General features: G+C 31.6%; 118 protein-coding genes, 1 tRNA gene and 3 pseudogenes (2 of these 122 cut by a window edge). 76 read left to right on the forward strand and 46 right to left on the reverse strand.

What is annotated here, in order from left to right; all coding sequences use genetic code 11:
• The 5 genes from PW52_RS05085 to rhaD form a co-directional block, all read right to left on the reverse strand.
• Nucleotides 1-1,235 carry the 5' portion of a hybrid sensor histidine kinase/response regulator transcription factor gene (locus PW52_RS05085; RefSeq protein ID WP_044631858.1) on the reverse strand. Its footprint begins 2,908 nt before the window's first position, so 1,235 of the gene's 4,143 nt are visible here — the first part of the coding sequence; its start codon is at nucleotides 1,233-1,235; its stop codon lies beyond the left edge, outside the window.
• An 85-nt stretch (nucleotides 1,236-1,320) separates the two neighbouring features.
• A complete protein-coding gene (gene fbp / locus PW52_RS05090) occupies nucleotides 1,321-2,319 on the reverse strand; it encodes a class 1 fructose-bisphosphatase (RefSeq protein WP_044631859.1) in 999 nt (332 codons plus the stop codon).
• A 21-nt stretch (nucleotides 2,320-2,340) separates the two neighbouring features.
• Nucleotides 2,341-3,660 (reverse strand): FGGY family carbohydrate kinase, encoded by a 1,320-nt coding sequence (locus PW52_RS05095; protein WP_044631860.1) that lies wholly within the window; start codon nucleotides 3,658-3,660, stop codon nucleotides 2,341-2,343.
• Nucleotides 3,661-3,821: 161 nt separating this feature from the next.
• Nucleotides 3,822-5,606, reverse strand: a complete 1,785-nt coding sequence (locus PW52_RS05100; RefSeq protein WP_044631861.1) for an L-fucose isomerase — start codon at nucleotides 5,604-5,606, stop codon at nucleotides 3,822-3,824.
• Nucleotides 5,607-5,640: 34 nt separating this feature from the next.
• Nucleotides 5,641-6,435 carry a rhamnulose-1-phosphate aldolase gene (gene rhaD, locus PW52_RS05105; protein ID WP_044631862.1) on the reverse strand — a complete coding sequence of 265 codons (795 nt, stop codon included), beginning with the start codon at nucleotides 6,433-6,435 and terminating at the stop codon, nucleotides 5,641-5,643.
• A 109-nt stretch (nucleotides 6,436-6,544) separates the two neighbouring features.
• On the opposite strand from rhaD, the gene PW52_RS05110 reads away from it, so the two are divergent.
• The 15 genes and pseudogenes from PW52_RS05110 (at nucleotide 6,545) to PW52_RS05175 (ending at nucleotide 18,849) form a co-directional block, all read left to right on the forward strand.
• Nucleotides 6,545-7,444, forward strand: a complete 900-nt coding sequence (locus tag PW52_RS05110; RefSeq protein WP_044631863.1) for an AraC family transcriptional regulator — start codon at nucleotides 6,545-6,547, stop codon at nucleotides 7,442-7,444.
• Nucleotides 7,445-7,753: 309 nt separating this feature from the next.
• Nucleotides 7,754-9,193, forward strand: coding sequence for an aldehyde dehydrogenase (aldA, locus tag PW52_RS05115; protein WP_044631864.1), 1,440 nt, complete (start codon nucleotides 7,754-7,756; stop codon nucleotides 9,191-9,193).
• A 130-nt stretch (nucleotides 9,194-9,323) separates the two neighbouring features.
• Entirely contained in the window at nucleotides 9,324-10,625 is a 1,302-nt protein-coding gene (fucP, locus tag PW52_RS05120; protein WP_044631865.1) for an L-fucose:H+ symporter permease, read from the forward strand.
• 43 nt (nucleotides 10,626-10,668) lie between these two features.
• On the forward strand, nucleotides 10,669-11,835 hold the full coding sequence (locus tag PW52_RS05125; RefSeq protein WP_044631866.1) for an alpha-hydroxy acid oxidase: 1,167 nt from the start codon (nucleotides 10,669-10,671) through the stop codon (nucleotides 11,833-11,835).
• 213 nt (nucleotides 11,836-12,048) lie between these two features.
• Nucleotides 12,049-12,264, forward strand: coding sequence for a hypothetical protein (locus PW52_RS05130; protein ID WP_131453976.1), 216 nt, complete (start codon nucleotides 12,049-12,051; stop codon nucleotides 12,262-12,264).
• A 98-nt stretch (nucleotides 12,265-12,362) separates the two neighbouring features.
• Nucleotides 12,363-12,602: a hypothetical protein gene (locus PW52_RS05135; protein WP_044631868.1), complete on the forward strand. Its 240-nt coding sequence runs from the start codon at nucleotides 12,363-12,365 to the stop codon at nucleotides 12,600-12,602.
• An 87-nt stretch (nucleotides 12,603-12,689) separates the two neighbouring features.
• Nucleotides 12,690-13,520, forward strand: a complete 831-nt coding sequence (locus PW52_RS05140) for a sulfatase family protein (RefSeq protein WP_082050841.1) — start codon at nucleotides 12,690-12,692, stop codon at nucleotides 13,518-13,520.
• Entirely contained in the window at nucleotides 13,511-14,236 is a 726-nt protein-coding gene (locus PW52_RS05145) for a Rossmann-fold NAD(P)-binding domain-containing protein (protein WP_044631869.1), read from the forward strand. The genes PW52_RS05140 and PW52_RS05145 overlap by 10 nt, the downstream gene beginning before the upstream one ends.
• Before the next feature lie 970 nt (nucleotides 14,237-15,206).
• Nucleotides 15,207-15,560, forward strand: a complete 354-nt coding sequence (locus tag PW52_RS05150; RefSeq protein WP_044631870.1) for a single-stranded DNA-binding protein — start codon at nucleotides 15,207-15,209, stop codon at nucleotides 15,558-15,560.
• Nucleotides 15,561-15,638: 78 nt separating this feature from the next.
• Nucleotides 15,639-16,019, forward strand: coding sequence for a DUF6876 family protein (locus tag PW52_RS05155; RefSeq protein WP_044631871.1), 381 nt, complete (start codon nucleotides 15,639-15,641; stop codon nucleotides 16,017-16,019).
• Nucleotides 16,020-16,029: 10 nt separating this feature from the next.
• Entirely contained in the window at nucleotides 16,030-16,227 is a 198-nt protein-coding gene (locus tag PW52_RS17340; protein WP_082050842.1) for a hypothetical protein, read from the forward strand.
• A 503-nt stretch (nucleotides 16,228-16,730) separates the two neighbouring features.
• Nucleotides 16,731-17,012 carry a BfmA/BtgA family mobilization protein gene (locus PW52_RS05160; protein ID WP_316930122.1) on the forward strand — a complete coding sequence of 94 codons (282 nt, stop codon included), beginning with the start codon at nucleotides 16,731-16,733 and terminating at the stop codon, nucleotides 17,010-17,012.
• A gap of 4 nt (nucleotides 17,013-17,016) precedes the next feature.
• A pseudogene (locus tag PW52_RS05165) lies at nucleotides 17,017-17,304 on the forward strand (DUF5712 family protein); the annotation flags it as partial.
• Nucleotides 17,298-17,555: pseudogene (locus tag PW52_RS05170) on the forward strand (peptidase domain-containing ABC transporter); the annotation flags it as partial. The pseudogenes PW52_RS05165 and PW52_RS05170, both read left to right, overlap by 7 nt.
• 7 nt (nucleotides 17,556-17,562) lie before the next feature.
• Nucleotides 17,563-18,849 (forward strand): HlyD family secretion protein, encoded by a 1,287-nt coding sequence (locus PW52_RS05175; protein ID WP_044632236.1) that lies wholly within the window; start codon nucleotides 17,563-17,565, stop codon nucleotides 18,847-18,849.
• Between the two features lie 460 nt (nucleotides 18,850-19,309).
• Here PW52_RS05175 and PW52_RS05180 read toward each other — a convergent pair.
• Nucleotides 19,310-19,383 (reverse strand) — tRNA-Met (locus tag PW52_RS05180).
• A 130-nt stretch (nucleotides 19,384-19,513) separates the two neighbouring features.
• On the opposite strand from PW52_RS05180, the gene PW52_RS05185 reads away from it, so the two are divergent.
• Both PW52_RS05185 and PW52_RS05190 read left to right on the forward strand, forming a co-directional pair.
• The gene (locus tag PW52_RS05185; protein WP_044631875.1) at nucleotides 19,514-19,906 is read left to right on the forward strand and encodes an START-like domain-containing protein; all 393 of its coding nucleotides are present in this window, start codon (nucleotides 19,514-19,516) and stop codon (nucleotides 19,904-19,906) included.
• A gap of 58 nt (nucleotides 19,907-19,964) precedes the next feature.
• On the forward strand, nucleotides 19,965-20,810 hold the full coding sequence (locus tag PW52_RS05190; protein WP_044631876.1) for an aminotransferase class IV: 846 nt from the start codon (nucleotides 19,965-19,967) through the stop codon (nucleotides 20,808-20,810).
• Here PW52_RS05190 and PW52_RS05195 read toward each other — a convergent pair.
• The 5 genes from PW52_RS05195 to PW52_RS05215 all read right to left on the reverse strand — a co-directional run bounded on the left by PW52_RS05195 (nucleotide 20,807) and on the right by PW52_RS05215 (nucleotide 25,361).
• The gene (locus PW52_RS05195) at nucleotides 20,807-21,367 is read right to left on the reverse strand and encodes a YqgE/AlgH family protein (protein ID WP_044631877.1); all 561 of its coding nucleotides are present in this window, start codon (nucleotides 21,365-21,367) and stop codon (nucleotides 20,807-20,809) included. The two genes, PW52_RS05190 and PW52_RS05195, sit on opposite strands and share 4 nt — an antisense overlap.
• 121 nt (nucleotides 21,368-21,488) lie before the next feature.
• The gene (locus PW52_RS05200; protein ID WP_044626204.1) at nucleotides 21,489-21,761 is read right to left on the reverse strand and encodes an HU family DNA-binding protein; all 273 of its coding nucleotides are present in this window, start codon (nucleotides 21,759-21,761) and stop codon (nucleotides 21,489-21,491) included.
• Between the two features lie 190 nt (nucleotides 21,762-21,951).
• The gene (gene fmt, locus PW52_RS05205; RefSeq protein ID WP_082050843.1) at nucleotides 21,952-22,899 is read right to left on the reverse strand and encodes a methionyl-tRNA formyltransferase; all 948 of its coding nucleotides are present in this window, start codon (nucleotides 22,897-22,899) and stop codon (nucleotides 21,952-21,954) included.
• Nucleotides 22,900-22,919: 20 nt separating this feature from the next.
• Nucleotides 22,920-24,821 (reverse strand): RecQ family ATP-dependent DNA helicase, encoded by a 1,902-nt coding sequence (locus PW52_RS05210; RefSeq protein WP_044631879.1) that lies wholly within the window; start codon nucleotides 24,819-24,821, stop codon nucleotides 22,920-22,922.
• Complete coding sequence (locus PW52_RS05215) at nucleotides 24,822-25,361, reverse strand: AAA family ATPase (RefSeq protein ID WP_044631880.1); 540 nt, start codon at nucleotides 25,359-25,361, stop codon at nucleotides 24,822-24,824.
• An 87-nt stretch (nucleotides 25,362-25,448) separates the two neighbouring features.
• Here PW52_RS05215 and PW52_RS05220 point away from each other — a divergent pair, with 87 nt between their 5' ends.
• From PW52_RS05220 to murA, 3 genes are all read left to right on the forward strand, one after another.
• The gene (locus PW52_RS05220) at nucleotides 25,449-25,742 is read left to right on the forward strand and encodes a DUF493 family protein (protein ID WP_044631881.1); all 294 of its coding nucleotides are present in this window, start codon (nucleotides 25,449-25,451) and stop codon (nucleotides 25,740-25,742) included.
• Between the two features lie 65 nt (nucleotides 25,743-25,807).
• Nucleotides 25,808-26,452, forward strand: coding sequence for a DUF4290 domain-containing protein (locus tag PW52_RS05225; protein WP_044631882.1), 645 nt, complete (start codon nucleotides 25,808-25,810; stop codon nucleotides 26,450-26,452).
• A 5-nt stretch (nucleotides 26,453-26,457) separates the two neighbouring features.
• Nucleotides 26,458-27,768 carry a UDP-N-acetylglucosamine 1-carboxyvinyltransferase gene (murA, locus tag PW52_RS05230; RefSeq protein WP_044631883.1) on the forward strand — a complete coding sequence of 437 codons (1,311 nt, stop codon included), beginning with the start codon at nucleotides 26,458-26,460 and terminating at the stop codon, nucleotides 27,766-27,768.
• Nucleotides 27,769-27,940: 172 nt separating this feature from the next.
• Here murA and PW52_RS05235 read toward each other — a convergent pair whose 3' ends face one another.
• The 3 genes from PW52_RS05235 to PW52_RS05245 all read right to left on the reverse strand — a co-directional run bounded on the left by PW52_RS05235 (nucleotide 27,941) and on the right by PW52_RS05245 (nucleotide 30,479).
• Nucleotides 27,941-28,561 carry a hypothetical protein gene (locus PW52_RS05235; RefSeq protein ID WP_044631884.1) on the reverse strand — a complete coding sequence of 207 codons (621 nt, stop codon included), beginning with the start codon at nucleotides 28,559-28,561 and terminating at the stop codon, nucleotides 27,941-27,943.
• Between the two features lie 20 nt (nucleotides 28,562-28,581).
• Nucleotides 28,582-29,049 (reverse strand): hypothetical protein, encoded by a 468-nt coding sequence (locus PW52_RS05240; RefSeq protein WP_044631885.1) that lies wholly within the window; start codon nucleotides 29,047-29,049, stop codon nucleotides 28,582-28,584.
• A 263-nt stretch (nucleotides 29,050-29,312) separates the two neighbouring features.
• The gene (locus PW52_RS05245; protein WP_044631886.1) at nucleotides 29,313-30,479 is read right to left on the reverse strand and encodes a hypothetical protein; all 1,167 of its coding nucleotides are present in this window, start codon (nucleotides 30,477-30,479) and stop codon (nucleotides 29,313-29,315) included.
• A 216-nt stretch (nucleotides 30,480-30,695) separates the two neighbouring features.
• Here PW52_RS05245 and PW52_RS05250 point away from each other — a divergent pair, with 216 nt between their 5' ends.
• The gene (locus PW52_RS05250) at nucleotides 30,696-31,307 is read left to right on the forward strand and encodes a class I SAM-dependent methyltransferase (RefSeq protein WP_044631887.1); all 612 of its coding nucleotides are present in this window, start codon (nucleotides 30,696-30,698) and stop codon (nucleotides 31,305-31,307) included.
• A gap of 65 nt (nucleotides 31,308-31,372) precedes the next feature.
• Here PW52_RS05250 and PW52_RS05255 read toward each other — a convergent pair whose 3' ends face one another.
• Complete coding sequence (locus tag PW52_RS05255; RefSeq protein ID WP_131453977.1) at nucleotides 31,373-31,870, reverse strand: hypothetical protein; 498 nt, start codon at nucleotides 31,868-31,870, stop codon at nucleotides 31,373-31,375.
• A gap of 200 nt (nucleotides 31,871-32,070) precedes the next feature.
• Here PW52_RS05255 and PW52_RS05260 point away from each other — a divergent pair, with 200 nt between their 5' ends.
• On the forward strand, nucleotides 32,071-33,159 hold the full coding sequence (locus PW52_RS05260; protein ID WP_044631889.1) for a DUF3667 domain-containing protein: 1,089 nt from the start codon (nucleotides 32,071-32,073) through the stop codon (nucleotides 33,157-33,159).
• Between the two features lie 25 nt (nucleotides 33,160-33,184).
• Here PW52_RS05260 and uvrA read toward each other — a convergent pair whose 3' ends face one another.
• Nucleotides 33,185-35,968 (reverse strand): excinuclease ABC subunit UvrA, encoded by a 2,784-nt coding sequence (gene uvrA / locus PW52_RS05265; RefSeq protein ID WP_044631890.1) that lies wholly within the window; start codon nucleotides 35,966-35,968, stop codon nucleotides 33,185-33,187.
• Nucleotides 35,969-36,277: 309 nt separating this feature from the next.
• Between uvrA and PW52_RS05270 the strand changes: the two genes are divergently transcribed.
• The gene (locus tag PW52_RS05270) at nucleotides 36,278-36,862 is read left to right on the forward strand and encodes an RNA polymerase sigma factor (RefSeq protein ID WP_044631891.1); all 585 of its coding nucleotides are present in this window, start codon (nucleotides 36,278-36,280) and stop codon (nucleotides 36,860-36,862) included.
• A gap of 215 nt (nucleotides 36,863-37,077) precedes the next feature.
• Here PW52_RS05270 and PW52_RS05275 read toward each other — a convergent pair whose 3' ends face one another.
• Nucleotides 37,078-37,737, reverse strand: coding sequence for an endonuclease III domain-containing protein (locus tag PW52_RS05275; RefSeq protein WP_044631892.1), 660 nt, complete (start codon nucleotides 37,735-37,737; stop codon nucleotides 37,078-37,080).
• Nucleotides 37,738-37,771: 34 nt separating this feature from the next.
• On the opposite strand from PW52_RS05275, the gene bcp reads away from it, so the two are divergent.
• On the forward strand, nucleotides 37,772-38,224 hold the full coding sequence (gene bcp / locus PW52_RS05280; protein WP_044631893.1) for a thioredoxin-dependent thiol peroxidase: 453 nt from the start codon (nucleotides 37,772-37,774) through the stop codon (nucleotides 38,222-38,224).
• Between the two features lie 26 nt (nucleotides 38,225-38,250).
• Here the strand turns inward: bcp and PW52_RS05285 are convergent, their stop codons facing one another.
• Nucleotides 38,251-39,717 (reverse strand): hypothetical protein, encoded by a 1,467-nt coding sequence (locus PW52_RS05285; RefSeq protein ID WP_044631894.1) that lies wholly within the window; start codon nucleotides 39,715-39,717, stop codon nucleotides 38,251-38,253.
• A gap of 98 nt (nucleotides 39,718-39,815) precedes the next feature.
• Here PW52_RS05285 and PW52_RS05290 point away from each other — a divergent pair, with 98 nt between their 5' ends.
• Complete coding sequence (locus tag PW52_RS05290) at nucleotides 39,816-40,577, forward strand: MBL fold metallo-hydrolase (RefSeq protein ID WP_044631895.1); 762 nt, start codon at nucleotides 39,816-39,818, stop codon at nucleotides 40,575-40,577.
• Between the two features lie 18 nt (nucleotides 40,578-40,595).
• Nucleotides 40,596-41,096 carry a hypothetical protein gene (locus PW52_RS05295; protein WP_044631896.1) on the forward strand — a complete coding sequence of 167 codons (501 nt, stop codon included), beginning with the start codon at nucleotides 40,596-40,598 and terminating at the stop codon, nucleotides 41,094-41,096.
• 3 nt (nucleotides 41,097-41,099) lie between these two features.
• On the opposite strand, the gene PW52_RS05300 is transcribed toward PW52_RS05295, so the two are convergent.
• Entirely contained in the window at nucleotides 41,100-41,468 is a 369-nt protein-coding gene (locus PW52_RS05300) for a hypothetical protein (RefSeq protein WP_044631897.1), read from the reverse strand.
• Between the two features lie 45 nt (nucleotides 41,469-41,513).
• Nucleotides 41,514-41,921, reverse strand: a complete 408-nt coding sequence (locus PW52_RS05305; protein ID WP_044631898.1) for a helix-turn-helix domain-containing protein — start codon at nucleotides 41,919-41,921, stop codon at nucleotides 41,514-41,516.
• Nucleotides 41,922-42,211: 290 nt separating this feature from the next.
• Here PW52_RS05305 and PW52_RS05310 point away from each other — a divergent pair, with 290 nt between their 5' ends.
• The 3 genes from PW52_RS05310 to PW52_RS05320 all read left to right on the forward strand — a co-directional run bounded on the left by PW52_RS05310 (nucleotide 42,212) and on the right by PW52_RS05320 (nucleotide 44,838).
• Nucleotides 42,212-43,354, forward strand: coding sequence for a M14 family zinc carboxypeptidase (locus tag PW52_RS05310; protein WP_044631899.1), 1,143 nt, complete (start codon nucleotides 42,212-42,214; stop codon nucleotides 43,352-43,354).
• A gap of 70 nt (nucleotides 43,355-43,424) precedes the next feature.
• A complete protein-coding gene (locus PW52_RS05315; RefSeq protein ID WP_044626184.1) occupies nucleotides 43,425-43,904 on the forward strand; it encodes an Lrp/AsnC family transcriptional regulator in 480 nt (159 codons plus the stop codon).
• A gap of 160 nt (nucleotides 43,905-44,064) precedes the next feature.
• Nucleotides 44,065-44,838 (forward strand): polysaccharide biosynthesis/export family protein, encoded by a 774-nt coding sequence (locus PW52_RS05320; protein WP_044631900.1) that lies wholly within the window; start codon nucleotides 44,065-44,067, stop codon nucleotides 44,836-44,838.
• 116 nt (nucleotides 44,839-44,954) lie between these two features.
• Here PW52_RS05320 and aroB read toward each other — a convergent pair whose 3' ends face one another.
• Nucleotides 44,955-46,022 carry a 3-dehydroquinate synthase gene (aroB, locus tag PW52_RS05325; RefSeq protein WP_044631901.1) on the reverse strand — a complete coding sequence of 356 codons (1,068 nt, stop codon included), beginning with the start codon at nucleotides 46,020-46,022 and terminating at the stop codon, nucleotides 44,955-44,957.
• A gap of 94 nt (nucleotides 46,023-46,116) precedes the next feature.
• Between aroB and PW52_RS05330 the strand changes: the two genes are divergently transcribed.
• Nucleotides 46,117-47,289, forward strand: coding sequence for a proline dehydrogenase family protein (locus PW52_RS05330; protein WP_044631902.1), 1,173 nt, complete (start codon nucleotides 46,117-46,119; stop codon nucleotides 47,287-47,289).
• A gap of 2 nt (nucleotides 47,290-47,291) precedes the next feature.
• On the opposite strand, the gene PW52_RS05335 is transcribed toward PW52_RS05330, so the two are convergent.
• The 4 genes from PW52_RS05335 to PW52_RS05350 form a co-directional block, all read right to left on the reverse strand.
• Nucleotides 47,292-48,347, reverse strand: a complete 1,056-nt coding sequence (locus tag PW52_RS05335) for an SDR family NAD(P)-dependent oxidoreductase (RefSeq protein WP_052823395.1) — start codon at nucleotides 48,345-48,347, stop codon at nucleotides 47,292-47,294.
• A gap of 70 nt (nucleotides 48,348-48,417) precedes the next feature.
• The gene (locus PW52_RS05340) at nucleotides 48,418-49,005 is read right to left on the reverse strand and encodes a sugar transferase (RefSeq protein ID WP_044631903.1); all 588 of its coding nucleotides are present in this window, start codon (nucleotides 49,003-49,005) and stop codon (nucleotides 48,418-48,420) included.
• Nucleotides 49,005-49,379 (reverse strand): DUF4258 domain-containing protein, encoded by a 375-nt coding sequence (locus tag PW52_RS05345; RefSeq protein WP_044631904.1) that lies wholly within the window; start codon nucleotides 49,377-49,379, stop codon nucleotides 49,005-49,007. Before PW52_RS05345 ends, PW52_RS05340 begins: the two co-directional genes overlap by 1 nt.
• A gap of 27 nt (nucleotides 49,380-49,406) precedes the next feature.
• Nucleotides 49,407-50,606 carry an alanine dehydrogenase gene (locus PW52_RS05350; protein WP_044631905.1) on the reverse strand — a complete coding sequence of 400 codons (1,200 nt, stop codon included), beginning with the start codon at nucleotides 50,604-50,606 and terminating at the stop codon, nucleotides 49,407-49,409.
• A 287-nt stretch (nucleotides 50,607-50,893) separates the two neighbouring features.
• Here PW52_RS05350 and PW52_RS05355 point away from each other — a divergent pair, with 287 nt between their 5' ends.
• The gene (locus PW52_RS05355; protein WP_044631906.1) at nucleotides 50,894-53,320 is read left to right on the forward strand and encodes an outer membrane beta-barrel protein; all 2,427 of its coding nucleotides are present in this window, start codon (nucleotides 50,894-50,896) and stop codon (nucleotides 53,318-53,320) included.
• On the opposite strand, the gene PW52_RS05360 is transcribed toward PW52_RS05355, so the two are convergent.
• From PW52_RS05360 to porX, 4 genes are all read right to left on the reverse strand, one after another.
• Nucleotides 53,311-53,832, reverse strand: coding sequence for a hypothetical protein (locus PW52_RS05360; protein ID WP_082050844.1), 522 nt, complete (start codon nucleotides 53,830-53,832; stop codon nucleotides 53,311-53,313). The two genes, PW52_RS05355 and PW52_RS05360, sit on opposite strands and share 10 nt — an antisense overlap.
• Entirely contained in the window at nucleotides 53,795-53,938 is a 144-nt protein-coding gene (locus PW52_RS17515; RefSeq protein WP_165586760.1) for a hypothetical protein, read from the reverse strand. The genes PW52_RS05360 and PW52_RS17515 overlap by 38 nt, the downstream gene beginning before the upstream one ends.
• A gap of 185 nt (nucleotides 53,939-54,123) precedes the next feature.
• Nucleotides 54,124-54,528: a tRNA (adenosine(37)-N6)-threonylcarbamoyltransferase complex ATPase subunit type 1 TsaE gene (gene tsaE / locus PW52_RS05365; RefSeq protein ID WP_044631908.1), complete on the reverse strand. Its 405-nt coding sequence runs from the start codon at nucleotides 54,526-54,528 to the stop codon at nucleotides 54,124-54,126.
• A 94-nt stretch (nucleotides 54,529-54,622) separates the two neighbouring features.
• Nucleotides 54,623-56,170: a T9SS response regulator signal transducer PorX gene (porX, locus tag PW52_RS05370; protein ID WP_044631909.1), complete on the reverse strand. Its 1,548-nt coding sequence runs from the start codon at nucleotides 56,168-56,170 to the stop codon at nucleotides 54,623-54,625.
• Nucleotides 56,171-56,243: 73 nt separating this feature from the next.
• On the opposite strand from porX, the gene PW52_RS05375 reads away from it, so the two are divergent.
• The 19 genes from PW52_RS05375 to PW52_RS05465 all read left to right on the forward strand — a co-directional run bounded on the left by PW52_RS05375 (nucleotide 56,244) and on the right by PW52_RS05465 (nucleotide 75,735).
• A complete protein-coding gene (locus PW52_RS05375; protein ID WP_044631910.1) occupies nucleotides 56,244-57,455 on the forward strand; it encodes an HD domain-containing protein in 1,212 nt (403 codons plus the stop codon).
• Between the two features lie 59 nt (nucleotides 57,456-57,514).
• Nucleotides 57,515-58,543: a UDP-3-O-(3-hydroxymyristoyl)glucosamine N-acyltransferase gene (gene lpxD / locus PW52_RS05380; protein ID WP_044631911.1), complete on the forward strand. Its 1,029-nt coding sequence runs from the start codon at nucleotides 57,515-57,517 to the stop codon at nucleotides 58,541-58,543.
• On the forward strand, nucleotides 58,530-59,936 hold the full coding sequence (locus PW52_RS05385; protein WP_044631912.1) for a bifunctional UDP-3-O-[3-hydroxymyristoyl] N-acetylglucosamine deacetylase/3-hydroxyacyl-ACP dehydratase: 1,407 nt from the start codon (nucleotides 58,530-58,532) through the stop codon (nucleotides 59,934-59,936). Before lpxD ends, PW52_RS05385 begins: the two co-directional genes overlap by 14 nt.
• A gap of 93 nt (nucleotides 59,937-60,029) precedes the next feature.
• Nucleotides 60,030-60,815 carry an acyl-ACP--UDP-N-acetylglucosamine O-acyltransferase gene (gene lpxA / locus PW52_RS05390; protein ID WP_044631913.1) on the forward strand — a complete coding sequence of 262 codons (786 nt, stop codon included), beginning with the start codon at nucleotides 60,030-60,032 and terminating at the stop codon, nucleotides 60,813-60,815.
• Between the two features lie 23 nt (nucleotides 60,816-60,838).
• Nucleotides 60,839-61,405, forward strand: coding sequence for an elongation factor P (efp, locus tag PW52_RS05395; protein WP_044631914.1), 567 nt, complete (start codon nucleotides 60,839-60,841; stop codon nucleotides 61,403-61,405).
• Between the two features lie 3 nt (nucleotides 61,406-61,408).
• Nucleotides 61,409-62,347, forward strand: a complete 939-nt coding sequence (locus tag PW52_RS05400; RefSeq protein WP_044631915.1) for a UDP-3-O-(3-hydroxymyristoyl)glucosamine N-acyltransferase — start codon at nucleotides 61,409-61,411, stop codon at nucleotides 62,345-62,347.
• 85 nt (nucleotides 62,348-62,432) lie between these two features.
• Nucleotides 62,433-63,305 carry a succinate--CoA ligase subunit alpha gene (gene sucD / locus PW52_RS05405; RefSeq protein WP_044631916.1) on the forward strand — a complete coding sequence of 291 codons (873 nt, stop codon included), beginning with the start codon at nucleotides 62,433-62,435 and terminating at the stop codon, nucleotides 63,303-63,305.
• A gap of 119 nt (nucleotides 63,306-63,424) precedes the next feature.
• On the forward strand, nucleotides 63,425-64,171 hold the full coding sequence (gene fabG / locus PW52_RS05410; protein ID WP_044631917.1) for a 3-oxoacyl-[acyl-carrier-protein] reductase: 747 nt from the start codon (nucleotides 63,425-63,427) through the stop codon (nucleotides 64,169-64,171).
• Between the two features lie 9 nt (nucleotides 64,172-64,180).
• Nucleotides 64,181-66,217: a hypothetical protein gene (locus PW52_RS05415; RefSeq protein ID WP_044631918.1), complete on the forward strand. Its 2,037-nt coding sequence runs from the start codon at nucleotides 64,181-64,183 to the stop codon at nucleotides 66,215-66,217.
• A gap of 24 nt (nucleotides 66,218-66,241) precedes the next feature.
• A complete protein-coding gene (locus PW52_RS05420) occupies nucleotides 66,242-67,057 on the forward strand; it encodes a prohibitin family protein (RefSeq protein WP_044631919.1) in 816 nt (271 codons plus the stop codon).
• Nucleotides 67,058-67,341: 284 nt separating this feature from the next.
• Nucleotides 67,342-68,199, forward strand: coding sequence for an ATP phosphoribosyltransferase (hisG, locus tag PW52_RS05425; RefSeq protein WP_044631920.1), 858 nt, complete (start codon nucleotides 67,342-67,344; stop codon nucleotides 68,197-68,199).
• A 99-nt stretch (nucleotides 68,200-68,298) separates the two neighbouring features.
• Nucleotides 68,299-69,582, forward strand: coding sequence for a histidinol dehydrogenase (gene hisD / locus PW52_RS05430; RefSeq protein ID WP_044631921.1), 1,284 nt, complete (start codon nucleotides 68,299-68,301; stop codon nucleotides 69,580-69,582).
• 153 nt (nucleotides 69,583-69,735) lie between these two features.
• Nucleotides 69,736-70,791, forward strand: coding sequence for a histidinol-phosphate transaminase (gene hisC, locus PW52_RS05435; RefSeq protein ID WP_044631922.1), 1,056 nt, complete (start codon nucleotides 69,736-69,738; stop codon nucleotides 70,789-70,791).
• Nucleotides 70,792-70,813: 22 nt separating this feature from the next.
• Nucleotides 70,814-71,950, forward strand: coding sequence for a bifunctional histidinol-phosphatase/imidazoleglycerol-phosphate dehydratase HisB (gene hisB, locus PW52_RS05440; RefSeq protein WP_044631923.1), 1,137 nt, complete (start codon nucleotides 70,814-70,816; stop codon nucleotides 71,948-71,950).
• A gap of 61 nt (nucleotides 71,951-72,011) precedes the next feature.
• Nucleotides 72,012-72,593, forward strand: coding sequence for an imidazole glycerol phosphate synthase subunit HisH (hisH, locus tag PW52_RS05445; RefSeq protein WP_044631924.1), 582 nt, complete (start codon nucleotides 72,012-72,014; stop codon nucleotides 72,591-72,593).
• A 63-nt stretch (nucleotides 72,594-72,656) separates the two neighbouring features.
• Complete coding sequence (gene hisA / locus PW52_RS05450) at nucleotides 72,657-73,412, forward strand: 1-(5-phosphoribosyl)-5-[(5-phosphoribosylamino)methylideneamino]imidazole-4-carboxamide isomerase (protein ID WP_044631925.1); 756 nt, start codon at nucleotides 72,657-72,659, stop codon at nucleotides 73,410-73,412.
• Between the two features lie 109 nt (nucleotides 73,413-73,521).
• A complete protein-coding gene (gene hisF / locus PW52_RS05455) occupies nucleotides 73,522-74,277 on the forward strand; it encodes an imidazole glycerol phosphate synthase subunit HisF (RefSeq protein WP_044631926.1) in 756 nt (251 codons plus the stop codon).
• A gap of 75 nt (nucleotides 74,278-74,352) precedes the next feature.
• Nucleotides 74,353-74,946: a bifunctional phosphoribosyl-AMP cyclohydrolase/phosphoribosyl-ATP diphosphatase HisIE gene (gene hisIE / locus PW52_RS05460; protein WP_044631927.1), complete on the forward strand. Its 594-nt coding sequence runs from the start codon at nucleotides 74,353-74,355 to the stop codon at nucleotides 74,944-74,946.
• A complete protein-coding gene (locus PW52_RS05465; RefSeq protein WP_044631928.1) occupies nucleotides 74,947-75,735 on the forward strand; it encodes a tRNA pseudouridine synthase A in 789 nt (262 codons plus the stop codon).
• Between the two features lie 114 nt (nucleotides 75,736-75,849).
• Here the strand turns inward: PW52_RS05465 and PW52_RS05470 are convergent, their stop codons facing one another.
• Nucleotides 75,850-76,341, reverse strand: a complete 492-nt coding sequence (locus tag PW52_RS05470; protein ID WP_082050845.1) for a dual specificity protein phosphatase family protein — start codon at nucleotides 76,339-76,341, stop codon at nucleotides 75,850-75,852.
• 279 nt (nucleotides 76,342-76,620) lie between these two features.
• Here PW52_RS05470 and PW52_RS05475 point away from each other — a divergent pair, with 279 nt between their 5' ends.
• The 6 genes from PW52_RS05475 to PW52_RS05495 all read left to right on the forward strand — a co-directional run bounded on the left by PW52_RS05475 (nucleotide 76,621) and on the right by PW52_RS05495 (nucleotide 80,051).
• Nucleotides 76,621-77,127 carry a Dps family protein gene (locus PW52_RS05475; RefSeq protein ID WP_044631929.1) on the forward strand — a complete coding sequence of 169 codons (507 nt, stop codon included), beginning with the start codon at nucleotides 76,621-76,623 and terminating at the stop codon, nucleotides 77,125-77,127.
• Between the two features lie 48 nt (nucleotides 77,128-77,175).
• Nucleotides 77,176-78,078: a mechanosensitive ion channel family protein gene (locus PW52_RS05480; protein ID WP_044631930.1), complete on the forward strand. Its 903-nt coding sequence runs from the start codon at nucleotides 77,176-77,178 to the stop codon at nucleotides 78,076-78,078.
• A 217-nt stretch (nucleotides 78,079-78,295) separates the two neighbouring features.
• Nucleotides 78,296-78,457, forward strand: a complete 162-nt coding sequence (locus tag PW52_RS17345) for a DUF1328 domain-containing protein (RefSeq protein WP_082050846.1) — start codon at nucleotides 78,296-78,298, stop codon at nucleotides 78,455-78,457.
• A gap of 59 nt (nucleotides 78,458-78,516) precedes the next feature.
• Entirely contained in the window at nucleotides 78,517-78,714 is a 198-nt protein-coding gene (locus PW52_RS05485; protein WP_044631931.1) for a hypothetical protein, read from the forward strand.
• 24 nt (nucleotides 78,715-78,738) lie between these two features.
• A complete protein-coding gene (locus PW52_RS05490) occupies nucleotides 78,739-79,296 on the forward strand; it encodes a hypothetical protein (protein WP_044631932.1) in 558 nt (185 codons plus the stop codon).
• A 71-nt stretch (nucleotides 79,297-79,367) separates the two neighbouring features.
• Nucleotides 79,368-80,051, forward strand: a complete 684-nt coding sequence (locus PW52_RS05495; protein WP_044631933.1) for a DUF2461 domain-containing protein — start codon at nucleotides 79,368-79,370, stop codon at nucleotides 80,049-80,051.
• On the opposite strand, the gene PW52_RS05500 is transcribed toward PW52_RS05495, so the two are convergent.
• Nucleotides 80,048-80,464 carry a hypothetical protein gene (locus tag PW52_RS05500; protein WP_044631934.1) on the reverse strand — a complete coding sequence of 139 codons (417 nt, stop codon included), beginning with the start codon at nucleotides 80,462-80,464 and terminating at the stop codon, nucleotides 80,048-80,050. The two genes, PW52_RS05495 and PW52_RS05500, sit on opposite strands and share 4 nt — an antisense overlap.
• 118 nt (nucleotides 80,465-80,582) lie before the next feature.
• Between PW52_RS05500 and PW52_RS05505 the strand changes: the two genes are divergently transcribed.
• The 7 genes from PW52_RS05505 (at nucleotide 80,583) to PW52_RS05535 (ending at nucleotide 89,728) form a co-directional block, all read left to right on the forward strand.
• Nucleotides 80,583-81,476, forward strand: a complete 894-nt coding sequence (locus tag PW52_RS05505) for a DUF72 domain-containing protein (protein WP_044631935.1) — start codon at nucleotides 80,583-80,585, stop codon at nucleotides 81,474-81,476.
• 11 nt (nucleotides 81,477-81,487) lie between these two features.
• Nucleotides 81,488-81,880, forward strand: a complete 393-nt coding sequence (locus PW52_RS05510; protein WP_044631936.1) for an acyl-CoA thioesterase — start codon at nucleotides 81,488-81,490, stop codon at nucleotides 81,878-81,880.
• A 194-nt stretch (nucleotides 81,881-82,074) separates the two neighbouring features.
• Nucleotides 82,075-83,481: a 3-isopropylmalate dehydratase large subunit gene (gene leuC, locus PW52_RS05515; protein WP_044631937.1), complete on the forward strand. Its 1,407-nt coding sequence runs from the start codon at nucleotides 82,075-82,077 to the stop codon at nucleotides 83,479-83,481.
• A gap of 94 nt (nucleotides 83,482-83,575) precedes the next feature.
• A complete protein-coding gene (gene leuD, locus PW52_RS05520; RefSeq protein WP_044632238.1) occupies nucleotides 83,576-84,175 on the forward strand; it encodes a 3-isopropylmalate dehydratase small subunit in 600 nt (199 codons plus the stop codon).
• Nucleotides 84,176-84,292: 117 nt separating this feature from the next.
• Complete coding sequence (locus tag PW52_RS05525; RefSeq protein ID WP_044631938.1) at nucleotides 84,293-85,813, forward strand: alpha-isopropylmalate synthase regulatory domain-containing protein; 1,521 nt, start codon at nucleotides 84,293-84,295, stop codon at nucleotides 85,811-85,813.
• A gap of 171 nt (nucleotides 85,814-85,984) precedes the next feature.
• A complete protein-coding gene (gene leuB, locus PW52_RS05530; RefSeq protein WP_044631939.1) occupies nucleotides 85,985-87,040 on the forward strand; it encodes a 3-isopropylmalate dehydrogenase in 1,056 nt (351 codons plus the stop codon).
• Between the two features lie 210 nt (nucleotides 87,041-87,250).
• On the forward strand, nucleotides 87,251-89,728 hold the full coding sequence (locus PW52_RS05535; protein ID WP_044631940.1) for a zinc-dependent metalloprotease: 2,478 nt from the start codon (nucleotides 87,251-87,253) through the stop codon (nucleotides 89,726-89,728).
• A gap of 219 nt (nucleotides 89,729-89,947) precedes the next feature.
• Here PW52_RS05535 and PW52_RS05540 read toward each other — a convergent pair whose 3' ends face one another.
• The 12 genes from PW52_RS05540 to PW52_RS05595 all read right to left on the reverse strand — a co-directional run bounded on the left by PW52_RS05540 (nucleotide 89,948) and on the right by PW52_RS05595 (nucleotide 100,577).
• Nucleotides 89,948-90,646 (reverse strand): hypothetical protein, encoded by a 699-nt coding sequence (locus PW52_RS05540; protein ID WP_044631941.1) that lies wholly within the window; start codon nucleotides 90,644-90,646, stop codon nucleotides 89,948-89,950.
• Nucleotides 90,647-90,875: 229 nt separating this feature from the next.
• A complete protein-coding gene (locus PW52_RS05545; RefSeq protein ID WP_044631942.1) occupies nucleotides 90,876-91,922 on the reverse strand; it encodes a redoxin family protein in 1,047 nt (348 codons plus the stop codon).
• 197 nt (nucleotides 91,923-92,119) lie between these two features.
• Nucleotides 92,120-92,707, reverse strand: a complete 588-nt coding sequence (locus PW52_RS05550) for an EF-hand domain-containing protein (protein WP_044631943.1) — start codon at nucleotides 92,705-92,707, stop codon at nucleotides 92,120-92,122.
• A 203-nt stretch (nucleotides 92,708-92,910) separates the two neighbouring features.
• Nucleotides 92,911-93,744 carry a PD-(D/E)XK nuclease domain-containing protein gene (locus PW52_RS05555; RefSeq protein ID WP_044631944.1) on the reverse strand — a complete coding sequence of 278 codons (834 nt, stop codon included), beginning with the start codon at nucleotides 93,742-93,744 and terminating at the stop codon, nucleotides 92,911-92,913.
• 156 nt (nucleotides 93,745-93,900) lie between these two features.
• The gene (locus tag PW52_RS05560) at nucleotides 93,901-94,887 is read right to left on the reverse strand and encodes a nucleotidyltransferase family protein (protein WP_165586761.1); all 987 of its coding nucleotides are present in this window, start codon (nucleotides 94,885-94,887) and stop codon (nucleotides 93,901-93,903) included.
• An 11-nt stretch (nucleotides 94,888-94,898) separates the two neighbouring features.
• Nucleotides 94,899-95,933: a DUF262 domain-containing protein gene (locus PW52_RS05565; RefSeq protein ID WP_044631946.1), complete on the reverse strand. Its 1,035-nt coding sequence runs from the start codon at nucleotides 95,931-95,933 to the stop codon at nucleotides 94,899-94,901.
• Nucleotides 95,934-96,186: 253 nt separating this feature from the next.
• Nucleotides 96,187-96,531, reverse strand: a complete 345-nt coding sequence (locus PW52_RS05570; protein ID WP_044631947.1) for a 5-carboxymethyl-2-hydroxymuconate Delta-isomerase — start codon at nucleotides 96,529-96,531, stop codon at nucleotides 96,187-96,189.
• An 81-nt stretch (nucleotides 96,532-96,612) separates the two neighbouring features.
• Complete coding sequence (locus tag PW52_RS05575; protein ID WP_044631948.1) at nucleotides 96,613-97,467, reverse strand: substrate-binding domain-containing protein; 855 nt, start codon at nucleotides 97,465-97,467, stop codon at nucleotides 96,613-96,615.
• Between the two features lie 11 nt (nucleotides 97,468-97,478).
• The gene (locus tag PW52_RS05580) at nucleotides 97,479-98,354 is read right to left on the reverse strand and encodes a nucleoside phosphorylase (RefSeq protein ID WP_044631949.1); all 876 of its coding nucleotides are present in this window, start codon (nucleotides 98,352-98,354) and stop codon (nucleotides 97,479-97,481) included.
• Nucleotides 98,344-99,285 carry a DUF1835 domain-containing protein gene (locus PW52_RS05585; protein WP_044631950.1) on the reverse strand — a complete coding sequence of 314 codons (942 nt, stop codon included), beginning with the start codon at nucleotides 99,283-99,285 and terminating at the stop codon, nucleotides 98,344-98,346. The genes PW52_RS05580 and PW52_RS05585 overlap by 11 nt, the downstream gene beginning before the upstream one ends.
• 3 nt (nucleotides 99,286-99,288) lie before the next feature.
• Nucleotides 99,289-99,618 carry a translation initiation factor gene (locus tag PW52_RS05590; protein ID WP_044631951.1) on the reverse strand — a complete coding sequence of 110 codons (330 nt, stop codon included), beginning with the start codon at nucleotides 99,616-99,618 and terminating at the stop codon, nucleotides 99,289-99,291.
• A gap of 8 nt (nucleotides 99,619-99,626) precedes the next feature.
• Complete coding sequence (locus tag PW52_RS05595) at nucleotides 99,627-100,577, reverse strand: isopenicillin N synthase family dioxygenase (RefSeq protein WP_044631952.1); 951 nt, start codon at nucleotides 100,575-100,577, stop codon at nucleotides 99,627-99,629.
• A 147-nt stretch (nucleotides 100,578-100,724) separates the two neighbouring features.
• Between PW52_RS05595 and PW52_RS05600 the strand changes: the two genes are divergently transcribed.
• Nucleotides 100,725-102,701, forward strand: a complete 1,977-nt coding sequence (locus PW52_RS05600; protein WP_044631953.1) for an alpha-ketoacid dehydrogenase subunit alpha/beta — start codon at nucleotides 100,725-100,727, stop codon at nucleotides 102,699-102,701.
• A gap of 4 nt (nucleotides 102,702-102,705) precedes the next feature.
• Nucleotides 102,706-103,122 (forward strand): 3D domain-containing protein, encoded by a 417-nt coding sequence (locus tag PW52_RS05605; RefSeq protein WP_044631954.1) that lies wholly within the window; start codon nucleotides 102,706-102,708, stop codon nucleotides 103,120-103,122.
• Nucleotide 103,123: 1 nt separating this feature from the next.
• On the opposite strand, the gene PW52_RS05610 is transcribed toward PW52_RS05605, so the two are convergent.
• Complete coding sequence (locus PW52_RS05610; RefSeq protein ID WP_044631955.1) at nucleotides 103,124-103,678, reverse strand: ExbD/TolR family protein; 555 nt, start codon at nucleotides 103,676-103,678, stop codon at nucleotides 103,124-103,126.
• A 238-nt stretch (nucleotides 103,679-103,916) separates the two neighbouring features.
• Here PW52_RS05610 and PW52_RS05615 point away from each other — a divergent pair, with 238 nt between their 5' ends.
• Nucleotides 103,917-104,585: a hypothetical protein gene (locus PW52_RS05615; protein ID WP_044631956.1), complete on the forward strand. Its 669-nt coding sequence runs from the start codon at nucleotides 103,917-103,919 to the stop codon at nucleotides 104,583-104,585.
• On the opposite strand, the gene mgrA is transcribed toward PW52_RS05615, so the two are convergent.
• A complete protein-coding gene (gene mgrA / locus PW52_RS05620; RefSeq protein ID WP_044631957.1) occupies nucleotides 104,575-105,591 on the reverse strand; it encodes an L-glyceraldehyde 3-phosphate reductase in 1,017 nt (338 codons plus the stop codon). The genes PW52_RS05615 and mgrA overlap by 11 nt on opposite strands.
• 201 nt (nucleotides 105,592-105,792) lie before the next feature.
• On the opposite strand from mgrA, the gene PW52_RS05625 reads away from it, so the two are divergent.
• From PW52_RS05625 to PW52_RS05655, 7 genes are all read left to right on the forward strand, one after another.
• Nucleotides 105,793-107,346 carry a DEAD/DEAH box helicase gene (locus tag PW52_RS05625; protein ID WP_044631958.1) on the forward strand — a complete coding sequence of 518 codons (1,554 nt, stop codon included), beginning with the start codon at nucleotides 105,793-105,795 and terminating at the stop codon, nucleotides 107,344-107,346.
• Between the two features lie 69 nt (nucleotides 107,347-107,415).
• Nucleotides 107,416-108,330, forward strand: a complete 915-nt coding sequence (locus tag PW52_RS05630) for an EamA family transporter (protein WP_044631959.1) — start codon at nucleotides 107,416-107,418, stop codon at nucleotides 108,328-108,330.
• Nucleotides 108,320-109,171, forward strand: a complete 852-nt coding sequence (locus tag PW52_RS05635; protein ID WP_082050847.1) for a DMT family transporter — start codon at nucleotides 108,320-108,322, stop codon at nucleotides 109,169-109,171. Before PW52_RS05630 ends, PW52_RS05635 begins: the two co-directional genes overlap by 11 nt.
• Nucleotides 109,168-110,214, forward strand: coding sequence for a glycosyltransferase family 9 protein (locus PW52_RS05640; RefSeq protein ID WP_044631960.1), 1,047 nt, complete (start codon nucleotides 109,168-109,170; stop codon nucleotides 110,212-110,214). Before PW52_RS05635 ends, PW52_RS05640 begins: the two co-directional genes overlap by 4 nt.
• Nucleotides 110,215-110,272: 58 nt before the next feature.
• Nucleotides 110,273-110,821, forward strand: coding sequence for a DUF4251 domain-containing protein (locus PW52_RS05645; RefSeq protein WP_044631961.1), 549 nt, complete (start codon nucleotides 110,273-110,275; stop codon nucleotides 110,819-110,821).
• Nucleotides 110,822-110,944: 123 nt separating this feature from the next.
• Nucleotides 110,945-111,577: a peptidase associated/transthyretin-like domain-containing protein gene (locus PW52_RS05650; RefSeq protein WP_044631962.1), complete on the forward strand. Its 633-nt coding sequence runs from the start codon at nucleotides 110,945-110,947 to the stop codon at nucleotides 111,575-111,577.
• Between the two features lie 208 nt (nucleotides 111,578-111,785).
• Nucleotides 111,786-112,940, forward strand: coding sequence for an adenylyltransferase/cytidyltransferase family protein (locus PW52_RS05655; RefSeq protein ID WP_044632240.1), 1,155 nt, complete (start codon nucleotides 111,786-111,788; stop codon nucleotides 112,938-112,940).
• Nucleotides 112,941-113,003: 63 nt separating this feature from the next.
• Here PW52_RS05655 and PW52_RS05660 read toward each other — a convergent pair whose 3' ends face one another.
• On the reverse strand, nucleotides 113,004-113,354 hold the full coding sequence (locus tag PW52_RS05660) for a winged helix-turn-helix transcriptional regulator (RefSeq protein ID WP_044631963.1): 351 nt from the start codon (nucleotides 113,352-113,354) through the stop codon (nucleotides 113,004-113,006).
• Nucleotides 113,355-113,599: 245 nt separating this feature from the next.
• Here PW52_RS05660 and PW52_RS05665 point away from each other — a divergent pair, with 245 nt between their 5' ends.
• The 3 genes and pseudogenes from PW52_RS05665 to PW52_RS05675 all read left to right on the forward strand — a co-directional run.
• Nucleotides 113,600-114,259: an oxygen-insensitive NAD(P)H-dependent nitroreductase NfsB gene (locus PW52_RS05665; RefSeq protein ID WP_044631964.1), complete on the forward strand. Its 660-nt coding sequence runs from the start codon at nucleotides 113,600-113,602 to the stop codon at nucleotides 114,257-114,259.
• 20 nt (nucleotides 114,260-114,279) lie between these two features.
• A pseudogene (locus PW52_RS05670) lies at nucleotides 114,280-115,110 on the forward strand (DUF4437 domain-containing protein).
• 106 nt (nucleotides 115,111-115,216) lie between these two features.
• Nucleotides 115,217-115,343, forward strand: the beginning of a protein-coding gene (locus tag PW52_RS05675) for an AraC family transcriptional regulator (RefSeq protein WP_044631965.1). It continues 734 nt past the right edge of the window; the window shows 127 of its 861 coding nt (coding positions 1-127); its start codon is at nucleotides 115,217-115,219; its stop codon lies off the right edge, out of view.

A 115,343-nucleotide genomic window follows, 5' to 3' on the forward strand; every position in this document is an offset into this window, starting at 1 on the left:
CCTTCGGACCAAGGTAATTGAGATTGTAAATTTTCAAATTGTAATTTATTGATAGTGTTACTGTTTATTGTGGTTTTACTTCTAACTAATGGCGAGTTATACCCAGATATCCAGAGATGGCCTCGCTTATCTTCTAAGATTGATGTTGTTAGATTGTCTGATATCGAAAAGGCATCAAATGGGTTACTTGAGTAATTAATGAATGGTTTTTGAGTAAGGTCTAGTTTATTTATGCCGCCTTGTGCTGTACCAATCCATAATACGTTAAAATCATCTTGGTACAGGGCGTTAATTTGATGGCTACTTAAACCTAGTTCGTTTTTTTGATTAAATGTATAGTGCTCAAAAGCGTCTTGCTCTTGATTGTATTTAAATAACCCTTTATCTATAGTTCCAACCCATACCATTCCAAAATGATCTTCAAAGATGGTATTTACTTTTTTAGGAACGAATTCTAGTTTTCTGTTATTAAAAGACTCAATTACATGGAGTCTATTATTATCTAAAGTTGCTTTAAATAATCCTTCATTAGTTCCAATCCAAAATATGTTGTCTATATTTACAACTTTGGTTATTACCCTATTGTTTAATTCCTCGAAACTGGATACTAATGTTTTATTGTTTTTTAATGATACACTTTTTAACCCAACTGAGGTCCCTAAGACTAGAGTGTTTTCGTTTTTAAAAACAAAAGAATTAATAATTGAGGATTTTGAGAAATCTTTCAAAATATTTTCTGATACTTTAAAAGTCCCGTTTTCAATATCTACTATTTCACAAGCTAATAAGTTGTTTTTTTTAGAAACCCATATGCGACCTAATGGTCCAGATTTTATGTGTGTTATTTTACCTTTTTGGGATAAAGGGATTGTGTAGAATTTTTCTAACCAAGGGACATAAATATTAAGACCTAAGTTTGTGCCAATCCATAATATGCCTTGTTCATCTTTGAAAAGACAAGTGATATAATTGCTTAATAAATTACCGTCGGTCTTAGATTGTGTTGTGTAAGTTTTAAACTCATAACCATCATATCTAATAAGTCCATTAGGGGTGCCATACCATAAAAAACCATATCGGTCTTGTTCTATCGCATTTATAGTGTTTTGATTAAAACCTTCTTTATTTGAAAAACGTTTAAAGTTTTGAGCCTCAGAAAAATAAGAGTTAGATAAGCAAAAGCATATTAAAAATATTGATAAAATAGATTTTATATGCTGTTGTTTTGTATTCATAAAACTATAAATTTATTACATGATGTTTGATGGTAAAATAACGAATTGTTTTAGGAAAAAATTGTTTTTTGGTAATGATTTTAAATTAATTTTTCAGGAATGATTCAAGTTTTTCAATCATTTCTGTGCTTCCGCAGTAAAAAGGAATACGTTGATGAATATTCGAAGGTACAATATCTAAAATTCTTTGATTAGAGCTAATGGCTTTTCCTCCCGCTTGCTCTGTAATATAAGCCATTGGGTTTGCTTCGTAAAGTAAACGTAATTTACCTTCTTTGTTTTTTGTGCTATTTGGATACAAATAAATACCACCTTTTAGCATGTTTCTATGAAAATCTGAAACTAAAGACCCGATATATCTTGATGTGTAAGGACGCTCGTCTTCTTCTTGTTGGCAATATTTAATATATTTTTTTACGCCTTGCGGAAAATGCGTGTAGTTACCTTCATTTACTGAATAGATGTTACCAGTTTTAGGGATTTTAATATCTGGATGAGACAGGTAAAACGATCCAATAGCAGGATTTAAAGTAAAACCATTAACACCATCGCCCGTAGAGTAAACCAACATGGTTGATGTGCCGTAAATAACATAACCGGCAGCAATTTGATCTTTACCAGGTTGTAAAAAATCTTTAAGTTCTACAGGAGTGCCAACTGGTGTAATTCTTCTAAAAACGGAAAAAATAGTCCCAACTGATGCATTTACATCAATATTTGAAGAACCATCTAAAGGATCCATTAATACGACATATTTCCCATTATTTGATTCGTTACTACCACTTATAGCAATAAAATCATCTACTTCTTCTGATACAATACCGCAAGCAATATCACGGTTTGTAATAGCCTGAATAAATTTGTCGTTTGCAAAAACATCTAATTTTTGTTGGTCTTCTCCTTGCGCGTTAACATCGCCGGCACCACCAATAATATCTACTAATCCGGCTTTATTAACTTCATGGTTTACCATTTTAGCGGCTAGCCTTAAACTGTTTAATAGTTTTGATAATTCGCCAGTAGAATAGGGGAATGAAGATTGGTTTTCAATAATAAATTCGCCTAGTGTTTTTATTTTACTCATAAAATTTAAATGTATTTACTATTATTGGTTTAAATAATCTTTCATTAGCATTGCGGCGCCTAATGCACTTGCGTTTTTCCCTGACGGGAATTGTATTTTTTGTTCGGGCATCATTTGGGTTAGGTATTCTACAAAAATGTCATTTCTATTAAAACCTCCGGAAATATAAACGTCTTTTAAATTATTGTCGGCATCTAAAATACGCTCAATACCTTGGTGAACACGTTGGCTTATTTCAAAAATTAATTGGTAATATGCATGCTCATAGCTTTCAAAATTATTTAGTTGATCTAAATCTCCTATAAAGTCTGATGCAATCTCGTTAGGGAAAAAAGTAGCTTTCGATTCGGCAAGTATATTAGCACAGAGGTTCTTGTTTAAGTTAAGTTCTAAAAAGTGACTTTTGCCCACATTAAAATACTTGCTTAACGCTATAGCATTAAGTTCGTGCACACGCCCTAAAAATTGCATTGATGATTTTATTTGCTTTTTGTCTGGTGTCATGAAACATAGGCAATCATTTTTTAATTGATTTGCAGTTAATGTTTCTTTGCTGAAAGGATTCATACAGATAATCCAAGTTCCGGTAGACAGTAAAACAAATTCGCTATCTGAATTCTCATGACTTTCCAACAATGGAATTAAAGATGAAGAACTATCGTGTAAGCCTTTACCAATATAGATTTCTTTACCGTTTACTACCGATAAAGCAGCATTTTTTCCTGGTTTAGGTTCGGGTAATTTTATGCCTTCATCTGTTAACCAATTGTGATATTGCATTGCGTCATAGTTCCAAATGGCTGTGTGTGCTCCAACCGATGTAAAATCTGAAGTCGGTTTTTTAGAAAATAAATAACTTAAATATTGTGGGTAGTGTAAAATAGCATCAACCTGTTTCCAAAAATGAGGTTTGCTGTTTTTTAACCAATACATTTGCAATCCAGAATTTAACATACCGTAAGCTGGAGATGCTGTTTGTCTTGAAAACTCTTCAACGCCACCATTATTATCGTAAAGAGGATTGAAATCAATTTCTAAAGGCTTTAAGTAATTGTAAAGCGGTGTTATTCTATTGCCATCTTTATCTAAATAGACTAATGAGGCGCCATGTGTTGAAAAGTTTATGGCTTTTATAGTGTATTCGTTTTGTTTTTGAATGGTTTTAATTTCAGTTTGTATCCAAGATTCAATAGATTCGATATCATCACACGGGTCATTATCATCATCTTCAACCTCTTCAAATCGAATGGAGTTTGTGTAAACAACATTAAAACCTTTATCAAATAAAAATATCTTCTTATTGGTCTTACCAATATCAAAAACAGCGATAACTTTTTTCATTTCTTAGAAATTTATGGAATAAAAAGCCTTTCCCTTTGGAGTTTTAGAACCCCTCGAAAAGGGAAAAGCTTATCAAATTAGTATAAAAAGAATTTAGAGATCTATAGCAGGACGAACTCCAATCATGTATGGGGAATTCAATTTTTAATATGCTTTAAGTTTTATTTAAATCCGTAAAGTGGGCCATAAGTAGCACAAGCTTTATAATCTGCAGATTCTAAATTTTCTCCAAAGGCAGACCATGCACTTGGGCGGAAAATATCATCATCAGAAACGTTGTGCATATTTACTGGAATTCTTAATAATGATGCTAATGAAATTAAATCGGCACCAATATGTCCGTGTGATATAGCACCGTGGTTTGCACCCCATTTCGCCATTACCGAATAAGCATCTTTAAAAAAACCTTTTCCTGTTACTCTTGGTACAAACCAAGTTGTAGGCCATGTTGGGTTTGTTCTTTCATCTAAAACGGTATGAATATCTTCTGGTAATTCTACGCTCCAACCTTCAACAATTTGTAATACTGGACCAATGCCTTTTACAAGATTAATTCTGCACATGGTTAAAGGCATTGTACCTTTAGTTTTAAATTGGGAAGAAAAACCACCACCTCTAAAATATTCACCAATAGCTGCTGGCCATTTTGTGTTGTCTAAACATTTTTGAGCTTCCTCTTCGGTAATATCCCAAAAAGGTTTCATTGTGGGATTTCCATCAGGATCAGTTTGTTGTGCAGTTGCATCTAGCGTTGTAGAACCAGAATTGATTAGATGAATAATTCCATCTTTAGCAATTCCAGTTAACTTTTTACCTGTTACTCGTTCAACAGATTCTGGGCTCCAATAGGTTCTTACATCCGAAAATATTTGAGCAGTATTGGTTAATAAATGACCAAATAGCATAGAAACCGCATTTAAACAATCGTTTTCTGTAGCAAAAACATAAGCTTGACGTATACCGTTCCAATCGAAAGATGAGTTTAAAATAGACTCTGTAAAATCGGCGTTTGGTTGGTAATCTGTCCATTGGCGTTGCCCTTGGAAACCACCCATAATCGCGTTTCTGCCTTTTGATTCTTCACCAAAACCTAAAGCTTTTAATTTTGGGTTTCCAATCATTAAATCACGACAAATTAATGTCATTTTAATAATCTTTTCCCATTCTTGTTCTTTAACTTCAGCTGATTTTTGAGCATCGGGACTGTTATAATCTTTACCTTCTTTACAGTTTGCTTTGGTCCAAGCTAATGCTTTTTTGTATTCATCTTTATCATAAATACCTTCATCCATTCTTCGCAATAATTCTACAGATTCTACAAATTCAGCACGAACACCAAAATAATCTTGCAAGAAATTAACATCTACCATAGAACCGGCAATTCCCATGGAACTGTAGCCAATTGATAAATATGATTTACCTTTCATTTGAGCAACCGCTAATCCAGCTTTTGCAAAACGAAGTAATTTTTCTTCAACATCTTTTGGGATGCTCATATCTCCAGCATCTTGAACTTCTCTTCCGTAAATACCAAATGTAGGTAATCCTTTTTGAGAATATCCAGCTAAAGCTGCTGCTAAATAAACAGCTCCAGGTCGTTCAGTTCCGTTAAAACCCCAAACAGCTTTTGGCATTAATGGGTCGGTATCCATAACTTCTGTGCCATAGCACCAACAAGGCGTTACGGTTAAAGATACTTCTACACCTTCTTTTTTAAATTTATCTGCACAGGCTGCTGCATCTGCAACACCGCCAATAGTAGTATCTGCAATAACGCATTCTACCCGTTCGCCACTAGGGAAACGTAAATTACCCTCTATTAATTTGGCTGCGGCTTTAGCCATATCCATACATTGGTCTTCCAATGATTCTCTTACACCAAGTTCACGACCATCAATTACTGGACGAATGCCTATTTTTGGTAACCTTCCTATTAATCTATTCATAATATAAGTTTTAGTTTTTTTTAGCAGTTTAATTTTATGTGAATTGCTCTAATTCAGTTAATTGTTCGTTAGAAAGTCCTGCTGGTTTAAACCCTGCAGCCCAACACATCATTAACATTTTAGCGCCTTTATTCGCCACATCTAAAAAGTCCCATGCTTTCATTACATCGGGTGCTGTAGCTGTTGCACCATGTTTTTCCCAAAGAGAAACGTTTCTTGTTTTAAAAGCTTCAATAGTTACTTTTGCTAAAGATTCTGTGCTCGATAGGGCATAAGGTGTACAATGAATACCTTTAGGTACAAACACTTTTACCTCAGGACACATCATCCAAATTTGTCTGTTTAATTCTTCTTCGTTATCAAACAATTCATGATGACTCATGCAGATTAACTCTAAAGGATGTGTATGTACAACCGCTAAGTTTTCTGGATTATGAATGGAATTATAAAGGTGAATGCTTGAGTGGGAAATCAACTCGCAGGTTGGTCCAAAATTTTCACGTTTACCACCCCAAATTATTGAATATGCTGTGGCGTCTTCATTTATATAAAGAATACAAGAAACTTCTTCAAGTTTATTAACTAAATCTCTGAGGTAACAACCTGTACCAGTTATGTAAATAACAAATCCTGCAGCTCCTTTTGGAAAATCAAATGGAACTTCAGTTCCTATTCCCTGTACGTCTTCTTTAGAAAAGTAGGAAGTTAAATTCATAGAAATGTTGCCTGCATTTCGTTCTGCCCATTCGCGTTGCCATAGATAACCAGCGACTTCTGACACTTTACTTAATTCTTTTTGTACTTCAATTGGAAGTTTTATAGCGCTCATAGTTTTGTTTATTATAGATTTAAACTGATGCAAAGTTAATGGGGCTTAAGAGGGATTTCGATATTCAAAATTTGTATATTTGTGTATAATTCAAACATTCGGCTTAAAAATGAAATTTGTCAAAGAACTTGGTTCTGGAGATCCATCTATTAACAATCAGCAGTTTATAGACGTAAAATTGAAGTTGTTATGTTGCCGGTATTGGTATTTAGATTTGTGGGATTGTCACGATATGGTATTTCCTTTCTGGAGAATATATTGGAATAAAAATGAAGGTGGCGAGTTAAAGCTTCAAGAAGAGGTTTATAAAATGGATCCTAATTACCTTTATATTATATCGCCTTTTACATCTTTTTCTACACGTTTTTTAAAAAATCATAAACATAATTCAGGCATACATGTATCCGGTAAAAATTTGACACAATTACATAAGGAAGCGGATTATGAAGATAAATCGTTAATTCATTTTTTTACACACTTTAAACTAGGTACACCGTTTGATAATGTGTTTCCAGGCATTTTTAAAATTGAACTTACAGACCATCTTAAAGAGCGGTTGGTTTATATTACTGATAGATTAAGGTTAGAAAATTATGATTTTAAGTTAACCTTTAATTTAAAATTACAGTCCTTTATACAAGAGGTGCTTTCTAATATTGGGCCGCAGTTATGGAAAACCATAAATATAGATCCACGTGTGTTAACGGTACACAGGTATATAGAGCGTAGTGTGGGAGAAAAATTAAGTAACTCAGAACTAGCTTCGCTTGTAAACATGGCTCCTAACTCGTTTGCAAGATTGTTTAAAGAGGAAATGCACATCACGCTGCATAGTTTTATTCAAAATAGAAAAATAGCCAAAGCTTGCGAATTATTTGAACATTCAAATGAAAGTATAGAAAGTGTTTCTTATAATTTAGGCTTTTCAGATCGTTATCATTTTTCCAGAGTATTTAAGTCTATTACAGGTATTAGTCCAGCGGTTTATAAATCGGGTAGGTATACTTAAATTTATTTCTTACATCTTTTTTTTTAAAGCCTCATATTGTTTTTTAGCTAGAAGCACAGTTATGCTATGTTTTATAGTGATGTAGCTACAAATTTAATGTGTTTGTAAAATAGGTTATGTTTAAATTATACATAAAGTAGATGATTATGGATAAATTTTTTTTAAACATCCTATTCTATTTTTGTACGCAGTCCATATTTATACACAGTCTTATAAATAGTGGGGGTTAAATCTAATAAGATGTTGTTAAATAAGCTACAACTTTTTGGCTCATGAATAAACTAACTAAAATTTAATAAAAACTAAATTATGAAAGAATTTAATCAATACATTAATGGGAAGTTTGTAAAATCTACATCTTCGGAGGTTACAGAAGTTTTAAACCCCTGTACTGAAGAGGTTTTATCTCTTATACCTAAAGGCTCAATTACAGATGCTAATTTAGCATTAGATGCAGCGCAAGGAGCACAACATGCTTGGAAATCGTTAACGGCAATTGAAAGAGCTAGTTACCTGCATAAAATGGCTAATGTAATTCGTGAAAACCGAGTGTTTTTAGCAGAAACCTTAGCAAAAGAGCAAGCAAAAGTAATAGGTTTAGCTCAAGTTGAAATAGATGTTACTGCAGATTATTACGATTACAATGCTGGGTGGGCAAGAAGAATAGAAGGTGAAATAATTCAAAGTGATCGTAAAAAGGAACATATATTTTTACATAAAGCACCTATTGGTGTAGCTGTGGGTATTTGTCCTTGGAACTTTCCGTTTTTTGTTGCCGCTCGTAAAATTGCTCCATCCTTGGTAACAGGTAATACATGTATTGTTAAACCAAGTTGTATAGCTCCTAATACTATTTTAGAATTTACTAAACTTATTGAAAATATAGGCTTACCAGCAGGGGTTTTAAATGTGGTTTGCGGTACAGGTCCTGTAGTAGGAAATGCACTTACATCAAGTCCAATTACTGGTATTATAAGCTTAACTGGTAGTGTGCTTGCAGGACAAAAGGTTATGGAAGCAGCATCTCCAAATTTAACAAAAGTGTCATTGGAACTAGGAGGAAAGGCGCCAGCTATTGTTTGTGCTGATGCTAATATGGATTTAGCTGTAAATGCAGTGGTTTCTTCAAGAATAATTTTTAGCGGTCAGGTTTGTAATTGCGCAGAGCGTGTTTATGTTGAAGATTCTATTTTCGATGAATTTATGGATAAGGTCACTACAAAAATGAGTGAATTAAAAGTAGAAGATGCTTTTTCTACTAACAACCCGGACATGAGTAGTATGGTCTCTAAAGATCAATTTGATAAAGTAGCAGAAATGGTTGAGTATGCTAAAAAAGAAGGTGCCGAAGTTCTAGTAGGTGGAGGCCCTTCAACTAATTTCGATAAAGGTTATTTCTACCAACCAACCTTACTAACCAATGTAAAACAGGATATGCAAATTGTGCAAGAAGAAGTTTTTGGCCCTGTTTTGCCAGTAATGAAATTTGGTACGCTAGATGAAGCTATTGCTATGGCTAACGATAGCGAATTTGGTTTAACATCATCTATTTTCTCTGAAAACTTTAATAAAGTAATGCATGCTTGCGATCAATTAGATTTTGGCGAAACCTATGCAAATAGAGAGCATTTTGAAGCTATTCAAGGATTTCATGCAGGATGGAAAAAATCTGGTTTAGGTGGTGCTGATGGTAAACATGGTATGGAAGAGTACTTGCAAACAAAAGTAGTATATGCACAATACCAATAATATTTTTTAAATATTGAATAAATTGTTTTAGTTAGTAAAGCATACTATAATAAATGAAATTCATTTTAAAATATAGTATGCTTTATTTTTCTAAAATGGTGTAGCATTATTAAATAACTAAAAATAAGACATGAATAATACAGAAAAAATACCAGTTGTCTCCAAAGAATTTCTAATTCCATTTATATTAATTACATCCTTATTTTCGCTATGGGGTTTTGCAAATGATATAACAAATCCTATGGTTGCCGCATTTAAAACTGTAATGGAAATTTCTACTGCAAAAGCGGCATTGGTTCAATTTGCATTTTATGGTGGTTATGCTACTATGGCAATTCCTGCGGCACTTTTTGTTAGAAAATACAGTTATAAAAAAGGTATTTTGTTAGGGCTTTCATTGTATGCCTTTGGGGCTCTGTTATTTTATCCAGCAGCACAGTTTGAAGTTTTTGGATTCTTTTTAGGTTCACTTTATATTATAACCTTTGGATTGGCTTTTTTAGAAACAACAGCCAACCCTTACATTCTATCTATGGGAGATGACCGTACAGCTACACAACGTTTAAATCTTGCTCAGGCCTTCAATCCAATAGGTTCACTTTTTGGAATGTTTGTAGCTTCAAAATTTATTCTTGCCGCATTAGATTCAGAAATAAGAAACGAGGCAGGTGAATTGATTTTTTCCACCTTGGACGAAGCTAAGAAAGCAGTCATTAGAACTCATGATTTAGCCATTATTAGAAACCCTTACGTTATCCTTGGAGCTGTAGTTATTTTAATGCTGATAGTTATTGCATTATCCAAAATGCCTAAAAGAGCTAAGAATGATGACCAAGGTTCACCTGCTGAATCTTTTAAGAGATTATTTGCAAACGGAAAATACCGCGAAGGTGTTTTAGCCCAATTATTTTATGTGGCTGCACAAATTATGTGTTGGACATTCATCATTCAATACGCAGATAATTTAGGTATCTCTAAAGAAGCGGCTCAAAATTACAATATTGTAGCAATGACTATATTTTTAACCAGCAGGTTTATTACAACCTATTTAATGAAATATGTTAACGAAAAAAAGTTGTTAATGATATTTGCGTTATGTGCCATGGCAACTATGCTAGGAGTTATATTTATAGAAGGTATGATGGGACTTTATTTGTTAATCGCAACTTCCGCATTTATGTCATTAATGTTCCCAACCATTTATGGTATTGCGCTAAACGGTTTAAGTGAAGAAGATTCAACGCTTGGTGCTGCAGGTTTGGTAATGGCCATTGTTGGAGGTGCTTTGATGCCAATCTTACAAGGCAAAATTATTGATGAGGAAACTATTGGTTCCATGGCAGCTGTTAATGTCTCATTTATATTGCCTTTTATATGCTTTTGTGTTATTGCATTTTATGGGTATAGAACACTTAAGGTTTATACAGATTAATTTAAAAAGAAATAGATTCTATTAATAAAACTCTTCTAGAAAGATGGCAAAGCAAAAAAAAGAAATCAAAATTAACTCAAAATACCCTTCGGTTACGGATTTAAGAAATAGAGCTAAGAAAAAAATGCCAAAGTTTGCTTTTGAGTATTTAGATGGAGGATGTAATGAAGATATTAATTTAGATAAAAACCGCTTAGATATTCAGAAAGTAGAACTCATGCCACAATATTTATCAAAGTTTGATAATTCTGACTTGAGAACTGAATTGTTTGGCCATACGTATGATGCTCCTTTTGGTATTGCACCTGTTGGTTTACAAGGTTTAATGTGGCCTAATTCGCCAGAAATTTTAGCAAAGGCAGCTTTTGAACATAATATCCCGTTTATATTAAGTACTGTAACAACTTCGAGTATAGAACGTATCGCGGAAATTACAGAAGGGAAGTCTTGGTTTCAATTATACCATCCAGCAGAGGAAAAAGTAAAAAGAGATTTATTGGATAGATCTGCGGCTGCAGGAACAGATGTATTAGTTATTTTGGCAGATGTTCCAACTTTTGGTTACAGACCTCGAGATGTACGTAATGGTTTAGCTATGCCACCATCAATGAGTGTAAAGAATATAATTGAAGTTTTTAAGAAACCAGACTGGGCCATTCAAACTTTAATACACGGACAACCAGCTTTTAAGACTTTAGAACCCTATATGCCTAAAGGGTTAAACTTGAAAAAACTAGGCGAATTTATGGATGCTACATTCTCTGGAAGATTAAATCAAGATAGAATAGCTTCCATAAGAGAACAGTGGAAGGGTAAATTAGTGATTAAAGGTGTTGTAAGTGAAGAAGATACTGAAAAAGCAATTAGCCTAGGTGTTGATGGTTTAATTGTATCTAATCATGGTGGACGCCAATTAGATGCAGGACAATCAACTATAGTACCTATGACTCACTTAGCTAAAAAATATAAGGATAAAATAAAAATTATGGTAGACTCAGGATTACGTGGAGGACCAGATATAGCAAGAGCAATAGCAAGTGGTGCAGAGTTTACATTTATGGGGCGTAGTTTTATGTATGGTGTTGGTGCTTTGGGAAAAGAAGGTGGTAATCATACTATTTCTTTAATGAAACGTGAGTTTCAACAAGTAATGGAACAGGTTTGCTGTGAGAAAGTAGGGGATTTACCAAATCACATAATAACGAAATAGTTATTGAACATTTTAGCATATTTAGGTTGTAATCATATTAAATTTATTTTTTAAAATGGTGAAGCAATTTACGGAGCCGATCCAAGTCCGCTAAAACTTCCGCCCTATGCTATAACAAGTAAGCCAGGGAAAGTTTATTTACATAAACAGGAATTAGATGGGAATCAGGTTGAATTGAATGGTCTTTTATCAAAAGTGGAAAAGGGCTATTGTTTGGCGGATAAATCACAACGAGCATTATCATTTAATCAGGAAGAAGGAACACTTAGCGTCACAATTCCCGATGAGTTAAAACAGCCCCGAGTAACAGTTGTGGTATTGGAAATTGAGGATACTGAGGCAAAAGTAATTGATGAAACCATCCAGCAAGAAGAAAATGGAGCCATTAAATTACCAGTTTCAAAATGTGAATTTGCATTAGACGGATAAGTTATGATTATGATGAACAGGTAACACACCGTTGGGGAGAAAATACAAAACAAGGTTTAATCTGGACTGTAAATATTAAACAGCCGGGTACTTTTAAGGTGATAAGTGAGGATAACGGAAACGATGGGTTCGTTTATAACCTGATTACTTCAAACGATACAATTACACTAAATGCCTCGGGTGAAATTGGTAAAATGACTAAAAAACAACAGGAAGAAAACCTAATAATAAATCGGGCAGGGATACAAAAGTTAATAATATACCCTAAGGTGCCTGCATCTAAAGCAACAAAATCGAGTTATAAATTTAAAGGATTGGAACTTATACCTGTAAAATAGTCGATAAGAGACAAATGTTGGGTTATTTGAGCATAATAAAAAAGATAGATTTAGGTATTTTGGTTAAACTTAAAAAAATACTTATTAATGAGAATCTTTAAATTAATTACGTTCTATTTTATTATAATTATATCTTTTCAAAATTGTAAAGAACAGTCTAATTTTAACCCTGATAAGGAGGTAATTGAAACACGACCAAATATCGTATTTATTTTTGCTGATGATTGGGGCTGGGGAGATTTAAGCGCACATGGTCATCCTTATATAAAAACACCTAGCATTGATCGTCTTGTAAGGGAAGGGGTTGATTTATATAGATTTACAGTAGCTGGTGGTGTTTGTTCACCAAGTAGAACAGCGGTAATGATTGGGCAATTTCCGGCAAGACATAACATTGATGGACATTTTGCTTGGGTTGAAAACAATGCCCAACGAAATATGCCAGATTGGTTTGATCAAGATACTACCTTATTGCCAAGGTTATTACAGGAAAGTGGTTATGCTACAGCGCATTTTGGTAAATGGCACCCATCAAATAACATGATTCCAGATTCTCCTTCACCCAGTGAATATGATTATGATGGATATGGTGCATTTAATTGTTCAGGAGAACAAATGCCAGTTCATGAAGATGTCAATCATACCATTGCTTTTATAGAAAAATCAAGCAAAGAAAATAAACCCTTCTTTATTAATTTATGGATGCATGAGCCCCATACACCGCATCATGTAATTCCAAAATTTCAATGGCGTTTTCCTGACTTAGCAGAAGACGATAACATATATGCGTCAATCATATCTCAAGCAGATGACAGAATTGGTGAGTTGTTAGATGCTCTTGACCGTTTAAAACTAACCGATAATACACTAGTTGTTTTTAGTTCAGAAAAACTTAAATTAAAAGAGAAATGGATTTAGGATTAAAAGGTAAAGTAGTCGTAATTATTGGTTCTTCAAGGCTACCAGTTGATTTAGAAAAAATTATCATTGAAAAACTTATCGAAGAATTAACTATACCTGTGATTTTAGAAAATAGCGACACGAGCTTAGATATTGTAAAAAGAATCCAGTTTGCTGGGAATAGGGCGACATATTACGAAACTGATCTGGATGATTCAATGTCGATTGAAATAGCAATAAGTATTATTTCAAATAATTATAGTGGGATTGATTTTATTATTAATATCAATAATTTATATGAAAAAATTGGAATCGAAACTCTAATGGACGAATCCGTGATGTCATTAAATTTGGTTCAAGGAAATTTGATTTCTGATGCAGATGGAAGATTGAATGTATTTAACCATTCCAAAGGAAGTGTCTTGTTTATTAGGTGTGGTGTTCCAATAATTAGCCAAGAAAATTTATCCTTAAACAATCATTTAATGCTAATAGCAGAAGACTTTAAGGAGAAAAAATTTGAAGATTCTATTAGGGTAAATCAACTCATTATTTCTCAAAATTTCTTTAATGAAGAAAATAATTTCATTAAAGAAAAAGATAAACAAGAAGCGATCGCTGATATTTGCTTAGTTTTAGTAGCAACAAATATGTCAAATTCAGGAAAACAAATTCTATGCAACGAAGACAATCTTCACTACCTTAATGACGGGTTTTCATATTTAAATGGATAGAATAATAGATTTTAATTTATTGTCTTGCTTTTATGCAAAATTATCGTATTGATATTTTATTAAAAACTTCTATCGTTAATTTACATTCTTTCCATGCATCCAATAAATCAATAAATTGATTTTGTTGTTGTTGACTCTACTCCTAGACAATCTGTTTCTTTTGTGGAGAATACATAACGTTATACTAGTTTAGAAATATCATATTTTTTAGATATTTGATTTTGACGTTACTATAGTTATAACAGGATATGGTATACTAGAGAGGGGAATTTGAGAATTGAATCTTTTGTCAAATTTGTCTACATTTTGTTATTATGGATATATGTATTAAGTAGAATCTATACATTAATATGAGAGTAATAGTAAAGCCGTAGCATATATCCCATTCAGCACATTTTCTTCCATTCCGTAAAAAAGACATTCCAGAAAAAGAGCTTCATTAAAATAAGTCTTGGACCTAATCCACACTTTTTACTTTTCATTCCGTTAATCCTTTTCGTTGCTCTGGAAAGGAACACTTCATTCTTTAAGTAAAAAGCGTGAATCAAGTCCGCCTAATAGGATAAAAATGTATTTGCATTTTGTTCCACTTCCTATGATTTTGTATTTCACAAAGACTTTAGAATCACTTCCGTAATCCAACACCGTCACACCTTTTTTTGACAGCAAAATAACAACATTCAGCTTTGAACGACAGCATAACCAGGCTCGTGCCTCGCACTTTTTATATGTCTAAACAAAGCTGAATATCGAAAGCACTAAGCAATAAAAAGAAGGTAACAGCGTCGGCTCTATAGGAAGTAAATCTAAAATGAATCTTATGAAATCTTACAAAATCAATAAAAAGGAAGCGGAACAAAAGTTAAAAAAACAAAATAAGGAAAACGCTCTGGATATAATAAGTAAATCAATAACAAAGCCTTTCTGAATAGTTCAGATAGGTAAATATTAATCTTTAAATTTTTTAATTATGAGTACTCTAAGAAACAAAGTACAGTTAATTGGCAACGTAGGAAATGAGCCAGAAATCACAAACCTTGAAAGCGGAAAGAAAGTTGCAAAATTTTCAATCGCTACTAATGAATCTTATAAAGATTCTAAAGGCGAAAAAGTGACAAACACCCAATGGCACAATATTGTGGCATGGGGAAAAATTGCCGAAATCGTTGAGAAATATGTAGGCAAAGGAAAAGAAGTAGCACTAGAGGGAAAATTGACCTCACGCTCTTATGAAACCAAAGAGGGAGAAAAAAAATACGTTACCGAAGTGGTCGTGGATGAAATCTTGCTTTTAGGAATTAAAGGGGATAACACTACGGAATAATTTAAAATTAAAAGAGAGCGTTCCTGTGGAAAAGTAGCGCTCTCTTTTTCATTATTAATCTTATAAAATAGAATTACAATGAATGATAAAGTTAACAAAATAAAAGCCGATTTGCAACATTTTTGTGGTGCAGAAATGTTTTTTAAAATCCCATTAATTGGAACTCGTTTTACAGATGGATTAAAATATTTAGCCAACGAAGCGGAATGCTTTTGGCTGATTACTGATGCATCAGTAATTGCCAAAAGTTTATCAAATAGAAGTTCTTTTATTACCATCGATTTTAAGCGACTTTCTGAAAAAGAACAGTTTGAAAAGCAATGTGAAGCCATCATTAATTATAGCGATGGAAATGATAAAATTTTTGAAACGCATAGATATAATGTAACCGATTTTCCTTTGGATGAATTGCGATTATTTTTTGTAGATAATACACTAATGCTTCCAAGCGAATACTGAAAATGACGTTATGGTATATCTCAATTATACGAACCTCGATAACGAAACCCAAGAGCGTTTGGTTTCGGTTTCCAAAAAAGATGTTGAGCATAAATTTGGAAATGATTTGAAACGCTACGCCGAAGAATATCATATTGAATATGACAAACTATTGGAAGAAGAAGCTCTAAGAAATCTGTATTCTTATGACTATGTTTTTAATGTTTAAAATCAAATTATTAACTCAGGACCTTTAAGTTTTTTAAAGGTCTTTTTTGTTCTGTTATTTTATATTCTGCAACAAAAAGAGCGGTTTACTAAAGATACTTTTAAACTTCAAGAATAACAATCTTAAAAAATCGCATTACAATTAATAATCGTTATAAAGCCATTACATTTTGGATGTGATGGTATTTTTTTTGTCCAGCGAGCTGGACGAAAAGGAATAGCAAGAGGGTAACACGCTAGCGCGATGTTACATATATTGATTTTATGTTCAAGTCATTGAATATCAGTTTTTTACTTGGATTTTGAATACTTATTTGAATAACTCTTTTCTAACAGTTTATTGAAAACCATGTGAAAAACACCGAAAACATTGAAAAAGTTTATTGAAAAATGAAAGTTAAGGACAAATATGAATACGACTATTTAGCAATCAATTTAAAGCGCCATGTGGTAAAGCGTTTTCGTAAACTATCAAGAAAGTTTGCTTAACCACAATCGGAAACTTTGGATGCCATGGTCGATTTTTTTGAATGGCACGGGTTCTCGCCATTTGATAAAAAAGAGCCAAGTCTTTTGATTGAACTATTAAAGAATCGTAAACGGACTGAAGCAGTAATCGCTACCATAAAAGACATTGAAAAGAACCATGATAAACCCACAACTGCAATGTTACAATCTTTATTTATGGAGTTTGAACCAAAGCAAGAAAAGTTGATTTTAGAAAAAGAGGTTGAAGAGAAGGAAGTGCTGTTTGTAGAAAAAAAAGATTCAAATAATCAATTATAAAATTATGTACATCACTATCACAGCTCAAAAATTAGGAGGGGATTATTCACAAAGTTCTGCGGATTTTGCTGAGTATTTGGAGAAGGAAAATCAAGGTTTGGAGCAAGAAGATGTGGAACATTTTTTTAATCAATATGGAGATGAAATTGACGCCAAAGACGTGGTAAAAGAAATCGATGGCAATACTGCAAAACTCAAAAAGAAAGAACCTAAATTTTATTCAATTATAGTTAGTCCTAGTAAATATGAATTGAGAAAATTACAGAATAATTCTGAAGATTTAAAGACATATTGTTTTTAGACGAAGCAACTTCGGCCTTAGATGCCTTTAATGAAAAAATAATTATGAAAAACTTACAGCGATTTTTCCATAATAAAACTGTAATTGTAATTGCTCACCGACTAAGTACTGTTAAGCATGCCCATCAAATTTTAGTAATTGATAAAGGAAGAGTTGTAGAAATAGGAAACCATAAAACATTGACGGCTAAAAAAGGTCAATATTATAATTTAGTAAAAAACCAATTAGAATTAGGAAATTAACTTGGAGGTGCCTAAAAAAAATATAGAGTTACGGAGTGAAGAAGTTAAGGATATCTTGTCTAAGGTTCCACCTTGGCCGATACGATGGGGTAATATATTGTTTTTAGCATTGATATTACTTGTGGTACTGGCTACTTGGTTTATAAAATATCCAGATGTTATTACTGCAGACGCCTATTTAACTACAGAGCCCTCACCTCAAAAGCTATATGCAAAGGTTACTACAAGAATCGATACACTAATGATATCCGATAAGCAAGGGGTTCATTATAACCAGTTACTTGCTGTTTTGGAAAACACGTCCACTCATCAAGATATATATATGTTAAAATCTATTATGGACACTATTACATTGGATAAAAATGCTTTATTTTTTCCTTTCAAAAGCTTGCCCATCCTATTTTTAGGTGATGTAGATATGGCATTTGCTAATTTTGAAAATAGTTATTTTCAATATACCATGAATAGGGATTTACAGCCTTTCGCTAATGAAGCTTGGACTAATACCAGGTCGATATCAGAATTAAAAAAAAGGCTTTATAGTCTTATAGAGCAGAAAAAAACAACTAACACCAAACTAGATATAAAAAAGACAGATTTGGAACGTCACGAACAACTCCTTCTAAAAGGAATTATTTCAAAACAAAATTATGAAAACATACAGTTGGAATATTTGAAATCTTTAAAAACCTACCAAAATATGGATGTTTTGATATCACAAATCAAGGAGGCACTGAGAACTACAGAACAGGCTTCAAAAACCATTGATTATAAAAGAACAAGAGATGAAACCCAACTGTTGAAAAAAGTCTTTCATACATACAATCAGCTTAAAACGGCTATTAAAACTTGGGAGCTAAATTATGCCTTAAAATCGAATGTTAACGGTGAAGTCGCTTTTTCAAAGCATTGGAGTTCTGGACAAACCGTAACTACTGGAGATTTGATTTTTACCATTTCTGCAATGCATAACCCATATTATATTGCGAGGTTAAAAACACCTAAAACGAATTCTGGTAAAATCCGAGTGGGGCAGAAGGTTAATCTCAAACTTTATGATTACCCGGAATATGATTTTGGGGTAATCCGTGGCAGCATAAAAAGTATATCTGCTATTTCAGATTCAGGTGGTGCTTATAGTGTAGATGTCATTATACTTAAGGAGTTAGAAACATCATTTGGACAAATCATCGAGTTTAAACAAGAAATGAAAGGTGAAGCCGATATTATTACGGAAGATTTACGGCTGATTGAACGTTTCATTTATCAGTTTAAGGAGTTTTATAGACTTTAGTTATGGGTAATTTTAAATTAAAAGTACTACTTCTTCAACCATATATATATTGAGATAGAAAAATTAGCAGTATTAAATAGTTATTTTGGTGAATTGTTAACCTTTTAGTTATTGGTTTAAAGAATTATGCTTTTAACAGACAATAAGGAATTAGAGCAATTTTTTTCTTTATCAAGTATAAAAAGCTCACATAATTTAATGAAAATTCTGATTATCAATCCTCCCAAGTCTCAAGACGGATACTGTAATGCTCTAAATAATATTTAAAATGAAGTGGATTTAATTAAATTTAGAGGATTTTATAATTCGAATTCTTTAGATTTATTTAAAATGATATTAAATGTTTTCAAATCAAGTCATTAAATATTTATCTCTAGAAATATAACAAATGTTGTACCTATGTTGTACCTATAATAAAAAAGCCGAAGACGAATCTTCAGCTTTTCCTTTAATTACCTTGTAGCGAGAGCGGGGCACGATCCCGCGACCTCCGGGTTATGAATCCGACGCTCTAACCAACTGAGCTACCTCGCCGTATTGCGGGTGCAAATATAATAACATTTATTAGGTATGCAAATACTTATTTCAGAAAATATTATTTAAAATAATTATAATACTAATTAACAAATTTATATATTAGGCAGCATAAACCTTAAATAATCACATGGACGACAAAATTAAATTTAACATTGAGTACCCAATTCATGCTTCTCCGCAACTATTATATCAATATATATCAACACCTTCTGGTTTATCCGAATGGTTTTCAGATAATGTAAATTCTCGTGGCGAGTTATTTACTTTTATTTGGGACGATAGTGAAGAGCAGGCAAAATTATTAAACAAAAAAAGTGGTGAACGTGTTAAATTTAGATGGCTTGAAGATGAGGAAGACGACCAAACTTATTATTTTGAAATTCGTATTCAAGTAGATGAAATAACAAAAGATGTTTCGTTAATGGTTACAGATTTTGCCGAAGAAGATGAGGTTGATGAAGCTAAAATGCTCTGGGATAATCAAATTTCTAGTTTAAAGCACGTTTTAGGTTCGGTTTAACTAAAAAACTATTTAATTAAATTATATTTGTCCCGCTAAAAAACAGCGGGATTTTTTTATGATTAATTTTAACGGAACACTTCAAAACGAAAATAATATTTTATCACCTAATAATAGAGGTTATGCTTATGGCGATGCTTTGTTTGAGACGGTAAAGGTAAGTCATGGTAAAATTTTATTTTGGGAAGATCATTATTTTAGGTTAATGGCCTCTATGCGAATTTTACGTATGGAAATTCCAATGCATTTTACTATGGAGTTTTTAGAATCTGAAATTTTAAAAACCCTGGAAGCAAACAACTTAAAAAATAATACCGCACGAGTAAAATTGTTAGTTAATAGGGTAGCAGGTGGCTTGTATTTGCCAGAGAGTAACGATATTGATTACATAATCATGACCAAGGCATTAACTATAGATTTTTATACTTTAAATGAAGACGCTTACGAGGTGGAATTGTTTAAAGATTATTATGTTCCACCAAGCTTATTATCGACTTTAAAAACGAATAATAAAGCCATAAATGTGGTTGGAAGCATTTTTGCAAACGAAAACGGATTTAAAAATTGTTTGCTATTAAATACAAATAAACAAGTTGTTGAAGCTTTAAACGGCAATTTATTTTTGGTAAAAGGAACAACTATAAAAACGCCTCCATTAGCCGACGGCTGTTTAAAAGGTGTTATGCGTACCCAAATTTTAAACATTCTAAAAGATTTACCCGATTTTACATTAGAAGAAGCATCTATTTCGCCATTCGAGCTTCAAAAAGCCGACGAATTATTTATTACTAACGTTATTACAGGAATTCAGCCTATAACAAAATACAGAAAAAAAAGCTACAAACATGATGTAGCCAAATTGTTACTTCAAAAATTAAATGTAAAAGTACGGTTGTTGAGTTAGTTGTAACTTGGGTGCTCTGGTGCGTTCGACCATATGCTGTATTCGCCTCCAAGCTCAATCATTTTTTCTTTCCAAAAAGATTCGTAATCTTTTTCAATAATATTCTTTTTATAAATATTTTCGGTAACCACCCAACTACTTGCTTTTAATTCGTTTTCTAATTGGTGTTCGCTCCAGCCAGAATAACCAAGAAAAAACCTTATGTCAGTTTCTTTTATGGTATTATCTTTTATAAGTTCGGCTACTTTGGTAAAATCGCCTCCCCAATAAATACCTAGCGATATTTCGATGCTATCTGGAATTAAATGAGGTATTTTATGAATAAAGTATAAGTTATCCTGTTCTACCGGCCCACCATTGTATACTTTAAAATTAACATCTAAATCTGGAATTAAATCATTAATGGTATAATCTAATGGTTTGTTAAGAATAAAACCAATAGAACCCTCTTGCGTATGGTCTGCCAAAAGAACAATTGAGCGATTAAAAGATACATCGCCAATTATAGCAGGTTCGGCTATTAATAAATTACCTTTTTGAGGGTTAGATGTTACCATATTTTAAGGTATTAATAACTAAATCTAAGATATATTTATTAAAAATGCAACTCTTTAATAATATAAATAAAAAATGCCCTCTTAAATAGAAGGCATCTAAATCATTTATTTTATAAATAAATTAGTTTACTGCGTCAGATAAATCAGATCCAGCTTTAAACTTTACAACGTTTTTAGCTTTAATTTTGATTGTCTCTCCAGTTTGTGGATTTCTTCCTTCTCTAGCAGCTCTTTTAGAAACTGACCAAGAACCAAAACCTACTAAAGAAACTCTGTTTCCTTTTTGTAATGCTCCTTCAATTTCAATTAATGCGCATTCTAAAGCTTTTTTAGCGGCAGCTTTAGTAATTCCAGCATGTTCTGCCATTGCGTCGATTAAATCTGTTTTGTTCATAATGTGAATATTTAATTATTAATAAAGTGGTTAAACATTTCGTTAAATCCTATACAAATTTATACGGATTATGCAATCAGGCAAGTAATAGCAAGGGAAATCCCTATTTTTGTTAATAACTTGCTCGATTTGTTGATAAAGGCCATGTATTTTGTCGATTAATTGCGCGAATGTAAGTAAATATAAGGGCTTACAGCATTTTAACATCAGAATTAAACGTGTACCCGTTAAGTAATGATGTTGTATCCATTAATCGTTTTCCTGGAAGTTTTATTGTATCAATTATTATAAATCCATTTTTTACGGCAACTTTTAATTCTTTTTTTGAAACTTTTACATCTCCTGTATTTAACTTATGATCTTCTGTTACTTTTTTTACGGCATAAATTTTTACATCAAGAGTTTGATCTCCATTTAAAAGTTCGCTCCACGCAGCTGGATACGGACTCAAGCCACGTATTTTGTTGTAAATATTATCCATATTATCGTTCCAGTTAATTTTACAATTATCACGATTTAATTTATAAGCCGTTTTTATATCTACGTTTTCTTTTTGCTTTTGGGTTTTTACAGGGCCTTTTTCTATGGCGGCAACTGTTTTTAAAACTAAATTACTTCCTAAAAACATTAATTTATCGTGTAAACTTCCAGCATTTTCGGTTGGTTCAATGCTAATTTCTTCTTGTAAAATCATATCTCCTGTGTCTATTTTTTCATCTATAAAAAACGTAGAGACTCCAGTTTTAGTTTCTCCGTTTATTATGGCCCAATTAATTGGAGCTGCACCTCGGTAGTTTGGTAATAACGAAGCATGCAAGTTAAATGTACCATATTCTGGCATTTGCCAAACGACTTTTGGTAACATTCTAAAAGCGACCACAATTTGCAAATTGGCTCTTAGAGCTTTTAAATTCTCAATAAAGTCTTCACTTTTTAGATTGGTTGGTTGTAAAATATTTAAATCTTGCGATTTGGCGTATTGTTTTACGGCACTTTCGTTTAGTTTTCGTCCACGACCCGCTGGTTTATCGGGTGCAGTAATAACACCAACGATATTATAATTATTTTCTACGAGAGTTTTTAGTGTGGTCACAGCAAAATCTGGCGTGCCCATAAATACAATTCTTAAATTCCTCATGTGTTTACTGTTTTTTTTTATTAATCACTTAACTTATAAGTGTTTGTTGCGGTTGTAGTAATAATTTGATGCTCTAAAAGGTGCTTTAAAGCTTGCTTTAAGTCGGTTTCACTACATTTTAAAGATTCACCCAAAGCTCTAGACGATAAATGATTTACTTGAAGCAACTCAATAATGTTATTTTTAATATGATTTAAGTCTTGAGGGATATGTGCTTTATTTAATTTTAAGCATACCGAGCATATGCCACAAGGTTTTGTGTTTTGTTCACCAAAATACGCCAGGAGTTGTTCACTTTTGCAATCCTTTTCATTTTCAATATATTGAAGCATAGCTAAAACTTGCTTTTCTTTCTGTTTATTTTGCTTTTCAATGGTTTTTGCAATTCTATTTATAGTTTTATCGTCTTCTCGAGGTTCTATAAAAGTGATTTGAGCATCGGTTTTGCTTAAATTAAGAGTTATAATTTCATCGCGCTCTAATTCTTTTAAAACAACTATTATTTTTTCTGCGGAAACTGATGATTTGTTTATTACTTTATTTAAATCTATAGCGGTTTGGTTATCGAAAACACCACCATACATTCGTAAAATCGATTTTACAATAATATCGAAATCATTATGATGCTCTAAATAATTAAAAAGCGCTGTATTAGATGTGATAAATTGAAGTGTTACTTTATTTTTAAATTGTTTTGAAAGGGTTATAATGCTGTTTCTATCGAGTAGTAGTAGTGCGTTGTAGCACAATGTAGAGCTAAAGTTATAAGTTTTACTAAAGGTGTAAAAATCGAAATCGAAGGTTAAATATTCGCCTTCTCCATACGAAATTTGAAAATAGTTGCACAGTTTTCTATAAACTTGCTTTATAAAATTTATAGGGGGTAAAACTTTTAAAAACTGATTTTTTATTAAAACTTCATCACTATTATTTTTAAAAATAACAGCAAAAGCCTTTTTTCCATTTCTACCAGCACGACCAGCTTCTTGAAAATAACTTTCTATGCTTTCGGGCAAATTTATATGAATTACGGTTTTTACATCGGGTTTATCTATTCCCATCCCGAAGGCGTTTGTGGCCACCATAACCTGACTTTGGTTATTTAACCAAGCCGTCATATTATCATTTTTAGTATTGTTGGGTAAACCACCATGGTAGGTGGTTGCGCTTATGTGTTTCGAGTTTAAATAACTGCTAATTTCGTTGGTTAATTTGCGATTTCTAACATAAATAATAGAAGGTTCTGTATATTTTTTTAAGATAGTTTCTAGCTTATATAGTTTGTCTTCTTCATGAAAAACCATATAGGCTAAATTGCTTCTAAAAAAAGACTGTTTAAAAAGTTTTGGATTTATAAAATCGAGTTCTTTTATAATATCCTCAACCACTTCTGGTGTTGCTGACGCTGTTAAAGCTACCACATTAACAGCAGGTTGAATTTGCCTTAAAGTAGAAATATTTTTAAAGGCTGGACGAAAATCGTTTCCCCATTGTGAAATACAATGAGCTTCATCAACTGCAATTAAATTGACATGCATTTGTTTAATACGATTTTGTACAATTTCCTGTTGTAAGCGTTCTGGCGATAAATATAAAAACTTATAATTTCCATATACACAATTATCGAGCATAGTATCAAGCTCTTTATAACTAATACCACTTGTTAAAGCCATGGCTTTTATGCCCTTGTCGTTTAATGCCTTAACTTGATCTTTCATTAATGCAACTAGAGGTGAAACAACAATACAAATACCGTCTTTTACTAATGCTGGCACTTGAAAACAAATTGATTTTCCGCCGCCAGTTGGCATTAAAGCAAAAGTGTCTTCACCAGCTATTACGGCATTTATAATAGTTTCTTGCTGCCCTCTAAAAGAGGTGAATTTCCAATAACGTTCAAGTATGTTAATAGGGTGTTTCATTTACACGCCTAATACTTTAATTATAAAATTTGTACGGTTTTCAACGGTATCAAAAGGAACGTCAATTAAGGTGTAATTGTAACGTTTATATGTGTTTACTAAATTGTCATGAATTTTTAGGGCTTGTTCAAAATTTTCATAGCGTTCACTATCGCTAGTGTAAATCTCTTTCCAAGGTTTTAAAATAAAAACGGCATCGTAAACAGCATCATTACACGCATCAATAAAACTTTGTGGATATGTATCACCAATAAAATCCATGTAGGCTAAAATATCGGGAATTCCTCTATCGAAAAAAACAGTTTCATTTTTAAAGTTAGTAGCTTCAATAAATTGTTTTTGACGGCCTTTTAAAAGAAGTTCGCTAAATAAAAGTGGGTTAGTTAAAAACAATTGATCGATACCTTCTTTTTTAGCTTCAATAGTAACTTGTCTCGAAATTTCTTCAAGACAAATATAATTTCTTCTAATAAGGTCGTTTATAATACTTGATTTTCCTGTTCCAGGACCGCCTGTTATTACAATTCTTTTGGTATTCAATGCTAAATTTTTTCGTAAAAATCGTAATAAAACGGCTATAAAAAAAATGGAAACAAAACTCTATATTTGCATCTTATAATAATAACTATGAGCGTAACACCAAATTCTGAAGAATTTTATAAAAAATTAAAATCTCAATTACACGATACAGCGCTATGGCCATCGGAGTATTTGTATAAATTTATTGTAAAAACAGACACTAGTAAAATTGTGCAAGTTGAGTCTATTTTCGATAATATGGGTGCAGTAATAAATACTATAGAATCTAAAAATGGAAAATATACTAGTGTTTCTGTAAATTTAGTTATGAAAAATCCCGACGCAGTTATAGAAAAATACAAAGAAGTAGCAGAAAAAGTAGAGGGCGTAATAAGTCTTTAGTTTTTTTTTGTATTTTGCGATTGCATAATTACTACATGCAAAAAATTTAAAACTTCACATTTATTTTGATAGATAATTTAGAATACAACACCGAACGCGAGCATTTAATTATTCCAGAATATGGACGCCATATGCAGAAAATGATTAATCATGCTAAAACCATAGAAGATAAAGAAGAACGTAACAAAATAGCAAAAGCTATAATTGCTGTTATGGGAAATATACAACCGCATTTACGTGATGTTCCCGATTTTCAACATAAACTTTGGGATCAATTATTTATTATGTCCAATTTTGAATTGGATGTGGATTCTCCATATGAAAAACCTACAAAGGAACTTTTTGAAGAACGACCAGAACCTTTAAGATATCCCCAAAATCATCCAAAGTATCGTTTTTATGGAAACAATATTAAAACCATGATTGATGTAGCGAACACTTGGGAGGATGGCGATTTAAAGGAGGCTTTAGTATATACTATTGCTAATCATATGAAAAAATGTTTTTTAAATTGGAATAAAGATACGGTTGAAGATAATGTAATTTATGATCACTTGTTTGAGCTTTCTGGTGGAAAAATAAATCTTAAAAATTCTGATGAAGATTTAACTGATTCTTCAAGTTTAATGAGAAGTAAAAGCAAATTTTCAAATAATAAAAAAGGAGGAGGACACCACAAAAAAAATAACCGACAAAGAAAACGCTACTAAACGTTATGGGAACATTTAAAATTGAAGGCGGCCATCAATTAAAAGGAAGCATTCAACCACAAGGCGCAAAAAATGAAGCTTTGCAAATTTTATGTGCCGTATTATTAACACCAGAAAAAGTAACTATTAACAACATACCCGATATTGTTGATGTTAATAAGCTAATTAAACTACTAGGAAAACTAGGTGTTAAAATTGAAAAACTAAGCAAAAGCACTTATACATTTCAAGCCGATGAGGTAAATTTAAAATATTTAGAATCCGATCAATTTAAAATTGATGGTCGTGGTTTACGTGGCTCAATTATGATAGTAGGACCGCTTTTAGCTCGTTTTGGCAAGGGTTATATTCCTAAGCCAGGTGGCGATAAAATTGGGCGTCGTCGTTTAGATACGCATTTTGAAGGTTTAATAAAATTAGGTGCTAAATTTGGTTACAGTAGAGAAGAACAGTTTTATGGTGTTGAAGCTAAAAAGCTAAAAGGAGCCTATATGCTGCTTGAAGAAGCTTCGGTTACTGGGACTGCAAATATTGTAATGGCAGCCGTTTTAGCAGAGGGGCAAACGACAATTTATAACGCAGCTTGCGAGCCCTATTTGCAACAACTTTGTAAAATGTTGAATCGCATGGGAGCTAAAATTAGCGGTGTTGGTTCTAATATGTTAATAATTGATGGTGTTGATAGTTTAGGTGGTACGGAGCATACCATGTTGCCAGATATGATTGAAATAGGTAGCTGGATTGGTTTAGCGGCTATGACCAAAAGTGAATTAACCATTACTAATGTAAGCTGGAACGATTTAGGTATTATTCCTTCTGTTTTTAGAAAATTAGGAATTACCGTTGAAAAACAAGGTGACAATATTTATATTCCTGCACATACCGATGGCTATGAGATACAAAGCTTTATTGATGGTTCAATTTTAACCATTGCCGATGCACCTTGGCCAGGATTTACACCCGATTTATTAAGTATTATTTTAGTTGTTGCAACCCAGGCTAGAGGAAGTGTGTTAATTCACCAAAAAATGTTTGAAAGTCGTCTGTTTTTTGTCGATAAATTAATTGATATGGGGGCAAAAATTATACTTTGTGATCCGCATAGAGCTACGGTTATTGGACATGATTTTAAATCTACCTTAAAAGCAACAACCATGACATCGCCCGATATTCGTGCAGGTGTATCGTTGTTAATTGCGGCGCTATCTGCAAAGGGGACTTCAACTATTATGAATATTGAGCAAATTGATAGAGGTTACGAAAACATAGACGAACGTTTACGTGCTATTGGTGCCAAAATTGAACGTTTAGATTAAAGAAATAATAGGAAACTTTATAAAACTAAAAATCCTGAAAACGATTAAGTTTTCAGGGTTTTTAGTTTTGGTTGATAGGTTATGATTGTTGTTTATTAACTAATTCATTAGTTAATAATTGTAGTTAAAATTTTCCTTTTAGATTTGAAAATATATTAACATGTTTTCAGTTCTAACCTTCAATTTCAATATTAATTGATTCTATGTCGCTATACTCAATATCATATTCAATATTAATTATTTCGCCACTGTTGATAGTAATTTCGCGGGTGCTGCCTTCTTCTATAGTAGTGAAATTAAAGGTTCCAGAAATTATTTTGTTAGATGTGTCTAAGGCTGTTATTTTGAAGGTTCCCGAACTTCCTTCAACACCAGAAGAAGCTCCGATATAATTAATTTCATCTTCTATTAAATTTCCAGTCCAATAAACTCCTAAAAAACCACCTAGATTATCTTCGTTTATAGTTTCTATTTGATAAAGTTCGGAGTAGGAGATTCCTGAGCTCAAATTATTGAAATTTTGACCATAAATAAATATACCTAAGGTATGAATGTCTCTTAAAACATCGGTAACATCATCTAAATCTGTAAATGAAAGTACAAGTTTATATGAGTTATCTTGATAAACGGTAAAAGTGCCTCCACCTAATTTACTAACAAAGTTATAACCTTGAACGTTAGCTTTGGCAAGAACAGGCCCCTCAAGTTCGGTGACATCTTCAATAATATCTTCAATGCATGATGTAAATAATAACGTAATTAACAAAACAGGAAAAATGGTTAGCTTTTTCATATTATATAAATTTGTGTATTTTAAAGGAAACTCGTTACAGAAAATTTTCCAGAGGTTATTTCTATAGACCCACCTTCGTCTTCTTCAAACTCTGCAATAACACTAAATGTTCCGGCGGCGGAGTTATCATCAAAATGAGTTAAAGTAATAGTGCCTGATCCATAATCGAAGCCTGCAGTATAATTTTCGTATTCCGATAAGCCGGCTGTAATACTTGAAACATCGGTTTCATCGGAAATTGCTCCTAAATTATATGTGGCGCCTTCAATAGGATTTAAAATGGTAATATTAACGAACTTTTCGCTAGATAATTCAATTCCTGTAATAGATAAGATGTCGAAACTATAATAACCTGCAGTATAAGTTGAAGTAAATGAATCTCCATTAATTTTACAAGTGACATAATCGCCGCTAGGGGTATCGCTATCGGTTTCGCAATTAAAAAATAGTAAAGTGAAAGCTAATAATAATAAAAGGTGTTTTTTCATAATTTAAAGTTTGACTAAGTTTTATTAAATGTTAATAACTTAGGTAAATTTAAATTTTGATATCACTTGAATCAATACGGGATTTTACTGATTTTTTAATTAGTTTTTAAGAGGTAAAAACACAAAAACGAAACAATTTGTATTTCATAGAGCGTTAAGAAAAATTTGAGCATAGGTTTAAAAAGCAAATAAAAACAGAAAACCCTCGACGTTGCTTTGAGGCAAACTTGTCGAGGGTTTTCTTAACTAACCAACCAAAATTGTTACGATCGTCTTCTTACCGATGTCGATCTTGTATTGTTATTAGAACTTCTGTTGCTTTTATTTGTTGAAGTTCTTGTTTGTGTACTTTTTTTACTTACAGAACGAGAAGCAGTTGCTTTTGTAGTTGTTCGTGAGTTGTTTCTGTTACCGTTGCTGTTATAGTTACGGTTGTTCGATGTTGTTGCTTTTGGAGAAACCCTGTTGTTATTACGAGTCGCTACTCTTGCATTCGAACCATTTTTATTTGTATTTGCTTTAGTAACCGTTCTACTAGTTCTTGTTGTAACCGTTCCGTTATTATTTGTTCTAGTTACTGTTCTGCTATTTCGCGTTACATTATTATTACGGGTATTGTTGTTTCTGTTTACCGTAGTGTTATTTCTAGTAACTTTTGTGTTATTACGGTTTGCTTTATTTCTAACAACATTATTTCTATTAGCATTTGTATTTATTCTTGTAACATTTCTATTACTTCTGTTAACCGTAGCATAATTTCTATGTCTCGCAATAGTATTTCCACGTCTTGTTGCCACGGCAGTTCTTGGTCTAGAGTTATTATAAAACGGTCTGTTAAACACGTATCTAACTGGGTTATAAAATTGTCTGTAAGGTCTGTTAAACACAACTCTAAAGTTTATAGATGGTACAACGTAAAACCTGTGCCATGGTCTGTAAACATATCTGCGGTTGTAAACATTTATAAATCCGCTGTAATGTGTAAAAGCATTATAATTGTTATAGTGTACATTTAAACCTCCTACTCGTGAAACAAATCCAAAATTATTATAATACACATTTATGTTACCAATTTGACTTACTCTTCCGTAGTAATCGTAATAAATAGGAGTGTTTTCAATTTGAATTATAGCTCCGTACTCATCGTATTGTACATAAGCATTATAATCGTATCCAGAGTTAAAACTTAAATTTGCGTTTGGCGATCCAATAGAAATATTAACTCTAGGGTTGTTGTTAATAATATTAAAATCGAATTGTCCGTCACGGAAAATTGAGAATTCTATTCCATTTTCAACAAAAATGATAGAGTTTGCATAACCATCATAAATTGAAGATTTTGTAGTATTTACTTTTGCGTTGGTTGTGGCTGCATTAACAGTAAATCCTGTAAGGATTAAAGCTGTTATTAAAAATATAAACTTTTTCATAATTGTTTTGTATTAATGTGTTACGCTTAAATAATAACAAACAGCGTGCCAAAAACCGAAACATGTATTTATGTTACTGTAAATCAGTATTTTAAATTTGTGTTTTGAAGTTGTTGGAAGAGGTTTTTATAAAAAAATTACTTTTTGTAATATATGTTACTTAGCATTATTTAACTTGTAATTACTTTTATATGCTAAAATGAAATAGATTTTTAATTGAAAGATTTCTGGAATAATAGATATAGCGATAAAGCATTTGCCTATGGAAAAGAACCAAATGCTTATTTAGAAGAACGATTGGGGCAATTAAAACCTGGTAAAATTTTATTTCCTGCGGAAGGAGAAGGAAGAAACGCTGTGCATGCGGCGACCTTAGGGTTTAATGTTTGGGCATTCGATATTAGTGAATCGGGTAGAACTAAAGCGAATATTTTGGCTAATGAAAATAATGTAAAAATTGATTATAAAATTGGAGCGCTACCCGAATTAAATTATGAAAATGAAGCGTTCGATGCCATTGCTTTAATTTATTCGCACTTTCCGTCAAGTATAAAAAACGAATATTTTAAATTAATAGAAGACAAGTTAAAAAATGGTGGTTATATAATTTTTGAAGGTTTTAGTAAGAATAACCTAAAATTGAAGGAAGCAAATCCTGCTGTTGGTGGCCCATCGCAATTAGATGCGTTATTTTCTATAAATGAAATAAGCAATTACTTTAAAAACTATGAGATTATTGAATTGTGCGAGAAAAAAATCAATTTAAAAGAAGGTTTATACCATAATGATGAAGGCTCTGTAATTAGATTTTTTGGTAGAAAAAAATAAATCCCTAAAGCAAAAATTTGCGCTTAGGGATTTTTATATTATTTAATAAATAATCTTTATTAAAATTATCTTCTATTTTTATTAGTTGTTTTTACAACCGTTTTTTTAGTTACTACTTTTGTTTTAGTTACTTTACTATTGGTTTTTACACTACCTTTTCTAGTAACAATTTTACCATTTCTGTTATAGTTAACTTGTAAACCTCCAATTTTTGAAACAACGGCATTATTGTAATTAATATTAATCGATCCGGCTCTTGTAATATTTCCGAATCTATCATAAATAATATTTACGGTGCCAATTCTGGTAATTTTTCCTGTTCTATCTTTTATAACCGAATTTCCACGTCTGCTATTAGCGTAATTAATTTTTGTGTTATAATTAAAGTTACCATTAGGATAAATGAAAAATTCTATGCCGCCTTCAATAAAAATAATAGGCTCTGCATTTTTATAGGTTGTTACAATTCTTTTGTTGTTGTTTAGGTTATCTGTATTTGGTGTTTTAGCAAATGCGGTTGCTCCAATAAATAATCCTGCTAATACTACTGCTAATTTTTTCATAATGTTCATTTTTTAAATTAATATTTTCCGAAAGTTAAATCGCTTGTTTATTAAAGCTTGATTAAGGCTTTTCGGTTTTGTTATTGCTTTTTACAATTCAATTTGCGTGCCAAAAATTTAATTAATTGATTGTTAGTGATTTATGTTTTGTGGATTTATGAATTCTTTTGTTATTTTTAGTTCATCAAAAAATAGAATAAATGAGCGAGCTGTTAGAAACCTGTAAAAATTGTGAGAAGGTATTTTATTCAGCTTATAAATTTTGCCCTCACTGCGGGCAACAAACTAAAGATAAACTTACCGTTGGCGTTTTATTTGCTAATACTATTCAAAATTATTTTGCTTTCGATGCGCGCTTTTTTAAAAGTTTCTTCCCTTTATTGTTTAAACCAGGATTTTTAGCTCGAAAATTTGTAGAAGGCAAGCGTTTAATGTATTTGCATCCGGCACAAATGTATCTGTTTGTAACGGTGGTGTTTTTCTTTTTATTTTCGTTTATTCAAACAAAACAAATTGAAAATTTCGATAAGCAATTGGCTAAAAATTTAGATGAAAACTCAAGTATTTTATCGGGTAATTCGCAATTAAAAGATTCATTATTATTAATGGAAATTAAGCGTGAAGATTCAATAGCTAAAGCCGAAATACGTAATGCGTTGCAGCAAACTAAGGGTTTTACAAAATTAAGTGATAAGGCAATAGATTCTATAACACATAATGCTTCAAATAAAACATATTCTAATTTCGATTTTAGTTTCGATGAAAAAGTAATCGATTCTTTAATAGCTATTAATGCTTCCGACCAAGAAATTTATAAAAGCATGGGAATGGAAGAAGACGATAATTGGTTTAGCAAACGCATGTACTCGCAAGCGTTAAAATTTTATAAATCGAAAAGAGGTGGTAGTATTTTAAAAGCTTTTTTTGACACTTTTCCTATTGCGATGTTCTTTTTGCTTCCAATTTTCGCCTTTATATTAAAGTTATTTTATTGGAAACGTGGTTTGTATGCACATCATTTGGTGTTTAGCTTTTACTTTTTTTCGTTTTTATTTGCCACTTTTAATATTACACTTGGTGTGAATTTTGTGTTTAAACTTCCTGCTTGGGTTAATTTTTTTATAAGTTTATCTACCTTTATTTATCTAGTTTTAGCGTTAAAACAATTTTATAAACAAGGTAAATTTATGAGCCTTTTAAAGGGCGGATTGGTAACATTTTTGTTTTTGTCGTTTGTTATACCTGCAACAGTTGTTATTCTAGGATTGTTTTCCTTTTTATTTTATTAATGTGAATTATTAAAGAAGAATGAATTTAAATTTTATCTTTTAAATATTTACCAGTTTCTGAAGCTTTTACTTTTACAATTTCTTCAGGTGTACCAAATGCGACTAGATTTCCTCCATTTTCGCCTCCTTCGGGACCCAAATCAATAATATGGTCGGCACATTTAATTAAATCTAAATTGTGCTCAACAACAATAATGGAGTGTCCGTTATCAATTAAAGCATTAAACGATTTTAAAAGTTTTTTAATGTCGTGAAAATGAAGTCCAGTTGTAGGTTCGTCAAAAATAAATAAGGTATTGTCTTTGTTACTGCCTTTTCCTAAAAAAGTAGCCAGTTTAATACGTTGCGCTTCGCCACCAGAAAGGGTAGAAGAACTTTGTCCTAAAGTTACATAACCTAAACCAACATCTTGTAATGGTTGTAATTTCTTTTTAATTTTCGCTTGTTTTGAAGCTTCAAAAAATGCAATAGCATCATCGATTGTAAGGTTTAAAATATCATCAATGTTTTTATTGTTAAATTGTACTTCTAAAACTTCTTTTTTAAATCGTTTTCCTTTACAAGTTTCGCATTCTAAATGCACATCGGCCATAAATTGCATTTCAATGGTTACTTCACCTTCACCTTTGCAAGTCTCACAACGTCCGCCATCTACATTAAAACTAAAATGTTTGGGTTGGTAATTGCGAATTAAACTTAATTTTTGTTTTGAGAATAACGAACGAATATCGTCATAAGCCTTTACATAAGTTACAGGATTTGAGCGCGACGAGCGCCCAATAGGATTTTGATCGACAAATTCGATATGTTTTATATTGGTGAAATTGCCTTTTATTTCTGAAAACTGCCCTGGTTTATCGCTAAAATCGGTTAGTCTTTTTTGTAACGCCGGAAAAAGTATTTTTTTAATTAATGTACTTTTTCCGCTTCCAGAAACTCCTGTAATAACGGTAAGCATACCTAGAGGAAAGCTAACATCGATATTTTTTAAATTGTTTTCGCGAGCACCTATTATTTCGACATTATATTTTGTGGTTCGACGTTTTTTAGGAACTTCAATTTTTAAATTTTTATTTAAATACTTAGCTGTTAGAGATTCGGAGTTTAAAATACCCTCAAAATTTCCTTCTGCAACAACATGTCCTCCAAAAGTTCCTGCTTCTGGGCCAATATCTATAATGTTATCGGCAGCTTTCATTATATCTTCGTCGTGTTCTACAACAATTACCGTGTTTCCTAAATCGCGTAATTGTTTTAAAACTAAAATTAGTTTTTCGGTATCTTTTGGGTGCAAACCAATACTTGGTTCGTCCAAAATATACATAGAACCCACAAGGCTACTTCCTAGCGAGGTAGCCAAATTTATACGCTGACTTTCTCCTCCAGAAAGTGTATTCGATTTTCGGTTTAGCGTTAAGTAATCTAACCCAACGTTGGCTAAAAATTTTAAACGGCTATCAATTTCTTTTAATAATCTTTTTGCGACTGTAGTGTCGTAATCGTTTAATTCTAGCTGATTAAAGAAATTTGCTAGTTTATTTAATGGCATTTCTACCAAATCGGTTAAAGTGGCACCAGAAATTTTAACATAATTAGCTTCCTCTCGTAATCGTTTACCATTACAAGCTTTGCATTTGGTTTTTCCGCGGTAACGCGATAGCATAACACGATTTTGAATTTTGTATGCCTTTGATTCTAGTTCTTCAAAAAATGCATTTAACCCTTCAAAATATTCGTTACCATCCCAAACCAATTGTTTTTGTGCTTCGGTTAGTTCGAAATAAGGTTTATGAATAGGAAAATCGAATTTATGTGAGTTATTTACTAATTGATCTTTGTACCAACTCATGCTTTCTCCACGCCATGGGAAAATGGCATTTTCGTACACCGAAAGTCCTGTGTTTGGTAATACTAAATCTTCATCTATACCAATAATATCGCCGTAACCTTCGCATTTTGGGCAAGCACCATAAGGGTTGTTAAAGCTAAATAAATGAATATTTGGCTCTAAAAAACTAATACCATCTAACTCAAATTTATTACTAAATTGGCGTTGGTTATTTGTGCTTAATGTTTCAAGAATACATTCGCCTTTACCTTCAAAAAAAGCAGTTTGTATGGCATCGGCTAAACGGTTGTAAAAATCTTCATCGGTCTTTGTTATTATTCTATCTATAACCAATAAAACGGAATCTTTATCGCTTAAATTTTCAACTTCATCAATTCTTAAAACCTTGTTTTTTATTTTAATTCTTGCGTATCCTTGCTGATTTAAAGCTTTAAGTTTATCGTTTATACTTCGGCCTTCTTCTAAATAAATAGGAGCGAGAAGCAGCATTTTTTCTCGTTCGGCAAAAGTTTTTACGTAATTTATAACATCGGTAACCGTATCTTTTTTTACCTCATTACCAGAAATAGGCGAGTAGGTTTTACCAATTCTTGCGAATAAAAGTTTTAAGTAGTCGTAAATTTCGGTTGTAGTCCCAACAGTAGAACGTGGGTTTGTCGAATTCACCTTTTGCTCAATAGCAATAGCTGGCGCAATGCCTTTTATATAATCTACTTTTGGTTTATTTAACCTGCCTAAAAACTGTCGGGCATAACTAGACAGACTTTCTACATAGCGTCGTTGGCCTTCTGCGTAAAGTGTATCGAATGCTAAACTAGATTTTCCAGAACCCGATAATCCGGTTATAACGACCAGTTTGTTTCTAGGAATAACAACATCGATATTTTTTAAATTGTGCAATTTTGCACCTTTTATTATAATGTTTTCTTTAGGATTTACTTCGGAAATATTTACGCTCATACACTTAAATAAGGATAAAAAACAAAGATACTATTAAGTAATTATTTAGCTAAATTATTAGTGTTTAAATGAATATTGATTCTTATTAAAAACAAAAAAGCACCTCAAAATACAGATGTAAACCGTTAAAAATCAGTTTTTTTAGGGTTTTTCCTAAAAAATGGATTTAAAAATTGTTTTTTAGGAACGATTGTTGTTATATTTGGCATTATATAATTGATTTAAATAAACACTTGCCTATAGTATAACATTACTTTTTAACATTTAACCCCAAACAAAGAAGCAATTCTTTGAAAAAAAGTAATGATTATGCAACATCAATTAATTCCTGACGCGACATTAGTAAGTAACTATATTCAAGGCCAAGAGGTGGCTTTAGAAACTTTAATAGTTAGACATAAACAAAAAATTTACAGTTTTATTTACTCGAAAGTATATGATAAAGATGTGGCTGAAGATATTTTTCAGGACACTTTTATAAAAGTTATAAATACATTAAAACGAGGCGCTTATAACGAAGAAGGTAAGTTTTTACCTTGGGTAATGCGAATTTCTCATAATTTAGTCATTGATTATTTTAGAAAAAACAACCGAATGCCAAAATTCGATAATACGGGTGAGTTTAGCATTTTTTCGGTTTTAAGTGATTCTAGTTTAAATGCCGAAAAAAGTATTATAAAAGATCAGGTAGAAAGTGATGTTCGCCGTTTGGTTGATGAATTGCCAGACGACCAAAAAGAAGTATTATTAATGCGTATTTATAAAGATATGAGTTTTAAAGAAATATCGGACAAAACAGGCGTTAGCATTAATACGGCTTTAGGTAGAATGCGTTATGCACTTATTAACTTAAGAAAAATAATAGAGAAGCATAATATCGTTTTAACAAATTAAAACAATAAAGTAAATTTTGCTGCGTTATTAGTTTAAATTAATCTTTAACATAACAAAATGGCAAAACTTTACTCTGAAAAAAAATTTTTAAACGAAATGCAGCCGAAAGAAGAAACGGTAAAATTTCTTCTAAATTACTCAAAGGCTTTAAGTGTTATAAATTATAAAAAAATGAAGTTTGAAGCGCTTCTAAATTAAAATAAAAGTCCTGTTTTTCAGGACTTTTTTGATTTATAATACGCATCTAAAACCGATTTTCTTCCAATGGTTTTAGTAATAATATCTTTTTCTAAGTCCCAACCACGTGCAGGAGAGTATTGGCGACCATACCAAATAATTTGCAAGTGTAAATCGTTCCAAAGTTCTTCAGGAAATAAACGTTTTGCATCTTTTTCGGTTTGTACTACATTTTTTCCGTTTGTTAAATTCCAGCGGTACATTAATCGATGAATATGTGTATCTACAGGAAAAGCAGGAATTCCAAATGCTTGGGATAAAACTACAGCAGCCGTTTTATGTCCTACAGCAGGAAGAGCTTCAAGGTCCTCATAAGTTTGTGGTACTTTACCGTTGTATTTTTCAATTAAAATTTGCGATAACCCATGAATGCCTTTACTTTTCATTGGCGATAGCCCAACGGGTTTAATAATTTCTCTAATTTCATCAATCGTAAGTTTTACCATATCATATGGGTTATCGGCTTGTTCAAATAACAAAGGTGTAATTTGGTTTACACGCACATCAGTACTTTGGGCCGACATTAAAACCGCAATCAATAATGTGTAGGGATCTTTATGATCTAATGGAATTGGTATTTCTGGATATAATTTGTATAATGTATTTATTACGAAATTTACCTTTTCTTTCTTTGTCATTAATCGTATTTTTGTTAAAAACAAAATTAAGGTTATGAATACATTAAAACAAGGCGATGTAGTTCCAAATTTTTCTGTAAAGGATGAATCTGGAAATGTGGTGTCGTTAAGTGATTATAGAGGAAAAAAACTTATCGTGTTTTTTTACCCAAAGGCAAGTACACCGGGATGTACAGCCGAGGCATGTAATTTAAGAGATAATTATAAAGAATTACAAGAGGCGGGTTATGAGCTGTTAGGTGTAAGTGCCGATAGTGAAAAACGTCAGTCTAATTTTAAAAATAAATATGAGTTTCCATTTCCATTATTAGCAGATGAAGACAAAACAGTTATTAATGCTTTTGGTGTTTGGGGGCTTAAAAAATTCATGGGACGCGAATACGATGGTATTCACCGTAAAACTTTTTTAATAAATGAAGATGGTATTGTGGAGCGCGTTATAGATAAAGTGAAAACTAAAGATCACGCGGCTCAAATTTTGGAATAAAAAAAGAGGCTTGTAAGCCTCTTTTTTTATTTTAACCTTTTTCTATTCAAGGTTAAAGGTTTTCGAGTGTAGCCAAATAAACGATAATCTTTAATTAATTCTGCTGTGCCTTCAGGAACCATATCTTCCCAACCTGTCTCACCATTAGAAATCATTTTTAATATTTCCCTAGAGAAAATATTCATAATACTGGTATCATATTCTTCAATATCTATAACTTTACCGTTATATTTAAAAAACTTGTAAAGCTCTTTCATTCTTGGATGAACTTTTAAATTCTCACTATTTATTAACTCTCCGGTTTTTGAGTCGAGCATTGGATATAGGTAAACCTTTAAATCTTTAAAGAATAATTTCCCGAAAGCTTCAAGAATTCCTCCACTAATATGACGATAATATTTCTCATCAAAAGTTTCAATCATATTGCTTACTCCCATAACTAATCCCATTCTAGCTTTGGTGTAGTTTGAGAAATATTCTACTACTTTATAATATTCTTGGAAATTAGAAATCATAACCGAATGCCCAAGAGAACAAAGTAAGTCGGCTCGGTCAATAAAATCTTGTTCGTCAATTTCACCTTCAGCTCTGAGGTTTGAAAGGGTAATTTCAAAAACAACTTCAGTTTTTTCTTTTGAAACTTTATTTTCGTTAACAAATAACTCAAATGATTTTTCGTACATAGCCATGTTAACCTTGGTTACAGGCCTAAAACTTCCTCGCAGTGCTAAAATATTTTTCTTATAGAAAATTTTTGCAGGAAGAACATTAGTGCCGTCTGGACCAAACATTACCGCATCTGTCATCCCGTTTTTAACCAGTTGTAAACTCATTAAACGGTTATCAACATTTTTAAAAACAGGCCCAGAAAAGTTGATCGTATCTATTTCTACTTGATCTTTATGTAAGTGGTCGTATAAATAACGTAGTAATTTTTTGGGTTCGTTATACTTATAAAATGCACCATAAATTAAGTTTGTTCCTAAAATACCTAAAGTTTCTTGTTGTAAACGCGCATCAGTTTCTTTAAATCTTAAATGTAAAATGATTTCATTATAATCGCCAGATGCTTCAACTTGATACCTAAGACCAACCCAACCATGACCTTTAAATTGCTTAGCAAAATCGATAGTTGCTACGGTATTAGCATAGGTAAAAAATATTTTATTCGGATTTTTTTCTCGCGTAATTCGGTCTTCAATCAAATTCATTTCATGAGCCAACATTTTACGCAATCTAGCTTCGGTAACATACCGGCCGTCATCTTCAGCTCCATAAATAGCGTCACTGAAATCTTTATCGTAAGCCGACATTGCTTTTGCAATTGTTCCCGAAGCACCACCTGCTCTAAAAAAATGTCTACATGTTTCTTGGCCAGCACCAATTTCGGCGAAAGTTCCATATATATTTTCGTTTAAATTAATGCGAAGCGCCTTAGTTTTAAGTGATGGCACATTATCGATTTCTTTATCTCCTTTTATGGTGATTTCCATAGTATAAATATAGGTTAAAACAGTTTAACACAAAGGTATTAAATAAGTAAAGCAAACAAAAAAATAAGTTTATTTTTGTAGCAAACTTTTAGATTACATTGAAAATTACATTTTTAGGTACAGGCACCTCGCAAGGCGTTCCAATAATTGGGAGTAATCACCCGGTTTGTTTAAGTTCTAATAAAAAGGATAAACGTTTACGAGTTTCTATTTTGGTTGAATGGGATAACTATACATATGTTGTAGATTGTGGTCCAGATTTTAGATATCAAATGTTGCGTTCTGGCTGCACAAAACTCGATGGTATCATATTTACTCACGAACATTCCGATCATGTTTTAGGGTTAGACGATATTAGACCGTTTTATTATATGCACGGTGATATGCCGTTATATGGCCACGAACGCGTTTTAAAAGAACTAAGTGTTCGTTTTAATTATATTTTCGAAAGTAAAAACAAATACCCTGGAGCACCTGCGGTTATTGAAAATATTGTAGAAAATAAACCATTTAACTTATATAACCTTGAAGTTGTTCCTATAGACGGTTTACACGGTGAACTGCAAGTTTTTGGTTATAAATTTGGAAATTTTGCATATCTAACCGATATGAAAACTGTTGCAGATGAAGAGGTTCATAAAATTAAAAATATCGATGTTCTGGTTGTAAATGCTTTACGAGAGCAACCGCATCATTCACATTTTAATTTAGAGGAAGCATTAGCGTTTATAAAACGTGTAAATCCTAAAAAAGCCTATATAACACATATTAGCCATTTGCTTGGTTTTCATGATGAAGTTGAAAAATCATTGCCAGATAATGTGTTTTTAGCATATGATGGTTTAGAATTATTTGTTTAAAAAACATAATATTATAAAATGAAGAAAAGAATTTTTATGTACTTATTTGTATTCGCGGTATTGTTGATAATTTTTCAATACGTAAATGCAAAACATATTTTTGAAGATTTAAATAAACAAAATCAAGGATTTAGAGCGCAAGTAGAGAAGTATAAAGATTCTGTAGTAGGGTTGCACCATAAATTGCAAGACTATTCTGGTTTTAGTTTAGAGCAAAATGAAGATGCTATAACTTATTTTGAATCTGATGGTTTTGAGGTAGTAGAATTAATGCCTTATATAAAAGATAAATTATACGAAACTAATAATGTTAAAGGAGAGCATCCTATAGTGCCATATACTTCGAGCGCAGGCAGACAAATGCGAATAAACAATGTTAAGTTTTTAAACCATAAATGGTTAATAGCTAATTTTTCCGACGGTGAATTTTGGGGAGAAGTTTTAGTGAAATACTTTGTTAATACGGATAAATCGGTCGATTTTGAGCTATCGGAAGCTTTTTTATACCCAGTTAATTAAATTTTAATTGGCTTTATAAGCAATTCCTTTTTGTTTTTTTGTTTCACCAACATATGAATATTCATAGGTGTAAGACGAATCGGTAGTTGTTAGTATTTTTAAGTGAACATCTTTTCGTTCGGCTCTATTTTTAGGATTAATTGTTTTAAAAATAACTTCACAGTCGTTTATCCAGCGTAGTTTCGAGGAGTCTATTTTATTATTGTAAGTTTCAACCTGTACGTTTTCATTTCTGTAAAAGTTCGATTTGTATAACTTTCCGTTTATAGTAACTTCACTGTAAAATTTTCCAGTTTTAAAATCGCTACAATTTCTAGTTGTGCTATAACAACTAAAAAACAAGACACATAAAATTAAATATAAAAACCGCATATTAATCTAATTCTATTTTATGCAAAAGTAGAAAAGATAATTCTATTAATTATTGAAGTTTTTAAAAGTTCCGTCAGAATAAAAAATAACTATTCGTTCAATAGTTTTTCCTTTTTCTGCAAAATCTTGAATAGGCGGTGATACTTTCTTTTTTTCTGACTCCTTATAATTAGTCGAAAACAAATCTTCTTTTTGTTTTTCTGTTATAACAGATTTGTTTTGTGCTTCACCAAAAAAATCACCTTTACCATTAAAAAGCCAGTATAAGTTTATTTCGGGGTAGGTATTTAAAATTTTTAAAATAAAGTCTAAACTCGGTTTATTTCTTCCAGATAAAATATGTGATATACTAGAACGCTGCACACCAATTTTTTCGGCAAAAGAGGATGCAGATTCGTTGTAATAATCTATTACTTTTTGGAGTCTTTTTATAAAATCTTCACTGTTTATCATTGTAAACAAAAATATAAAAAATATTAATTACAAATGTAAACATGTGCGTTTTTGATTTGTTATAGGAGCTTGTAATTCTTATATTTTATTAAACCTTTAATTTAATTAAAATAACATAAACATCTGATTAATTGAATTTTAAGCTAATTAATAGTTGTTTATGAAGATTTCTGTAAACTTTTTCTAAACATCACCAACTGGATTGTTTACAATTATATACAATAACAAAAAATTAGTTGTTTACATTTGTAATATTTATATTGTTTACATTTGTAACTCAATATAAATTCATGGATACTTTAGAAATAAAAAAGTTATTTAATAAGCATAAGGAAATTAGTTTGTCTCACAGATACATTACTAATAAACACATCGCCTCGTTAATTGATAATTTAGATAGCAGTGTTACTGTAGAAACAATTGGAACCTCTGTTTTAGGCAAAACTATTTATGGTTTAAAAATTGGATCTGGCGAGAAGCGAATTTTAATGTGGTCGCAAATGCATGGAAATGAGTCGACGACTACTAAGGCTATTTTCGACTTATTAAACAGCTTTAAAGAGGAAACAGAGTTAAGTTCTATATTAAAAGTTTGCACCATATATATTATACCAATTTTAAATCCAGATGGCGCAGAAGCATATACTCGAATAAATGCCAATGAAGTTGATTTAAATAGAGATGCCCAAAATTTATCGCAACCAGAAAGTAACTGTTTAAAAGCTGTTTTTACTCGTTTTAAACCACATTATTGTTACAATTTACATGGACAGCGAACCATATTTGGAGTAGGAGATTCAGGAAAGTCCGCAACGGTATCTTTTTTAGCGCCGGCACAAGATCAAGAATGTACCATAACACCCAATAGAAAAGTGGCTATGGAAATTATTTCAGAAATGAATACCGCCTTGCAAGAAATAATTCCTGGTCAGGTTGGCGTTTATGATGATGCCTTTAATTTAAATTGTGTAGGCGATACATTTCAAAGTGAAAATACACCAACAATATTGTTTGAAGCTGGCCATTTTAACGCAGATTATGGCAGAGAATTTACTCGAGAATTGATTTACTTATCGTACGTGAAATCTTTGTTATATATTAGCAATACAGATGTTTCTGGAGCTTATTATACAGACTACTTAAAAATCCCAGAAAATAAAAAATGCTTTTTTGATATTATAATTAGAAATGCCAAGTTTAATAACGAGTTTTTAGATATAGCGATTCAATACCAAGAAGTATTTATTAACGAAAAAATTGAGTTTAAGCCTAAAATTGAAAAAATTGAAGATTTAAATGATTTTTATGCTCATAACGAAATAGATGCTAAAGGGCAGGTGGTATATTCTGAAACTAACGAAGTAGTGAAAATAGGTAACGAAAACGTTTTCGTAATAATGAATAATGAAAAAACTTCATTAATACCGAAATAAAACGTATTTTTTATGTGTTATTTTTAATGAAAATGTATTATTTTTACTTTTTGTTTAACAAAAATTAATTATGGGAAAAATTAAACTGGACGAAATTGATCATCAAATTCTTGACATGTTAATAGATAACACAAGAATACCTTTTACAGACATTGCAAAAAAATTATTAATATCTGCGGGAACAGTTCATGTTCGTGTAAAAAAAATGGAAGAATCTGGTATTATTAAAGGTTCCTCATTAATGTTAGACTATAAAAAACTAGGTTATTCATTTATTGCTTATGTTGGTGTATATTTAAATAACACATCACAAACAAAGTTTGTGTTGGAACGTATTAACGAAATTCCTTATGTTACTGTAGCGCATATTACAACAGGTAAGTTTAATATTTTCTGTAAAATTAGAGCAAGAAGTACAGAACACGCTAAAGAAGTTATTTTCTTATTAGATGATATTGAAGGTGTTTATAGAACGGAAACTATGATTTCTCTAGAAGAGAGTATAAACGATAAAAAACGTTTAATGCACTCCATCTTTAACGATTTATAAAATATTACAATCTTTTAAGGCTCTCGTTTGAGAGCTTTTTTTTGATTAAAAGTGTAGATTACAGTAGTATTTGGTAATTTAAAGAATTTTTTTGACCATTTAAATTCGAAAAATGATATTTACTCCTTATTAAATTACACCCAATTCTAATAACATTATAATGAATAAACTTAATCTAAATTTCAAGCAATTTTTATTATCTCTTTTTATAGTCTTTTCTATAACTTCTTGTGTTACAAAACAAGAGATTGTTTATTTTCAAAATGCAAAAGATTTTGAAACAATGGTCGATACCGATACTTTCGAGGCTAAACTTAAAATTGGAGATATTATTAGTGTATATATTTCAACGTTAAATCCCACATTAGCTCAGCCTTATAACTTGGTAATGGCTACAGGTGCAGCAGGTGAAATGGTAACGTATATTATAGATGTTGACGGAAATATTGATTATCCTGTATTAGGAAAAATAAAACTTGTAGGACTAACTGTCGAAGAAGCCAAAGAATTATTTAAGAAAAAATTTAAGGATGGTAATTTACTAAAAGACCCAGTGGTTATTATTAGAATATTAAATTACCGCGTTACTATTGCAGGAGAAGTTAATGGTCCAGGTGTTTATAATATTCAAAATGAACGAGTAACAATACTAGAAGCTCTAGGAATGGCTGGCGATTTAACCATTAAGGCCAGAAGAGATAACGTTTTGGTTATAAGAAATCAAAATGGAACAAAAACATATTCTAGAGTAGATTTAACTAGTAAAGAAGTGTTTAATTCTCCTGTGTTTTATTTAACACAAAATGATTATGTTTATGTTGAACCTAATAATTCAGCTATAAGTGGTGCGTCTGGTGATAGTAGGGTGAATACATTAATTACGATAACCTCTTTCATCTTAACAACAGCACTTATTTTTGTTACTAGAAATTAGAAACAATATAAGAACTTATAAAACAAAAAAACATCATTTTAAATAATGATGTTTTTTTGTTTTTAAGATTAAAAGATCTATTTCAATACTAGAACGTCAAAATTATTACCACTAAATTAATTATCGTAATAATTAAAAGCATCTAAAATTATTTGTTCATCTACAATGCAATCTATTTTAGGTTTACCTATACTTTCTAATAAAACAAAATTTATATTACCATGACTGTTTTTCTTGTCGTATTTAAGTAATTCTAAAATTGGTTTAATGTCTTCGTTTTCAATAGTTGTTTTTCCGTAGTAACTAATAAATAAATCTTTTATAAAATCTCTATCTGCTTTAGGAAAACCAGTAAGTTCAGACGAAATGTAACCAGCCAGAATCATTCCAATTATAATGGCTTCACCATGTAAAAGAGTTGTTTTGTTTTCGTTACCTAAAAAATAAGTTTCAATGGCATGTCCAAGGGTGTGACCGAAGTTTAAAGTTTTACGTAAGCCGTCTTCTCTTGGGTCTTCTGTTACAACATTTCGTTTAATAATTACAGATTCGTAAATTAATACATCCAAATCATCTAACGAAAGTTTTGATAAATCTGAAAATTTATTCCAATAAGCAACATCGCTAATAAGGCCGTGTTTTAGCATTTCGGCTAAACCAGAACGCATTTGGTTAGTAGGTAAAGTGTTTAAAAATGAGGTGTCAATTAGTACCAAATCCGGGCTATCAATTACTCCAATTTGGTTTTTTAAATGACCTAAATCAACACCGGTTTTTCCTCCAACCGATGCATCAACCATAGAAAGCAAGGTAGTTGGTACATTAATATAAGCAATGCCTCTTTTAAAAGTACAGGCTACAAATCCGCCTAAATCTGTAATTACACCACCACCAACATTAATCATTAAACTTTTTCTGTCGGCGTCTAAATCAGACAATGTATTCCAAACACCAACACAGGTGTCTATAGTTTTGTTAATTTCTCCAGATTCAATTTCAATAATTTCAATAGCAATACTAGTTTCTAATTGCTCTAAAAAACTTGGTAAACAATACTGATGCGTGTTCTCATCAACTAAAATAAATATTTTAGAAAAATTATTCTCGCTAATATGCTTGTTTAGCGCACTATAGCAATTAGCGTTAAAATGTATGGTGCTGTTATTTGCGGTAATTGAATTCATAAAAATGAAATTATTTTTTAAGGCTGTGAAATTAAGGAGATTTTGCAAAAAAAGATAACTTAGCTATAATTATCTTTGTGAAAATTTTTTTAAAATGAATACCGATTTAATTTTTGATAACACAAAAGTTGCCTTTGCACTAAAAAACGATTCTGAACTTGAACGTGCCTATTTTTTGTTTAAAATGATATCTATTGAGCCTTTGGTTAAAATTGGTACGGCGGCTACCAACTTTGCATTAAAAGCACATTTGCCAATCGAAGGTTTAATTCGTTCTACGGTTTTCGATCATTTTTGTGGAGGTGTAAATGAAGAAGATTGCTTGCCGGTTATAGAAAAAATGTACTCAAAAGGTGTAAGTTCTGTGTTGGATTATTCGGTAGAAGGTAAGGCTAATGAAACCGAATTTGATGCTGCTCGCGATAAAATTATTAAAATAATAAAGTTTGGTAAAGATAATAAAGCAATGCCTATTGCTGTTTTTAAACCTACAGGATTTGGTCGGTTTTATTTGTTTGAAAAGATAGGAGATGGTAAGCCATTAACAGAAGCAGAACAAGCAGAGTGGGAGCGTGTTGTCTCACGTTTTGATGCGGTTTGTAATATTGCCAAAACTTGCGATGTTACAGTATTAATTGATGCTGAAGAAAGTTGGATGCAAGATGCAGCCGACCAATTAGTTACTCAAATGATGCAAAAATATAACACCACGAAACCAATTGTTTTTAATACAGTACAAATGTATAGACACGACCGATTGGCTTTTTTACAGGAAGAACTTAAAAAAGCTAAAGTCGGTAATTATTATCTTGGTTACAAGTTAGTGCGTGGTGCGTATATGGAAAAAGAAAATAGTAGGGCAGAAGACAAAGGTTATAAAACGCCTATTTGTAATAGTAAATTTGCAACCGATCAAAACTTTAATGCTGGCTTACATTTTATAATGGATAATTTAGAAACGATTCATTTATTTGCAGGTACTCATAACGAAGATAGTTCGTATTTATTAATGGGTTTAATGGAAGAAAAGGGTTTAGAAAACAATGACTTACGAGTTTGGTTCGGGCAGCTATACGGCATGAGCGATCATATTAGTTTTAATTTGGCCGCCAAAGGTTACAATGTAGCAAAGTATGTGCCTTTTGGTCCGGTAAAAGATGTGATGCCTTACTTAATTCGTCGTGCTGAAGAAAATACATCTGTAGCAGGACAAACAGGAAGAGAATTGGCTCTTTTAGGAAAAGAAAAACGACGTAGAAAGGTGTAAAACTAAATGGTGTTTTTTAAAATAGTTTTAATTTCTTGAACGCTAAAATTAGAATCAAGTTGTTTTAGCTTTAAGAAATCAATTGGTTTTAGCGCGGTTTTTAAGTTTTCTATAATAAAAATATCAGGGTTTTTTGTTGGTATTAGATTTTCAGAATTACTAATTATTTCTTCGGTTAGTTTTTCACCTGGTCGTAAGCTTGTAAATTTTATAGGGTAATTTTTATTTAGTTTCGAAAGATGAATCATTCGTTTTGCTAAATCTAAAATTTTAATAGGTTCACCCATGTTAAAAGTAAAGCTATTGCTGCTTTCTTCGGTTAGAGCAATTTTTAAAATTAATTCGCAGGCAGTTTCTTTTTGTATAAAATATCTGGTGATTTCTTCATTGGTAATTGTTAGTGGTAATCCAGATTCAATTTGTTTTTTAAAAACGGGTACAACAGAACCATTTGAACCTAAAACATTTCCGAAGCGTGTAATATAAAAATTAGTGTTTTTATTTTCTGAAATATATTTTAAATAATTTTCAGCAATTAATTTAGTAAATCCCATTATACTTATTGGGTTTACGGCTTTATCGGTTGATATAAAAACAAACTTTTTAACCTTAAAATCAACAGCTAAATCTGCTAATAATTGAGTTCCAAAAATATTTAGATGAATGGCTTCAAGCGGATTATTCTCCATTAATGGAACATGTTTGTAAGCAGCCGCATGAAAAATAATTGTGGGTTTATATTTTTTAAATAGATTAACTAATCCCGATTTGTTTGTAATATTTAAAATAAAAAACTCAACCTTTCGTGTATTTGTGTTTTCTAAGCTTTTAATTAGGTTGTACAGCGGTGATTCGGCTATATCAACAAGAATTAATTTTTTGAAAGTAGAATGAATAAGCTGTTTTACCAAGCCAGATCCTATTGAACCAGCTGCTCCAGTAATTAATATGGTTTCGTTGCAAAAGTTATGCTGAACAATATTTTCGTTTATTGTATTTGAAAACACATCAGAATTTAGCAATAAGTCATCAATGCGATTTGAGGTAATACTATTCATAAAATGTTATGCTAATTTTTTTTGAATGTTAAAAAGCACGCACTGCAAAGTAATCATTTAAGTTAATTACTCAAAAAATGCTAAAAATAGTTTTAATTAAAATTTTAATATCTAAAGCTAAACTTTGTGAATTAATATACGTTTTATTTAATTTAATTTTATCTGGTAAAATGGTATTTAAATAAACAGTTTCAGGATTTTGCGTGTTTTTTAATAATTCATCTTCATTTTTATATTTTAAAGAAGCTAAACCTGTAAGGCCAGGTTTTACATTTAAAACCTCTAAGTATTCTGGTTTGTATTTTTTTACAAAATATGGTATTTCTGGTCTTGGCCCAACAAAACTCATATCTCCTTTTAAAATATTAAATAGCTGAGGAAGCTCGTCTAGCTTATGTTTTCGTAAATAATATCCCAGATTCGTAATTCTAGCATCGTTATTTCCAATAGTTAAATTTGAAGACGTTTTAGAAGAAATAAACATCGTTCGATATTTAAAAAGTGTAAATTTCTTATTGTTTTTCCCAATACGAGTTTGCTTAAAAAAAACGGAACCTTTAGAGTCGAATTTTACAAGAATAGCTATACAAATAAGGAGAGGAAATAATATTAGGAGTCCTGTTATTGAAAAAAAAATATCAAAACAGCGTTTTATCATTACTCTAAAATTTTCAAATGAGTTACGGTTGCAATACTATCGCAATTTTCTATAGTTATTGCAACATTTTTATCATCTATGGTATTTTCTAAATAATAGGAAGCACAAGGTTCTTTGCGTGTTTCGCTTTTTGAAAAGATAATGTTTCCGTGTTTAATTGCAGCATTTAGTTTTGTGGTGTCTAAGGTGTTTTGGGTTAAAACCGAATACGCATTTTGTGAATATACTAACTTTTTTGAATTAATATTTTTTATAACTCTTGCTTCCGGACCATAACTACACGACGTTTTTTTACCACTTAAAAAAAAAGCTAAAACAATTAATCCTATTGAGAAGCCACCGAGATAATACCCGAGTCTATGAATAAATTTCATTTAAAATATAAATTGAAAAAATCGGATTTAAAAAATAAGCAAATTAATATCACTACAATCTAAATCGAACCAATCTGCTACCGATTTACTGGTTAAAATTCCGTGGTAAAAATACAACCCATTTTTTAAACCTCTATCAAAACGCAGAGAATTTTCCAATCCACCATCTTCACCAATTTTTAATAGGTAAGGAGTGAAAATATTACTAATTGATATAGAGGATGTTCTTGGATATCTCGCTGGAATATTTGGAACACAATAATGTACAACTCCGTGGCATATAAACGTTGGTTTGTCGTGGTTTGTAACCTCACTAGTTTCAAAACAACCTCCCATATCAATACTTACATCTATAATTATGCTACCTTTTTTCATTGATTGTACCATTTGGTCTGTAACCAAAATAGGGGAGCGGTTTGCGCCTCTAACAGCTCCAATTACTACATCACATCTTTTTAAAGCCTTTGCTAAGTTTTTTGGCTGTATAGTAGAAGTAAAAATTGGTCGACCTAAATGAGCTTGAAGTCTTCTAAGCTTAGTTAATGAATTGTCGAATATTTTTACATTTGCACCTAAGCCCAGCGCACTTCTAGAAGCGAATTCACCAACTGTACCACCTCCAAGAATAACGACTTCTATGGGGGGTACACCGCTAATATTTCCAAACATAAGTCCATTTCCATTTTTCGTATCTGAGAGTAGTTCGGCAGCAATAAGAACAGAAGATGTTCCTGCAATTTCACTTAACGACCTAACCGCTGGGTAATTACCATCATCATCACGTATAAATTCAAAAGCTAAAGCCGTAACTCGTTTGGCGGCTAAAGCCTCAAAGTATTTTTTATTTTGCGTTTTTATTTGCAATGCAGAAATTAAAATAGTTTGTGGATTTATAAGTTTAATTTGTTCTAAAGAAGGAGGCTCTACTTTTAAAATCATTGGGCATGAAAATACTTTTGCCGTATCTTGTGTAACTTCAGCTCCGGCTTCACTATAATCTTTATCACTAAAATTAGCATTTTCACCTGCCCCAGCTTCAATCAAAACTCTATGTCCATTACTTACCAAAGCATAAACTGCATCTGGTGTTAAACAAACACGTTTTTCTTGAAATGCTGTTTCTTTGGGAATTCCTATAAATAAATCTCCTTTTTTCTTAAATATTTCAAGCTTTTCTTCTTGAGGAATAAGCTGCTGTTTGGTAAAAGGTGATAAGGGTTCTGGCATTGTTAGATTTTTAATAAAAAATTAAATTACAAATATTTTTTTAATTGATGATTAATGTTGAATTGAATTATACAATAAATTAAATAAAAGCTAATGTGTGTTTACAAATTTTATTAATAACATTTTATAATAAAAAGTCACTCGTTGTAGTTGTTTTCTTAATTTATATTGTGGTTTTTCCATAAATTGATAATTTATCTATTATAGACGTAATTAGAATGAAAAAAAAATTAATTTAGTCTGATATTACCATTATTTAGGGGTTTTACAATACATTTAACACATCAATGATTAATAAATTAATTAAGCTCATTTTTTTATCATGTTCAATTATAAGTTTTTCACAAGAATTTAATATTTCAGGAATAGTAAATGACGAGAATAAGCTTCCAATTGCTTTTGCAAATATTGTTCTTTTAAATTCTGAAACAGGTAATTCTGAGAGCGGAACAATATCCAAAGAAAATGGAGAATTCAATTTTGAAAAAATAAATCAAGGAAAGTATATTTTAAAAATTACATTTTTAGGATTTAAGGAATATTCGAAAAGTATAGAAGTTTTCCAAAATATTGATTTAAAGAGTGTTGTTTTAATTGAAGATATTGAAGAGTTAGATGGAGTAACCGTAGTAACTAGACGCCCTACCATAACACGAACAGTTGATCGATTGATATTTAATGTTGAAAATTCAACATTGTCCAATCATAATGTTTTTGATGTTTTAAAACAAACACCTGGAGTTTGGGTGAGCGATGATGGTATAACCATAAAAAACTCTACACCTGTTGTTTATATTAACGATAGACGTGTTTATTTATCAGAAAATGAAATAATTCAGTTACTAGAAGGTACATCTGCGAACATAGTAAAATCAATCGAAGTTATTACGAATCCACCTGCAAAATATGATGCGCAAGGTGCATCAGTATTAAATATTGTTACTAATAAAAATATTATTTCTGGTTATCATGGGAGTATTTTTGGTAATTACAAGCAAGGTTTTAAATACCCTAAATATTCGTATGGAACAAGTCATTTTTATAAATCAGAAAAAATTAATGTTTATTTAAACTTAAATGATAATCCTAGAAAAGATTATAGAAATCAATATCAAGAAGAGAATTTTATTGAAAGTGAAGAAATTAAAACGAGTTGGATAACAGATTATCATAGAGTTAGAAAAAGTGAATTAAAAACGCTTAACGGAAATATAGATTATAATTTAAGTAGTAAAAGTAATATAGGATTTACTACTAATATTCTTTACCAACCAAGAAAAACTGGGCAACTAGATATTAATTCTTCTACACAGGTATTTAGTAGCACTATGGAATTAGATTCTATTTTTAACACCTTTAATAATTCCGTAAATGAAAAACTGAATTTTGGTTTTACATTAGATTATTCTACAAAGTTAAAACGAGAAGGTGAGGAGTTATCTGGGAATTTGCATTATACGCATTATGATTATTCTGATTTTCAAGATGTTAATACTGGGTATTTTTATCCCAATGAAACAAATTCATTCAGGGATAATCGGTTTCAAACATATTCCAATCAAATTACTAAAATATTTACAGGTCAATTAGATTATGAATTACCTTTAAAAGATGGTTTTATAGAAGGAGGGATAAAAATTTCAAGTATTAGTTCTGAAAGCGAATTAGATCAAAATTTAGTAGAACATAGAACACAACAAATTAACATTGATAATTCAGATACATTTTTATATGATGAAATGAATTATGCAGCATATTTTAGTTATTCCAAAGACTGGACAAAATGGAATTTAAAACTTGGTTTGCGATCTGAGCTTACAGATTTAGAGGGTGAGTCGCTAATAGCTAATGAAATAAATAAAAATGATTATTTAGAGTTATTTCCGTCGTTTTACTTATTACATAATTTAAATGATAAGAATGATATATATTTTAGTTACAACCGTCGTATTTTTAGACCTAATTATAATGAATTAAATCCATTTAGGGTATACTTTACAGATAATAGTTACATTGTTGGTAATCCTAACTTACAAATTGAAATAGACGACGTATTAACGTTAGGTTATACTTTTGATAGTAAATATACTTTTGAATTATATTACAGATATGAAAACAATCCTACCTACGAAATTGGTTTTCAGGATGTTGATAATAATGAGATTCAACGTATTTATGCAAATATAGAAGAAGCTACGTCATACGGGCTTGATTTCACAACCTATACTTCAATAACTAACTCATGGAGTTTATATTGTTATTCATCGTTTTTCTATTACGATACAAAATTTAGAACATTTGATAGTAATGATTTAGTAAAAACAGGGAGATGGGGATTTTATGGTTTATTTGCAAATTACTTTTCTTTTTTAAAAGATAAAAGTTTAACTCTAGATGCTACCTATACTTATATTCCTCAAATTGTCGATGGTACGTCAATTGTAAGTGAAAGAGGAGGGTTAGATATAAGTGTAAGGAAAACGTTTTGGGGAAATAAAGCTTCATTAAGTTTAGGGATTATTGATGCTTTTAATACCCAGAATTTTACTGAAACTACGAAGTTTTTGAATCAAGATTCGTTTTTAGACTCAAATATTGAGAATAGAATGTTAGTTTTAGGTTTTAATTATAAATTTGGAAATTATAAATTAAAGACTAATAAAAAAGATATTGATATGGACGAAAGAGATCGATTAGGGTTTTATCAAAAATAATCTTTAAATTTTCCCCAAAAGTTTTTCGGTCTCATTTTAAATTCTTCTTCTAATTCTTCCATGCTTTTTGTAGCCTGATTAATTTGATCAAAAATTCTAGCTCTAATTAAATATATTGAAGGAATAATAACCGCCATAATAGGAAGTAGGTAAATTAATTGATTAGAATCAACAAAGGAAAAATCTTCATTTAAAGTAGTAAATATTTGGTAGGTATACATAGCTACTGGAACAAGTAAAACATGGTACCACCAGTGTCTACAAGTAAAAAACCAAATAAATAAAAGTAGTAGAGGAATTAGTTTACTCGTTAAAGTCCAAGCTAGAACACGAACATTTTCATAATAACTACTTTTTATAGTAAATAAAAAAGTGTCCCAAATCATCTGGTCTGGAACACTTTCATACAAGTAAAATAAATATGGTGTAGCAGCTATAAGCGTAGCGACTATACTACCAATAATATATACTCTCTTATCCGTGTGTAGGAATTTTGATTTTTGATTTTTCAATTTTTGCTGTTTGTTCTGCATTGGTGTTATAATCGTTAGCAGCTTGAGCTAAAAATAACACACCTCCGAAAATTGCGATTGCAACTAAATACTTTTTTGTTTTCATTGTTATAAGGGATTAAATTAATTATATCCCAAACTTAAAGTATCATATTTGTTTAAGTTTAACAGAAGCGTTAAAGAAATGTTAAAAATCACCATTTGTAATAAAATTCTGTGCGGCTTTCCCGTAAAACTTAAATTTTCTCGTGTATAATGTTATTTTTTACCCATAAGCAAACTATTAATTAGTTATTTTAAATTTAGAATTCTGTTTAGTTTCTGGTCTAGTTTAATATTAATTTTATGATATTTATCAAATAGAATGGGTTCTATTTTTTCTGGCCATTCTATAATTATCCAATCGTTTGTATTTAAATAATCTTCAATTCCAAAGTTATATAACTCTTCTTCATTTTTTATTCTATATAAATCAAAATGAAAAATTTTCTCATTTTTTATTTTATACTCATTTACTATGGAAAAAGTGGGGCTACTTACCTCGTCATCACTTCCTAAAATTTCTACTAGTTTTTTAACTAAAGTAGTTTTACCAACACCCATTTCACCATAAATTAAAATGGTTTTAGTTTCAAAGTTATTAACAAGTTTTAAAGCAACTTGTTCGATATCACTTAGTTTATATTGTATTTCCAAAATTTTTCAAGAAAATTGTAAACAATTATAGTTAATATATTTTGAAAATCCTAAACAAATAAGCGTTTTGTCGGATTTTTTTACATTTAATGGATTATTTGGGAGAAAATACAACAAAAGGAATAATCATCTCTTCTAGCGAAACCCCCCCATGCTGGTATGTATTTCTATAATAACTTACATAATGGTTGTAATTATTGGGATAAGCAAAAAACAAATCATTTTTAGCAAATATAAAACAACTACTCATATTAATAGATGGTAAAAATACCTCACTAGGATTTTTAGCTAATAAAACGTCTTTGTTTTCATAGGTTAAACTGCGACCTGTTTTGTAACGTAAATTTAGACTTGTGTCTTTATCACCAATAACTTTCGATGGGTTTTTTACATTTATAGTTCCATGGTCCGTAGTTAAAATTAATTTAAATCCCATACGCTGCGCTTGCTGAATCATGTCGAGTAAAGGGGAATTTTTAAACCAACTTAAAGTTAAAGAGCGATATGCCTTGTCATTAGATGCGAGTTCTTTTACAACTTCCATTTCCGTTTTAGAGTGGGAGAGCATGTCAACAAAGTTATAAACAACCACTGTTAAATCGTTATCTTTTAATGACTTAAAATTTTCAGCAAGTTTTTTTCCAGTTTTTAAATTGGTAATTTTATGGTATTCATATTTTAAATGGTTTAAACCTAAGCGTTTCATTTGTGTCTCTAAAAAATCTGCTTCATGTAGGTTCTTGCCACCTTCGTCTGTATCGTTTTTCCAATATTGCGGATATAATTTTTCCATTTCGCTAGGCATTAGTCCTGAAAAAATGGCATTTCTAGCGTATTGTGTAGCCGTTGGAAGAATACTAAAAAAGGCATCTTCACTATCTTTTTTAAAATAATTATTAATTATAGGTTCGAAAACTTTCCATTGGTCGTAGCGCAAATTATCGATTACTACTAACAATGTAGGTTGCTCATTGTTAATTTCAGGAACTACCATTTCTTTAAAAAGGGTATGCGACATTATGGGGGCATCTGTATCTGGGTTAAACCAATGAGCGTAATTTTTATCTATAAATTTTCCAAATTGTGAATTAGCTTCAACTTTTTGTGATTCTAAAATTTCAAACATGCTGGCATCTTCTATATCTTCCAATTGAATTTCCCAATAAATCAGTTTTTGATATAAACTAACCCAATCTTCATAACTGTTTACCATGGCCAAATCCATAGCTATTTTTCTAAATTCTTGTTGGTAATTTGATGTGGTTTTTTCGTTTACTAATCTAGAGTGGTCCAAATTCTTTTTTAAGCTTAATAGAATTTGGTTAGGGTTAACTGGTTTAATTAAGTAATCGGCTATTTTATTTCCAATAGCTTCCTCCATTATATATTCTTCTTCACTTTTGGTAATCATCACCACAGGAAGTGTGTCTTTTTTCTCCTTTATTTCATTAAGCGTTTCTAAACCTGTTAATCCAGGCATATTTTCATCTAAAAAAACAATGTCAAAATTATCTTCATCTAAAGCATCAATGGCTTCGGTACCACTTTTGCAAGTGCTTACTTTGTAATTTTTCTTCTCAAGAAATAGAATGTGTGGTTTTAGTAAATCTATTTCATCATCAACCCAAAGTATATTTATCATAATGTTTAGTCTTTTAAAGTATGCCCTTGCGAGCGCGATTATTATATTTGTAAATATTTAAAAAATTTAAAGTTTGAATAAACTCAAAATATTAAACGATCCAATTTACGGATTTATTACGATTCCCAATTCGCTAATTTTCGATTTAATTCAGCACAAATACTTTCAGCGATTACGACGCATTACTCAAATGGGAATGTCGTATTTAGTTTATCCTGGTGCGCATCATACACGTTTTCATCATGCCATAGGTTGTATGCATTTAATGCAACAAGCGGTGAATGTACTTCGTTTTAAAGATGTTAGCATTTCCGAAAATGAAGAAACGGCACTTTATTGTGCTATATTATTACATGATATTGGTCATGGGCCATTTTCGCATGCCATGGAACATAGTATTGTAAACGATGTCTCTCATGAAGAAATTTCACTTATTTTTATGGAGCGGTTAAATGAAGAATTTAACGGAAGTTTAACGCTAGCGATCGATATTTTTAAAGGAAATTACGAACGTAAATTTTTATGCCAGTTAATTTCAGGTCAAATAGATATGGATCGAGCTGATTATTTAAAGCGCGATAGTTTTTATACAGGTGTTGCCGAGGGTAATATAAATAGTGAACGTTTAATTACTATGCTAAATGTAGTTGATGATAATTTAGTGGTTGAGGAAAAAGGTATATATAGCGTTGAAAAATTTATAATAGCCAGACGCTTAATGTACTGGCAAGTGTATTTACATAAAACTAGCTTGGTAGCAGAACAATTACTAATTAGAGTTTTAAAGCGTGCAAAAGAATTAAATGATGAGGGGGGAGATATCAAAGCTAGTTTACCAATTTTATACTTTTTAAATAATAAAATAACGTTAAGTAATTTTAATAATGATACTATTGAGGTTTTCTCAAAGTTGGACGATTATGATATCATTTCGGCAATGAAGCAATGGCAAGAGCATCCCGATTTCGTGCTAAGTTCATTGTGTAATATGATAATTAATAGAAACCTTTTAAAAATAAAAGTAAAAAAGAAGCAAATCAAGACTTCAACAATAGAAAAATATAAAAAAGAAATAATAAACACTTATAATATTAGTGAAAAAGAAGCCGGATATTTTGTGTTTACTGGAAGCATGTCTAACCAAGCCTATCAGTTAAATACCAAGGGTATTAACATTTTACATAAGTCTGGAAAAATTGAAGATATTGTAAAAGCGTCCGACCAACTTAACCTTAAAGCGCTTTCGAAAACTGTAACAAAATATTATATATGCTATCCTAAGTAAAAACTTTAGTACATTTTTTATATTTTTGCGTGAATTAAATAAGAACTAACTTAATTATTTTGAAATTTACTGCACAACAAATAGCAAGTATTTTGGAAGGCGATGTTGTTGGAAATCCTGATATAGAAGTATCTAAACTTGCTAAAATAGAAGAAGGGCATGAAGGAACTTTAACGTTTTTGGCAAATCCAAAATATACGTCTCATATATATTCAACAAAAGCCTCAATTACAATTGTTAATAAATCTTTTGAACCAGAGAATTTACTTGAAACAACTTTAATAAAAGTAGATGACGCTTATAAGTCGTTTTCAAAATTATTAGAATATTATAATCAGGTTAAACTGAACAAAACAGGCATAGAAAACCCCTCTTTTATTTCAGACTCCGCTTCTTATGGAGATAATATTTATCTTGGTGCATTTTCTTATATTGGAGATAATGTATCTATTGGAGATAATGCTAAAATTTTTCCAAATACTTATGTGGGAGATAATGTTAAAATAGGTGATAATGTTGTAATTTTTGCTGGAGCCAAAGTATATTCCGACTGTATTATTGGGAAGGATTGTGTCATAAATTCGGGAGCTATCATTGGTGCCGACGGATTTGGTTTTGCTCCAAATGATGATGGTGAGTATAATAAAGTGCCACAAATAGGAAATGTTATTTTAGAAGATAATGTTGATGTTGGTGCAGGAACCACTATAGATAGAGCTACGCTTGGCTCAACAATTATTCGTCGTGGTGTAAAACTTGATAACCAAATACAAATTGCACATAATGTAGAAATTGGTAAAAACACTGTTATTGCAGCACAAACTGGAGTAGCTGGATCAACTAAAATTGGAGAAAACTGTGTTATTGGCGGACAAGTTGGAATTGTTGGTCACATAATCATTGGTAATAATGTAAAAATACAAGCACAATCTGGTATTGGAAGAAATATAAAAGATAATGAAGTGCTTCAAGGTTCACCAGCTTTAGGTTACGGAGACTATAATAAATCTTACGTACATTTTAAAAATTTACCTAAGATTGTAAGAAATATAAGTGAAATTGAAAAAAAACTAGATGGGAATAATTAATACCGAAATAAAACAAAAAACCATTAAAGAAGCCGTTACTTTAACTGGAGTAGGTTTACATACAGGGAAAGATGTTACACTAATATTTAAACCAGCAGCTGGAAACTTTGGTTTAGCTTTTAAACGTGTTGATTTGGAAGGAGAACCAGTTATAGAAGCTGATGCGAATTATGTAACAAGTACACAACGTGGAACCTGTTTAGAGAAAAATGGTGTATCTATTCAAACTTCAGAGCATGTTTTAGCGGCATTGGTTGGTCTTGATGTAGATAATGTTTTAATTGAGTTGAATGCTTCCGAACCACCAATTATGGATGGTTCGTCAAAGTTTTTTGTTGAAGCTATTGAAAAAGCTGGTATTGTTGAGTTGGATGAAACTCGTGAAGAATTCGAAATCACCGATGTTATTTCATATACAGATGAAGAATCTGGAAGTGAAATTTTAGTAATGCCAGCAAAAGAGTATCAAATAACTACAATGGTAGATTTTGGTACTAAAGTTTTAGGAACACAAAATGCCACTTTAAATCAGATTTCAGATTTTAAAGAAGAAATTTCAAATTCAAGGACTTTTAGTTTTTTACATGAAATCGAAATGCTTCTTGAAAATGGGTTAATAAAAGGAGGAGATTTAAATAATGCCATAGTTTATGTAGATAAACCTTTGTCTGAACAAACTATGGAAAAGTTAAAAGATGCTTTTAAAAAGGATACTATAACTGTAAAACCTAATGGTATACTTGATAATTTAACACTTCACTATCCAAACGAAGCTGCAAGACATAAATTATTAGACGTTTTAGGCGATTTAGCTTTAATAGGTACAAGAATTAAAGGTAAAGTTATTGCAAATAAGCCTGGACACTTTATAAATACTCAATTTGCTAAAAAATTAGCAAAAATTATAAAAAACGAACGTCGCAACAATGTGCCAAATATCGATTTGAATCAACCTCCATTAATGGATGTAACTCAAATCATGGCAATGCTACCTCACAGGCAACCTTTTTTATTAATTGATAAGGTTTTCGAATTGGAAGCTAGTTATGTTACTGCAACTAAAAATGTAACCATGAACGAAGAGTTCTTTAAAGGTCATTTTCCTGGTGCACCAGTAATGCCGGGTGTTTTAATAGTTGAAGCGATGGCACAAACAGGCGGTATTTTGGTATTAAATACAGTTCCAGATCCAGAAAATTATTTAACTTTTTTCATGAAAATGGACAATGTTAAATTCAAACAAAAAGTAATGCCAGGTGATACTTTAATTTTTAAATGTTCGTTAATTACGCCTATACGTCGTGGTATCTGCCATATGCAAGGTTATGCTTATGCTAATGGAAAACTATGTGCAGAAGCAGAGTTAATGGCTCAAATTTCAAAAGTAAAGTAACATACATCGAGCTAATTTTTATACATTACATGGCTCTAATAATTTGGTAGGTGAACACATTTTTACCTATTTATAATTAATAAAATTTCGAAAATGAATCAACCTTTAGCATATGTGCACCCAGGTGCGAAAATTGCAAAAAACGTGGTTATCGAGCCATTTGCAACCATTCATAATAATGTTATAATTGGAGAAGGAACCTGGATTGGTAGTAATGTTACTATTATGGAAGGTGCTAGAATTGGTAAAAACTGTAACATATTTCCTGGAGCTGTAATTTCTGCGGTACCTCAAGATTTAAAATATAATGATGAAGATACCACTGTGGAAATAGGTAATAACGTAACCATCAGAGAATGTGTAACTATTAACAGAGGAACAGTAGACAAAATGAAAACCGTAGTTGGTGATAATTGTTTAATTATGGCATATTGCCATATTGCCCACGATTGTATTGTTGGTAATAATTGTATTTTTTCAAATAACAGTACTTTAGCTGGACATATTAATATAGGTGATTATGTTGTTTTAGCAGGTATGACAGCTGTACATCAATTTGTATCTGTTGGTAATCATGCTTTTGTAACAGGAGGGTCTTTAGTACGTAAAGATGTGCCGCCATTTGTAAAAGCCGCGCGCGAGCCACTATCGTATGTTGGTATAAACTCTGTTGGTTTACGTCGTCGAGGATTTTCAACCGAAAAAATAAGAGAAATTCAAAATATATACAGAATCCTGTATCAAAAAAACTATAATAATACACAAGCTTCAGAAATTATTGAAGCCGAAATGGAAGCCACTCCAGAACGCGACGAAATTCTTCAGTTTATAAAAGATTCGCAACGCGGTATAATGAAAGGGTATTTCAAATCAAATTAAAATAAGTAATTTAAATTATAAAAATGGCAACAACTAGTGACATTAGAAACGGATTATGTATTCGCTATAACAATGATATTTATAAAGTAGTAGAGTTTTTACACGTAAAACCAGGAAAAGGTCCTGCGTTTGTTAGAACTAAACTTAAAAGTGTAACTAACGGAAAAGTTATAGATAATACATTTTCTGCTGGTCATAAATTAGAAGATGTTCGTGTAGAAACACATAAATTTCAATATTTATATAACGATGGTGAATATTTTCATTTTATGAATGAAGCCGATTATACGCAAATTCAGTTAACAGAATCTGCTTTAGATCGTTCTGATTTAATGAAAGAAGGCGAAATTGTTACCATTCAAATTAATTCGGAAGATAATATGCCACTTTCTGTAGACATGCCGGCTACTGTTATTTTAGAAGTTACACATACCGAACCTGGAGTAAAAGGAAATACCGCTACAAATGCCACAAAACCAGCTACTGTAGAAACTGGGGCAGAAGTAAATGTGCCACTTTTTATAAATGAAGGTGATAAAATTAAGGTAGAAACCGAAAAAGGTACTTACAAAGAACGCGTTAAAGAATAACGATTGAAGTTCTCTAAACCACATACTTTAAAGCAAATTTCAGAATTAATTAATTGTGAATTTGTAGGTGCAGATGACTTTCAGGTGTTAGGCATGAATGAAATTCATGTTGTAGAACCAGGAGATATTGTTTTTGTAGATCATCCTAAATATTACGATAAAGCATTAAATTCTGCTGCAACCATCATTTTAATTAATAAAAAAGTAGATTGTCCAGAAGGAAAAGCATTATTGGTTAGCGACGATCCTTTTAGAGACTTCAACAAGTTAAGTCTTCATTTTAAATCGTTTACAGCTTCAAATGTTTCAATTTCTGAAACAGCAACTATTGGCAAAAACACCATAATTCAGCCTAATACATTCATAGGTAATAATGTGGTTATTGGCGATAATTGTACCATTCATTCTAACGTAAGTATATACGATGATGCTGTTATTGGTAATAATGTTACCATTCATTCAGGAACCATTATTGGAGCCAATGCCTTTTATTACAAAAAGCGTCCTGAAGGCTTCGATAGATTAATTTCTTGCGGAAGAGTTGTTATTGAAGATTTTGTAGATATTGGTGCATCATGCACTATAGATAGAGGTGTTACTGCAGACACAACAATTAAAGAAGGTACTAAAATAGACAATTTGGTGCAAATTGGTCATGATACCGTAATTGGCAAAAAGTGCTTAATAGCGTCTCATGTTGGTATTGCCGGCTGTGTAGTTGTTGAAGATGAAGTAACGCTTTGGGGGCAAGTTGGCACAACAAGTGGTATAACAATAGGTAAAGGAGCCGTTGTACAAGGGCAGTCTGGAGTAACAAAATCGATTGAAGGAAATAAAACATATTGGGGAACACCAATACAAGAAGTGCGTTTAAAATTAAAGGAAATGGCTTTAATTAAACAATTGCCTAAATTAATAGAAGCTTTAAAGAAAAATAACTAAAAGTAATTCAGTTTTTGCTTTAAAAATTTAATTCAAAAAATTACTTTTGTTTTCAACATAATTAAATAAACGAAAATATAAACAAATGAGCGTTTTAGTAAACAAAGATTCGAAAATAATAGTTCAAGGTTTTACAGGAAGTGAAGGAACTTTTCACGCTGGTCAAATGATTGAATACGGAACTAATGTTGTTGGTGGTGTTACACCAGGAAAAGGTGGGCAAACTCACCTAGATAAGCCAGTTTTTAATACAGTGGCAGAAGCTGTAGAAAAAGTTGGTGCAGATACAACGCTTATTTTCGTACCACCTGCATTTGCTGCAGATGCTATTATGGAAGCTGCTGACGCTGGTATAAAAGTAATTATAGCTATTACCGAAGGTATTCCTGTTGCAGATATGATAACTGCTTCAAACTATATAAAAGATAAAGATTGTCGTTTAATCGGTCCTAATTGTCCAGGTGTTATTACTCCAGGAGAAGCAAAAGTTGGTATTATGCCAGGTTTTGTATTTAAAAAAGGTAAAGTTGGTATCGTTTCTAAATCAGGAACTTTAACTTACGAAGCTGCAGACCAAGTTGTAAAACAAGGTTTAGGAATTACTACTGCAATTGGGATTGGTGGAGATCCAATTATTGGAACAACTACTAAAGAAGCTGTTGAGTTATTAATTAACGATCCAGAAACAGAAGCTGTTGTTATGATTGGTGAAATTGGTGGACAATTAGAAGCCGATGCTGCTAAATGGTACAAAGAAAGCGGAAGTAAAAAACCAGTAATTGGTTTTATTGCTGGTGAAACAGCTCCTGCTGGTCGTACAATGGGTCACGCTGGTGCAATTGTAGGGGGTAGCGATGATACAGCTCAAGCTAAAAAAGCAATTATGAGAGAATGTGGTATTCACGTAGTAGATTCTCCGGCTAAAATAGGTGTAAAAGTTGCTGAAGTTTTAGGATAAAAACACATTAAAAATATAAAAAAACCTTGCAAAATGTTGTAAGGTTTTTTTATTTGATCACATTTGTATTTCTTATCTTTGATTTAATAAAGAATAACGAACTAACTAGAATTTTATAAATGAAATTATTAGAAGGAAAAACAGCTATTATTACTGGAGCTAGCCGTGGTATTGGCAAAGGAATTGCTCAAGAATTTGCTAAACAAGGTGCAAATGTAGCATTTACATATAGTTCTTCTGTTGAAGCCGCTAACGAACTTGAAAAAGAATTAAATGCCTTAGGTGTAAAAGCTAAAGGTTACCAAAGTAATGCTGCAAGCTTTGATGAAGCACAAGAGTTAGCTGCCGACGTAGCTAAAGAGTTTGGTAGTATAGATGTATTAATAAATAATGCTGGAATTACAAAAGATAATTTATTAATGCGTATAACCGAAGATGATTTCGATAAAGTTATTGAAGTAAATCTTAAGTCAGTTTTTAACATGACCAAAGCGGTACAACGTACCATGTTAAAACAACGCAAAGGTTCTATTATTAACATGAGTTCTGTAGTTGGTGTAAAAGGAAATGCAGGACAAACCAATTATGCTGCTAGTAAAGCTGGAATTATTGGTTTTTCTAAATCTGTTGCTTTAGAGTTAGGTTCTCGTAATATTAGAAGTAACGTAGTTGCTCCTGGTTTTATTGAAACAGAAATGACTGCAAAATTAGATGAGGAAGTTGTAAAAGGATGGCGTGCTGGTATTCCTTTAAAACGTGGAGGAACTCCAGAAGATGTAGCTAATGTTTGTGTATTTTTGGCTAGCGACATGAGTGCTTATGTTACAGGGCAAACATTAAATGTAGATGGCGGTATGCTAACCTAATAGCAATTAATGCAAATACAAACAATTTTATATATTATTTTAGCTGGAATTATAGCATTATTACTTGCTCTTTTTCAGTATTATAAAAAAAATGAAAAAAGCATGTTCAAATTAAACATGCTTTTTTCGATTTTTCGGTTTATTAGTATTTTTTCGGTTTTAGTTTTAATTATTAATCCGCAATTCAATAAAACCATCATTTATACAGAAAAAGCTAATTTAATTATAGCTACAGATAATTCTAAATCTGTAAAATTTTTAAAACAAGACCAAAAAACACTTCAACTATTAAAAAAACTATCTTCAAACCAGGATTTAAACTCTAAATTTAACATTCAATTTTACAATTTTGGTGAAACTTTAAACTTATCAGATAGTCTGTATTTTTCAGAAAATCAAACCAATATTTCTTCAGCGTTTAATCAACTAAACAAAATTTATAGGCAAACTACAGCACCAACCATTTTAATTACAGATGGTAATCAAACTTATGGTAACGATTATCAATTTGTAAATAATAATTATAAACATCCAATTTACCCCATTGTTTTAGGTGATACGCTAACTTATACCGATTTAAAAATAGAACAACTTAACGTAAACAAATACGCCTATTTAAATAATAAATTCCCTGTAGAAGTTATTTTAGTTTACAACGGAAAAAAACAAGTAAGTTCTAATTTTACGGTATCAAATAATGGCAGAACGGTATATTCTTCAACTTTGAAGTTTTCAGAAGAAAATAATTCAAAAGTTTTAAATTTTACTATACCAGCTAATTCGGTAGGCTTTAGTAATTATAAAGCAACTATTTCTCCAATTGAAAATGAGAAAAATAAGGTAAACAACACTAAAAATTTCGCTGTAGATGTTATTAATGAAAAAACAAAAATTGCAATTGTTAGTAATATAATTCATCCAGATATTGGGCTTCTTAAAAAAAGTATAGAAACCAATAAACAGCGCGAAGTTGTTATTTTAAAACCTAATGATTTTATCTCTCAAGTAAATGATTTTAAATTAGTTATATTAAATCAACCGAATAATTCATTTAAGTCTATTTTTGAGATTATTAAAAAAAACAAAATCAATAAATTAGTTATTGTTGGTTCTAAAACCGACTTGTCTTTTTTAAATAATACCGTTAAAGAATATGAGTTTGAAATTACTAATCAAACCGAAAATTATCAAGCTCAATTAAATTCAGGTTTCTCTCCTTTTATTGTAAGCGATATTGAATTTGAAAGTTTTCCACCGTTGCTTTCCAACTACAGCTCGGTTATTTTTAACACGCCTTATCAGGTACTTTTAAATAAAAATTTAAATGGAGTTTCTATTAACGAACCGCTTATTGCTACTATTGAAAACGATAAACAACGTGAAGTTTTAATTTTAGGAGAAAACATATGGCAATGGCGGGCTCAAAGCTTTTTAAACACCAAGTCATTTAACGATTTTGATGATTTTATAGGCAAGCTAATTCAATTTTTAAACACCAATCAACAAAGAAGTCGCTTAAATATCGATTATAATTCATTTTATAACAGCGGAACAAATATTATTGTAAAAGCAGAATATTTCGATAAAAACTTTGTTTTCGATACTCGCGAAACTATCAATATTACTGTGATTAACGAAGCTTCAAACGAGCAAAAAACATATCCTTTTGTTCTAAAAAACAACAATTATCAAGTAGATTTAAGTAATTTATCTACAGGTTCATATAAATTCAATATTCAAACTTCAACAGATAAACTAACTAAATCTGGGCGTTTTGAGATTTTAGATTATAATGTAGAAGAACAATTTTTAAGCGCTAACGTAACAAAACTAAAAAGTATATCGACAAACAGTAATGGAGAAGTGTTTTTTATAAATAATACAGATAATTTAATATCAACTTTAGTAAACGATGAGCGTTTTACACCTGTTCAAAAAAGTAAAAAAGAAACCATACCTTTAATAAATTGGAAAATGCTTTTAGCAATTATAGCTTTAAGCTTAAGTGCAGAATGGTTTTTACGAAAATATAACGGATTAACATAAATAATAAACTAATTAAACAACAAAATGGACAAATTACCTAAAGTAGCATTTCCAGCGATAATTGCAGCTGTAGTTTTAATCATAATTCTAACAAAATCTGCGATAACTATTGGCTCTGGTGAAGCAGGCGTTTTATATAAAACTTTTGATAATGGTGTAGTAACCGACGAGCCACCTTTAGGCGAAGGTTTTCATATTGTAGCACCTTGGAATAAAGTTATTGTTTACGAAGTGCGTCAACAGGAATTATTTGAAAAAATGAAGGTATTATCTTCAAACGGGTTAGAAATTCAAATTGATGGTTCTGCTTGGTTTCAACCTGTATTTCAAGATTTAGGAAAACTACACCAAACTTTAGGCGAAAATTATTTGCAACGTGTAATTCAACCTGCTATTCGAAGTGCCGCTCGTAGTGTTGTAGGTCGTTACACACCAGAGCAATTATACTCTAGTAAACGTGATGCTATACAAGATGAAATTTTTGTAGAGACTAAAAAAATTCTAGAAAAACAATATATTAAATTAAACGAATTTCTAGTTCGCGATGTAACGTTGCCATCAACTATAAAAGAGGCAATTGAGCGTAAATTAAAGCAAGAACAAGAGTCGTTAGAATATGAGTTTAGACTTGTAACTGCTCAAAAAGAAGCCGAAAAACAAATTATTGAAGCCGAAGGTAAAGCTGAAGCTAATAAAATTTTAAGTGCATCGTTAACCGATAAAATTTTACAAGACAAAGGTATCGAGGCAACAAACAAGTTAGCTGAATCACCAAATAGTAAAGTGGTAATTATTGGTTCTGGAGATAGTGGAATGCCAATTATTCTAGGAAATCAATAAACATTCACGATAAATATTTTACAAATACCTAAAAATTGTAAAATGTTTCAATATTTATAAATTAAAGTTTGAAAATTTACTTTTATTATAGATATTTGCTTCAGTAAAACAAAAAGACATGACTTTTATTCAAACACATCATCATTTTTACATTTGCTCTCAAGCGAAGTAAAAATGTATTGAATAAAATGAAAATATATTTAAACCCGTTTGAGACAATCAAGCGGGTTTTTTAATTAAAAGAAAATCAACAAGATTGTTTCAAACTCATATAAAAAACAACAATGAGTAAACTAAAAATTGCAGTACAAAAATCAGGACGATTAAACGAAGAGTCGTTAGACCTACTAAAAAATTGTGGAATCTCTATCGATAATGGTAAAGACCAATTAAAAGCCGAAGCTAGAAATTTCCCAATGGAAGTTTTGTATTTACGTAACGGCGATATTCCACAGTATTTGCGCGATGGCATTGTAGATATTGCCATTTTAGGCGAAAACACATTAATAGAAAAAGGTAGCGATTTACCAATAGTAGAGCGCTTAGGGTTTTCAAAATGTAAAGTTTCTATTGCAGTGCCAAAAAACGCAGAATACAATTCTATAAAAGATTTACGTGGTAAAAAAATTGCAACATCATACCCAAATACAGTAAATCAGTTTTTCGAAAAGAAAGGTGAGAAGGCCGATATTCATGTTATTAATGGTTCGGTAGAAATTGCTCCAAATATTGGGTTATCGCATGCTATTGTTGATATTGTTTCAAGTGGTAGCACGCTTTTTAAAAACAATTTAAAAGAAGTAGAAGTACTTTTTAAAAGTGAAGCCGTCTTAACTTCGGCTCTAGAATTAACCGAAGAAAAACAAGTCATTCTAGACAAGTTATTATTTAGAATGAAATCGGTTTTAAAAGGTAAAAACTCTAAATACGTTTTATTAAATGCGCCAAACGACAGGTTAGATGAAATTGTGAGTTTATTACCAGGAATGAAAAGCCCAACCGTGTTGCCTTTAGCACAAGAAGGTTGGAGCTCGGTACATTCTGTTATTAATAAAAACGATTTTTGGGAAGTTATTGATGAGTTAAAAGCCAATGGCGCCGAAGGTATTTTAGTTTGCCCAATCGAAAAAATGGTGCTTTAATATAATAGCTTTTTGTATTTCCGTGTAAACGGAAATCTCAAATTAAATTTATACACTTTAAGATTTACGCTTTTGCGGAAATGAAGAAAAGAAAGTTTTATGCAAATAATTAACAATCCAGATAAAAACACATGGGCCGATATTTTAAAACGCCCAACACAAACCGTCGATGATATTGAAGGTGTTGTAAGCGAGGTGTTTAACGATGTTAAGAATAATGGCAACAGTGCTATAAAAACATATACAGAACGTTTCGATAAGGTAACCTTAGAAAACAATTTAGTTTCTACTGAAGAAATTGAAGAAGCTGTTAAAACCATTCCTGAAGCTTTAAGAACAGCGATAGCAAACGCAAAACGTAATATCGAAGCGTTTCATGCGGCTCAAAAAACAGAAAAAATTGAATTAGAAACCACAAACGGCGTTCAATGCTGGCAAGAAAAACGGGCTATAGAACGCGTTGGTTTATATATTCCGGGTGGTACTGCGCCTTTATTTTCAACAGTTTTAATGCTAGCTGCTCCTGCGAAAATTGCAGGATGTAACGAAATTGTATTGTGTTCGCCACCAAATAAAGAAGGCAAACTAGCTCCCGAAATTTTGTATGCTGCAAAATTGTGTGGCGTAACTAAAATATTTAAAGTTGGTGGTATTCAAGCAATTGCTGCATTAACTTTTGGTACAGAAACGATTCCGCAGGTTTATAAAATTTTTGGTCCTGGCAACCAATTTGTAACCGTGGCAAAACAATTAGCAACTAAATACGGTGTAGCTATCGATATGCCTGCTGGCCCAAGTGAATTGTTAGTGGTTGCCGATAATAGTGCAAATGCAAGCTATATTGCATCAGATTTGTTAAGTCAGGCAGAACATGGTGCCGATAGTCAGGTAATTTTGGTAGCTACATCAAAAGCGTTAATTGAAAAAGTTTCAGAAGAGGTAGAAGCGCAATTACAAGTGTTGCCGCGTAAAGAAATAGCCGAAAAAGCCATCGCTAATTCTAAATCTATTTTTGTTGAAAATGATGACGTTGCTTTAGATTTAATTAACCAATACGGACCAGAACACTTCATAATTTGTTCTAAAAATGAAGATTTCTATGTTAAAAACATAAGAAATGCAGGTTCGATTTTTATAGGTGATTATACACCAGAAAGCGCAGGCGATTATGCATCTGGAACTAACCATACGTTACCAACAAACGGGTTTAGTAAAGCATATTCGGGTGTGAATTTAGATAGTTTTATGAAGAGCATGACGTTTCAAAAAATATCAAAAGAAGGTATTTTAAATATTGGAGAAACTATTGAATTAATGGCCGAAGCCGAAGGGTTACAAGCACATAAAAATGCGGTTAGTATTCGTTTAAAAGATTTAAAATAAAAATGTTGTTATGCTGAACTCGTTTCAGCATCTCATAAAAATAAACAAGTATCGTTATGTCAGGCTAAGCGCAGTCGAAGCCTTTTAGAAAACAAAAAGGAAATTAAGAAAACACTTCGACGGTGTTAAGTGTGACCATTCATAATTAATAAAATGAATAATTTTAATTTAGAAAATATAATTCGAGAGAACGTAAAAGCAATGAAAGCCTACAGTTCTGCTCGCGACGAATATGTTTCCGATGGGTCTAAAATGATTTTTTTAGATGCCAACGAAAACCCGTTCGAGAATGGTGTAAATCGTTATCCAGATCCGTTACAGCGTTCATTAAAAGCTGTTTTAGCAGATCAGAAAAACGTTTCCCCTAATCAGATTTTATTAGGAAATGGAAGCGACGAAGTGCTAGATTTGTTATTTAGAGCATTTTGCGAACCTAAAAAGGACAACATCATTACACTGCCACCAACTTATGGCATGTACACTGTGCTTTCTAACTTAAATGAGATTGAAGAACGTAAGGTAGAGTTAAACTCAGATTTTCAGCCAAATGCTGAAGCCATTTTAGAAGCCATTGATAATAATTCAAAAATGCTTTTTATTTGTTCGCCCAATAACCCAACTGGTAATTTAATAGCTTCAGAAAAAATAAAAACTTTACTTGAAAATTTTAATGGGTTAGTGGTGATTGATGAAGCGTATATCGATTTTTCAAATCAAGACAGTTGGATTTCAGAATTAAATAATTATCCTAATTTAATTGTTACGCAAACATTATCAAAAGCCTATGGTTTGGCAGGAATTCGTTTAGGGTTGTGTTACGCTTCCGCGGAAATCATTTCAATTTTAAACAAAATTAAACCGCCATATAACGTTAACGAATTAACACAAAAACGAGCGCTAGAACGTGTTTCAAATTTAGAAGCGGTTACAAACGAAGTAAATGCGGTTTTAAAAGAACGTCAAATTTTAATTGAGGCCTTAAAAAGCATCAGTTTCGTAGAAACTATTTTCCCTACGGAAGCTAATTTTGTGCTCGCACGAGTTGATGATGCTACTCAACGCTACAATCAGCTACTAGAAAAAGGCATTGTTATTAGAAACCGTACCACGCAACCATTATGCGAAAACACATTGCGTTTTACGGTAGGAACTGAAATTGAAAACAAAACATTAATTTCTGCTTTAAAGCAGTTAACTAATAGCCAATAGCAAAAAGCTAAAAAGCTTAATTATGAAAAAAGTACTATTTATAGACAGAGACGGCACATTGGTGCTAGAACCGCCAGTAGATTATCAATTAGACAGTCTTGAAAAACTAGAATTTTACCCAAAAGTGTTTCAATACATGGCTAAAATTGCTAGCGAATTAGATTTTGAGCTGGTTATGGTTACCAATCAAGATGGCTTGGGAACCGATTCGTTTCCTGAAGATACTTTTTGGCCACCTCAAAATAAGATTATTGATGCCTTTAAAAAGGAAGGTGTAGAATTTGCTGAAATTCATATAGACAAAACCTTTCCGCATGAAAATGCAAATACGCGTAAACCTAGAACAGGCTTGTTAACCAAGTATTTTTCTGAAGATTACGATTTAGAAAACTCTTTTGTTTTAGGTGATAGAATTACCGATATGGAGTTAGCTAAAAATCTTGGCGCAAAAGGTATTTATTTGTCTGAAGATCCGGATTTAGGTGCCGATGAAATAGAATCGTCAAAGCAGGAGATTTTAGATTGTATTGCATTAACGAGTACCGATTGGAAAGCCATTTACGAATTTTTAAAGCTTAAAGATCGTGTGGAAGAAATTACACGTAATACCAATGAAACTCAAATTTATATTAAATTAAATCTTGATGGTTCTGGTAAAAATGATATTGACACAGGTTTATCGTTTTTCGATCATATGTTAGATCAAATTGGGCGCCATGGCGCTATGGATTTAACCATAAAAGTAAATGGCGATTTAGAAGTAGACGAACATCATACTATTGAAGATACCATGATTGCGCTTGGTGAATTATTCAATAAAGCTTTAGGTAATAAATTAGGTATAGAGCGCTACGGCTTCTGTTTACCAATGGACGATTGCTTAGCACAAGTTGCGGTAGATTTTGGAGGACGAAACTGGCTGGAATGGGATGCCGAATTTAAACGCGAAAAAATAGGCGACATGCCAACCGAAATGTTTTATCATTTATTTAAATCGTTTACCGATGGCGCAAAATGTAATTTAAATGTAAAAGCAGAAGGTGTAAACGAGCATCATAAAATTGAAGGTATTTTTAAAGCTTTTGCAAAAGCTATGAAAATGGCTGTAAAGCGCGATGCTAACAAAATGTTTTTACCAAGTACAAAAGGAATGTTATAATTAGCGATTTGCTCTTAGCTATTTGCCAATAGCTGAAAGCCAATAACTAAAAGCTATAAAAATGAAATTAGTAATATTAGATTACGGTGCAGGAAACATTAAAAGCATACAATTTGCTTTTAAACGCTTAGGTGTCGATGCTGTTTTATCAAATAATGCAGAAGAAATTAAAGCTGCAAACAAAGTGATTTTCCCAGGAGTAGGAGAAGCTAGTTCAGCCATGAAAATGCTTAAAAAAAGTGGTTTGGATACCTTAATTCCTAATTTAAAACAACCTGTTTTAGGCATTTGTTTAGGCATGCAATTAATGTGTTTGCACTCCGAAGAAGGTGATACGGACGGTTTAGGAATTTTTCAAACAAAAGTGAAGCGTTTTTCAAATAGTGTAAAAGTGCCGCAAATGGGTTGGAATGTTATAAAAGATTTAAAATCCGATTTATTTAAAGGCATCAAAGAAAACGAATACATGTATTTAGTGCATAGTTTTTATGCCGAACATTGCAACGAAACCATTGCTGCTACCGATTACGAAATTAATTACGCATCGGCATTACAACACGAAAATTTTTATGGCGTGCAATTTCATCCAGAAAAGAGTGGTAATGAAGGTGCTAAAATTTTAAAAAACTTTATAAATATGTAGCTTTTAACAATATGCCTTTAGTTTTTGCTAATGGCCAATTGCTAATAGCCTAAAGCTAAAAAAATGAGAATAATACCAGCAATAGACATTATAGACGGTAAATGTGTAAGATTATCAAAAGGCGATTACAACACAAAAAAAACATATAACGAAAACCCATTAGAAATTGCGAAACAATACGAAGCTCATGGTATAGAGCATTTGCATTTAGTAGATTTAGATGGTGCCAAGGCAAGCCATATTGTAAACCATAAAGTGTTAGAAACTATTGCGACTAAAACAAATTTAAAAATAGATTTTGGTGGTGGGTTAAAAACCGATGAAGATTTACACATCGCATTCGAATCTGGAGCAAAACAAATTACCGGCGGAAGTATTGCCGTTAAAAAACCAGAAGTTTTTGAAAGTTGGCTAACCAAATATGGTAGCGATAAAATAATTCTAGGAGCCGATGCAAACAACGAAAAAATAGCCATTAGCGGTTGGTTAGAAGAAAGTGATGAAGAGTTAATTCCGTTTGTACAGAATTATATGACTAAAGGTGTTAGCTACGTAATTTGTACCGATATTGCTAAAGATGGTATGTTACAAGGCCCTTCATTCGATTTGTATAAAAAGATGCTTGAAGAATGTCACACTGAGGGCAGTCGAAGTGAAAATGAATCATCTTTAAAATTAATCGCCTCTGGAGGTATTTCTACATTTGATGAATTACCAAGATTAGCCGAATTAGGTTGCGAAGGCACAATAATAGGAAAAGCGATTTACGAGAATAAAATAAGTTTGAAACAACTTGAAAATTTTATAATAAATAAATAATGTCACTTCGAGTGATTTTGAGGGACGAAAAATTTTATCGAGAAGCTTTAGTTCTCGATACAATGCTCATAAAATCGCATCACTCGAACTGACGACATATTTAAAAAGCATGCTAACAAAAAGAATTGTTCCCTGTCTAGATATAAAAAACGGACGCACCGTAAAAGGTGTTAATTTTGTCGATTTACGTGATGCCGGAGATCCTGTAGAGCTCGCTAAGCAATATGCCGAAGTAGGTGCAGACGAATTGGTGTTTTTAGATATAGCAGCAACTTTAGAAAACCGAGGCACAACTTTAAATATGGTAACTCGTGTTGCCGAACAAGTTAATATACCTTTTACAGTAGGCGGTGGCATATCGTCTGTAGAACACGTTGATGCTTTGTTAAAATGTGGAGCCGATAAGGTTTCTATCAACTCATCGGCAGTAAAAAGACCAGATTTGGTAAACGAATTAGCTAACAAATTTGGCAGCCAATGTGTTGTAGTTGCTATTGACGCGAAACAAGTTGATGGAAATTGGAAAGTACATTTAGCTGGTGGAACTATTCCAACAGATATCGATTTATTTGAATGGGCAAAAGAAGTTGAAACTCGAGGTGCGGGCGAAATTTTATTCACATCAATGGATCACGATGGTACAAAAGCTGGTTTTGCAAACGAAGCTTTAGCGCAATTGTCTGATACTTTAAATATCCCTATTATTGCATCTGGTGGTGCTGGTAATGTTCAGCATTTTGTAGATACATTTAAGGAAGGAAAATCTGACGCTGCTCTAGCGGCTAGTGTTTTTCATTTTGGTGAAATACCTATCCCTGAATTAAAACAAGAATTAAAAAAACATAATATTGAGATTCGACTTTAGGTGTCATGCTGAACTTGTTTCAGTATCTCATAGTAATAAGTACCTGAAACTAATACAGGATTAATAAAAAAATCAATGGAAATAAAATATGATAATAACGGCTTAGTTCCCGCAATTATTCAAGATGCTACAACAAAAAATGTATTGATGTTGGGTTACATGAATGAAGAAGCTTATAAGAAAACAATAGAAACTAAAAAAGTGACTTTTTTTAGCCGTAGTAAGCAACGTTTATGGACAAAAGGCGAGGAGAGCGGTAACTTTTTAAACTTGGTTGAACTTAAAAACGATTGCGATAATGATTCCTTATTAATTCAAGTAAATCCTGCAGGACCAACTTGCCATAAAGGAACAGGCAATTGTTGGGGTGAGGATAATACACCTAATTACGGGTTCTTTTCAACCTTGGAAGCTATTATTGCAGAACGTGTTGCTAATAAAGATACCGCAAAATCGTATGTGGCGAGTTTATTTTCAAAGGGCATTAATAAAGTAGCTCAAAAAGTAGGCGAAGAAGCTGTAGAAACGGTTATTGAAGCTATGGATAATAATGATGAGTTGTTTTTATACGAATCGGCTGATTTATTGTTTCATTACTTAATGTTACTTCAAGCCAAAGGCTTTACCTTAAGAGATATTGAAGCAGAATTAAAAGGCCGACATAAATAAATGCAGTTTCAGCCCAAAAAGTATTATTATTTAATAAATTTCCAATATTTAGGGTATAGGTTTCATGGGTGGCAAAAACAGCCTAATGTAAAAACCTTGCATTTAATGGTTGATAGAACCTTAAACTATATACTTGAAGGCAAGTACTTTAAAACTTTAGTATCGGGAAGAACCGATGCTATGGTTTCGGCCGAAAATGCAACGTTCGAGTTGTTTCTTCAACATAAAATTGAAGATTTAGATGCTTTTTTAGAGCTGTTTAATTACAATCTTCCGCAAGATATTCGCGCTTTAGCTATTACGGAAGTTGATGCTAAATTCAATATTATAAATCATCCAAAATCTAAAGAATATCTTTATTTATTTACCTACGGCGAAAAGTGTCATCCGTTCTGCGCACCAATAATGACGACTATTTTAGATGATTTAAACATTGAAATCATGAAAGAAGGTGCAAAACTTTTTGAAGGCGAGCATTACCTTAAAGCTTATTGCTACAAACCAACCGATAAAGGCATTTACACCAGAATTATTGAAACCTGCGAATTGGTTGAAAATACAATTTACACAGCAAATTACTTTCCTGATAAAACTTATATTTTACGAGTTCGAGGTAAAGGTTTTATGCGAAATCAAATACGATTAATGATGGGGACTTTATTCGATTTAGGAAAAGGAAAACTTACTTTAGATGATATTAAAGCAAGCTTAGAGCCTGATAACACTGTAAAAATGAATTTTATTGCGCCAGCTTCTGGGCTTATTTTAAATAAGGTTGATTTTTTATAATTACTTATCAATATAAATTTGTTTCGCTTAGCTTCACAAATTCACTCGAAGTGACGTTTTTATTCAATTCCTAATTCCGAGCGAATTTCATCAACATTTAAATCATTTAAAATATCAATTAAATTGAGGATACCATTTTTCATGGTAACCAAACTCTGGCCTTCTAAATTCGGCAATAGCATCAGCTTTGGTCCAATTTTCAAAAACAATTCTGTAGGCAGCAATTATAATTCCGGTTCTATCCGATCCGTGCCAGCAATGAATTAATATAGGTTTTTCTGCCTTTTCAATAATTTTAAGCACGCTTACAACTTTAGCTTCAGTCATTTCTTTAGACTTTAACTTAACATGTTCTAATTGTAACTTAGTGTGCTTTGTTTTTTTATCGTCGCTCCATTTACGTCTAAAATTTAATATGGTTTTTATTCCAAGCGCTTCAATTTCCTTAAATCCTTTTTTGCTAGGTTGTTCCGATCTATAAATAGCTTCAGATACTTTATAAAAGCGTTTAAAGTTTTTCGATTCTTGTTTTGTAGCTTCAATAATTTGTGCGTTTATGTTTATAGAACAGCAAATCATCATTAAAAATATATAAGATGTCTTCATTTAATTCATTTTAAATACTAACGGTATATAATGCGTAAAATTTCAATGTAATTTGAACAACAAATCAAATATATAAAAGAGGTGTGATTTTATAAATTATGCTAATTACACATTTTGAAAACCTAACTACTTCTTCTTAAATTAATTAACAACTCAAATTTTTATTAACATAATTTAAGTTAATTAAAACTTAATGCCGTTAAACCCTGTTAAAAGACTTGACAAAATTGCTATTTGCCTTAGTTTGATAACAGTTGAACACAAAAAAACAGAAATATTATGAGTTATTTGAATATGAAAGATGAAGAATTATTAACTGTTGTTGTAGAACTAAATATTCTGCTAGCAGATTACCACATTTATTACCAAAAATTACGCAGTAATCACTGGAACATTTTAGGTAAAAACTTCTTTGATTTACACGTACAATTTGAAGAATTATACACCGATGCCAGGGTTAAAATTGATGAAATTGCAGAGCGCATCTTAACTTTAAGGTATCACCCAATGAGTAAATTTAGCGATTACTTAAGAGTATCATCTATAGCTGAAGCTGCACCAATAAAATCAGACATTGATATGGTTACAGAAACCATAAACGACCATAAGTTAATTTTAAAACAAATGGGAAAAGTTATTGAAGTTGCAGAAGGTGTGAATGATGAAGGTACTATAGATTTAATTGGAGCTTACATTCGCGAACTAGAAAAAGCAAGTTGGATGCTAGATGCTTGGAGCAAAAACACATCCGACGCCTTAAAAACTAGAGTTGCCGAAGTACAATAATTAATACTTAAATTAAAAAGAGTATTAATATTTTAAAAATTAAAAATAATGGAAAGTACCATAACAGAAGCATTTAATAATTTAATTACCAAATTACAAGGTTGGTTAAATGCTGTAATTCAAAATATACCTAATTTAATATTGGCCATTGTTGTAATGGTAGCTTCATATTTTATTGCAACTTATATTAAAAAGTTAGTATTAAAACTAGTAAGCCACAAAGTAAAGCAACAATCTATTGCCAACATGATTGCAAAAATATCTGCAGTAGTAATAGTAATGGCAGGTTTGTTTTTATCATTAGGTATATTAAACCTAAGTAAAATGTTAACCTCGTTATTGGCTGGTGCTGGGGTTGCTGGTTTAGCTATTGGTTTAGCTTTACAAGGCACATTATCTAACACATTTGCTGGTATTGTAATATCGTTTAGAAAACGCATACAAATTGGTAATTGGGTAGAAACTAGCGGATATTCCGGAGAGGTTATTGATGTTAATTTAAAAGAGTTTGTTTTAAAAGAAGCCGATAATCATATTGTAATTATCCCTAACAAAACAATTCTTGAAAATCCTTTAAAAAATTATTCTTTAGCTAATAAAATGCGTGTATTTATTAATTGTGGTGTTGGTTACGAATCGGATTTAGAACAGGTTAAAGATTTAACTCAAAAAACAATTGCAAATGCTTTTTCTGATGTAAAATCGGCAGAAGATGTAGAATTTTATTATACCGAGTTTGGAGATAGTTCTATAAACTATTTATGCAGATTCTGGATAAATACAAGCGATTTGCTGGAGAAAAAACGAGTTAAAACAAAAGCAATAATAGAAATTAAGAAAGCTTATGATAAAGCTGGAATTAATATACCATTCCCTATAAGAACACTTGAATTTAATAACAAGTTATCTTTTGATGAGGCTATTTTAGATAATCAATATTCTAATAATTAATAGATAAATTGTAAAAAATTAACATAGTTTATGAAACCATCATAAACTATGTTAACAAAAAATCTACTAAGCATTTTAGCCTCGTATTTATAGTAAACAATTGATTCTTAAATAGAAACAATTAATAGCTATTACACTTTAAAATCTCTAAAATATATTTAGAGTAAAACTGAAAAAGTTTCAGTTTTAAATTATTCACTTATTAAAAATAAAAATTATGTTACGTTGGACAATCACATTTGTAATAATCGCATTAATAGCCGGAGTTTTAGGCTTTGGAGGAATCGCAGGAGCATCTGCAGGAATTGCTAAAATTCTATTCTTCATTTTTATAGTACTGTTTGTATTATCACTTTTAAAAGGTTTAGTAAAAAGATAATTAAATCTAAAACCTTTTTAATTAAAAATTATATCAAAACAACTTTAAAAACAACAATCATGAAAAAAGTAATTTTAACCTTAGCTATATTATTTACAGTATCAACCGCATTTATTGGTTGTAGAGAAGAAAAATCTACAGGAGAAAAAATCGAGGAAACCATGGAAGATGCTGGAGATGAAATTGAAGATGCAGCAGATGATGTCTCTGATGAAGTAGAAGATACTGCAGACGACATTGAAGATGAAATGAAATAATAATAGCTTTAAAATTTAACAAAAATGAGAAATTTAATATATATAAGTGCCTTTTTATTGTGCACAAGTGCTTTTTCTCAAACTAATAAAGAAGAAGCTAAAGAAGAAGTAGAAATTGAAACTGTTAAAGTTAATAATGGCAGTGAAATTATCGAAAAGAAAGTAAAAGTAGTAACCAGAGAAACAGCCAATGTAGAATTGGCAGAAACTGATAAAAATAAAGTAAACCAAGAACGCGTAAATAGCGTGTCAAAAGTTGAAAAAATGGTTATGGTAGATAATAATGGAGATAACAATTACGAGTTGTTAACCAAAAGTACATTTTACAAATTAGGAGATAAACAATATTTGTTTAAGCCACATGACAGAGGTTTCGATATTGCTTTTAGTAAAGAAGAAAACAAATTTGTAAAAACTGGTTCTGCTTACAATACTCAAAATGGCAATTATCTAGTAGATCATAAAAACTACGCAGGAATTGGTTACTTTAATGAAAATGGCGATTTCACTATCGAATATTACGATAAAAATAAAGATGAAATTGTAACTAAATCTTATAAAATGGCAGAACCTAGTTTATAATTTCTAAATAAATAATATTTTAAAAGCCCTAATTAATTAGGGCTTTTGTATTTTTAAAAAAATATTTTTTAATGAGTGCTACACTATCTAAGTCCGTTTTTACATTTTTAAAAGCTTTAGAACAAAATAATAATCGCGATTGGTTTAACGAAAATAAATCTGAGTTTAAAACTATTCAAGATGAAGTAAAACAATTCTATAATTTGGTTCTAGAAAAATTAAACACTCATGATGATATTGATAAATTAAAAATCTTCAGAATTTACCGAGATGTACGCTTTTCTAAAAATAAACAACCTTACAAAACACATTTTGGAGGTTCGTTTCACCGAACAAAACCAAGACTAAGAGGTGGCTACTATTTGCATATCCAGCCAAATAATGAAAGTTTTATCGCAACAGGGTTTTGGCAACCCGAAAAAGAGGATTTACTACGGATAAGAAAAGAATTTGAAATGGATACCACAGAAATTAAAGACATTCTATCTAACCCAAAATTTAACTCTATTTGGGGAAGCTCTTTTGAAGGCGACGAACTAAAAACCGCACCAAAAGGTTTTAGTAAAGATCATCAAGCTATAGATTTTATTAAGAAAAAACAGTACATTTTTACTAAAAAATATACAGACAAAGAAGTATTGTCTCCTAATTTTTTAGATGATGTTAACGCGTCGTTTAAAGCTATACGCCCATTTTTTAATTACATGAGCGATGTACTTACCACCGATTTAAATGGTGTATCTTTAATAGATTAAACCGCAGTTAAATACTCAGGCTTAACAAATAATTGAATATTACTAAGCAAACGCTCTTTTACAATATTCATCATACGTTTGTTTAAAGCAGACGAGTTTTTAATGTAAAGCAAATACTCATCTGTGGTAAACTGCCCAATTACCATACCTTTTAAAGAATTTCTAAATTTCATATCCTTTTGTATACCGTTTTCAATGTAGGTTGTACGCTTATCCAAAGATAAATCATAAAAAACATATTTATGTTTAGCAATATAATTTCTAAAAACCTCTATGAATAAATCATTTTGCAATTTAATTACAGGGCGTAAAACAGCATTTTGAAAATACTCATCACCGCTCATATTTTCGTTAATAGTTAACGTTTTAATAGCTGGTCTAATTTTCTTTAAATCTAAATCTCTATTGCTCATATTGCGAAGTTTTTATTAAAATTATACAATATTTAAACGTTTATTAATTATAATAATTTTAATTATTAACGGGCTTATCAACAATACGCAATTTTGTACCTTTATATAAAAATTAAAAATGAAGTTTGGCAGTGTTGAAAACCCTGAAATTATTGATTTTACATTACCTAAAGATCGTCCAGAAACTAAAAAATTATTAAATTCCTACTCAGCTAATACTAAACCTAAAATTTACGTAGGTTGTGCAAAATGGAATAGAGCCGATTTAAAAGGATTTTATCCTCGTGGCACTAAAGATGAGCTTCAATATTATTCCTCTCAGTTTAATGCCATTGAGCTAAATGCAACATTTTACAGAATATTTCCCGCAGAACAGTTTGAAAACTGCTATAAAAAAACACCTAAAGATTTTAAATTTTTCCCCAAATTAAATCAAGAAATTAGCCATTGGAAACGGTTAAATGATACTAAAGCCGTTGTTGAACATTATTTATACAACGCATCTAATTTAAAAGAAAAATTAGGCACTATTTTCTTGCAAATGCATAATAATTTTGCCCCAAAAGATTTTGATAGAGTAGTGTCTTTCGCCGAAAGTTGGCCCAAACAAATACCCTTAGCAATGGAGTTTAGGCATACCAATTGGTATAATGACGCTGTTGTAGCAGAAGATCTTTACACGCTTTTAGAAGAAAACAACATTAGTAATATAATTGTTGATACCGCTGGAAGGCGCGATTTAATGCACATGAGGCTTACTAATGCCACAGCATTTGTACGTTACGTTGGTGCAAATCATGAAAGCGATTATAGCCGTTTAGATGATTGGATAGAAAGAATTAAACTTTGGAGCGAACAAGGCATAAAAGAAATTGATTTTTTTGTGCATCAAAATCTAGAAAAAGAATCCCCTTTATTATCAGCGTATTTTATAAAAAAATTAAATTCTGAACTTGGGTATAATTTAAAAATACCTAATGAAGAACAATACATACAACAGAACCTATTTTAAAAATTAAAATTATGAGATTTCATACCAGAAAATGGATTAAACCAGAAGATTTAAACGCCAATGGCACCTTGTTTGGTGGTCGATTACTTGAATGGATCGATGAAGAAGCTGCGCTTTACACCATCATTCAATTAGAAAATCGAAAAGTCGTTACAAAATATATAAGTGAAATAGATTTTAAAGCATCGGCGCGTCAAGGGGATATTATAGAAATTGGTATTGATGTTGTAAAATTTGGACGAGCATCTATTACATTAAGCTGTGAAGTACGTAATAAAATGACGCGTGAAACCATTATTACCATTTCAAATATCGTTATGGTAAACCTAAGTGAAGAAGGAAAAGCATTGCCACATGGTAAAACGGAAATAGAATACGTTGCAGATCGCTTAAATAATGATTAAAAATTATTGCCAAATGTAAAAATCTATTGAAAATAATGCAGTTTATACACTTTCTACTGGAAATATTATAAAAATTAAATAACTAATCCGTCTAAAGTTTCAAATAAGTTTAATAAAGCCTAAATTTGTCCACCTTTTTTTGAAACTTTTTTCAAAAAAAATCAATTTTAATATTTAAGAAAAATCTAATTATAATGAGCAAAACGTTGTTTGACAAAGTGTGGGATTCACATGTTGTTAGAAAAATAGAAGATGGTCCAGATGTGTTTTTTATCGATCGTCATTTTATTCATGAAGTTACAAGTCCTGTTGCTTTTGTTGGTTTAAAAAGTAGAGGTATAAATGTTATGTACCCTGAAAAAACATTTGCAACTGCAGACCACAATACGCCAACCTGGAATCAGCACTTACCAGTTGCCGATCCTTTATCTGCTAACCAATTAGAAGCTTTAGCTAATAATGCGGCAGAATATGGTATTTCGCACTGGGGCTTAGGTCACAGAAATAACGGTATTGTTCATATTGTTGGTCCAGAAAATGGTATTACACTCCCTGGAGCAACTATTGTTTGTGGCGATTCGCATACATCAACGCACGGTGCTTTTGGTGCTATTGCATTTGGTATTGGTACATCGGAGGTAGAGATGGTATTGTCTACACAATGTATCATGCAACCTAAGCCTAAAAAAATGCGTATTAACGTAAACGGAAAGTTAGGTTTTGGTGTTACACCTAAAGATGTGGCGCTTTACATAATTTCAAAACAAACAACTTCTGGAGCTACAGGTTATTTTGTAGAATATGCAGGAGATGTTTTTGAAAACATGTCTATGGAAGGTCGTATGACGGTTTGTAACTTATCTATCGAGATGGGTGCACGTGGTGGTATGATTGCTCCAGACGAAAAAACTTTCGAATATATTAAAGGTAGAAAACATGCTCCAACTGGTGCCGATTGGGATAAAGCCATGGCATATTGGGAAACACTATATACCGAAGAAGATGCTGAGTTTGATGTAGAGTTTAATTATGATGCTGCTGATATTGAGCCAATGATTACTTACGGAACCAACCCAGGAATGGGAATGGGCGTAACAAATTCAATTCCTTTAGCAGAAAACGTTGAAGGTGGTGTTGCAACTTACAAGAAGTCTTTAGGCTACATGAATTTTAACGAAGGAGACGACATGATTGGTAAAACAGTTGATTACGTTTTCTTAGGATCATGTACTAACGGACGAATAGAAGATTTTAGAGCATTTTGTTCTATTGTTGAAGGGAAACAAAAAGCGCCAAATATTACGGCTTGGTTAGTTCCTGGATCGCATAAAGTTGTAGATCAAATTAAGGAAGAAGGTTTAGATAAAATATTAACCGAAGCCGGTTTTGTTTTAAGAGAACCTGGTTGTTCGGCTTGTTTAGCAATGAACGACGATAAAGTTCCTGCAGGAAAGTTAGCGGTTTCAACATCTAACCGTAATTTTGAAGGTCGTCAAGGTCCTGGATCTAGAACGTTATTGGCTTCGCCATTAGTTGCAGCAGCAACAGCGGTAGAAGGTGTTGTAACAGACCCAAGAACATTAATGAAAGAATTAGTCTAAAAACAGACTTCGATTTGTAGTATTTAACTATAAGTTGAAAAAATAAATAACATTTGCCAACAGCTAAAAGCTAATGGCCAAAAGTAAAAATATTATGGCTTACGATAAATTTGAAGTTTTAACAAGCACAGCATATCCATTACCAATAGAAAACGTAGATACAGATCAAATTATTCCTGCACGTTTTTTAAAAGCAACAGAGCGTAAGGGCTTTGGTGATAATTTTTTCCGTGATTGGAGATATGATTCCGAAGGAAACCCAATTGCAGATTTTCCGTTAAACGATGCAAAATATGCCGGCGCTAAAATATTAGTTGGTGGTAAAAACTTTGGTTCTGGTTCGTCTAGAGAGCACGCTGCTTGGTCTGTTTACGATTTTGGTTTACGTTGTGTAATTTCGTCGTTTTTTGCAGATATTTTTAGAAATAACTGCTTAAATATTGGTGTTTTACCAGTGCAAGTTTCTGCTGTTTTTGCTCAAAAATTGTTTGATGCAATTGAAGCAGATCCAAAAACTGAAATTAAAGTAGATTTACCAAACCAAACGGTTACTTTAGTATCGACAGGAGAATCAGAATCTTTCGACATTAATGGCTACAAAAAAGGTAATATGTTAAATGGTTTTGATGATATTGATTATTTACAAAACATGAAAGAAGAAATAGCTTCTTTTGGTGAAACAAGACCGTTTTAATTATCTATTGTCAACCTGAAATTTTACAGGTTCTTTTACTAAATTATTTAAAGAATACTGAAACTTTACCGCAATTTTTTAGGGACAGAATGACAATTATTTGACCACTAAACATTAATGAGTAAGAAATACATAGAAATAATGGATACGACACTTCGGGATGGTGAACAAACCTCCGGTGTGTCGTTTTCTGCTTCAGAGAAATTAACCATTGCCAAGTTACTTTTAGAAGAATTAAAGGTAGACCGTATAGAAATTGCTTCGGCTAGAGTTTCTGAAGGTGAATTTCAAGCGGTTAAAAATATTACCAATTGGGCTAACGAAAACAACTATTTAAGTAAAGTTGAAGTCTTAACTTTTGTTGATAAAGGTGTGTCTGTCGATTGGATGATTGAAGCAGGAGCCAAGGTGCAAAACCTATTAACAAAAGGTTCACTTAATCATTTAACTTACCAGCTTAAAAAAACTCCTAATCAGCACTTTGCAGATATAAAAGAAAATATTGTTTTAGCAGACAGTAAAGGCATTGAAACTAATATTTATTTAGAAGATTGGAGTAATGGTATGCGAAATTCTAAAGATTATGTTTTTGATTTTTTGGAATTTTTAGCATCGCAACCGGTAAAACGTATTATGTTACCAGATACCTTAGGTGTGTTAACGCCTTCGGAATCTTTTGAGTTTATAAAAGAAATAAAAGATAAATACCCAAATACGCATTTCGATTTTCATACACATAACGATTACGATTTAGGTGTTTCGAATGCAATTGAAGGTATAAAAGCAGGTGCCGATGGTTTACATTTAACCATAAACGGCATGGGCGAACGAGCTGGTAATGCGCCTATGGCGAGTACTATTGCTGTAATTAACGATTATTTACCACATGTTAGTATAAAAGCTAACGAAAAGGCACTTTATACGGTTAGCAAACTGGTAGAGAATTTTTCCGGTATTTTAATTCCGGCAAATAAACCTATTGTTGGGGCCAATGTTTTTACACAAACCGCTGGTATTCATGCCGATGGTGACAATAAAAACAACTTGTATTTTAGCGATTTAATGCCAGAACGTTTTGGTAGAAAACGCCAATATGCGTTGGGAAAATCGTCTGGAAAGGCGAATATTCAAAAAAACTTGCAAGAATTAGGTCTTCAGTTAAATGACGATGACTTAAAGAAAGTAACCCAACGAATTATTGAGTTAGGCGACAAAAAGCAAGTGGTAACTAAAGAGGATTTACCTTATATTATTTCGGATGTTTTAGATAGAACTTACGAAGAAAAGGTAACTGTAAATAATTATGTGTTAACACATTCTAAGGGGTTAAAACCATCAACAACGGTTTCTATAACTATTGAAGGTGAAACCTTTGAAGAACATGCGCAAGGTGACGGACAATTTGATGCGTTTATGAATGCTTTACGCCGCATTTTTAAATTAAAGAAAATGATTTTGCCTGCATTAATTGATTATGCTGTGAGGATACCACCAGGAAGTAATTCTGATGCGTTATGTGAAACTATAATAACATGGAAATCGGACGTTAAAGAGTTTAAAACTCGTGGTTTAGATTCCGACCAAACGGTATCGGCAATTATTGCTACCGAGAAAATGCTGAATATTATTACTAACTAAATGTTTATTGTTAGTAATGAATTGCGTTAGGGATTGAAACGGCATCCTTTTTTTTGGCATCCCGAGCGTAGTCGAAGGGTAAGATAAAAAAAAGATATAGTGTAAAGCCCGACCCCTTGTGGGTAACGCTCAAAATGAATAAAATTTAATAATTTAGATAAAACAACTAAAATGAAATTAAACATAGCCCTTTTAGCCGGAGACGGTATAGGACCAGAGGTTATAGACCAAGCCGTTAAAGTAAGTGATGCTGTCGCTGCTAAATTTGGTCATGAAATTACATGGAAACCTGCTTTAACAGGAGCAGCGGCTATTGATGCTGTTGGTGAACCTTACCCAGATGAAACTCACGAAATTTGTGCATCGTCTGATGCGGTTTTATTTGGTGCTATTGGTCATCCAAAATTCGATAACGACCCAACTGCAAAGGTGCGCCCTGAGCAAGGTTTACTTAAAATGCGTAAAAAATTAGGTTTATTTGCTAATGTGCGTCCTACGTTTGTTTTTCCGTCATTATTAGATAAATCTCCATTAAAAAAGGAGCGCATTGAAGGTACTGATTTAGTATTTTTCCGAGAGTTAACTTCTGGTGTTTATTTTGGAGAAAAAGGTAGAAAAGACGATGGTAACACGGCTTATGATACTAACATGTACACCAAAGAAGAGGTTACTCGTTTGGCTAAAAAAGGTTTTGAAGCAGCTATGCAACGCTCGAAAAAATTATGTTGTGTAGATAAAGCAAACGTTATGGAAACATCGCGTTTATGGAGAGAGACTGTGCAAGGTATGGAAAAAGATTACCCAGAGGTAGAGGTAAGCTATGAATTTGTTGATGCAGTTGCTATGCGTTTGGTACAATGGCCAAAAGATTATGATGTATTAATTACTGAAAACTTATTTGGTGATGTTTTAACCGATGAGGCTTCTGTGATTTCTGGATCTATGGGATTAATGCCATCGGCATCTTTAGGAACTAGTATTTCTTTATTCGAGCCAATTCACGGTTCGTACCCACAAGCTACAGGAAAAAACATTGCAAACCCAATGGCTACAGTATTATCTGCAGCTATGATGTTTGAAAACTTTGGTTTAGCCGAAGAAGGTAAAGTTATTCGTGAGGCTGTAAATAAAGCTTTAGCTGAAGGTATTGTTACTGAAGATTTAGCTGAAGGTGGAAAAGCTTATGGAACTACTGAAGTAGGAGATTGGTTAGCTAAAAATATTTAAGCAAATAATAATATAAATAATGTAAAAACCTGATAGCTATTTTTAGCTATTAGGTTTTTATGTTTTTAGAAGCTTTTATAGGATACTTTTTTTAAAACAGGGAAAACCCATAAAGTATATTTATTTCCTTAAAATTTTGTAAAAATTAACAGGTAGGCTGTGGTTTGTGTTAACTTTATGAAATAACTCAACTAGAACAACTCAATATTCATGAAACACATTTTACTTTTTACATTATCGCTGTTTTTAATGCTGATACCAGTAAATTTAGAAGCTCAATCTAAAAAAAAGAAGAAAAAAGCAGCAGAAGCGGCCGCTTTAGAAAAGAAAAAATCTTCTCCTGAAAATGCTAGTAAATTTAAACCCTACGATAAATTAATAAATAAAAAGGCAGTTTCTAATACTGGTTTATTTACCACACATAGAATAGATAATAAATTTTATTTTGAAATACCTAACAATTTATTAGGTAAAGATATGTTGCTAGTAAGTCGTATTAAACAATTACCAGAAAATTTTGGTGGTGGTTATATTAATGCAGGAACTAAAACGGCAACCCGATTAATTGTTTGGGAACGTTTTCAAGATAAAATATTAATAAAAGAAAAATCGAGTCATGCTGTTGCCGATAAAAATTTAGCAATAAATGCTTCTGTAAAAGTAAATAATTATGAGCCAACGCTTTTTTCTTTCGATATCTCGTCGTTTAGTAAAGACTCATCTGCGGTGGTTATTGATGTCACAAAATTTTATTCTACCGATGTAAAAGCTATTAGTGGCTTAACTGCAAGAGCAAGAAAAGAGTATAAAGTAAGAAATTTAGATGCATCTAGAAGTTTTATTAATTCTATAAAAAGCTTTCCAAATAATATTGAAGTGGTTCAAGATATGACTTACAATGCATCGGAACCTCCATCTTTTCAAAGTTTGGAATCTATTAGCGTTCAAATGAATCAATCTATGATTTTGTTGCCCGAAGTGCCTATGCAAAAACGCTACGCCGATGAGCGTGTAGGTTGGTTCTCGTTTAGCCAAATTGATTATGGCAGTGAAGCTTTAAAAGCAGACGAAAAAACTTATATTAGACGTTGGCGTTTAGAACCAAAAGATCCTGATGCTTATGCACGTGGTGAGTTGGTAGAGCCTATAAAACCCATAATTTATTATTTAGATCCTGGAACTCCAGAGAATTTGCGAAAGTATATTAAAGAAGGCGTTGAGCTATGGCAAAAACCTTTTGAAAAAGCTGGGTTTAAAAATGCTATTATTGCTAAATATCCTCCAACAAAAGAAGAAGATCCAGATTTTAGTCCAGAAGATATTAGATATTCTGTAATTCGTTATGTAGCTAGTGAAACTAGAAATGCAATGGGCCCAAGCGTATCCGATCCGCGTTCTGGTGAAATTATTGAAAGTGATATCATTTGGTATCATAACCACTTACGATCTTACAGAAACCGTTATTTACTTGAAACTGGCGCAGCAAACCCATCGGCTAGAACGCTTGATACTCCAGCTGAAGATATTGGAGAAATGATGAAAATGGTAATTGCTCACGAAGTAGGGCATGCCTTAGGTTTACCACATAACATGAGTGCAAGTAAAGCATATAGTGTAGAAGATTATAGAAGCGGAGAGTTTACGCAAAAAAACGGTATTGCAGCAACTATAATGGATTATGCCAGATATAATTACATTGCCCAACCAGGAGATAAAAATATTCGTTTTATTCGACAAATAGGACCGTATGATGAGTACGCTATTAATTGGGGTTATAGATACATTCCTGAAGCAAAAACGTCTGAAGATGAAGTAGAGGTACTTGACAAATGGATTTTAGAAAAAGCTAACGATTTACGTTTTAGATTTGGAAAGCAAAGTAGTCGCTTCGACCCAAATTCTCAAACTGAAGATATTGGAGACGATGCTATTAAAGCCAGTAATTATGCTTTAAAAAATTTAAAAATAGTAGTTAAATATTTACCTGAATGGACCAGCGATAAAACAAACGATTTTAAAGATTTAGAAGAACTTTATGGCGAATTATTAAGTTGTTGGAATCGCTATTCTGGTCATGTGGCAACTAATGTAGGCGGTGTTTACGAGCATTTAGTAAATCCGAATCAAGAAAAAACGGCTTACGAAGCTGTGCCTAAAAGTTTGCAAAAAGCATCGGTAAATTGGTTACATAAAAATGTTTTTGAAACACCAAATTGGTTAATCGATAAATCTATAATCACCAACATTGATTATGCCGGTTACACAAATACATTAGGGAAATACCAAAACAGATTTTTATCTGGGTTATTAAGTTTTGATAGATTAGGAAGACTTATTGATCATGAGGCAATAAATGCTGAAAATTATTCTGCTTTAGAAATGCTTAGAGATATTAGAAAAGGACTTTTTACAGAAGCTAATTACACCAAAAACGTTGATGTTTACCGAAGAAATTTACAACGTGCTTATGTAGATAGAATGGCATATTTAATGACAGATGAAGGTTCGCCACGCACCACAGAAAAGGTAAGTGTAACACAATCTGATATTCGCCCTATAATTCGTGGAGAATTAAATGTTTTAAAACGTAGTTTAAACAATGCTGCTAACAGAGGTGTTAATACGATTACAAAATACCATTACAAAGACTTGGTAGAACGTATTGATTTGATTTTAGATCCTAAATAAGTAATATTTTTTTGCTTTCATTTTAGATGGTAGTTCAAAAAAAATAAATTAAAATAGGGTAGTGCGGCAACTAAATGGTTGAATATATTATGCATAATATATTCGTGATTTGTCAATGTTTATCGGAACTAAAGGTGTAAATGAAGATATAGAAAACCCCACCAATTTAAGCACATCATAATATAAATAATGTAAAAACTTGGTAGCTATTATAAGTTATTAGGTTTTTATATTATTGGAAACTTTTACAGGGTAATTTTTTATAAAATCGGGAAAAACCATATAGTATACTTTGGTATGTAAATTTTGCATAACAACAAATTTATTTTTAAAAAGAAATTGGTCTTCCGTTATATTGTTTTCTTTAGCCTCTTCAACAGGTATTAAGTTACACTCGGTTAAACCTGCTACATTTTTTATTACATAGAATAGACCTAAAGCTTTAAATCGTCCAAGTATCACTTGTTCTGGTTTAAAAATATTACGTCTAATTTTAAGTTTGTAAAATGGATTTGATGCAGTAGGAATGAGTTCGTATTTATTAACTCGTTTTAAGGTTCTTCTATATACTTCTAATCTTTTATTAACATCAGCTTCATCTAAATTAATTATGGGTTGAGACGCTTGTTTTAACTTTACTATTTTTATACTATCATCTTGAGCTAAATCTTTATACAAAAGTGTTTTTTGATAAAATGGTGTAATACGTTTAACGTACTTGACCGTATCTGCAGCAATAAATTTTTCGGCAATTAACTCATAAACATAAGGCGACTTTCCTTCGCTTTTAACAACCGTCTGATTCTTCGTTTCGTTAAAAATAAAATCGTAATCTTGAGATAAAACGGGTAAGCAGGTAATAAAAAACAAGCCTGTTAAAGAAAAAACAGATGTTGTTAACTTAAAATTTTGCAACATAGGTTAGTTTATTGGTTTAAATTTGGGTTATTATTACCAACAAATATATGTAATTACTTTAAAAATAAGGCGTTACGTTTTTTTAAAAATATGATTTAAACGTTTTTTTTCGATTAAAGGCTGAATATTTCTGAAAATATAAATAAGAAGACATAAAAATAGGCTGATTAAAAAGACATTCAATTCTTTTTAATCAGCCTATTTTATTATGTTATAAAACTTTATTGTTCTAGATGTTTAATTCATTAAACAATTTTTTAATTTTCTTACTTGATGGTCGTGGCGCATCTGCAGAAACGATATTTCCATCAGGATCGATTAAAATAAATCGTGGAATTCCGTTAATTTTATAGTTTTGAATAAAATCGGTTTGCCATCCGTTAGGAGATATTACTTGAATACCACCAAGGTCTTCATTAGCTATCATTTTTTTCCAACCTTCTTTGGCTAGTTCAGCCGATTTTTCTCTGGTTTCGGCTCTATAACCTCGTCCATCATCAACCGAAAGACTTACAAAGGCAAGATTTTTACCATGGTATTCTTTTTCTAAAGCTTTTAACGAAGGAATTTCAACTTTACATGGTCCGCACCAAGTTGCCCATACATCTATATAAACATATTTTCCTTTTAAATCGCTTAACGAGGTGGTGCCACCTTTTACGTTTTCGAAATTCTCGAAAGTAGGCGACGGCGCTCCTTTTGGTAATGCTGTTCTTAAAGCAATACCTTGAGATAAATAACGCTTATAAGAAAGCAACATGGGTTCTAAACTTTTGTTTAGGCCGTTTGTTATTAATGTATCTATGCTTGTATTAGAAGAATAAAAGTTAGATAATTTAGTTTTTATTCCGTCTAATTCACTTTCAAGCTGTTCTGCGTTTAATTCCGAAAGCGCATCAATATCAAGTAATTCTTCTTGCATTAATGCGTTTTTAGCTAAAAAAGTACTGTGTTCAGCTCCAGCTCCAGAAAAGGCAACAGATTCATCAAACGCTTTAGTATCAAGAGTAATATCTATTTCGAAACCATTTTTTAGGAAAATATTTGTTGATTCGGCACCGTCATAAAAACTAAAAATTCCAGGTTCAACTTTTAAAGTATCACTAAATGTACCATCGTCATTAACTTTTATGGTTTTAGAGTAGGCGCGTGTTCTAATTAAAATGGAATCACTGTTTTTGTCAGTAATTTTCCCCGTAAGGGTTACATAATCTTTGGGTTCTTGTTTACAAGCAATCGCAGCTAAGGCAAAAGCACCTAAAAGGATTTTCTTCATGCGTTTTAAAATTTTAGATTTTAAAGGTATTAATTATGTGTAGGAAAACTATTTTTTTTAGTAAACATTAACATTAGTATATTTGCACAATAAACGTTATATATTAAAAGCACTTATTTTAGTAAATAGGCTTTCACTAGTAATTAATTATGTAGAGTACAGCTTTTAGTGCTTTTGTAAGTTTTAGTCACATTTAATTAAAATCGTGCGAGAAGCCCGCTTTCGTGTGCCGCTTCAATTTCTTCTGGAGTAGCTTTGTTATCTCCGTTAGCATCAACTAAGTCGAAGAACTTATCTAATCCAATTTTACGATAACTTCGCCCTTCTTCATTCGCATAAGCAACAACCTCTTCTCTAGTAACTATGCAGTCTCCATTGGCATCAGTACCATTAAAACTATGATTGGGTTTAACTTTTGCGAACTCTGTGTCGCTTAGTTTCCCATTTTTATCCGTATCAAATAGGTCAAAGAAGTTTATTATAGTTACTCTTCTGTATTCTCCCTGCTGCATAAAAGCTTCTAGCTCTTCTCGTAAAACTGTTCCATCTCTATTTAGGTCAGCATTGTCCATTGGTCCATGCTCACTACTACCCGTAGGGCCTTCTTTTAAAGCTTCGCATGGAGTGCGGTGGACTTCATGTCTTGGAGGTCGTGGTGGTCTATTTTCACTGTTTAACATACTGTCTTGTTCGGTAGCTTTGTTTTTAGCTTTTTTATTGTTTGCACCACAACAGACGAATAAAGTAATACTTAAAGCAATTAAAATTTTCTTTACTATTTTCATATTATATTTTTTCTACTTTTCGTTAGGTTTTATCAATTTAGCGAATTTGGTCTAGCATTAAATTTAACGGTTTTGGCTATAATTTCGTTATGGAATGGTACGCGAGTATCATTCCGCCGCAACCATAAATTTAGCAAAAAGGCTTAAAATTCCGATTAGGAATTTCAGCCGTAATGAACTATAGAGGTTGTCAGCAAATGTATTTATTCTCCTATCACTAATATTGGTTTCCAATTATCCGGAAATTTATAACCATCCCAAATATTTTGAAAACGTTTCTCTTCACAAAATCCTGGTGTAACATAAAAAACTGCATAGAAAATCTTATATAAAGGATGATTTGAATATCCTTTCACATCAATAAGTATTTGTTCAATAGTATTTATCATTTTCGTTTCTTCTTTAGCATACTTATATTCAATAGCACAATTGAGCGAAGGAATTAATATATCAGGTTTATAGCCTTTTGCCGTTTTGTAAAACGGTTCAGAAGGGAATGAGCTATCTGGGAATGTCACTTTTGTAGCAAATTTGACTGGTGAGTAAACTTGTGTTTCGCTATTCGGTACGATATTCAGTTCTTTTAAAATTACACTTGTATTTGATAAAATATTTTCTAGAAATATAAGTCCTGCGTTTTTATAGAAATCATTATTAAAAGCCTGAAATGGAATTAGATATTCTTTCATTTTATCAAGTTCTTCGCTAACGTAAAATGTTTCTTCTAACTCGTCATCATCAATTGGTTTATAACCATTAAAGCCTGATGCGAGTATTTTCTCTAAATCCTGTTTATATAATTTTAAAAGTTCAAAATTTTTTTGACTTTCTATAAATGATAAGATGAGTAAATAAGTAGATTTTAATAGAGAATTGAATTTATATGAATAGGTTTCAATGTCTTTATTTATATAGTATTCTTCTCCTATTTCACAATAGTCAAGCCCAATATGTAGTCCTTGTATTTTGTTCAGATGATTATAACATAATGCAATACTTTCATTTATTTTGGTTTCTTGATAATGCTGATTTGTCATAAGATTCTGTTGATATATTTGCTAACGATCTCGGTTATGAGCAGTTGGGGTTTTTAGCCCTAACTTTTCGGTTTAGCACTGACCTTGGTTTTATGTTTATACATTTGTTTTATCACTTACACCCCAATTGTTTATAGCCAATGTTGGGCCCAGTTTTTATATTTGAAATTCTTTAATTTTTAGTTCTTTCAATTCAGGGAAAACAGTCAGAAAAGTATCAGTTTTATAAAATACATTTTTTGAAATGTCTTCAGGTTCAATTATTTCATATTTTAAAAATATTCCAAATATTATTTGAAATAGTGATAAGCTCATAGGGAAACCTTTTTGGTTAATTAGATTCAATTCTGTATTTATATTATTGAAAATAAGCTTTAATTCTTTATTTACTTTGCGAGATTGCCAAATGCTTAACTTATTCTTAATCAAGGCAAATATGTTATCCACTACGCGGCTATAATCTTTGGGAGCTATTTCATTTGGGATTTTTCCATTTTCGAAACATTCTTTAATGAAGTTTAATATTTTGATTTTTATGTCAATTTCTGGCCATTTGTAGCTTGTAATTTGTTTATTAACATCTTTAGCGCTAAGAGCAATCATATCTAGTTGTTCTACAGAGGCTTTTAATTGTGAGGCAAGTCTTAAAATTTTCCAATCAATGTTTTTACTTTTATATGCTAAGTCATGTGTGGTTACAGACCAAGCGTGTTCAAATGCACTACGAATTTGAATCTCAAATTTTATATCGTATATCTCTTTATTTATCTCTTGGTTTGGTGGTATAAGTTTTCCAATGAATCTCGTAGAGTCAAATCTAAAAGTGTCAAAATTTTTAAAAGTACTTCCTTTTTTTCTAAGGTCTATTTCTGTAAAGGCATTTTTTAAAAAATCAATAACTTCCTCCTCATAGCTTAAATTAGGAACAATTAAAATACATCCAATAAAGTCATCAATTTCTACCCAGGAAGAGTAACGTCCTGTTTCAATTTTTTCACTAATTGAATCTAGTTTTTTAATTCTTGAAGTGTATGCGAACAAATGTTTTTTAGCATAGTTCATTAGTGTTTGATCCAATGCGCTTTGAATAAACTCAAAATATGGTAAATACAACTTGTATTTTGTAGATATTTTAGAATCCAAAATCATATTTACTAATACTCAATTTGATTCAATAAGACTTTGATTAGGATATTTTCCCTTTCTTTTCTTGCAAGTGTTCTATTTGAAGCTACACGAGCGTATTCATAATATAAATTTATATCATTGCTTGATTCATCTGTTGGTTCATGGTTTACGAAAGTTGTTAATCTAGCCTTCATATCATTTAATTCAGGTAAATTATCTTGCTGAATTAAAACATGTAACGCGCCAATTAATGAATAAAAATCTGCTTGATTCTTTAATCTTGAACGAGTAAGAATATTATCAGGGTCATCAGAAAGTATGTTATTAACAATATTAATTATTGTCTTAAATAATTCTTCTATCTCATCCTTATCCTCCCAATTATCGTCTCTATTTCCAAAAGCGATATCTAATTCATTTGTATTGAAACCTTTCGGTTCATTTTCTAAGCGCAACAATATTTGTGCAGTAAGTTCAACATCTTTCATTTGCGATCTACTTCTTTTAGCTATTTGCGGAAAATTTACTGGAAGCTTATCGTTCATCCATACTGTTAAATCTTCTGATACTGTTATAAAATCACCAGAGTATTTCGCATGCCTTAATTCTTGTGATGTAAGTTTCGCAACATTTCGATTTATTCTATCGAAAATATTATTTATAATGCTTTCATTATTTGTTGGCAAGTATTCAACTGAGAATGTATAACTCCAAAACTTGTTCTTTAAATCTCCATTAAACTCTTGAAAGTATACACCCCTTATGTCTTCAATAGGACAGCTTTCAGGTACTGGGAATTCATTATTTATGAAAGCAAAAATACAGGTCAAACGTTGTTTTCCATCAACTACATTATAGGTTGTTACTCCAGTACCGCTAATCTCTTCATATAGAAATATTGTCGGAGCTGGATAGTCTAACAGCAAGGTTTCGATAAAATAATCTCTAAATGTTTGTGTCCAAACACTTCTTCTCTGATATGGAGGGTCAAGGTCAAGTAATTCTCTGTTATATAGGTCATTGAACCAAGCTATTGTTTGAAAATTTTGTCTTCTGTTCATTTGTTTCTTTTAATTGTGTCCAACGGCTTCGGCTATGATTAGTGCGGGAATAGGGAAGCAAAGGCTTTTCGATTTAGCACTAAGACGAAGCTTTTTGTTTGCTTTTATTTTTTCTTTTCAAAAGTCAAATCAAAATTATTTGACGACATTATAAAAATACACTAAACTTTGGATTAAAAGCCAACCCTTATATTAATTATAGCCCTTGCTACCCAATGTTATTATTTTCAATGTAAAATTTGTTTATTCAGTCTTACACCATTGATTTATTGCAATATGTTGCTTTTTCAAAATCTCTAATATTTATTGAAATAATTGGAACATCTGGGAACATTGATTTTAATTCAGTAATAATTCTTTCCGATAGATTCTTTTTTTGAGAGATAGTTCGTCCTTCCATAATATTCGCGAAAATGTGAATAAAATTATCTTTTGTATTTCCGATATTATAATATTCAAAAGGATTGATTCTTACTTTGATGTCTCCTTTATCAAAGAGGTCAGTTGATTCAGCTGTATCATATACTTTTTGAATAATTTCATCCGGTGATTTTATTTTTATGATATTTTCAGAACAATCAATTACAAAATGTGGCATAAATTATTTTATTTCAGGTTTTTCTTAATGTTGGGTAACTCGTTTTATAAACACCTTCTTTAAGTTGGAGTTTAATTAAATTTAAACTCTAAAAATCAACTCATCATAATCTGCAATTTCTGGGATAATATCGAGTGCTAATAATTCTTTTTGCGTTTTCATTACGGTATCTTTATCAATTAAAGATTGAGACCACTCGGTAATACTAAGCCATTCTTGTACATCTTCTAATTGTTGTTCGTAACGGTTTGCTATGGTTTTATCGATACTTGGTATGTCTTTAAAATCGAGCGTTGTGTTATTAATTATCTCTAGTATGGTTTTTAATTCTTCAGGATTGTTTTCAATAAACTCTTCACGGGCGGCAATTACAAAACAAGGCCAGGGTGTAGGGCAATTGCCAATGCGCCTAAAAGTACCATTGTCCACCAAAGGTTTTGTAGTAAATTTTTCCCACATAAAATAATCGGCAGCGCCTTCTGTTAAGCCTTTTACTGCGCCATCCAAATCCTTTATAACTTCAAAATTTAAATCGGATTTTAAGTCCCAATCATGGTTTTCGGCATTTATATATGCCATTAAATGAGAACCAGAACCGTAACGACTAATTGCGGCTCTTGTGCCTTTAATATCTTCAATGGTTTTAAAAGGAGAGTCTGCAGCTACATGTATACCCCAAACCAAAGGTGTTTGCACAAAAGTTTGCACAATTTTACTGGGGTTTCCTGCTATAATATCTTTAATAATACCTTCGGTTAAAATTACCGCTAAGTCTATTTCTTTATTTCGCAATGCTTTACACATAGCACCAGTGCCGCCATAGTAATCATGCCAACGTAAATTTATATTTTCTTCTTTATATTCGCCGTTTTTTAGCGTTAAATACCAAGCTAAGTTAAAGTGTTCAGGTACACCACCAATATTAATTTTCTTCATTTAAATCGTGATTAGATTTGTTCTACAATTTTATTAAGCGCGTAAAGTATTAAATCTTCAATCACTTTTGAAGGGTTTTCACTAAAAGTTCCACTTGGCCTATTTGCTATTATCGCATTTAATGAAATGGCATGATGCCCTAGAAGTGCCGACAAGCCATAGATTCCCGAGGTTTCCATTTCTAAATTTGTGATTTTTAAATTTTCGAAATAGAAATGTTCAAGTTTAGAATTTATTTCTGGGTCTTGAATTGGTAAACGTAACATTCTGCCTTGTGGCCCATAAAATCCATTGGCCGTTACTGTTATGCCTTTATACGTGTTTTTATTTGAAAATATTTTGAAGAGCTTTTCGCTAGATTTTATCGCTAAAGGATTTGATTTATTTTTACTCCAATTGGTTTGATTTATGAAAGCATTTTCAATGTTAGAATGACTTATTTTATCGGTAACATAAAATTGAAGCGTACCGTTAATATCTAAACCATATTCGCTAACCAAAACAGAATTGACAGGTATTTCCTTTTGAAGTGAACCTGAAGTTCCAACGCGAATAATGTTTAGGCTTGTTAATTCTTTTTTAGGCTTTCTGGTTTGTAAATCGATATTAAAAAGCGCATCTAATTCATTTAAGACTATATCAATATTATCGGAACCTATTCCTGTTGAAATTACTGTTATACGTTTGGTTTTGTAATAGCCTGTTTGAGTTTTAAATTCTCTCTTTTGAGTACTAAATTCTATTGAATCAAAATGACATGTTACTTTTTCTACACGATCTGGATCACCAACAAAAATTATAGTTTTAGCTACATTGTCTGGCCTTAAATTTAAATGATAAACGCTGCCATCTGGATTCAATATAAGTTCAGATTCTTTAATAGGCATTTAAAACAGATTTAATTAGCTTATTCTCGGTTTTGCTAAACTGATAAGTTAAACGCTCAACACCACCATAATACATATTGTCGTCAACTTGATTAGAAGCGTTAGTTTTACCTAATATGGCTTCATAACCTTTTCGATTTAATTCTATTTTTTTATCTTCTTCAGTATAAAACAAGCTAAGTTTATCTATTATTCTAGACATTTGTAAATCGCTAAAACCGTAATATCCTTGGTAGTTTAAAGCATAACCTAATAAATGATTTTTTGATTTAATTTCGTGCTCTTTTATTATTTTTAAAATGTTCGTTTCTAAAATATTTAAACCAGTTATGCTATCTGGAAAACGCTCTAAATGGGCTTTTAAACAATTACTTAAATATTTAAACGAAGACGATTTTACTATAAATGGTTTTAATAAATTATGATCAATTCCACAGTAAATCCCCCAAATAGTTGTGGCCAAATCAATATCTTTTGAAGTTAAAAGTGTTTTGTTCTTGTAATGTTTTTGTAATTGTTTTGATGAGATTTCGGATAATCCTTTTAAATCTTTTTCACCTTCTATTCTTCCGCTACAAACTAAAGAAATAGGAAGATTAATTTTTTTCTGTTGAAGCAAACTTATGGCGGCGATCATATTAATATGGCAAAATAAATCGTATTCAAACCATAATATAATTTCGGAATACTCATGGGCATTATCAAGCTTTCCTAATTCCGAAATAATTCGGTCTTCATCGATTTCAATATCGTATGTTTCATCGAAAAATTTTTTTCTTTTTTCTAAAAAATCTTCCGAATAAATTATTTCTTGAGTTGGACCTTCGCATAACATTTCGTGCCATACTATAATTTCACCTTCAATATTTAAATCGGTTAAAACCTGAGTTAATTCATCTCCATTTGTAATGTGTAGTGGTTTTTTGCTCATAATTTAGCCTCCAACGCGCTTTACTTTAAAGCCCTTATTTTTTAGAATTGACATAATTTTATCACGATAATCGCCTTGAATAATAATTTTATTATCCTTAAAACTACCGCCAACACTAAGTGTTGTTTTTATTTCTTTTGCAAGTTGTTTAAAGTCTTCGGAGGCTCCAGTATAGCCTTCTAATATAGTTGTTGGCTTGCCTTTACGTTTTTCGTATTTGCAAATTATAGGGTCGTCTTGCATCCAAATATCAGACGAATCATCTGTATTTGATGGTGTTTCTTCTGGAGTATGTTCTGGGAATAAGTTTTTTAGCTGGTCTTGTAAATCCATAAAACAAATTACTTTTTAATAAGACCAAGTTCAATTAAACGCTCATTTAAGAACTCGCCTGCAGAAATATTATCAAATTGTTTCGGATTGTTATTATCTACACAGCTATCTAAAACATCTAGTTTCATGCTGCTAATTGGGTGCATAAAAAAAGGAATTGAATACCTTGATGTTCCCCATAGTTCCTTTGGGGGATTTACAACACGATGAATTGTAGATTTTAATTTATTATTAGTGTGACGTGAAAGCATATCACCAACATTTATCATAAGTTCGTCAGGTTCAGCAATAGCGTCAATCCAATCACCTTTATGGTTTTGAACTTGTAAACCTTTGCCTTGTGCACCCATTAAAAGTGTAATTAAATTAATATCACCATGTGCTGCCGCACGAACAGCTTCTTTAGGTTCTGCTGTAATTGGTGGATAATGTATAGGGCGTAAAATAGAATTACCATTATGAATAAAAGCATCAAAATAAGTTTCTTCTAACCCTAAATGTAGTGCTAAGGCTCGTAAAACATACTTAGCTGTTTTTTCTAGCATTTGGTAGGTTTCTTTACCAACTTTATTAAATTTTGGTAACTCATCAACAATTACGTTATCTGGATATTCAGCCTTTAATTCATCATTATCATCAACATACTGTCCAAAATGCCAAAATTCTTTTAAATCGCCTTCTTTTTTGCCTTTTGCACTTTCTTTACCAAAGGACACATAACCACGTTGTCCACCAATACCTGGAATTTCATATTTTTGTTTTATTTCAATAGGTAAGTCAAAAAAGTTTTTTACTTCGCTGTAAAGTCTTTCAACTAAATTATCATCTAAAAAATGACCTTTTAAAGCGACAAAACCTATTTCTTCATAGGCTTTACCAATGGCATTAACAAAGTGCTGTTTTTTATCTGGATCGTTAGAGGTAAAATCTTTTAAATTTACGCTTGGTACGCTGTTCATCTCAAGTTTTTTAAAATACGTGTAAATACAAATGTACGAAAACAATCGAATTTTTTAATAGCATTGAACTAATTATCATATTTACAATTTATAGTATATTTGATTGTTTTCCTTGTTATTATTTTAAGGTTTAATTGATAAATATTTATGAACTTCAAGAAACATAATCTTTCAGGGCCTACTTTATTGAATCTTTACAAAAACATGTTAAAACCTCGTTTAATAGAGGAGAAGATGCTAGTTTTATTAAGGCAAGGAAAAATTAGTAAATGGTTTTCGGGTATTGGTCAAGAAGCTATTTCGGCTGGCGTAACAATGGCTTTAAATAAGGAAGAATATATTTTACCAATGCATCGTAATTTAGGGGTTTTTACAACTCGAAATATACCTTTAAATCGACTTTTTGCGCAATGGCAAGGTAAAGCTTCTGGGTTTACAAATGGGCGAGATCGTTCGTTTCATTTTGGTACTCAAGAGTATAAAATAGTGGGAATGATATCTCATTTAGGTCCGCAATTAGGTGTCGCCGATGGTATTGCATTAGCCTCGAAACTAAAAAATTTAAAAACGGTTACGGCTGTTTTTACGGGTGAAGGAGGTACAAGCGAAGGCGATTTTCATGAAGCTTTAAATGTGGCTTCGGTTTGGCAATTACCGGTTTTATTTTGTATTGAAAATAATGGTTACGGTTTATCTACACCAGCAAACCAGCAATATTATTGTGAAAATTTAGCTGATAGAGCTTTAGGATACGGCATGGAAAGTTATATTATTAATGGAAATAATATAATTGATGTTTATACCGAGCTTAGTGATATTGCAAAAAGCGTTCGCGAAAATCCTCGTCCTATTTTAATAGAATTTAAAACATTTAGAATGCGCGGGCACGAAGAGGCAAGTGGCACAAAATACGTTCCTAAAGAACTTTTAGAAACATGGCAAAGTAAAGATCCTATCGAGAATTTCAGAAATTATTTAATTGAAACTGAAGTATTAAATGATGATTTAGAATTGCGTTTTATTGAAAATATATCGAACGAAATTGAAGAAAACTTGAAACTTGTTTTTAAAGAAAATGAAGTTGATTTTAATTATAACAAGGAATTAAATGATGTTTTTAAAGAATTTATATATCAAGACTTTAAGCCAGAATTGAATCAAGAAAATATAAGATTTATTGATGCTGTAAAGATGGCTTTAAAGGAAAGCATGGAAAGACATGACGATTTAGTGATTATGGGACAGGACATTGCCGAATACGGCGGTGTTTTTAAAATAACCGAAGGCTTTGTTGAGCAGTTTGGCAAAGACAGAGTTAGGAATACACCCATTTGCGAATCGGCCATTGTGGAGACCGCCATGGGCTTGTCAATAGCAGGAATGAAAGCCGTAGTAGAAATGCAATTTGCAGATTTTGCAAGCTCGGGCTTTAATCCTATTGTTAATTACTTGGCAAAGTCGTATTACCGTTGGCAACAAGAAGCCAATTTGGTGATTAGAATGCCTTGTGGTGGCGGTGTTGCTGCAGGACCTTTTCATTCGCAAACTAACGAAGCTTGGTTTACTAAAACACCGGGTTTAAAAGTGGTTTACCCAGCATTTCCATATGATGCCAAGGGCTTGTTAAATACGGCTATTAACGACCCGAATCCGGTGATGTTTTTCGAGCATAAAGCTTTATATAGAAGTGTAAGACAAGATGTGCCAACAAACTATTATACTTTACCTGTTGGAAAAGCAAGTATGGTGAAATCTGGAAACGACGTCACTATTATTTCTTACGGAGCAGGCATACATTGGGCTTTGGAAACTTTAGAAGCTAATTTAGGTATTTCGGCAGATTTAATAGATTTAAGAACGCTTCAGCCGTTAGATACTGAGACTATATTTTTATCAGTAAAAAAAACAGGAAAAGCTATTGTTTTACAAGAAGATTCGCTTTTTGGTGGTGTTGCAAGTGATATTTCTGCTTTAATTATGGAACATTGTTTTGAGTTTTTAGATGCGCCTGTAAAACGTGTAGCTAGTTTAGATACGCCTATTCCTTTTGCTAAAAACTTAGAAGACCAATATTTAGCAAAATCTCGATTTGAAACCGAATTAAAGGCTTTGTTAGCTTATTAAATTAATGAAAAAACTCTGTTTTATATTGTTGATAGCTTTGTTTTCATGTGAAGACCATAAAACTAAAACATCCACTTTTGAGGATGGATTTAGTTGGAATTCTGCTTTGGTAACAGCGACGGCCTATAATTCTTTAAAATATCAAACGAGTTCCAATCCTAATATTACGGCTTTTGGTGATAGTTTAAAACCTGGTTTAAAATACATTGCAGTATCGCGCGACCTTTTAAATCGCGGACTAAAACATAACACTCCAGTTAAAATTGAAGGATTAACTGGAGTTTATTTTGTTAAAGATAAAATGCATTCTAGGTGGCGAAACCGTATCGATATTTATATGGGCATAAATGTTGATTCCGCTTTACAATGGGGAAAAAAACGGGTTTGCATCGATTACGGTATTCCTAAAATGCAAGATTAAATTAATTGGTTTCAGCTTCAGAAAGTAAAAACGGATAAGCCTCTCTAACTGCATTTAATTCCTGTTTATTTAAATCTTCAGGGAATTTATTAAAAGTTTTTCTGCTGTAATTGCTTCGTAAAATAAAATAAGCTTTCGAAAGTTCGTTTTGAACTTCTATAAATCTGTCGTAAGTAGTTAAGTCGCTTACTTGAAGTGAAATAACTGCTTTTTTAGGATTATCTGATGCTTTAGGATTTTGCTCACCCTTGCAATAAAGGCATGATTTATCGCCGTTGTTATCAATAAAATTTACGACTAAACTTTTAAGCTGCTCGATTTCAATTCTATCATTTTGAAGCATGATTTCATCGTTATCATTAATTAAAAGCGTTAAAATGTTTCGATCTGCAATTACAGCATTGCAATCTCCAGTAGGGCAATCTTTTGGTAATTGCCTGTTTAAGCCTTCATCTGAAGAAATTGTAGCTGTAACTAAAAAGAAAATGAGTAGTAAAAATGCGATATCGGCCATAGAACCGGCATTAACTTGTGGCGATTGTTTTGAATGTCTCATAATAAAAAGTTTAAAATGTTAATAAAAACTTAATTCGCAAAAACAGTACCATAATTACTTATGAAACAATCATTTAATAAAATGCATAAAAAAATTAAGAAATTTATATAATTTTCAATTTAAATAGTGCTTAGGTACAATTATTGTTAAACACATACTAAAAATTAATTGTCTGTTCGTTGAATGATTAATTATTAAATATATTTGAAACTATTATTAAAATTGTTTTATAGAATTTATGTCATCTAAATACATTTTAATTTTTATACTATTGATTTCGTTATCTGGTTATTCTCAAATAGATAGCGGTAATAAATCTATTGCTATACCGGCAGTTGAAACTAAAAAAGATTCTGCTGTAAGCAATATGTTTTCTAATTCTAATCCAAAAAGTAACACACAATTTGGTTTAAATACACCAAAGGTTTCTCCTAATTTAGAGCTTCCTAAAAAGGAATTTTCTATGTTTCCAGAAGAAGAATTTGGAAATCCAGGAGAGCTTTATTCTAGTAATTTAGACAGACTTAATAAGGTAGTTTTACCAGAAGGTCATGGTGAGTTTTCGGGTTTAAAAGAAGATGCTTATTGGGGCGATTATAAAACAAAATCGGAATACGTTAGAGTTTTATACAGAGATTATGGTCGTGTAGACGGCGATGTTTTACGAATTTTAGTAAACGATGATATTGTAAAACCTGGTGCTTTTTTAAGCGATGGTTATTCTGGATTTAAGTTAAAATTGGTAGACGGATTTAACAAAATAGACTTTTTTGCCGTTAATGAAGGTGAGTTTAAACCTAACACTGCAGCTTATAAAATTGTAGACCAATGGGACAATATTATTTCGAAAAAAGTTTGGGCATTGGCACAAGGTGTAAAAGTGACTATAATAGTTATTAAGGAATAGTTATTGCATCAATTTGTTTTAATTCTGCTTCTGTAAAACTTAAATTATCAAGTGCTTTTATATTTTTTTTTAATTGATTTGGAGAGCTCGCTCCAATAAGTACAGAAGCCACTTCTTTTTGTCTTAATATCCAAGCAATTGCCATTTCCGATAGTTTTTGGTTTCGGTTTTGTGCAATTTCATTTAATTTTTGAATTTTTTCTATATTATTATTTACGGTTTCTTTTTGTAAATACGTTAAATTTTTACCGGCTCTAGAATCTTCTGGTATGCCATTTAAATATTTATCGGTAAGCATACCTTGGGCTAAAGGTGAAAAGGCAATGCAGCCAACGCCATTATCATTCAAAACATCTAATAAACCGTTTTCAACCCATCTATCGAGCATAGAATAGCGTGCTTGGTGTAAAATAAACGGCACTTTTAATTCTTTTAATAATTTCGTGGCTTCGGCTGTTTCAGAAGGATTATAATTAGAAATACCAACATATAAAGCTTTTCCTTGGCGAACAATATCGGCTAGTGCTAGCATGGTTTCTTCCAAAGGAGTTTCAGGATCTGGTCTGTGATGATAAAAAATATCAACATAATCGAGGCCCATACGTTTTAAACTTTGATCTAAACTGGCTATTAAATATTTTCTAGATCCAAAATTACCATATGGCCCCGGCCACATATCGAATCCAGCCTTTGTGGCTATAAAAAGTTCATCGCGATATCTTTTAAAATCATTTTTAAAAATAACTCCAAAATTTTCTTCGGCCGATCCAAATGGCGGACCATAATTATTGGCTAAATCGAAATGCGTAATACCGTAATCGAAAGCCGTTCTTAAAATCTCTCTTCCGTTTTGCAAACTATCAATAAAACCAAAATTATGCCATAAGCCTAAAGAAATGGCTGGTAAAAGAATGCCACTTTTTCCACTTCGGTTATAACTAATTTCGTTGTATCTATTTGGGTTTGCTTGGTAGTTTAATACTCCCGATTTATCGTTTATTTGCATGATTTAGTTCAATTTAAAAGTGAAAAATTAGTGCTATTTATTTTATAATTTTAAAAGGATTCAATAAATATATGGTAATATTATTTGATGCACATAAAGCCTTTAGAAATTAATTGTTTAAAGAAATTCTACATTTTAGCTAAATATTACTTTTAGAAACCCTTTAAAGATGTTATTTTTGCACGTCAGAAAAATTTAAACATGTCCGTTTCAAAAACAGAATTAGAAGAAAGAAAAGCAGGAAAAGACCTTTATAGTTATCAAAAAGGCGCTATAAATAAAATTTTTACAGCTTTCGAAGAATCTCCTTCCGATTACCATTTGCTTTATCAATTACCAACTGGTGGTGGTAAAACAGTTATCTTCTCTGAAATTGTTAGACAATACCTTAAACACCATAAAAAGAAGGTTATTGTTATGACGCATCGAATTGAGCTTTGTAAACAAACCTCGAAAATGCTTACCGAATTTGGAGTTTTAAATAAAGTGGTTGACAGTAAAGCAGATTTAAGCGATCAAGCCGATTATAGCTGTTTTGTGGCCATGGTTGAAACTTTAAACAATCGTTTAAACGATAATAAATTAGATATTTCTGATATTGGTTTAGTTATTATTGATGAGGCGCATTATAACTCATTTACTAAACTGTTTAAATTTTTTAGTCAGTCGTTTATTTTAGGAGTTACAGCAACCCCTTTAAGTTCGAGTATTGAATTACCAATGACTGATAATTATGATGAATTAATTGTTGGTGAAAGCATTGAATCTTTAATTGAAAATGGGTTTTTAGCACGTGCCGAAATGTTTACTTACAACGTAGGTTTAACATCGCTAGTTGTTGGAGCTAATGGAGATTATACGGTGAAATCTTCGGAAGATTTATACACCGATAACGATATGCTTACCAAGCTTTTACAAGCTTACGAAGAACGCTCGAAAGGTAAGAAAACACTAATTTTCAATAATGGTATTAACACGTCTTTACACGTTTATGATACGTTTAGAAGAGCGGGTTACCCCATTGCACACCTCGATAATACAAATACCAAAAAAGAGCGTGCCATGATATTAAAATGGTTTAAGAAAACGCCAGATGCTATTTTAACATCGGTTAGTATTTTAACCACCGGATTTGATGAGCCAAGTGTTGAAAGTATTATTTTAAACAGAGCTACAAAATCGTTAACCCTTTATTACCAGATGATTGGTCGTGGTTCGCGTATATTTAATAATAAGAAAAGTTTTTCTGTAATCGATTTAGGAAACAATTTCCACCGCTTTGGCCCATGGGGAGATGACCTAGATTGGCAACGTATATTTAAATCTCCAAACTTTTATTTAGATAATATTTTAAGCGACGAAGAGCTTGAAAGTAATTTTAGATATGAAATGCCAGACGAGTTGCGAGCTGAGTTCGCTAACTCTAAAGATGTGTATTTCGATATTCAAAAAACCTATGTAAATTCAATTAGAAGCGGAGAATCATCAAAAGTAGTGTTAGAACGTTCTATTGAGCATCATGCAAAAATTTGTATTGAAAATAGCGAAGATGTTTATGATGCTTTAGCCTTAGCAAAAAAACTTGGAGACGATATCGATTTTAGAATTGGTCGCTATACAAAATGTATTAGTAAAAGTACTTTTAACTTTGTTGAATGGTTAAAAGGGGATTATCGTAAAAAGTTAAATTCCTATTTACGCAATAATTTTGATGACGTTTTCGAAGCCATTCACGGCTATCCACCAGAGGATTAATTTATTTATTCCTTTTTCTTAACTAAACATAAAATAAGCTTTAAATTAGCACTTTATTTTAAGCAAACTATGAGTGTTTCCCGTAAAACAATCTCTATTGTATTGGCCTTTTTTGCTATTTATGTAATTTGGGGATCTACTTATTTACTTAACAAAATTGCGGTTACCCAATTACCGCCGTTTAAAATTGCTTCTATACGTTTTATTTCTGCAAGTATTATCATTTTTATAATTGCTAAAATTTTAAAATTAGATATTTCAATTACTAAAAAGCAACTAAAAAATACCATTATAGCCGGATTTTTATTTTTAACATTTGGCAATGGCGTCGTGGTTTGGGCTTTAAAATTTGTAGATAGTGGTTTTACAGCTTTAGAAATTTCAGCACAACCTCTCGTGGTTTTAATTTTAATGCGCATTTTTCAGAAAAAGAAGATTTCTGCTATGTCTTACATTGGCGTGGCTTTAGGCTTTATTGGTATATATTTACTGGTTAGTCAAAAACAAATAATTAGTCAGGAAAATCAAATTACAGGTATGATAATGATTTTTGTTTGTATGATTAGTTGGGCTTACGGCAGTTTGTTTGTTGGAAAAGCCGAATTACCTAAAAATTCGTTTGTAAACACAGCTTATCAAATGCTTTTTGGTGGGCTGATGCTACTTATTTTAAGTATTTGTTTTGGTGAAACTTGGACTGCACCGAGTACCTGGAATACGAACGTAACATGGTCTTTAATTGGCTTAATTATTTTTGGAAGTACAATTGCTTTTACCGCATTTAATTATTTGTTAAAAGAAGTTTCGCCCGAAAAAGTAGCCACAAGTACTTATGTTAACCCTATAATCGCGCTAATATTAGGTTGGTGGGTTTTAAACGAAACAATTACAGTACAATCTGTTATCGCAGCAGTAATATTATTAACAGGCGTTTATTTTATTAATACAAAACGCAAATTTAAACCTAGAAGTATTGGACGTTAAAGCAGCAATAAAATTCATGTTAATAAGCACTATGGCTTTTGCATGTATGAATACTATTGTAAAATCGTTAGTAGATGTAAATGCATTTCAAATTGTATTTTTTCGTTCGGTAGGATCTTTGGTTTTTACATTTGGATTTTTATTTAAAAATAAAATTCCGTTATTAGGAAATAACAAAAAGTTAATGATAATTCGTGGTTTAGTTGGCGTTACATCTATGTCGCTTTACTTTATGTCTACCAAATATTTACCCATTGGTACAGCGGTTACATTACGTTATTTAGCACCTATTTTTGCTTCGGTTTTGGCCATTTTTATTTTAAAAGAGCGTATTAGAAAATGGCAATGGCTATTTTTTGCAATAGCCTTTTTTGGCGTTTTAATTATTAAAGGATTCGATACGCAAATAAACACGTATGGATTAATTCTAATTTTAGTTGCTGCGCTTTTTAGCGGAATGGTTTACGTGGTTTTAAGCAAAATTGGCAAAAGCGAACATCCAGTTGTTGTTGTAAATTATTTTATGGTAATTTCAACTATTGTTGGTGGCGTTATTTCTATTTTTAATTGGACCACACCAACTGCAACGGAATTAGGTTTACTATTAAGTTTGGGAGTTTTTGGTTATTTTGGACAGGTTTATATGACTAAAGCATTTCAAGTGGCATCAACAAATCAAGTAGCACCTTTAAAGTATTTGGAAGTTATTTTTACCGTATTATTTGGTGTTTTTATGTTTGCCGAAATTTATACGGTTTGGAGTTTGTTAGGCATTGCTTTAATTATAACAGGATTAATTTTAAACGTAGTTTATAAAGCTAAAATGGACAAGAAAAAATGAAAGTACCTGGTAGTATAAATAACATTCGAAGAAAAATTATGCGAAGCATTACCAAAAATGTAGGTAAATCGTATAAAATTCCTAATGTTGATGCTTCAAAGCCTTTACCCATAAAAAAAGTACTAATAATTAGGCCAAACCACAGGTTAGGGAATCAATTATTGCTTACACCAATTGTGCAAGAGGTAATAAATACGTTTCCAAATTGTAGTATCGATTTATTTGTAAAAGGAGGTGTGGCTGTTCCTGTATTTCAAAATTATGAAGCCGTAAATAAAATAATTCAGCTTCCTAAAAAACCGTTCAATCATCTTATTAAATATATGACTGTTTGGGTTTCAGTAAAACAAAAAAAATACGATTTAGTAATAAATGGCGATACAAATTCATCTTCTGGTAAATTATTAACCAATATTAGTAGAGCTAAATTTAAAGTCTTTGGTGAGCATTATGAAGATATTGCGAGCAAATTCCCCGATTACAGACATATTTCAAAAAAACCGATTTATAATTTACGCCGGTTTTTAGAAAACTTAGGCTACTCTAAAAACGAAAGTGAATTGCCTGTTTTAAATATAAATTTGGATAAAACTGAAATTGAAAATGGTAATCGAATTTTAAGTGATATTATAAAAAACAATAAAAAAACCATTTGTATTTATACTAATGCCACAGGAGATAAGTGTTATTCTGAAACTTGGTGGAGTACGTTTTACGATAGGTTATTAAAAGAATACCCGAATTACAATATTATTGAGATGCTACCCATTGAAAATATCTCGAAAATTAATTTTAAAGCACCACATTTTTACAGTAAAGATATTCGTGAAATGGCGGCAATAATTAAAAATACTTCTGTTTTTATAGCGGCCGATAATGGGGTAATGCATTTGGCAAGCGCAAGTTTAACACCAACAGTTGGCTTTTTTGCTCCAACCGATTTAACGGTATACGGGCCTTATGGAAACCAGAATATTGCTATAAATACTAACGAATCAACTATAAACGAATGGATTAAGGCCATTAACTCTATTTTAAATTAACGAAAAATTGTTCTTTTAAATTCGGTAAAAAATCGTATTTTAAAAGAAAAAAAGAGTTATGAAAACGTTTTATGCCTTAATATTAATAACTGTTTCTTTTCTGTATTCTTGTAAATCTTCAAAAAATACAGCTAGCGAAAGTGAAATAAATGCTTTAACACAATTAGTTGAAAATAAGCATTTTTCAATAGAATCTACTTGGGCAAACCCGCAAGTTACAAATGCCATGCAGCAAGTTTTAAACTCGGGATTATTGCAACCTGGTAGCAATGCGAGTAGTATAAATTTAATTGGCAATTCAAATTATTTGAAAATTTCTGGCGATAGCATATATTCCTATTTACCGTATTTTGGTGAACGCCAAATGCATGTCAATTATGGCGGGACCGATAGTGCTATTCAGTTTGAAGGATTAATGAGTGACTATAAAGTTTCGAAACGAAAAGATGCAGGTTATAATATTTCATTTAATGCTAAAAGTAATTCTGAAAGCTTTAATGTATACATTACACTTTGGCCAAATTTAAAAAGTTCGATGTCTTTAAATAGTTCATCTCGATTTTCTATAAGCTATACAGGTCAGGTAAAAAAACTGAAGATTATATAGGTAGGTAATACTAAAAAATAAACGGTTTATCTATTAATCGTATAAAATATTAATTCAAACGAGTTTTTTAGAATCATGGTTATTAGTTGATTAATTTTGAGTTGATTAATTAATTCTTGTTCCATGAAAAAGTCTACCTTCCTTTTTAGTTTATTAATTGTTTTATGTGTATTTAATACTTTAAATTCTCAAGAAACAGCAGCTGCTACCAACGATATTCCTCAAAATTTCAAAAAGCGTAGTCCTGTTTACGATTATTCTGAAAAGAAACTTAATAACGTCGATACTATTCCTGATTTTATTTCTAAAACCAATAAATTAAAAATTACAGGAACAATTTTTCAAAATGATGGTGTTACGCCAGCGAAGAATGTTATTTTATTTATTCATCAAACTGACGAAAACGGAAATTTTGAACTAAAACGTGAAAATAAAAAACGTTATGTTCATCATCGTGGTTGGGTAAAAACAAATGCAGATGGGAAATATACTTTCTACACATTTGTTCCAGGTTCATATTTTAAAGGTAAAGAAATTAAACAAATTTTACCTATCATTAAAGCTCCAGGGCAAGAGGAGAAGAAAATAGAATCTTATGTTTTTAACGACGATCCTTCCTTAAAAGATTCTTGTCGCGAAGATATTGCGAGCACCAACCCGAACAGAATTTTAAATTTAACTTTTAATAAAGAAGAAGGTTTATTTATTGCAAAACGCGATATTGTGCTTGGTAAGGAAGAAACGGCTTCATACTAAACAATATTATATTTATAACAATATGTAATAATTTCTGCAGTAGAGTTTAATTTATTTCTTTTAACTCCAATAGCCATTTAAAGATAAAAGAAACCGTTAAGGCTTTTTGTTTTGTTATGTGTTTAATTTCACATAAATTGCTTAAAATATTTTATTTTTTAGAAATATGGTTAATAGCGACTATTTTAAAAACAATAAAATTATTAATATGACAAAAAAAGTTTTTGTTTCTGGCTGCTTCGATATGTTGCATAGTGGTCACGTAGCATTTTTTAAAGAAGCTGCAACCTTTGGTGATGTGTATGTTGGTCTTGGCTCAGATAAAACCGTTTACGAACTAAAGGCTAGAGAAACAATTAACTCGGAAGACGAACGATTATACATGGTAAAAGCGATTCGTCATGTAAAAGATGCATTTGTAAATAGTGGATCCGGATTAATCGATTTTGAAAAGGAATTACGCGAGTTAAAACCAGATTATTTTGTGGTAAACGAAGATGGATATTCCGATTTAAAACGTGAAATTTGTGAAGATTTAAATATTGAATTACACGTATTAGAGCGTTTCCCAGAAACAGGTTTGCCAGAGCGTTCCACGACAAGTATTCGTAAATCGAATATTTGTAATTTACCTTACAGAATTGATTTAGCAGGAACTTGGATAGATCAACCTTATGTTTCGAAATTCCACCCAGGATGGGCGCTTACGTTATCTTTAGAACCAATCTTTGAATATTTCGAGCGTAGTGGCATGTCAACTTCTACAAGAAATGTAGCAAAAAAAATATGGCCACTTTCTTTACCATTAGAGAAGCCTAAAAAAATGGCCAAAATGCTATTTAGTTTTGAAAACATTCCAGGTAAAGAGTTTGTTTCTGGTGCACAAGATGCTATTGGTATTTGTATGCCTGGTTTAGTAAGACACTATTATGATAATGAATATTGGCCTATTAAATTTGAAGAAAACCATGAAGAAGAAACTTTCGATTGGTTAGAAAAACATATTAGTATGGTTTTACTTTGGCCTCGTGAAGATGATTTAGATTTACTTGGTGAAACGTATATTAACGAAGAAAATGTTAAATCGCTTACCAAAGCAGCCGAAAAAACTTGGGAAGCAATCAGCAATAAAGATTTAAAAGGTTTTGCTAGTGGTGTTGTCGAGTCGTTTAATGCGCAAACAACTATGTTTCCAGCAATGGTAAACGAAAAAATATTAAAAGCAATGGCACCTTATAAAGAAAAAGCACTAGGATGGAAACTTTCTGGAGCAGGTGGCGGAGGTTATCTAATTTTAATTTCAGAGAAACCAATTGAAGGTACTATGCCTATTAAAATTCGACGTAAAGGTTCGGAATTATAGGTTTTACTTTAAAAAATAGAAAATTAATAAAACAACGATAAACTGAAGCCTATCGTTGTTTTTTTATGGTGTATTTACAAATTCACCTTTTTCTTCAACGGCATAAACGCCCCAATTAGCAATAGACTGAACTACAGGAATTAATGTTTTTCCGAAGTCTGTTAACGAGTATTCTACTTTTAACGGCGGTTTAGAAGTATAAACTTTACGTTTTATTAAACCATCTTCTTCTAAAGTTTTAAGCTGCAAACTTAAAGTGCGTTCGGTTACCGTTGGCATTTCCTTTCTTAATTCATTGTAACGAAGTGTTTTTTCTTGCAAATGAAATAATATAACTGTTTTCCATTTTCCACCAATAAGTCCCATTGTTAAACTAGCGCAACATGGGTAACTTTTTCCATTATAGTTATACATAATTATTTTGATTTACATTTAAAATTAGCACAAAGCTAGTAAACTATAAATAATAATACAACTATACTTTTTATAGTAAATTTAACATTGTTTCTAATCCCTTGTTATTATTGGGATTACATATTTTTGTAATGTAAAATTTCATACTATCATTTTTGACCGTTATTGCTCAATATTCAAACTATCAATATTTTTGCCACTATACTTTTGATAGTTAATTAAAAAATATAAATAATCAATTAAAAATGAATTTAAAAGAAACATTAAACTGGAGATACACGACTAAAGAATTTAATCCTTCTAAAAAAATCTCAAACGAAGATATGGACCAAGTAAAAAACTTGTTACGCATGAGCCCATCTAGTGTAAATCTTCAGCCTTGGCATTTTATTATTGCAGAAACTAAAGAAGGTAAAGCGCGTATGGCAAAAGGTACTCAAGGCTTCTTTCATTTTAACGAACCTAAAGTAACGAATGCTTCGGCCGTGGTCCTTTTTTGTGCAAAAACTGATGCCGATAATGAGTATTTTCAACATATAGCGGATACAGAAGATAAGAATGGAAGGTTCCCAAATGAAGACATTAAAAACGGATTTTTAGGAGCCGTTAAAGCATTTGCAGGAATACATAAATACGATTTAAAAGATTTAAATCATTGGATGGAAAAGCAAGTATATCTTAACATAGGAAGCTTTTTATTAGGTGTTGCAACTTTAGGTATTGATGCTACACCAATGGAAGGTATAGATGTAAAAGCTTTAGATGAAGAATTTGGATTAAGAGAAAAAGGATTCACTGCTTTAGTTGCCGTTTCCATTGGATACAGATCAGAATCTGACTTTAATACAACAGATAAAACGCCTAAATCTAGATTACCGGAAAGCGAAATTTTTACTGAAATATAAAGCAGATTAAAACCTTAACGATGAAAAATTTTATAATAGCTGTTTTATTATTGGCAGTAATTGGAGCAAACGCACAAACACCAACAACAGACGACAGAAAATCTAAAAACGAAATTGTTACAACAAACCAAATAGAATGGGGATGGCTTAATCCGTTGCGAGGCGATAAAAGTCCAGCTGCTGGAAAACTATGGGGTGACCGCACAAAAAATGAACCTGCAGGATTTTTAGTAAAATTTAAAAAAGGATTTTCTTCGCCACCACATATTCATAACATTACTTATCGTGGTGTTGTGATTAAAGGATTGTTACACAATGATGATGAAAATGCTGAAAAACAATGGCTGCCAGCAGGATCGTATTGGTAGCAACCTGCAGGCGAAGCACATATTACAGCTGCCGATGCCGAAGATAATATGGCATTTTTAGATATACAGGAAGGACCTTATTTGGTAAAACCAACATCTGAAGCTTTTGATAACGGCGAGAAACCTATAAATGTTGATAAGACGAACTTAGTTTGGTTAAACGCTAACGATATCGAGTGGGTTACAGCAAAAAGTAATGTAGAAACCGCATTTTTATGGGGAAGTCACGAAAAAAATAAATTACGTGCCTCATTAATAAAATTACCAGCTGGTTTTAAAGGAAAAATTAAAAATTTAAGTCCAAATTTTAGAGCAGTTGTAATTTCTGGAAAAGTAAGCCATCAATTTTCTAAAAAAAATGATGAAAATACTTTAGAACCTGGTTCTTATTTTGGTGCTGAAGAAGATGCAAAACTTTTATTAAGTACAGAGGTTGAGACCGTAATTTATATTCGTTCAAACGGTAAATTCAATATAAGATAGATGACAATTTTTAGTTAATTAGATTGATTATTAGCAGAAAAGCCACAACATTTGGAACTATAATGTGTGGCTTTTTAATTATAAATAGATAAAGTTGTAATTCGTAGTGGCAAGAACTATTTTAGAAAATATCGTTATTCAACAGCACAAAGACCAAACGTTTTTTTCGTTTTGTGAGTACACCAACATACGTTTTTTCGAGATTTTATATTTTGAAAAGGGTAGTGGTAGCA

It is taken from the genome of Neotamlana sedimentorum, from assembly GCF_000943565.1.
Classification (GTDB): Bacteria; Bacteroidota; Bacteroidia; order Flavobacteriales; family Flavobacteriaceae; genus Neotamlana; species Neotamlana sedimentorum.

Excerpts from the sequence above, each read along its gene's own strand:
- fbp (WP_044631859.1), bottom strand. The coding sequence starts at position 2,319 with ATGAGTAAAATAAAAACACTAGGCGAATTTATTATTGAAAACCAATCT.
- PW52_RS05095 (WP_044631860.1), bottom strand. The coding sequence starts at position 3,660 with ATGAAAAAAGTTATCGCTGTTTTTGATATTGGTAAGACCAATAAGAAG.
- PW52_RS05100 (WP_044631861.1), bottom strand. The coding sequence starts at position 5,606 with ATGAATAGATTAATAGGAAGGTTACCAAAAATAGGCATTCGTCCAGTA.
- rhaD (WP_044631862.1), bottom strand. The coding sequence starts at position 6,435 with ATGAGCGCTATAAAACTTCCAATTGAAGTACAAAAAGAATTAAGTAAA.
- PW52_RS05110 (WP_044631863.1), top strand. The coding sequence starts at position 6,545 with ATGAAATTTGTCAAAGAACTTGGTTCTGGAGATCCATCTATTAACAAT.
- aldA (WP_044631864.1), top strand. The coding sequence starts at position 7,754 with ATGAAAGAATTTAATCAATACATTAATGGGAAGTTTGTAAAATCTACA.
- fucP (WP_044631865.1), top strand. The coding sequence starts at position 9,324 with ATGAATAATACAGAAAAAATACCAGTTGTCTCCAAAGAATTTCTAATT.
- PW52_RS05125 (WP_044631866.1), top strand. The coding sequence starts at position 10,669 with ATGGCAAAGCAAAAAAAAGAAATCAAAATTAACTCAAAATACCCTTCG.
- PW52_RS05140 (WP_082050841.1), top strand. The coding sequence starts at position 12,690 with ATGAGAATCTTTAAATTAATTACGTTCTATTTTATTATAATTATATCT.
- PW52_RS05145 (WP_044631869.1), top strand. The coding sequence starts at position 13,511 with ATGGATTTAGGATTAAAAGGTAAAGTAGTCGTAATTATTGGTTCTTCA.
- PW52_RS05150 (WP_044631870.1), top strand. The coding sequence starts at position 15,207 with ATGAGTACTCTAAGAAACAAAGTACAGTTAATTGGCAACGTAGGAAAT.
- PW52_RS05155 (WP_044631871.1), top strand. The coding sequence starts at position 15,639 with ATGAATGATAAAGTTAACAAAATAAAAGCCGATTTGCAACATTTTTGT.
- PW52_RS17340 (WP_082050842.1), top strand. The coding sequence starts at position 16,030 with ATGGTATATCTCAATTATACGAACCTCGATAACGAAACCCAAGAGCGT.
- PW52_RS05185 (WP_044631875.1), top strand. The coding sequence starts at position 19,514 with ATGGACGACAAAATTAAATTTAACATTGAGTACCCAATTCATGCTTCT.
- PW52_RS05190 (WP_044631876.1), top strand. The coding sequence starts at position 19,965 with ATGATTAATTTTAACGGAACACTTCAAAACGAAAATAATATTTTATCA.
- PW52_RS05195 (WP_044631877.1), bottom strand. The coding sequence starts at position 21,367 with ATGGTAACATCTAACCCTCAAAAAGGTAATTTATTAATAGCCGAACCT.
- PW52_RS05200 (WP_044626204.1), bottom strand. The coding sequence starts at position 21,761 with ATGAACAAAACAGATTTAATCGACGCAATGGCAGAACATGCTGGAATT.
- fmt (WP_082050843.1), bottom strand. The coding sequence starts at position 22,899 with ATGAGGAATTTAAGAATTGTATTTATGGGCACGCCAGATTTTGCTGTG.
- PW52_RS05210 (WP_044631879.1), bottom strand. The coding sequence starts at position 24,821 with ATGAAACACCCTATTAACATACTTGAACGTTATTGGAAATTCACCTCT.
- PW52_RS05220 (WP_044631881.1), top strand. The coding sequence starts at position 25,449 with ATGAGCGTAACACCAAATTCTGAAGAATTTTATAAAAAATTAAAATCT.
- murA (WP_044631883.1), top strand. The coding sequence starts at position 26,458 with ATGGGAACATTTAAAATTGAAGGCGGCCATCAATTAAAAGGAAGCATT.
- PW52_RS05235 (WP_044631884.1), bottom strand. The coding sequence starts at position 28,561 with ATGAAAAAGCTAACCATTTTTCCTGTTTTGTTAATTACGTTATTATTT.
- PW52_RS05240 (WP_044631885.1), bottom strand. The coding sequence starts at position 29,049 with ATGAAAAAACACCTTTTATTATTATTAGCTTTCACTTTACTATTTTTT.
- PW52_RS05245 (WP_044631886.1), bottom strand. The coding sequence starts at position 30,479 with ATGAAAAAGTTTATATTTTTAATAACAGCTTTAATCCTTACAGGATTT.
- PW52_RS05255 (WP_131453977.1), bottom strand. The coding sequence starts at position 31,870 with ATGAAAAAATTAGCAGTAGTATTAGCAGGATTATTTATTGGAGCAACC.
- PW52_RS05260 (WP_044631889.1), top strand. The coding sequence starts at position 32,071 with ATGAGCGAGCTGTTAGAAACCTGTAAAAATTGTGAGAAGGTATTTTAT.
- uvrA (WP_044631890.1), bottom strand. The coding sequence starts at position 35,968 with ATGAGCGTAAATATTTCCGAAGTAAATCCTAAAGAAAACATTATAATA.
- PW52_RS05270 (WP_044631891.1), top strand. The coding sequence starts at position 36,278 with ATGCAACATCAATTAATTCCTGACGCGACATTAGTAAGTAACTATATT.
- PW52_RS05275 (WP_044631892.1), bottom strand. The coding sequence starts at position 37,737 with ATGACAAAGAAAGAAAAGGTAAATTTCGTAATAAATACATTATACAAA.
- bcp (WP_044631893.1), top strand. The coding sequence starts at position 37,772 with ATGAATACATTAAAACAAGGCGATGTAGTTCCAAATTTTTCTGTAAAG.
- PW52_RS05285 (WP_044631894.1), bottom strand. The coding sequence starts at position 39,717 with ATGGAAATCACCATAAAAGGAGATAAAGAAATCGATAATGTGCCATCA.
- PW52_RS05295 (WP_044631896.1), top strand. The coding sequence starts at position 40,596 with ATGAAGAAAAGAATTTTTATGTACTTATTTGTATTCGCGGTATTGTTG.
- PW52_RS05300 (WP_044631897.1), bottom strand. The coding sequence starts at position 41,468 with ATGCGGTTTTTATATTTAATTTTATGTGTCTTGTTTTTTAGTTGTTAT.
- PW52_RS05305 (WP_044631898.1), bottom strand. The coding sequence starts at position 41,921 with ATGATAAACAGTGAAGATTTTATAAAAAGACTCCAAAAAGTAATAGAT.
- PW52_RS05310 (WP_044631899.1), top strand. The coding sequence starts at position 42,212 with ATGGATACTTTAGAAATAAAAAAGTTATTTAATAAGCATAAGGAAATT.
- PW52_RS05315 (WP_044626184.1), top strand. The coding sequence starts at position 43,425 with ATGGGAAAAATTAAACTGGACGAAATTGATCATCAAATTCTTGACATG.
- PW52_RS05320 (WP_044631900.1), top strand. The coding sequence starts at position 44,065 with ATGAATAAACTTAATCTAAATTTCAAGCAATTTTTATTATCTCTTTTT.
- aroB (WP_044631901.1), bottom strand. The coding sequence starts at position 46,022 with ATGAATTCAATTACCGCAAATAACAGCACCATACATTTTAACGCTAAT.
- PW52_RS05330 (WP_044631902.1), top strand. The coding sequence starts at position 46,117 with ATGAATACCGATTTAATTTTTGATAACACAAAAGTTGCCTTTGCACTA.
- PW52_RS05335 (WP_052823395.1), bottom strand. The coding sequence starts at position 48,347 with ATGAATAGTATTACCTCAAATCGCATTGATGACTTATTGCTAAATTCT.
- PW52_RS05340 (WP_044631903.1), bottom strand. The coding sequence starts at position 49,005 with ATGATAAAACGCTGTTTTGATATTTTTTTTTCAATAACAGGACTCCTA.
- PW52_RS05345 (WP_044631904.1), bottom strand. The coding sequence starts at position 49,379 with ATGAAATTTATTCATAGACTCGGGTATTATCTCGGTGGCTTCTCAATA.
- PW52_RS05350 (WP_044631905.1), bottom strand. The coding sequence starts at position 50,606 with ATGCCAGAACCCTTATCACCTTTTACCAAACAGCAGCTTATTCCTCAA.
- PW52_RS05355 (WP_044631906.1), top strand. The coding sequence starts at position 50,894 with ATGATTAATAAATTAATTAAGCTCATTTTTTTATCATGTTCAATTATA.
- PW52_RS17515 (WP_165586760.1), bottom strand. The coding sequence starts at position 53,938 with ATGAAAACAAAAAAGTATTTAGTTGCAATCGCAATTTTCGGAGGTGTG.
- porX (WP_044631909.1), bottom strand. The coding sequence starts at position 56,170 with ATGATAAATATACTTTGGGTTGATGATGAAATAGATTTACTAAAACCA.
- PW52_RS05385 (WP_044631912.1), top strand. The coding sequence starts at position 58,530 with ATGGGAATAATTAATACCGAAATAAAACAAAAAACCATTAAAGAAGCC.
- lpxA (WP_044631913.1), top strand. The coding sequence starts at position 60,030 with ATGAATCAACCTTTAGCATATGTGCACCCAGGTGCGAAAATTGCAAAA.
- efp (WP_044631914.1), top strand. The coding sequence starts at position 60,839 with ATGGCAACAACTAGTGACATTAGAAACGGATTATGTATTCGCTATAAC.
- sucD (WP_044631916.1), top strand. The coding sequence starts at position 62,433 with ATGAGCGTTTTAGTAAACAAAGATTCGAAAATAATAGTTCAAGGTTTT.
- fabG (WP_044631917.1), top strand. The coding sequence starts at position 63,425 with ATGAAATTATTAGAAGGAAAAACAGCTATTATTACTGGAGCTAGCCGT.
- PW52_RS05415 (WP_044631918.1), top strand. The coding sequence starts at position 64,181 with ATGCAAATACAAACAATTTTATATATTATTTTAGCTGGAATTATAGCA.
- PW52_RS05420 (WP_044631919.1), top strand. The coding sequence starts at position 66,242 with ATGGACAAATTACCTAAAGTAGCATTTCCAGCGATAATTGCAGCTGTA.
- hisG (WP_044631920.1), top strand. The coding sequence starts at position 67,342 with ATGAGTAAACTAAAAATTGCAGTACAAAAATCAGGACGATTAAACGAA.
- hisD (WP_044631921.1), top strand. The coding sequence starts at position 68,299 with ATGCAAATAATTAACAATCCAGATAAAAACACATGGGCCGATATTTTA.
- hisC (WP_044631922.1), top strand. The coding sequence starts at position 69,736 with ATGAATAATTTTAATTTAGAAAATATAATTCGAGAGAACGTAAAAGCA.
- hisB (WP_044631923.1), top strand. The coding sequence starts at position 70,814 with ATGAAAAAAGTACTATTTATAGACAGAGACGGCACATTGGTGCTAGAA.
- hisH (WP_044631924.1), top strand. The coding sequence starts at position 72,012 with ATGAAATTAGTAATATTAGATTACGGTGCAGGAAACATTAAAAGCATA.
- hisA (WP_044631925.1), top strand. The coding sequence starts at position 72,657 with ATGAGAATAATACCAGCAATAGACATTATAGACGGTAAATGTGTAAGA.
- hisF (WP_044631926.1), top strand. The coding sequence starts at position 73,522 with ATGCTAACAAAAAGAATTGTTCCCTGTCTAGATATAAAAAACGGACGC.
- hisIE (WP_044631927.1), top strand. The coding sequence starts at position 74,353 with ATGGAAATAAAATATGATAATAACGGCTTAGTTCCCGCAATTATTCAA.
- PW52_RS05465 (WP_044631928.1), top strand. The coding sequence starts at position 74,947 with ATGCAGTTTCAGCCCAAAAAGTATTATTATTTAATAAATTTCCAATAT.
- PW52_RS05470 (WP_082050845.1), bottom strand. The coding sequence starts at position 76,341 with ATGAAGACATCTTATATATTTTTAATGATGATTTGCTGTTCTATAAAC.
- PW52_RS05475 (WP_044631929.1), top strand. The coding sequence starts at position 76,621 with ATGAGTTATTTGAATATGAAAGATGAAGAATTATTAACTGTTGTTGTA.
- PW52_RS05480 (WP_044631930.1), top strand. The coding sequence starts at position 77,176 with ATGGAAAGTACCATAACAGAAGCATTTAATAATTTAATTACCAAATTA.
- PW52_RS17345 (WP_082050846.1), top strand. The coding sequence starts at position 78,296 with ATGTTACGTTGGACAATCACATTTGTAATAATCGCATTAATAGCCGGA.
- PW52_RS05485 (WP_044631931.1), top strand. The coding sequence starts at position 78,517 with ATGAAAAAAGTAATTTTAACCTTAGCTATATTATTTACAGTATCAACC.
- PW52_RS05490 (WP_044631932.1), top strand. The coding sequence starts at position 78,739 with ATGAGAAATTTAATATATATAAGTGCCTTTTTATTGTGCACAAGTGCT.
- PW52_RS05495 (WP_044631933.1), top strand. The coding sequence starts at position 79,368 with ATGAGTGCTACACTATCTAAGTCCGTTTTTACATTTTTAAAAGCTTTA.
- PW52_RS05500 (WP_044631934.1), bottom strand. The coding sequence starts at position 80,464 with ATGAGCAATAGAGATTTAGATTTAAAGAAAATTAGACCAGCTATTAAA.
- PW52_RS05505 (WP_044631935.1), top strand. The coding sequence starts at position 80,583 with ATGAAGTTTGGCAGTGTTGAAAACCCTGAAATTATTGATTTTACATTA.
- PW52_RS05510 (WP_044631936.1), top strand. The coding sequence starts at position 81,488 with ATGAGATTTCATACCAGAAAATGGATTAAACCAGAAGATTTAAACGCC.
- leuC (WP_044631937.1), top strand. The coding sequence starts at position 82,075 with ATGAGCAAAACGTTGTTTGACAAAGTGTGGGATTCACATGTTGTTAGA.
- leuD (WP_044632238.1), top strand. The coding sequence starts at position 83,576 with ATGGCTTACGATAAATTTGAAGTTTTAACAAGCACAGCATATCCATTA.
- PW52_RS05525 (WP_044631938.1), top strand. The coding sequence starts at position 84,293 with ATGAGTAAGAAATACATAGAAATAATGGATACGACACTTCGGGATGGT.
- leuB (WP_044631939.1), top strand. The coding sequence starts at position 85,985 with ATGAAATTAAACATAGCCCTTTTAGCCGGAGACGGTATAGGACCAGAG.
- PW52_RS05535 (WP_044631940.1), top strand. The coding sequence starts at position 87,251 with ATGAAACACATTTTACTTTTTACATTATCGCTGTTTTTAATGCTGATA.
- PW52_RS05540 (WP_044631941.1), bottom strand. The coding sequence starts at position 90,646 with ATGTTGCAAAATTTTAAGTTAACAACATCTGTTTTTTCTTTAACAGGC.
- PW52_RS05545 (WP_044631942.1), bottom strand. The coding sequence starts at position 91,922 with ATGAAGAAAATCCTTTTAGGTGCTTTTGCCTTAGCTGCGATTGCTTGT.
- PW52_RS05550 (WP_044631943.1), bottom strand. The coding sequence starts at position 92,707 with ATGAAAATAGTAAAGAAAATTTTAATTGCTTTAAGTATTACTTTATTC.
- PW52_RS05555 (WP_044631944.1), bottom strand. The coding sequence starts at position 93,744 with ATGACAAATCAGCATTATCAAGAAACCAAAATAAATGAAAGTATTGCA.
- PW52_RS05565 (WP_044631946.1), bottom strand. The coding sequence starts at position 95,933 with ATGAACAGAAGACAAAATTTTCAAACAATAGCTTGGTTCAATGACCTA.
- PW52_RS05570 (WP_044631947.1), bottom strand. The coding sequence starts at position 96,531 with ATGCCACATTTTGTAATTGATTGTTCTGAAAATATCATAAAAATAAAA.
- PW52_RS05575 (WP_044631948.1), bottom strand. The coding sequence starts at position 97,467 with ATGAAGAAAATTAATATTGGTGGTGTACCTGAACACTTTAACTTAGCT.
- PW52_RS05580 (WP_044631949.1), bottom strand. The coding sequence starts at position 98,354 with ATGCCTATTAAAGAATCTGAACTTATATTGAATCCAGATGGCAGCGTT.
- PW52_RS05585 (WP_044631950.1), bottom strand. The coding sequence starts at position 99,285 with ATGAGCAAAAAACCACTACACATTACAAATGGAGATGAATTAACTCAG.
- PW52_RS05590 (WP_044631951.1), bottom strand. The coding sequence starts at position 99,618 with ATGGATTTACAAGACCAGCTAAAAAACTTATTCCCAGAACATACTCCA.
- PW52_RS05595 (WP_044631952.1), bottom strand. The coding sequence starts at position 100,577 with ATGAACAGCGTACCAAGCGTAAATTTAAAAGATTTTACCTCTAACGAT.
- PW52_RS05600 (WP_044631953.1), top strand. The coding sequence starts at position 100,725 with ATGAACTTCAAGAAACATAATCTTTCAGGGCCTACTTTATTGAATCTT.
- PW52_RS05605 (WP_044631954.1), top strand. The coding sequence starts at position 102,706 with ATGAAAAAACTCTGTTTTATATTGTTGATAGCTTTGTTTTCATGTGAA.
- PW52_RS05610 (WP_044631955.1), bottom strand. The coding sequence starts at position 103,678 with ATGAGACATTCAAAACAATCGCCACAAGTTAATGCCGGTTCTATGGCC.
- PW52_RS05615 (WP_044631956.1), top strand. The coding sequence starts at position 103,917 with ATGTCATCTAAATACATTTTAATTTTTATACTATTGATTTCGTTATCT.
- mgrA (WP_044631957.1), bottom strand. The coding sequence starts at position 105,591 with ATGCAAATAAACGATAAATCGGGAGTATTAAACTACCAAGCAAACCCA.
- PW52_RS05625 (WP_044631958.1), top strand. The coding sequence starts at position 105,793 with ATGTCCGTTTCAAAAACAGAATTAGAAGAAAGAAAAGCAGGAAAAGAC.
- PW52_RS05630 (WP_044631959.1), top strand. The coding sequence starts at position 107,416 with ATGAGTGTTTCCCGTAAAACAATCTCTATTGTATTGGCCTTTTTTGCT.
- PW52_RS05640 (WP_044631960.1), top strand. The coding sequence starts at position 109,168 with ATGAAAGTACCTGGTAGTATAAATAACATTCGAAGAAAAATTATGCGA.
- PW52_RS05645 (WP_044631961.1), top strand. The coding sequence starts at position 110,273 with ATGAAAACGTTTTATGCCTTAATATTAATAACTGTTTCTTTTCTGTAT.
- PW52_RS05650 (WP_044631962.1), top strand. The coding sequence starts at position 110,945 with ATGAAAAAGTCTACCTTCCTTTTTAGTTTATTAATTGTTTTATGTGTA.
- PW52_RS05655 (WP_044632240.1), top strand. The coding sequence starts at position 111,786 with ATGACAAAAAAAGTTTTTGTTTCTGGCTGCTTCGATATGTTGCATAGT.
- PW52_RS05660 (WP_044631963.1), bottom strand. The coding sequence starts at position 113,354 with ATGTATAACTATAATGGAAAAAGTTACCCATGTTGCGCTAGTTTAACA.
- PW52_RS05665 (WP_044631964.1), top strand. The coding sequence starts at position 113,600 with ATGAATTTAAAAGAAACATTAAACTGGAGATACACGACTAAAGAATTT.